Annotated in this window: 103 protein-coding genes and 2 tRNA genes (1 of these 105 running past the window's edge); 59 read left to right on the top strand and 46 right to left on the bottom strand. The window is 61.7% G+C overall.

Translation table 11 applies throughout. The features are described from left to right. The coding region (locus ACR0BA_RS08875; RefSeq protein ID WP_480727422.1) for an EF-Tu C-terminal domain-related protein at positions 1 to 184 on the top strand (184 nt) is incomplete at its 5' end. Between the two features lie 274 nt (positions 185 to 458). Further along, positions 459 to 683: a hypothetical protein gene (locus ACR0BA_RS08870; RefSeq protein ID WP_480727420.1), complete on the top strand. Its 225-nt coding sequence runs from the start codon at positions 459 to 461 to the stop codon at positions 681 to 683. On the opposite strand, the gene ACR0BA_RS08865 is transcribed toward ACR0BA_RS08870, so the two are convergent. After that, the gene (locus tag ACR0BA_RS08865) at positions 684 to 1388 is read right to left on the bottom strand and encodes a lysophospholipid acyltransferase family protein (protein WP_480727418.1); all 705 of its coding nucleotides are present in this window, start codon (positions 1386 to 1388) and stop codon (positions 684 to 686) included. 144 nt (positions 1389 to 1532) lie between these two features. On the opposite strand from ACR0BA_RS08865, the gene ACR0BA_RS08860 reads away from it, so the two are divergent. Next, positions 1533 to 1608, top strand: a tRNA-Trp gene (locus tag ACR0BA_RS08860). Between the two features lie 112 nt (positions 1609 to 1720). Here the strand turns inward: ACR0BA_RS08860 and ACR0BA_RS08855 are convergent. From ACR0BA_RS08855 to ACR0BA_RS08835, 5 genes are all read right to left on the bottom strand, one after another. Further along, positions 1721 to 2098 (bottom strand): type II toxin-antitoxin system death-on-curing family toxin, encoded by a 378-nt coding sequence (locus ACR0BA_RS08855; RefSeq protein ID WP_170451257.1) that lies wholly within the window; start codon positions 2096 to 2098, stop codon positions 1721 to 1723. After that, positions 2098 to 2280, bottom strand: a complete 183-nt coding sequence (locus tag ACR0BA_RS08850; RefSeq protein WP_170451255.1) for a hypothetical protein — start codon at positions 2278 to 2280, stop codon at positions 2098 to 2100. Before ACR0BA_RS08850 ends, ACR0BA_RS08855 begins: the two co-directional genes overlap by 1 nt. A 61-nt stretch (positions 2281 to 2341) precedes the next feature. Continuing rightward, on the bottom strand, positions 2342 to 3478 hold the full coding sequence (locus ACR0BA_RS08845; protein WP_480727417.1) for a tyrosine-type recombinase/integrase: 1137 nt from the start codon (positions 3476 to 3478) through the stop codon (positions 2342 to 2344). Further along, positions 3466 to 4002, bottom strand: coding sequence for a hypothetical protein (locus ACR0BA_RS08840; RefSeq protein WP_170451251.1), 537 nt, complete (start codon positions 4000 to 4002; stop codon positions 3466 to 3468). Before ACR0BA_RS08840 ends, ACR0BA_RS08845 begins: the two co-directional genes overlap by 13 nt. Beyond that, complete coding sequence (locus tag ACR0BA_RS08835) at positions 3999 to 4583, bottom strand: hypothetical protein (protein WP_170451249.1); 585 nt, start codon at positions 4581 to 4583, stop codon at positions 3999 to 4001. The genes ACR0BA_RS08840 and ACR0BA_RS08835 overlap by 4 nt, the downstream gene beginning before the upstream one ends. A 159-nt stretch (positions 4584 to 4742) precedes the next feature. Between ACR0BA_RS08835 and ACR0BA_RS08830 the strand changes: the two genes are divergently transcribed. From ACR0BA_RS08830 to lptF, 15 genes are all read left to right on the top strand, one after another. Further along, positions 4743 to 4943, top strand: a complete 201-nt coding sequence (locus ACR0BA_RS08830; protein ID WP_170451247.1) for a helix-turn-helix domain-containing protein — start codon at positions 4743 to 4745, stop codon at positions 4941 to 4943. Positions 4944 to 5047: 104 nt separating this feature from the next. Further along, entirely contained in the window at positions 5048 to 5317 is a 270-nt protein-coding gene (locus ACR0BA_RS08825; RefSeq protein ID WP_170451245.1) for a hypothetical protein, read from the top strand. An 8-nt stretch (positions 5318 to 5325) separates the two neighbouring features. Continuing rightward, positions 5326 to 6945: a DNA primase family protein gene (locus ACR0BA_RS08820; protein ID WP_170451243.1), complete on the top strand. Its 1620-nt coding sequence runs from the start codon at positions 5326 to 5328 to the stop codon at positions 6943 to 6945. Between the two features lie 949 nt (positions 6946 to 7894). Further along, positions 7895 to 8092 (top strand): hypothetical protein, encoded by a 198-nt coding sequence (locus tag ACR0BA_RS08815; RefSeq protein ID WP_170451241.1) that lies wholly within the window; start codon positions 7895 to 7897, stop codon positions 8090 to 8092. A 549-nt stretch (positions 8093 to 8641) separates the two neighbouring features. Next, on the top strand, positions 8642 to 8929 hold the full coding sequence (locus ACR0BA_RS08810) for a hypothetical protein (protein ID WP_170451239.1): 288 nt from the start codon (positions 8642 to 8644) through the stop codon (positions 8927 to 8929). Positions 8930 to 9312: 383 nt separating this feature from the next. Beyond that, positions 9313 to 9525: a hypothetical protein gene (locus tag ACR0BA_RS08805; RefSeq protein WP_170451237.1), complete on the top strand. Its 213-nt coding sequence runs from the start codon at positions 9313 to 9315 to the stop codon at positions 9523 to 9525. Then, positions 9522 to 9878 carry a hypothetical protein gene (locus tag ACR0BA_RS08800; RefSeq protein ID WP_170451235.1) on the top strand — a complete coding sequence of 119 codons (357 nt, stop codon included), beginning with the start codon at positions 9522 to 9524 and terminating at the stop codon, positions 9876 to 9878. The genes ACR0BA_RS08805 and ACR0BA_RS08800 overlap by 4 nt, the downstream gene beginning before the upstream one ends. Beyond that, complete coding sequence (locus tag ACR0BA_RS08795; protein ID WP_170451233.1) at positions 9875 to 10240, top strand: hypothetical protein; 366 nt, start codon at positions 9875 to 9877, stop codon at positions 10238 to 10240. Before ACR0BA_RS08800 ends, ACR0BA_RS08795 begins: the two co-directional genes overlap by 4 nt. A 577-nt stretch (positions 10241 to 10817) precedes the next feature. Beyond that, positions 10818 to 14132, top strand: coding sequence for an adenylate/guanylate cyclase domain-containing protein (locus ACR0BA_RS08790; protein WP_480727414.1), 3315 nt, complete (start codon positions 10818 to 10820; stop codon positions 14130 to 14132). A gap of 123 nt (positions 14133 to 14255) precedes the next feature. After that, entirely contained in the window at positions 14256 to 15815 is a 1560-nt protein-coding gene (locus ACR0BA_RS08785; RefSeq protein ID WP_480727412.1) for an FAD-binding oxidoreductase, read from the top strand. Positions 15816 to 15859: 44 nt separating this feature from the next. Then, entirely contained in the window at positions 15860 to 17560 is a 1701-nt protein-coding gene (locus tag ACR0BA_RS08780; RefSeq protein ID WP_480727410.1) for a hypothetical protein, read from the top strand. Continuing rightward, positions 17553 to 19310 carry a ferritin-like domain-containing protein gene (locus ACR0BA_RS08775; protein WP_480727408.1) on the top strand — a complete coding sequence of 586 codons (1758 nt, stop codon included), beginning with the start codon at positions 17553 to 17555 and terminating at the stop codon, positions 19308 to 19310. The genes ACR0BA_RS08780 and ACR0BA_RS08775 overlap by 8 nt, the downstream gene beginning before the upstream one ends. Further along, complete coding sequence (locus tag ACR0BA_RS08770; RefSeq protein ID WP_480727407.1) at positions 19307 to 20614, top strand: radical SAM protein; 1308 nt, start codon at positions 19307 to 19309, stop codon at positions 20612 to 20614. The genes ACR0BA_RS08775 and ACR0BA_RS08770 overlap by 4 nt, the downstream gene beginning before the upstream one ends. 11 nt (positions 20615 to 20625) lie before the next feature. Continuing rightward, on the top strand, positions 20626 to 22065 hold the full coding sequence (qhpG, locus tag ACR0BA_RS08765; protein ID WP_480727405.1) for a flavin-dependent monooxygenase QhpG: 1440 nt from the start codon (positions 20626 to 20628) through the stop codon (positions 22063 to 22065). Positions 22066 to 22116: 51 nt separating this feature from the next. After that, a complete protein-coding gene (gene lptF, locus ACR0BA_RS08760) occupies positions 22117 to 23256 on the top strand; it encodes an LPS export ABC transporter permease LptF (RefSeq protein WP_170390743.1) in 1140 nt (379 codons plus the stop codon). Between the two features lie 2 nt (positions 23257 to 23258). Here the strand turns inward: lptF and ACR0BA_RS08755 are convergent, their stop codons facing one another. Further along, complete coding sequence (locus ACR0BA_RS08755) at positions 23259 to 24095, bottom strand: LysR family transcriptional regulator (RefSeq protein ID WP_217360140.1); 837 nt, start codon at positions 24093 to 24095, stop codon at positions 23259 to 23261. A 104-nt stretch (positions 24096 to 24199) separates the two neighbouring features. Between ACR0BA_RS08755 and ACR0BA_RS08750 the strand changes: the two genes are divergently transcribed. Next, on the top strand, positions 24200 to 24790 hold the full coding sequence (locus ACR0BA_RS08750) for an HD domain-containing protein (protein WP_170339515.1): 591 nt from the start codon (positions 24200 to 24202) through the stop codon (positions 24788 to 24790). On the opposite strand, the gene speB (ACR0BA_RS08745) is transcribed toward ACR0BA_RS08750, so the two are convergent. The 10 genes from speB (ACR0BA_RS08745) to ACR0BA_RS08700 form a co-directional block, all read right to left on the bottom strand. Further along, positions 24787 to 25629, bottom strand: a complete 843-nt coding sequence (gene speB, locus ACR0BA_RS08745) for an agmatinase (RefSeq protein ID WP_480727403.1) — start codon at positions 25627 to 25629, stop codon at positions 24787 to 24789. The genes ACR0BA_RS08750 and speB (ACR0BA_RS08745) overlap by 4 nt on opposite strands. Next, positions 25626 to 26795: a carboxynorspermidine decarboxylase gene (nspC, locus tag ACR0BA_RS08740; protein WP_480727401.1), complete on the bottom strand. Its 1170-nt coding sequence runs from the start codon at positions 26793 to 26795 to the stop codon at positions 25626 to 25628. Before nspC ends, speB (ACR0BA_RS08745) begins: the two co-directional genes overlap by 4 nt. Before the next feature lie 129 nt (positions 26796 to 26924). Continuing rightward, positions 26925 to 28136, bottom strand: a complete 1212-nt coding sequence (locus tag ACR0BA_RS08735) for a saccharopine dehydrogenase family protein (protein WP_480727399.1) — start codon at positions 28134 to 28136, stop codon at positions 26925 to 26927. A gap of 23 nt (positions 28137 to 28159) precedes the next feature. Further along, complete coding sequence (gene speA, locus ACR0BA_RS08730) at positions 28160 to 30049, bottom strand: biosynthetic arginine decarboxylase (protein ID WP_170356950.1); 1890 nt, start codon at positions 30047 to 30049, stop codon at positions 28160 to 28162. Positions 30050 to 30148: 99 nt separating this feature from the next. Beyond that, positions 30149 to 31237: a DUF1513 domain-containing protein gene (locus tag ACR0BA_RS08725; protein ID WP_170340143.1), complete on the bottom strand. Its 1089-nt coding sequence runs from the start codon at positions 31235 to 31237 to the stop codon at positions 30149 to 30151. Between the two features lie 3 nt (positions 31238 to 31240). Then, positions 31241 to 32251 carry an imelysin family protein gene (locus ACR0BA_RS08720; protein WP_480727398.1) on the bottom strand — a complete coding sequence of 337 codons (1011 nt, stop codon included), beginning with the start codon at positions 32249 to 32251 and terminating at the stop codon, positions 31241 to 31243. Between the two features lie 3 nt (positions 32252 to 32254). Further along, positions 32255 to 33790, bottom strand: a complete 1536-nt coding sequence (locus ACR0BA_RS08715; RefSeq protein WP_480727481.1) for a di-heme oxidoreductase family protein — start codon at positions 33788 to 33790, stop codon at positions 32255 to 32257. Beyond that, positions 33762 to 34247: a bacterioferritin gene (gene bfr / locus ACR0BA_RS08710; RefSeq protein ID WP_149776400.1), complete on the bottom strand. Its 486-nt coding sequence runs from the start codon at positions 34245 to 34247 to the stop codon at positions 33762 to 33764. The genes ACR0BA_RS08715 and bfr overlap by 29 nt, the downstream gene beginning before the upstream one ends. Further along, a complete protein-coding gene (locus ACR0BA_RS08705) occupies positions 34195 to 34488 on the bottom strand; it encodes a (2Fe-2S)-binding protein (RefSeq protein WP_480727396.1) in 294 nt (97 codons plus the stop codon). The genes bfr and ACR0BA_RS08705 overlap by 53 nt, the downstream gene beginning before the upstream one ends. 116 nt (positions 34489 to 34604) lie before the next feature. Beyond that, positions 34605 to 35876 carry an imelysin family protein gene (locus tag ACR0BA_RS08700; protein WP_480727395.1) on the bottom strand — a complete coding sequence of 424 codons (1272 nt, stop codon included), beginning with the start codon at positions 35874 to 35876 and terminating at the stop codon, positions 34605 to 34607. Positions 35877 to 36160: 284 nt separating this feature from the next. Between ACR0BA_RS08700 and ACR0BA_RS08695 the strand changes: the two genes are divergently transcribed. Further along, positions 36161 to 36679: a ZrgA family zinc uptake protein gene (locus ACR0BA_RS08695; RefSeq protein ID WP_480636820.1), complete on the top strand. Its 519-nt coding sequence runs from the start codon at positions 36161 to 36163 to the stop codon at positions 36677 to 36679. Between the two features lie 12 nt (positions 36680 to 36691). On the opposite strand, the gene speB (ACR0BA_RS08690) is transcribed toward ACR0BA_RS08695, so the two are convergent. Further along, positions 36692 to 37657: an agmatinase gene (speB, locus tag ACR0BA_RS08690; protein WP_170356956.1), complete on the bottom strand. Its 966-nt coding sequence runs from the start codon at positions 37655 to 37657 to the stop codon at positions 36692 to 36694. 350 nt (positions 37658 to 38007) lie between these two features. On the opposite strand from speB (ACR0BA_RS08690), the gene ACR0BA_RS08685 reads away from it, so the two are divergent. After that, entirely contained in the window at positions 38008 to 41676 is a 3669-nt protein-coding gene (locus ACR0BA_RS08685; protein ID WP_480727393.1) for a flavoprotein, read from the top strand. Here the strand turns inward: ACR0BA_RS08685 and ACR0BA_RS08680 are convergent. Both ACR0BA_RS08680 and ACR0BA_RS08675 read right to left on the bottom strand, forming a co-directional pair. After that, positions 41657 to 42865 (bottom strand): hypothetical protein, encoded by a 1209-nt coding sequence (locus tag ACR0BA_RS08680; RefSeq protein ID WP_480727392.1) that lies wholly within the window; start codon positions 42863 to 42865, stop codon positions 41657 to 41659. The two genes, ACR0BA_RS08685 and ACR0BA_RS08680, sit on opposite strands and share 20 nt — an antisense overlap. A gap of 5 nt (positions 42866 to 42870) precedes the next feature. Next, entirely contained in the window at positions 42871 to 46170 is a 3300-nt protein-coding gene (locus ACR0BA_RS08675; RefSeq protein WP_480727390.1) for an adenylate/guanylate cyclase domain-containing protein, read from the bottom strand. 281 nt (positions 46171 to 46451) lie between these two features. Here ACR0BA_RS08675 and napF point away from each other — a divergent pair, with 281 nt between their 5' ends. From napF to ACR0BA_RS08635, 8 genes are read left to right on the top strand one after another with little or no spacing between them, the layout of a single operon-like run. Then, a complete protein-coding gene (gene napF / locus ACR0BA_RS08670; RefSeq protein ID WP_170340161.1) occupies positions 46452 to 46964 on the top strand; it encodes a ferredoxin-type protein NapF in 513 nt (170 codons plus the stop codon). Next, positions 46961 to 47254 carry a chaperone NapD gene (locus ACR0BA_RS08665; protein WP_170356960.1) on the top strand — a complete coding sequence of 98 codons (294 nt, stop codon included), beginning with the start codon at positions 46961 to 46963 and terminating at the stop codon, positions 47252 to 47254. Before napF ends, ACR0BA_RS08665 begins: the two co-directional genes overlap by 4 nt. Next, on the top strand, positions 47251 to 49743 hold the full coding sequence (gene napA, locus ACR0BA_RS08660) for a nitrate reductase catalytic subunit NapA (protein ID WP_480727388.1): 2493 nt from the start codon (positions 47251 to 47253) through the stop codon (positions 49741 to 49743). The genes ACR0BA_RS08665 and napA overlap by 4 nt, the downstream gene beginning before the upstream one ends. A gap of 27 nt (positions 49744 to 49770) precedes the next feature. Further along, the gene (napG, locus tag ACR0BA_RS08655) at positions 49771 to 50589 is read left to right on the top strand and encodes a ferredoxin-type protein NapG (protein WP_480727386.1); all 819 of its coding nucleotides are present in this window, start codon (positions 49771 to 49773) and stop codon (positions 50587 to 50589) included. Then, positions 50586 to 51503, top strand: a complete 918-nt coding sequence (gene napH / locus ACR0BA_RS08650; protein WP_170451190.1) for a quinol dehydrogenase ferredoxin subunit NapH — start codon at positions 50586 to 50588, stop codon at positions 51501 to 51503. The genes napG and napH overlap by 4 nt, the downstream gene beginning before the upstream one ends. Positions 51504 to 51515: 12 nt before the next feature. Continuing rightward, positions 51516 to 51953 carry a nitrate reductase cytochrome c-type subunit gene (locus ACR0BA_RS08645; RefSeq protein ID WP_170339556.1) on the top strand — a complete coding sequence of 146 codons (438 nt, stop codon included), beginning with the start codon at positions 51516 to 51518 and terminating at the stop codon, positions 51951 to 51953. Positions 51954 to 51983: 30 nt separating this feature from the next. After that, positions 51984 to 52679, top strand: a complete 696-nt coding sequence (locus tag ACR0BA_RS08640) for a NapC/NirT family cytochrome c (RefSeq protein WP_093964455.1) — start codon at positions 51984 to 51986, stop codon at positions 52677 to 52679. Between the two features lie 12 nt (positions 52680 to 52691). Beyond that, positions 52692 to 52949, top strand: coding sequence for a hypothetical protein (locus ACR0BA_RS08635; protein WP_093964456.1), 258 nt, complete (start codon positions 52692 to 52694; stop codon positions 52947 to 52949). Between the two features lie 15 nt (positions 52950 to 52964). Here the strand turns inward: ACR0BA_RS08635 and ACR0BA_RS08630 are convergent, their stop codons facing one another. The 3 genes from ACR0BA_RS08630 to ACR0BA_RS08620 all read right to left on the bottom strand — a co-directional run bounded on the left by ACR0BA_RS08630 (position 52965) and on the right by ACR0BA_RS08620 (position 54877). After that, positions 52965 to 53435 carry a phage holin family protein gene (locus ACR0BA_RS08630; RefSeq protein WP_170599010.1) on the bottom strand — a complete coding sequence of 157 codons (471 nt, stop codon included), beginning with the start codon at positions 53433 to 53435 and terminating at the stop codon, positions 52965 to 52967. Between the two features lie 11 nt (positions 53436 to 53446). Further along, positions 53447 to 53722: a hypothetical protein gene (locus tag ACR0BA_RS08625; RefSeq protein WP_480727384.1), complete on the bottom strand. Its 276-nt coding sequence runs from the start codon at positions 53720 to 53722 to the stop codon at positions 53447 to 53449. A 72-nt stretch (positions 53723 to 53794) separates the two neighbouring features. Further along, positions 53795 to 54877, bottom strand: coding sequence for an AI-2E family transporter (locus tag ACR0BA_RS08620; RefSeq protein WP_480727382.1), 1083 nt, complete (start codon positions 54875 to 54877; stop codon positions 53795 to 53797). A 173-nt stretch (positions 54878 to 55050) separates the two neighbouring features. Between ACR0BA_RS08620 and ACR0BA_RS08615 the strand changes: the two genes are divergently transcribed. From ACR0BA_RS08615 to ACR0BA_RS08600, 4 genes are all read left to right on the top strand, one after another. Then, positions 55051 to 56544, top strand: a complete 1494-nt coding sequence (locus ACR0BA_RS08615; protein WP_480727381.1) for a BCCT family transporter — start codon at positions 55051 to 55053, stop codon at positions 56542 to 56544. Between the two features lie 473 nt (positions 56545 to 57017). Beyond that, the gene (gene xylB / locus ACR0BA_RS08610; protein ID WP_480727379.1) at positions 57018 to 58472 is read left to right on the top strand and encodes a xylulokinase; all 1455 of its coding nucleotides are present in this window, start codon (positions 57018 to 57020) and stop codon (positions 58470 to 58472) included. After that, positions 58469 to 59425, top strand: coding sequence for an aldose epimerase family protein (locus ACR0BA_RS08605; RefSeq protein ID WP_480727378.1), 957 nt, complete (start codon positions 58469 to 58471; stop codon positions 59423 to 59425). Before xylB ends, ACR0BA_RS08605 begins: the two co-directional genes overlap by 4 nt. Next, a complete protein-coding gene (locus ACR0BA_RS08600) occupies positions 59422 to 60723 on the top strand; it encodes a cytochrome-c peroxidase (protein ID WP_480727376.1) in 1302 nt (433 codons plus the stop codon). The genes ACR0BA_RS08605 and ACR0BA_RS08600 overlap by 4 nt, the downstream gene beginning before the upstream one ends. Here the strand turns inward: ACR0BA_RS08600 and ACR0BA_RS08595 are convergent, their stop codons facing one another. After that, positions 60724 to 62235, bottom strand: a complete 1512-nt coding sequence (locus ACR0BA_RS08595) for a CRTAC1 family protein (protein ID WP_480727374.1) — start codon at positions 62233 to 62235, stop codon at positions 60724 to 60726. It abuts the gene before it with no gap. Beyond that, positions 62225 to 63442 carry an ROK family protein gene (locus ACR0BA_RS08590; protein WP_480727373.1) on the bottom strand — a complete coding sequence of 406 codons (1218 nt, stop codon included), beginning with the start codon at positions 63440 to 63442 and terminating at the stop codon, positions 62225 to 62227. Before ACR0BA_RS08590 ends, ACR0BA_RS08595 begins: the two co-directional genes overlap by 11 nt. A gap of 151 nt (positions 63443 to 63593) precedes the next feature. Here ACR0BA_RS08590 and xylF point away from each other — a divergent pair, with 151 nt between their 5' ends. The 4 genes from xylF (at position 63594) to xylA (ending at position 68095) form a co-directional block, all read left to right on the top strand. Next, positions 63594 to 64613 (top strand): D-xylose ABC transporter substrate-binding protein, encoded by a 1020-nt coding sequence (gene xylF / locus ACR0BA_RS08585; RefSeq protein ID WP_093965002.1) that lies wholly within the window; start codon positions 63594 to 63596, stop codon positions 64611 to 64613. A 63-nt stretch (positions 64614 to 64676) separates the two neighbouring features. Further along, the gene (locus ACR0BA_RS08580) at positions 64677 to 65975 is read left to right on the top strand and encodes a sugar ABC transporter permease (protein WP_480727371.1); all 1299 of its coding nucleotides are present in this window, start codon (positions 64677 to 64679) and stop codon (positions 65973 to 65975) included. 71 nt (positions 65976 to 66046) lie between these two features. Next, positions 66047 to 66778, top strand: coding sequence for an ATP-binding cassette domain-containing protein (locus ACR0BA_RS08575; protein ID WP_170440915.1), 732 nt, complete (start codon positions 66047 to 66049; stop codon positions 66776 to 66778). Between the two features lie 9 nt (positions 66779 to 66787). Beyond that, entirely contained in the window at positions 66788 to 68095 is a 1308-nt protein-coding gene (xylA, locus tag ACR0BA_RS08570; RefSeq protein ID WP_480727369.1) for a xylose isomerase, read from the top strand. A 172-nt stretch (positions 68096 to 68267) separates the two neighbouring features. Here the strand turns inward: xylA and ACR0BA_RS08565 are convergent, their stop codons facing one another. Continuing rightward, the gene (locus ACR0BA_RS08565) at positions 68268 to 69077 is read right to left on the bottom strand and encodes a glutathione S-transferase family protein (RefSeq protein WP_480727367.1); all 810 of its coding nucleotides are present in this window, start codon (positions 69075 to 69077) and stop codon (positions 68268 to 68270) included. Between the two features lie 5 nt (positions 69078 to 69082). Next, complete coding sequence (locus ACR0BA_RS08560) at positions 69083 to 69526, bottom strand: cupin domain-containing protein (protein ID WP_480727366.1); 444 nt, start codon at positions 69524 to 69526, stop codon at positions 69083 to 69085. A gap of 111 nt (positions 69527 to 69637) precedes the next feature. Here ACR0BA_RS08560 and ACR0BA_RS08555 point away from each other — a divergent pair, with 111 nt between their 5' ends. Further along, the gene (locus ACR0BA_RS08555; RefSeq protein ID WP_480727364.1) at positions 69638 to 70567 is read left to right on the top strand and encodes a LysR family transcriptional regulator; all 930 of its coding nucleotides are present in this window, start codon (positions 69638 to 69640) and stop codon (positions 70565 to 70567) included. A 23-nt stretch (positions 70568 to 70590) separates the two neighbouring features. Here ACR0BA_RS08555 and ACR0BA_RS08550 read toward each other — a convergent pair whose 3' ends face one another. The 6 genes from ACR0BA_RS08550 to ACR0BA_RS08525 are packed head-to-tail and all read right to left on the bottom strand — an operon-like array spanning position 70591 to position 75251. Next, positions 70591 to 71331 carry an energy transducer TonB gene (locus ACR0BA_RS08550; RefSeq protein ID WP_480727362.1) on the bottom strand — a complete coding sequence of 247 codons (741 nt, stop codon included), beginning with the start codon at positions 71329 to 71331 and terminating at the stop codon, positions 70591 to 70593. After that, positions 71328 to 71723 carry an ExbD/TolR family protein gene (locus ACR0BA_RS08545; RefSeq protein ID WP_480727360.1) on the bottom strand — a complete coding sequence of 132 codons (396 nt, stop codon included), beginning with the start codon at positions 71721 to 71723 and terminating at the stop codon, positions 71328 to 71330. Before ACR0BA_RS08545 ends, ACR0BA_RS08550 begins: the two co-directional genes overlap by 4 nt. After that, positions 71720 to 72091: a biopolymer transporter ExbD gene (locus ACR0BA_RS08540; RefSeq protein ID WP_171363754.1), complete on the bottom strand. Its 372-nt coding sequence runs from the start codon at positions 72089 to 72091 to the stop codon at positions 71720 to 71722. The genes ACR0BA_RS08545 and ACR0BA_RS08540 overlap by 4 nt, the downstream gene beginning before the upstream one ends. Then, entirely contained in the window at positions 72081 to 72746 is a 666-nt protein-coding gene (locus ACR0BA_RS08535) for a MotA/TolQ/ExbB proton channel family protein (RefSeq protein WP_480727359.1), read from the bottom strand. The genes ACR0BA_RS08540 and ACR0BA_RS08535 overlap by 11 nt, the downstream gene beginning before the upstream one ends. A gap of 4 nt (positions 72747 to 72750) precedes the next feature. Then, positions 72751 to 73197, bottom strand: a complete 447-nt coding sequence (locus ACR0BA_RS08530; RefSeq protein WP_480727357.1) for a hypothetical protein — start codon at positions 73195 to 73197, stop codon at positions 72751 to 72753. Between the two features lie 23 nt (positions 73198 to 73220). Further along, complete coding sequence (locus ACR0BA_RS08525; RefSeq protein ID WP_480727356.1) at positions 73221 to 75251, bottom strand: TonB-dependent receptor domain-containing protein; 2031 nt, start codon at positions 75249 to 75251, stop codon at positions 73221 to 73223. Positions 75252 to 75492: 241 nt separating this feature from the next. On the opposite strand from ACR0BA_RS08525, the gene ACR0BA_RS08520 reads away from it, so the two are divergent. From ACR0BA_RS08520 to ACR0BA_RS08485, 8 genes are all read left to right on the top strand, one after another. Beyond that, the gene (locus tag ACR0BA_RS08520; RefSeq protein WP_480727355.1) at positions 75493 to 76545 is read left to right on the top strand and encodes a hemin-degrading factor; all 1053 of its coding nucleotides are present in this window, start codon (positions 75493 to 75495) and stop codon (positions 76543 to 76545) included. Then, on the top strand, positions 76545 to 77393 hold the full coding sequence (locus ACR0BA_RS08515) for a heme/hemin ABC transporter substrate-binding protein (RefSeq protein ID WP_480727353.1): 849 nt from the start codon (positions 76545 to 76547) through the stop codon (positions 77391 to 77393). Before ACR0BA_RS08520 ends, ACR0BA_RS08515 begins: the two co-directional genes overlap by 1 nt. Next, positions 77390 to 78463, top strand: coding sequence for a FecCD family ABC transporter permease (locus ACR0BA_RS08510; RefSeq protein WP_480727352.1), 1074 nt, complete (start codon positions 77390 to 77392; stop codon positions 78461 to 78463). Before ACR0BA_RS08515 ends, ACR0BA_RS08510 begins: the two co-directional genes overlap by 4 nt. Next, complete coding sequence (locus ACR0BA_RS08505; protein ID WP_480727351.1) at positions 78464 to 79240, top strand: heme ABC transporter ATP-binding protein; 777 nt, start codon at positions 78464 to 78466, stop codon at positions 79238 to 79240. A 347-nt stretch (positions 79241 to 79587) separates the two neighbouring features. Next, on the top strand, positions 79588 to 80538 hold the full coding sequence (locus tag ACR0BA_RS08500; RefSeq protein ID WP_170339609.1) for an ABC transporter substrate-binding protein: 951 nt from the start codon (positions 79588 to 79590) through the stop codon (positions 80536 to 80538). Between the two features lie 84 nt (positions 80539 to 80622). Beyond that, a complete protein-coding gene (locus tag ACR0BA_RS08495) occupies positions 80623 to 81660 on the top strand; it encodes a quaternary amine ABC transporter ATP-binding protein (protein WP_170339611.1) in 1038 nt (345 codons plus the stop codon). After that, a complete protein-coding gene (locus ACR0BA_RS08490) occupies positions 81653 to 83242 on the top strand; it encodes an ABC transporter permease (protein WP_480727349.1) in 1590 nt (529 codons plus the stop codon). The genes ACR0BA_RS08495 and ACR0BA_RS08490 overlap by 8 nt, the downstream gene beginning before the upstream one ends. A 61-nt stretch (positions 83243 to 83303) precedes the next feature. Then, complete coding sequence (locus ACR0BA_RS08485) at positions 83304 to 84284, top strand: arginase family protein (protein WP_480727348.1); 981 nt, start codon at positions 83304 to 83306, stop codon at positions 84282 to 84284. Here the strand turns inward: ACR0BA_RS08485 and ACR0BA_RS08480 are convergent. After that, a complete protein-coding gene (locus ACR0BA_RS08480) occupies positions 84281 to 85249 on the bottom strand; it encodes an agmatinase (RefSeq protein ID WP_480727346.1) in 969 nt (322 codons plus the stop codon). The genes ACR0BA_RS08485 and ACR0BA_RS08480 overlap by 4 nt on opposite strands. An 83-nt stretch (positions 85250 to 85332) precedes the next feature. After that, a complete protein-coding gene (locus tag ACR0BA_RS08475) occupies positions 85333 to 86850 on the bottom strand; it encodes a trimethylamine methyltransferase family protein (RefSeq protein WP_480727344.1) in 1518 nt (505 codons plus the stop codon). A 185-nt stretch (positions 86851 to 87035) separates the two neighbouring features. On the opposite strand from ACR0BA_RS08475, the gene ACR0BA_RS08470 reads away from it, so the two are divergent. Both ACR0BA_RS08470 and ACR0BA_RS08465 read left to right on the top strand, forming a co-directional pair. Then, positions 87036 to 89471: a GcvT family protein gene (locus ACR0BA_RS08470; RefSeq protein WP_480727343.1), complete on the top strand. Its 2436-nt coding sequence runs from the start codon at positions 87036 to 87038 to the stop codon at positions 89469 to 89471. A gap of 90 nt (positions 89472 to 89561) precedes the next feature. Further along, the gene (locus ACR0BA_RS08465) at positions 89562 to 90533 is read left to right on the top strand and encodes a LysR family transcriptional regulator (RefSeq protein ID WP_170339623.1); all 972 of its coding nucleotides are present in this window, start codon (positions 89562 to 89564) and stop codon (positions 90531 to 90533) included. A gap of 14 nt (positions 90534 to 90547) precedes the next feature. On the opposite strand, the gene ACR0BA_RS08460 is transcribed toward ACR0BA_RS08465, so the two are convergent. Further along, positions 90548 to 91573, bottom strand: a complete 1026-nt coding sequence (locus tag ACR0BA_RS08460) for a LacI family DNA-binding transcriptional regulator (RefSeq protein ID WP_480727342.1) — start codon at positions 91571 to 91573, stop codon at positions 90548 to 90550. Positions 91574 to 91708: 135 nt separating this feature from the next. Between ACR0BA_RS08460 and ACR0BA_RS08455 the strand changes: the two genes are divergently transcribed. The 11 genes from ACR0BA_RS08455 to ACR0BA_RS08405 all read left to right on the top strand — a co-directional run bounded on the left by ACR0BA_RS08455 (position 91709) and on the right by ACR0BA_RS08405 (position 100715). Further along, positions 91709 to 91891, top strand: a complete 183-nt coding sequence (locus ACR0BA_RS08455) for a hypothetical protein (RefSeq protein WP_170365134.1) — start codon at positions 91709 to 91711, stop codon at positions 91889 to 91891. Between the two features lie 24 nt (positions 91892 to 91915). Then, on the top strand, positions 91916 to 93061 hold the full coding sequence (locus ACR0BA_RS08450) for a TRAP transporter substrate-binding protein (RefSeq protein ID WP_480727341.1): 1146 nt from the start codon (positions 91916 to 91918) through the stop codon (positions 93059 to 93061). A 98-nt stretch (positions 93062 to 93159) separates the two neighbouring features. Continuing rightward, positions 93160 to 93672, top strand: a complete 513-nt coding sequence (locus tag ACR0BA_RS08445; protein ID WP_170405198.1) for a TRAP transporter small permease — start codon at positions 93160 to 93162, stop codon at positions 93670 to 93672. An 11-nt stretch (positions 93673 to 93683) separates the two neighbouring features. Continuing rightward, complete coding sequence (locus tag ACR0BA_RS08440; RefSeq protein WP_170340241.1) at positions 93684 to 95012, top strand: TRAP transporter large permease; 1329 nt, start codon at positions 93684 to 93686, stop codon at positions 95010 to 95012. A gap of 12 nt (positions 95013 to 95024) precedes the next feature. Beyond that, on the top strand, positions 95025 to 96332 hold the full coding sequence (gene hisD, locus ACR0BA_RS08435) for a histidinol dehydrogenase (RefSeq protein ID WP_480727340.1): 1308 nt from the start codon (positions 95025 to 95027) through the stop codon (positions 96330 to 96332). Beyond that, positions 96325 to 97086 (top strand): SDR family NAD(P)-dependent oxidoreductase, encoded by a 762-nt coding sequence (locus tag ACR0BA_RS08430; protein WP_480727338.1) that lies wholly within the window; start codon positions 96325 to 96327, stop codon positions 97084 to 97086. Before hisD ends, ACR0BA_RS08430 begins: the two co-directional genes overlap by 8 nt. After that, a complete protein-coding gene (locus tag ACR0BA_RS08425) occupies positions 97083 to 98063 on the top strand; it encodes a zinc-dependent alcohol dehydrogenase (RefSeq protein WP_480727336.1) in 981 nt (326 codons plus the stop codon). The genes ACR0BA_RS08430 and ACR0BA_RS08425 overlap by 4 nt, the downstream gene beginning before the upstream one ends. A gap of 22 nt (positions 98064 to 98085) precedes the next feature. Then, positions 98086 to 98496 (top strand): universal stress protein, encoded by a 411-nt coding sequence (locus ACR0BA_RS08420; RefSeq protein ID WP_093964495.1) that lies wholly within the window; start codon positions 98086 to 98088, stop codon positions 98494 to 98496. Between the two features lie 49 nt (positions 98497 to 98545). Beyond that, on the top strand, positions 98546 to 99052 hold the full coding sequence (gene comD / locus ACR0BA_RS08415) for a sulfopyruvate decarboxylase subunit alpha (protein WP_170339639.1): 507 nt from the start codon (positions 98546 to 98548) through the stop codon (positions 99050 to 99052). After that, the gene (gene comE, locus ACR0BA_RS08410) at positions 99049 to 99603 is read left to right on the top strand and encodes a sulfopyruvate decarboxylase subunit beta (RefSeq protein WP_480727333.1); all 555 of its coding nucleotides are present in this window, start codon (positions 99049 to 99051) and stop codon (positions 99601 to 99603) included. The genes comD and comE overlap by 4 nt, the downstream gene beginning before the upstream one ends. Next, entirely contained in the window at positions 99603 to 100715 is a 1113-nt protein-coding gene (locus ACR0BA_RS08405) for an alpha-hydroxy acid oxidase (RefSeq protein ID WP_480727332.1), read from the top strand. The genes comE and ACR0BA_RS08405 overlap by 1 nt, the downstream gene beginning before the upstream one ends. Here ACR0BA_RS08405 and ACR0BA_RS08400 read toward each other — a convergent pair. From ACR0BA_RS08400 to ACR0BA_RS08355, 10 genes are all read right to left on the bottom strand, one after another. Beyond that, positions 100712 to 101953 (bottom strand): dipeptidase, encoded by a 1242-nt coding sequence (locus ACR0BA_RS08400; RefSeq protein ID WP_480727331.1) that lies wholly within the window; start codon positions 101951 to 101953, stop codon positions 100712 to 100714. The two genes, ACR0BA_RS08405 and ACR0BA_RS08400, sit on opposite strands and share 4 nt — an antisense overlap. A gap of 52 nt (positions 101954 to 102005) precedes the next feature. Next, entirely contained in the window at positions 102006 to 103187 is a 1182-nt protein-coding gene (locus ACR0BA_RS08395; RefSeq protein ID WP_480727330.1) for a carbohydrate porin, read from the bottom strand. After that, on the bottom strand, positions 103184 to 103987 hold the full coding sequence (locus ACR0BA_RS08390) for a DUF3299 domain-containing protein (RefSeq protein ID WP_480727329.1): 804 nt from the start codon (positions 103985 to 103987) through the stop codon (positions 103184 to 103186). Before ACR0BA_RS08390 ends, ACR0BA_RS08395 begins: the two co-directional genes overlap by 4 nt. A 7-nt stretch (positions 103988 to 103994) precedes the next feature. Next, positions 103995 to 105374, bottom strand: a complete 1380-nt coding sequence (locus ACR0BA_RS08385; RefSeq protein WP_480727328.1) for an amidohydrolase family protein — start codon at positions 105372 to 105374, stop codon at positions 103995 to 103997. A 234-nt stretch (positions 105375 to 105608) separates the two neighbouring features. Continuing rightward, positions 105609 to 105685 (bottom strand) — tRNA-Met (locus ACR0BA_RS08380). Between the two features lie 71 nt (positions 105686 to 105756). Beyond that, positions 105757 to 106731, bottom strand: a complete 975-nt coding sequence (locus ACR0BA_RS08375; protein ID WP_480727326.1) for an alpha/beta fold hydrolase — start codon at positions 106729 to 106731, stop codon at positions 105757 to 105759. Continuing rightward, entirely contained in the window at positions 106728 to 108209 is a 1482-nt protein-coding gene (locus tag ACR0BA_RS08370) for a flavin-containing monooxygenase (RefSeq protein ID WP_480727324.1), read from the bottom strand. Before ACR0BA_RS08370 ends, ACR0BA_RS08375 begins: the two co-directional genes overlap by 4 nt. A 72-nt stretch (positions 108210 to 108281) precedes the next feature. Then, entirely contained in the window at positions 108282 to 109082 is an 801-nt protein-coding gene (locus tag ACR0BA_RS08365) for a PaaX family transcriptional regulator C-terminal domain-containing protein (RefSeq protein WP_480727322.1), read from the bottom strand. Between the two features lie 51 nt (positions 109083 to 109133). Continuing rightward, positions 109134 to 111164 carry a phenylacetic acid degradation bifunctional protein PaaZ gene (gene paaZ / locus ACR0BA_RS08360; RefSeq protein ID WP_480727321.1) on the bottom strand — a complete coding sequence of 677 codons (2031 nt, stop codon included), beginning with the start codon at positions 111162 to 111164 and terminating at the stop codon, positions 109134 to 109136. 43 nt (positions 111165 to 111207) lie between these two features. Beyond that, positions 111208 to 111568: the 3' portion of a TRAP transporter large permease gene (locus tag ACR0BA_RS08355; protein WP_480727320.1), read on the bottom strand. The gene runs 992 nt beyond the window's last position; only the last 361 of its 1353 coding nucleotides appear in the window; the start codon falls outside the window, past its right edge — the gene reads right to left on this strand; it ends in the stop codon at positions 111208 to 111210.

The raw sequence follows: 111568 nt of genomic DNA, 5'->3' as shown, positions 1-111568 counted from the left end.
TACGACTGACGTGACCGGCACCGTGACCCTGGCCGAAGGCACCGAGATGGTCATGCCCGGCGACAACGTGTCGTTCGGCGTCGAGCTGATCGCCCCGATCGCCATGGAAAATGGTCTGCGCTTCGCCATCCGCGAAGGCGGCCGCACCGTCGGCGCAGGCGTCGTGTCCAAAATCATCGAGTAAGGCGCGCTTGTCGCGCCCGGTTGCGGCAGGCGGTTTTCCAAAGCGAAGCCAGCCGAAAGCAACTCGGTGAGAAACCAAAGAAGGCCGTCCCAATCCGGGGCGGCCTTTTCTTATTGGGAAGCAGATCAGACTGTTCCAAGTCGGCCAGTGTTTTCGATTTGATGGTGCCCCCGACCCTCGGCTTGAGAAATCTTAACCTTCCGCCCATCTGCTCCAGAAGCTGAATGTCTACCTGATGTGCAACGCCGGCAGCGACCTGTGCACGCTCGGCAGAATGCCCGACCAGCAGGAGGACGCGATGTTTGGCTTTGAGTTTCTGAATTACGGGGCGCAAATACTACACAACAAGGACCTGGAAGATATGCGCGAGGCCATTCTCAGCGACGATGGTCACGAAGTCGACTGCACCGTCAGCGACTTTTGTCGGGAACGCAGAAGGCTTGGGGGTAAGCAAACCGGCGCCCCGCGCCGTGACTTTGGCGGAAGGCAGGCGGGCTGATCAGCGCTTTGGTTTCCACGGGGCGCGACCGACCATACGATCGGCCTCGGCGGTGATGTCATTCATGTGCTTCTCGAGGCTTTGGCGCAGTTGCTCGATCTGCTCTTCCGAGGCCTTGCGGGGTACGGTCTCAGTCCATTCACGGCAAAGGAAGACGCCTTCGTTGCGCCAGGGGCGCGGCAGCAGCAGCCGGTCCCAGGTGCCTGCCTCACGGCCATGGCGGGCCGAATAGGTGATGCCAAAAACGCGTTTGCCCGAGCTGCGCGCCCAGACCAGCGGGACGGTCGAGCACACCCGTTCCGGGCCGCGTGGACCGTCGGCAGCTATGCCGATCGAGATCCCCTGTTTCATCTTGCCCAGCACTTCACGCGACAGGGCCACGTGACGCTTGTGGCTGGACATGGCGATGGTGTCCATGCCGAAGAGCTTCTGCACCCGGCCCACCATGCTGCCGGCGCGCGCGGCCGATGTGATCGAGCAGATGCGCCCCTTTTCCAGCGGAAAGAAATAGGGCGATTGGGCCAACCGCTGGTGCCACAGCACGACGATGACCGGCTCGCCCTGTTCCGCGAGCTTGTCCAGTTCGTCATAGCCGATCCGCTGCCATTTGGTGTTGCGATGGACCATCCTGATGTAGCTGGCGATGCGGCGCGCGGCCCAGTTCAGGGTCGTCTCGCTGTCGGCAATCTTCTTGCGAAGGCTCAAGGGTAATTTCCTCTCGGTGGGCCGAACCTTGTCTTATAGAACTGCACGACGCACGCAACTTCTTTGTCTAATGCATATGTGTCCGAGAAACTGAAAAAGCCTCTTGAGTCCGTCGCGCCGCTGGCATATCTGATGGCGCAGCACAGGGGTATAGCTCAGTTGGTAGAGCGACGGTCTCCAAAACCGTAGGTCGCGGGTTCGAACCCTGCTGCCCCTGCCATTCTCTCAGTCATATAAATAAGGCGTTTGGCGTGTTGTGGCGCGTGTGACCGTGCGGTCAAATGTCAACACATCGGTCAACAGATACAGTTCGTACAGTGCTGACAGGGTGGTCAGAACGGTTGGATTCGGTCCCGCAGCCACTGAACTAGCTGGTCCTGCGTCACATCACCATTCACCACGTCCACCATCAGGTCGGGGATGTTGTCGCCGGGTTCCGGGACCAGCGTGTATCCGCTGCGGTCCAGCATCGTGCAGGTCAGCAGGAACGCGGTCCGCTTGTTGCCGTCCGTGAACCCATGGCTGGTGGCGACACCGTGCAACAGGGCGGCCGCCTTGTCCCAGATGCGACGATGGTATCCGTGATAGGGACGCCCCAATGCCCCTTCCAGTGACGACAGGCTGGACAATCCGTGACGACCACCACCGATTTCCAAGGAGTCTTCATGCGCTTCCAGCGCATCGGCCAGCGTTACCCTGTAGTGTCGCATTACCGCTTGGCCAGTTCGCGCAAAACGTCACTGTAAGCGTTGGCGGACTTGCGTATCGATTTCTGGGATTTCTCGGTCACCTTCACGTTGCGCACGACACCACTTGTGGTGTCGCGAACGGTAAATTTGCGTCCACCCTTTGCTGTGCGTTCAACGGTGTATGTGACAGTTTTTCTGGTCATGGTGTTTATGTAAGACCTTTATGTCGGTTTGTCATCCACTGCTTGAAGTCCAGCCTGTCTGTCACACCCCATCAAACATGGACCGCTTGCGTTCGCGCAGGCGTTCCGTGACGTGCAGATAGGTGTCGGTGGTCAACTGTGCCGTCGAGTGCCGCAGATGGTCCTGCACCTCTTTGATCGAAGCCCCACCTTCAAGCATGTATGTGCCCGATCCGTGACGGAACGAGTAGAGCGTGAGGTGATCAATACCGATGGCCCGCAGAGCATCCCTGACGCGCCGCCCGAGGCTGGTGGGACGGATCGGCAATAAACCGTCTGCGCCCGGCCATACATAACCCTCTGGGTTCCAGTGCAGTCCGCGATCCGCCTTGGTTTCCAGATGCACGCGGTGCAGGTCCGACAGGGCGTCATCGATGCTGGGTGCGTAGTCGACGACATCGGTGCTGCTATCCGTCTTGGTCTCACGCCGAACTTGATAGTCACCGGCCTCTGTAACCGTCTTATCAATGTTGATCGTGTGTGTGTTACGGTCGATGTCCGACCATGTGATCGCCAGCATTTCAGCCGGACGGCACCCGGTGGAAAATATCAGACGAACATACACCGCCAGATCGGGCCGACCCATATGTCCTTTCAGGTATCCGGCCGTCTCGACCACATCCTCGAAGGTGGCATAGGTGGCCTCAGAGCGCGGCACATGGGGCGCACGCGCCTTTGCGGATGGATCGTCGCGGATCAGGTCATTGCGCCATGCTTCCCGCATCGCTTTCTTGAGGCATGACCACGTGTTCTTCACTGTGCGCGAACTGTAGCCATCTGAGCGCAGACCAGCGACCAGCGCATCAAAGGTACCCTTGCCCACGTCGCGCATACGCACAGCACCGACATGGCGGTTGATGACCTGGACATACTGCTTGTCCCGCTCGACCGTCTTGGGAGCCGGTGGTTTACCCTTGCTGGTGTCGGGCCGGTTGTTCGACCAGTGGATAAGATAGTCCGCGACCGTGCCGTATTGGTTCGGCGCGACATGCACCCGGCGTTCGTCAAGTTCACGCTCATCTGCCAGAGCCTGTGCTTCCCTTTTGGTGGGCGCACGGACAGTAAAGGACCGCTGGACCAGCCTGCCGCCCTTGGACGGATCGGGTGCGCGGTACTGGACTTTCCAGATGCCCGGCTTGCGTTCGCTTACTGTTGCCATGTCAGTATGTCCTTGATTGCGTTGCGTTCCCCAACTGGCATGACCACAACACCGGCCCGTTTGTACCGCTCACGCCAGTCGCCGTTCCAAGCGTCCCATTTGCTGGATCGGTGGGCGCGGTTCAGGCGTTTGTGTTCGTCGTTGGTGACGTAGCATTTGACGGCAAGCGCGAGGTAAATTCGCAGCACATCAGCAGGTGACTCTGCACGACCGATCAGAACGCGGTTTGACCCGCAGCGCGGATCACCCTGCAGCGGGTCGATCATCTCAATTGCGATGCGCTTGACCGGTAAGACGTGTTCGACATCAATCCTTACGCCCGCCAGCGCAGCAGCCTCTGTTGTCAGAGTGACCGGTACATCCGCGTCCAGCGGTGCCAACATGTCCCGCAATGTCGTTGCCGGGGCAATGCCCTCGAAGCCGGGCGTCTTGGTCCACAGACGACCACCACGGGCAACGAACGGGCGCGCAACATCGGTGATGTACTGGTATGCCTGCACAGCAAGCTGATCGTGATCTGTCATTGTGCTGCGTCCTTGTGTGTCTGCCGTGCCCGGTGCGCGGCTGTCTTGCACCGGTTGCTGCAATAGCTGGTGTCGCGGGTGCGCTGGATACGGTGCCATGCGCCGCAGTGGTCGCATTGCATCCATCGCCAGCCGTCCCGCAGGGCAAACAGCATCTCATTGGCCAGATGTGCCCGCAGGGTGATCGGTCGTGCCGTGTACAGAAGGTCGGAGGGGTCGATGCCGATGCGCAATTCCCCAGCCCCTATGACCGCATCGACCAGATCGGGCAGCAGGCGTTGCGCAGCGGCATGATACGTCCGCACGGTGGCGTCATCATCCACACCACCAGACGCGGCCAGCACGGGCCACGAGATGGCCACCCGGCGACAGATGCCGATGACCTCATCCCATGTGTTGAAACCGGGGATGTGCGGGGGTGTCGCGGACGGATCCATCCGGTTGCTACCTGGTAGGTTCCACATTGCGGTCAGGGCTTCACAGACGGTCTGATCGTCTGTGCCGCTGGCGTCCCTCAGTGTTGCGATTCGGGCGAACAGACCGGGTATTTGGTCGTCCAACCACGTTTCTAGGTTTTCCATTTTTGCCTCTATGGCTCGTAATCTACGTGCACAACATACAGAACGGTAAGACGAGCATCAAGACCGTAGATAAAGACATGTAACTGTAAAGAATATTGTTGACGGTAACAGTAAGTTCAGCACAGCCTAGAAGGACAAGACCCTAATGGAGAACCAAGGATGAAACTTTCCGACATCGACCCGATGAAAACCTACAGCGTCAATCAGGCATCAGAGGCGACCGGCGAACCGGTATGGTCGATCCGGCGTATGATCCGGCGCGGTACCTTGCCGGGGTTCAAGCAGCCCGGTCAGCGCGTTTTTCGCATCAAGGGCAAGGACGTACTGCGCGTGGCCGAAGGGACACTGGACGCAGCATAACAAAAACAGAGCGGTTCCGAAGGACCGCCCCGCATGACTTGTATCAAAATCTGTGGAGGACTTTTGGTACACGGTCAGGCGGTCAGAGTAAAGGTAAGACAGTTATGTCTGATCGAAAATGGGTGAGGATTTTCACCGAAGGGTATCAGTTTTGGCAGGGTAATCCACCGCTGCCGAAGTTCGGCCAATGGATCGGTGTGGTCGATGTGGGCGACATCATCGCGGTGTTTCCGAACAGAACGGACGACCGGTACGTAAATATCCGGTATCGCAAGGATAGCAGTGACGGACCGGCAACCATGGTCCTGCGGTCCGAATTGCACTTGGCTGAGCCGAAATTGGCCGCGACCTTCCCGTTGCCCCAGAACGCATGAGGTGAACCGTGACGGATGAAACCCCACCTGCACCACCCATGACACTGACAGAGGTCGAGGTCATCCAGATCAAAGCGGCGTCCATCCGCTGGGAAGATATGCAGCCCAAACCGATTGAGGTGAGCGTGACGGGGCAATTGCCTGATCTGGGTCATGACACCCTTGCGCTGGAATTGGGTGACATCGGTTGGAGGGATGGCGCGCGATATTGGGTGGACAGGGGAAAGTTTCTGTTCTGGAACGGCGCGTACTGGACCGTAGAGGACCGTATGCAGTCGTTTACCTTTGTTCGGGCATTTCTGCGCATGAAAGCGATACAGATCAAAGAATGGGCCATACAGCAGGCCCAGACCATCACGGATGAGAAGGGTGTCGACCAAATCTTGAAGTGGGCCGACCGGACCGCAAAAGAACTGGCAAACAAGGCCACGGTCAATGCGGTACGTGATATGGTTCGATCCAACGGGGGGATGCCGGTGACGACGGACCAGCTAGACACCGATCCGTGGCTGGTTGGGGCACCGAGTGGCACCATTGATCTGCGGACCGGGATATATCGCATCAGCGATCCGGCGGACCTGATCACCAAGTCGGTTGCGGTCAATCCGGCTCCACCCGGTAGTCATGCCCCGGTGTGGAATTCGTTTCTTCGGACCGTGATGGATGGGGATGACGATTTGGTGAAATTCCTGCAGCGGTTGTTTGGCTACGCTCTGACCGGGCTGGTGACCGAGCATAAGTTCGCGTTCTTCTACGGCACGGGTCGGAACGGCAAAGGGACATTCCTGAACACGATCTTAGACATCATGTCGTCATATGCCCGCAAGGCACCAGCCAGCATGTTTCTCGAAACCAAGACGCCTGAACACGTCACGGAACTGGCCGGGCTGGTTGGTAAGCGGTTCGTATTTGGATCGGAGATACCTAAGGGTGCGTTCTGGAACGAGGTGCTTGTCAAAGACATCACCGGGGGCGACATGCTCAGTGCGCGGTTCATGCGGCAGGACTTCTTTGACTATTTTCCGCAATTCCTGCTGGCGATTGCGGGTAATGCGAAACCGGCAATTCGTGGCGTTGATCCGGCGATTCGAGAACGGATGATGCTGGTGCCGTTTACGGTCTACATCGAAAAGGCCAACCGTGATCCAAAGCTGCCCGAAAAACTGAAACAGGAATGGCCCATGATCCTGCGGTGGCTGATCGACGGGTGTCTCGAATGGCAGCGGATTGGGTTGTCTGAACCCGAGGCGGTCACTAAGGCGACAGAGGGTTACATGGACGCTGAGGACATTGTTGGTCAGTTCATTACGGAACGGTGCGTTGTGGACTGGAATGACAAGCGGTGTGGTGTGCGCAAGGATGAGATGTTCACAGCGTACAATGCGTGGCGTACACGGCAGGGATTGAAACCCTTGGTCAACATGCAGATCGTCAAGGAACTGGAGTCGAAAGGCTTCTATGAGAAGAGGATGCGCATTGGTGGCATGACCAAGACTGACAACCCTGTGTTCTGTTTCCGTGGTATCAAGATCAACCGCGAACCGCCAACGTACTTTCCACCATTGCCGACGACGTTGCCGAACGGGTTGCCGGTGGTGATGCCGCCCGGAGTAAAGAAAACCCAATGAAATCAACGGGTGTGTCGGAGTGTGTCAGACATTCCCCTTATCGATGTATTATACGCGTGACGCGTGCGTATACGGGCGCACACATGCACGTTACGTCTATAAGGCAGAGTTCTGACACACTCTGACACAATCGTTTAAAATCAATGACTTAAATGATGTCGTTATCTATGCTTTACACATAGAACTACCCGGATGATCTATCAGTTGCACATATAGGCGTCCCGTCACCACACGTCACGCACCACCAACGCAACCCCACCAGCAATGAACAACCAACGCAGACGTAGCGGCACCCAGCCCGGCAGCGGGTGACCGTGACGGTAAGGCTGTGGACCGTGCGGTCCGTAGTGGTATCTATGTTTCGTAATAGATGAACGTATGGTTACCACAGGTTAGGTCACCCCTATCCAGCATGACCACCGTACCCCTACCCCCTCAGCACATTACAACACATGTTGATCGTTGGTTACGGCTTCGGTTGGTGCGGTTGGGCAGTGCGCAAGCGGGGGGGTTGTGTGAAACTGTCCGAGGGGATCGCCTCACCGCGCAGGGGCGTTGACTTTTTTAAGAACGCCTAAAAATGACCTAAGTAGCGATTATATGAATTTATCATAAAGGCAACTTACGATAGCTGAAAATTATAGTTTTTTCTGGCCTTTTCACAGCGATCCTCTAAAATCTACGCCACGCGCGCGCCCCGACGCGTGTCCTTGGTGGTGCTCAATGGTTTCAGACGCTCTCAAACTTGCTGCAGACGAACAGGCCCGGATGGTCGCATAAACCGCCCGTCGAATGATCGCCCGTCGGGCCGGACGACCGACCCGACATCTGATGACAGAGTACGGACGACACACGATCACCTGCTGTGCTGTCGTGATCAAGATTCAACCTCGATTGGATATGCGTTTAACCGCCAAACAAGTTTTCAAGGCATTGATAGATTTATACGATGCTCAACACTGCAAGACATAACCTGATCGCATCGGCCCATCATTCCGTCATTGACCTGTTGGGTGTCCTTACCGAATGGGCGCAGACCCCCCCGGACGATCTGCCAGCCGTAGACGGGTATGAACGCCCGCCCGGTGATCCTGTGGAAACGTTGAACCGTTCAGTCGCCCGCTTTGGCTATACCACGGGCAGGTAGGTCAACCCGTCGATCCCTGTTCGTGAAGCCCTTGTCGCCAAGTGGGGCAACGAGATCGTCGAAGTTGCCATCCGCTGGAGCAGCCAGCCTGATTATCTCAGCACCCTACCCGCCGCCCAGAAGGCTATGATCGAAGGCTACGAGAGGGAGAAACAAGTCAATACCGAGTAGGCAAGACTAGCCAGAGGCTCGGTCAGTTCGTCGAAAATACCTCGACCGTGCGGCCTTCAACTTCGTCGATTTCGCCAACCCTGTAGGTCGCCTGGAGAAAAGCGCCGCGAACTGCTGAAGGATTATGGCACCCTGTCCAAGGACGCTGGAGCCTTGGCTGACGTCATGACTAGCGCAATAAAGGCCGCGCAGATGCTGCCCGTCGATCAATTCGGCGGCGAAGGCGGCATGCCTGTCGTACTCGACGATGCGGAAGCGTCTAGGCGTGAATCGGTATAGACGTTTTGGCGAGTTGCAGAAAGAGGTTGGCCTGAAAAAACAAATATTTAAAAAGGTGGCTCCCTATATCCGCAGCGTTTGAATACAGGAGATTCAGTTATGAAAAAGATCCTTGCTGCGGCAATCGTCGCAACTTGCATCGCTGGAGCGGCTTCTGCTGCTTGTGTGAGCGAATACCGAGTACGTGGGTATATTGTTGTGGATGACGGCGTGATCCTGCTGGATAGGAACGGCGAAGCAATCTACCACGTCAAGCTTTTCGTAACTGATCGACTTGCAATGCGGCGAGCGCGCGACGTTTCCCTTTTGGACAGCCCATGTAGTTATGACCCTGTCTTCCTTGTGGACGGTGAGGTTATTGAAGCCCGTAGTATCCGGCGCATGTAGGTGAGCTAGCGAGTTATGTACAAATCAATAGCATTAGTTCTGTTAGCGTGCGTCGGTCTGAGCGGTTGCATAGGATCGAAGTACGCCGCAGAGGTCGGATACAAGTCCGGCGGTGAAACCAAATGGGATATTTGGGGCAGTTACAGTTCGCTTGATGATTGCCGCAACGCAGCTATCGCACGCTACAACCAATATTTCCAAGAAAACAGGGCTGTATCGTGGGCGTGCCTAAAGAAGAACGGCGAGGGCGGCTACAAGAGCAGGCATCGCTGATCGCTTGAATGATTATGGGACGCGGAGACCGAGACGCTGGTAGTTGCCGAACCGGAACCCGGCAACTGCATCACGATGGCGATCCGATAAGGGACGAAAGGAACTGAACGTTGTTTACGAGAATTGGAAACTGGTTGGCCATCATCGGCTTTGGTATCTCGCTGGTGATGATCGTTGGTGGTGGTCTCCTGTATCTGGATGAGTTGGCACCAATCACTCTGGTGGGTCCACTCGCGGCCAGCGGCGTATCGTTGCTGATCGGGTCGACCGTCATCGGCATCCTGTCCGAGATTAGCCAACGTGTGAAAGGCGGTGACGTATGAAAAACAAACTGTTCAAATCGCCGCACAGCAACGCGGACCGGGAAAAGGCGCGTGCGCTATTTGCCGACGAATTCGAACTGACGGGCGTCAACGTGTCCGTTACAGGCACGACCGGCAATGACATGTCGTTCTGGCTGGTCATGGATGGCAAGGATTACGATCACGCCAAGTGGGACGGCAACCCGGCGCTGCTGGTCGGGCAACTCGACTCGGGTCGTGTGGTTGGACACCTCGTGCCAGACTTCGCCGCTCTGGTGCCTGAACTGGAACCGGGCGCGAACGGCATACCGCAGTCCAAGATGCGCGCCATTGTGGCCAAGTTAGGCGGGCAGACGCGTGTGGTGCCGGTGTGAAACTGACCGTCGACACATGGTACGAGGTTGGACCGATCACACAAGACAACACCGGCAAACCGGTGTTTCCGCAACTGCCCGAAGGCGGCGGAATGTATCGTTTTGCGTGGCCTGATGGTCGTATCTATATCGGCCAGACCGGCACGATGCGTTCCCGCATGGGCGGTTATCGTAGCTGGAACAAACGACACACACATGCCGAACTGTTTGATGCGCTCCGTGACACTGGCGGGACCGTAAGCATCATCACAGCCGCGACACTGGACGGCCAGCCGGTCGACATGTCGCGCCGTGACGCACGTGAGATGGTCGAGGGATTTTTGCGCTACACGCAACGCCCGACGCTGAACAAAGACCGGTAAACCAATGACCCAGCAGTCCGTCACCATCATGCGCCGCGTGGGCAGCATGTCACAGGAAACTGCCGCATTCTGGTTCCCCACAGTCATCGAATAGAGATAGAACCATGGCGCGACTGATCGAAAGCGTCACTTGCCGGGCAGACGGTACACCGCTGCTGCCACTGACCAAAGGCCGTGCGGCGACTGCGTGCCAGCCAAGACCACCCGGACCGTGTGTCAACAAACGTGTCAACACATACAGTGATGACACCGCATACAAACCGTCCGTAACCACCAGATTTAGCGTACAGAACGGACCGTACGAACCGTATCTTGTGTGAATGACGCACTCCAAAACCGTAGGTCGCGGGTTCGAACCCTGCTGCCCCTGCCATTCTCCAAGCGATTCAACAATTCTGCCTCCAAGGTCAACCGTGCTGTGTCGGTTTGGTTCGCCAAACCTCTTGACGTGCGGGTAAAGAACGAAAAGGCTGTTCAGTCAGTTGGATAGTGAACGGGCCACGGTTTGCGACGCGCGATCTGCGCGGGGTGGACCGAGCCAAAACAAACCGGCGTTGGACAGGCCGTTGGGGGAGAAATGACGGATATCGCCGCTTTTCTGGAGAAGTTGGGGCTGTCCAAATACGCCCCCGCTTTCGCTGCGGCAGAAGTGGCCTTGTCCGACCTCGTTCATCTGTCCGAACATGATCTGATCGATCTCGGGCTGCCGCTGGGTCCCAGACGTCGCCTGCTTGCCGCAACCGCGCGTTTTGCCCAGGACACGGCCGGTGACGCCGTGCACACTCGCCGACAGGGCAAAATCGTGGCCGAACGCCGGCAATTGACGGTCATGTTCGTTGACCTCGTCGGCTCAACGGCAATGTCCGAGCGCCTGGATCCGGAAGATCTGGGCGAGCTGGTGCGGCGATTCAAAGAGACTTGCACAACCGCCGTCTCGAAATTCGGTGGTCACATCGCCTGTTTCATGGGGGATGGTGCGATGATCTATTTCGGCTATCCGCACGCGCAGGAGGATGCGGCCTCGCGCGCGATCGAGGCCGGGTTGCAGATTTTGGACGAACTGCCCGCGATCGACCGAAAGGAAGAGCTGCAGGCGCGGATCGGAATCGCCACGGGACTTGTGGTGGTCGGCACCATCTATGGGGACGGGTTGCGGGAAAACGACGTGGTCATGGGGCGGACGCCGAATCTGGCCGCCCGCCTGCAGGGTCTGGCCGAACCAAATTCGCTGATCATCAGCCCCTCGACGCGCCGCCTGATCGGTGGCGCTTTCCGGCTGAAGGATTCCGGCAGGCATGTTCTGAAGGGGTTTGCGGACGAGATTCAGGCCTGGATCGTGGAGGGTACCGCACGGATCGAACGGCGGTTCGAGATCAATCCCGAAGCGGGTTCCGGCCGACTGATCGGTCGCGGCTCCGAGTTTCGCAAGCTGTGTGACAAGTGGAACGAAGCCAGTCACGGGGCGGGTCAATCCGTTCTGATCTCGGGTGAGGCGGGGATCGGAAAGTCGCGGCTGATCGAAGGGTTGGCGCACGAGTTGCAGGGGCAGGATATTCTGCGTCTGAATTTCCAATGTTCGCCGCTGCACTCAAGCAGTGCCCTGTATCCGATCGTGCAGCAACTGGAACGTTCAGCCGGGTTCGCGCCGGCGGATACGGACGCCCAAAAGCTGGACAAGCTTCTGCCGCTGCTGCGGTATCTGACGTCCGAACAACAGCGCCTTATTGCGGATCTGTTGAGCATCGATGCCGATGATGCATTGGGGCCCTTGGACCTGCCGCCGCAGGTCAAGTTGGAAAAGACGCTGGAAGCCGTAACGCAGCAATTGGTGTCGATGGCCCGAAGCAAACCCGTTCTGTTGCTGTTCGAAGACGCGCATTGGGTGGACCCGACCACGCTTTCGCTGACGGATAGGGTAATCGAGCGGATCCGTGACCTGCCGGTTCTTATCGTGGTCACGGCCCGGCAGGGGTTCGACCCCAGCTGGGGGCACCACCACAACACGTTGCACATCCCCCTGACCCGATTGTCGAATGCCGAGGTGGCGGAAATCGTCACGGATGTCGCGGGGGGCAAGCCTTTGCCGGGACCGGTCTGCGACCTGATTGCCGCCAAGACCGATGGGATCCCGCTCTTTGTACAGGAGGTGACGCGCGGCCTTCTGGAATCCGGCCAGTTGCGGCTGACCGAGGATGGCTATGTCCTGCGCGGTCCGCTGCCGTCGCTGTCGGTACCCAGCACGCTCAAGGATTCGCTGATGGAGCGTCTCGACCGCCTGGGTATGGCAAAGGACGTGGCGCAGACCGGCGCCGTGTTCGGGCGACGCTTTTCGGTGGCTCTGGTCGCGGCGGTCTCCATGCTGCCGGCGGCGTCGATGCAGGCCAGCCTGGAACAATTGGCAATGGCGGGCATCATCCAGCGGCCACCGGACGGGGCCGAGGACGAATACCTGTTTCGCCATGCCCTGATCCGGGACATGGCCTATGACAGCCTTCTGCGATCCGAGCGGCAGGTCCTGCACGACCAGGCTGCGGGTGTATTGCTGGACCAGCAACCCTATCTTGCACAGACCCAGCCCGAAGTTCTGGCCCAGCACTATACGCTGGCAAATCGCCCCGAAGAGGCCGTTACTCATTGGCAAAACGCCGGTCAGAGAGCGATCGAGCGGTCGGCCCTGTCCGAAGCACTGACCCATTTGTCCAAGGCGCTCGGTCTTGTCTCAGACCTGCCGAAAAGCCGCGACCGCGACTTGCGCGAGATTGACCTGCAAGTGCTTCGGGCCGGTGTCTTGCGCTCGACTGACGGGATTGCAGGCGAAGCGACAGGCGAGGCCTATGGCCGGCTGCGCGAGCTGTGCCGTCGGGCCCGCGAGACGGAACGCCTTTTCCCGGTTCTCAATGGGCTTTATGCGTTTCACCTTGTGCGGGCCGAGTACCGCCTGGCCGGTGAGGTGGCGGACCAGATCCTGGACCTGGCTGAAGTCAGCGGCCGGACCGAGCACCGGATGGTAGGGCACCGCGCCATGGGGGCCGTACAACTGCACATCGGCAATCTGACCGATGCCAGAGCGCACCTTGAGCAGGCCTGGACCCTTTACGATTTCAAAACACATGGGAAGCTGGCCTATGTCTATGGCACCGACCATGCGGCCATCACAGCTGGCTTCCTGGGGGTCTGTAACAGCCTGATGGGTGAGCCGGCCCGTGCGCGAAAGGTTCAGGCGCAAGCTTTGGACTGGGCCAATGAATTGCAACACGCGCACAGCGTAGCCCAGGTCCTGACCTATACGTGCATGGTCCATCTGTTGCACCGTGATATCGACGCACTGATCGCGACCGTCGCACCGCTGGAGGAGATTTCTCGCGAGCACAGGTTGGCCTTCATGTCGATCACCGCCCGCATGTGGCTCGGTTGGGCGCGGGCGCACCGGACCCCGGACGCCGAGCACATCGCGGCCCTGCGGCAGGCGTCGGATGACTGGTGGTCCAGTGGCGCCGGAAACTACAAAAGCTTCTTTCTATCGCTGATCGCGGAACTTCTGGTGCGTGCCGGGGGGCTCAAGGCCGCCAAGCAGGCGCTGACGCAGGCTGAACTTTGGCGCAAAGATACCGACGAAGGCTGGGCCGATGCCGAGGTTTTCAGGGTCCGCTCGTTGCTTGACGATCATGAGCGGAAAGATCCTGAACCGATACTCAAACAGGCGGTGTCCGAGGCGCGCAAATGCGGGGCCAGCCTGTTCGAACTGCGCGCAGCCGTGGCGCTGACGCGCCACGTTTCCAAAACCGCGGGGAAGCCGGGGCCATGGCTGTCGGATGCCCTGGAACGTTTCGACCCAAAGGCCGACATCCCGGAATTGCTCGAAGCCCGGGCATTGCTTGAAACGATCTCTTGACCGGCACGGAAGCTTTCTGCCAGCTTGGGACGGGCAGAAATGGGTTGATGGAAAGACCGTAATACGTGCGCGCAGTGTTTTTTCCCTGCGCGTTCTGCATGTTATGCCAAGGGAGCGTCCATCATGCGCAAGATAAGCAAGACCATTCTGGCCAAGGATCGGGTCGCCTCCAGCCGAACGGACCTGTCGCTGCAGCGCTATCATCCGATTACGCCCGAGCAGATACGGGAGTTTGAAAAAGGCTTGGTTGGAACGGTCGTTTTGCCGACGGATCCGAACTACAACACGGATCGTCAGCTTTGGAACCCGGCCTTTCAGGACTACCCGGAAATCATTGTCTATTGCGAAACCATTCAGGACGTGCGGGCCAGTCTGGCCTTCGCGCGGGCCCATGATCTGTGGGTGGTCAGCCGATCGGGCCGGCACAGTACGGCGGGGTACTCGGTCAACAATGCGATGGTGCTGGATACCAGCAGGATGTGTTACGTGACGGTCGATCCAGATACCCCGATGGCCTATGTCGGCCCCGGTACCCCGTTCAAGGTCCTGAACTCGGTGCTGGATTCCTATCATCTGCACGTGCCGGGTGGCGCGTGTCAGGATGTCTGCGTGGCCGGATTCATGATGGGCGGAGGATACGGGTTCACGTCGCGCCTGTTCGGAATGGCCTGCGATAATGTCCTGGGCGTGACGGTGATGCTGTGGGATGGCAGTATCGTAATCGCGGATGACACGACCAACGCCGATCTTTTCTGGGCGATCCGGGGAGGCACCGGCAACAACTTAGGGGTGCTTCTGGAAATCCGGTTCAAGCTGCACAACCTGTACGAAGTTTGGGGCGTTCATATCAAATGGCCGCTGGACAGGGCTGCCAAGGCTTTGGAGTTTCTGCAGGCCAACTACATGAAAGACGGTCTCTCGGACAAATTTGGGGCCTACATCTTTCTGGCTTATCAAGGAGACCAGAAGGTTCTCTTGGTCTCGGCCCTATATCACGGGCCCGAAGACGAAGGGCGCCGGGTCATTCAGCCGCTGTTGGACGAACCCATTGGCGGCCACATGGAAAACAGCAAGACAGGGACCTACCAGCAGATCAATTCCTGGCTGTATGACGAGAAATACGACATCCCGGTGGTCCCGGATCAAGCCCGCGAAGACAAGCAGGGCGGGTACATCGCCCGCCAACTGTCGCAAGATGAATGGCAAAGGGTCGTCGATTATCTGGACAGCACGCCAAACGACTACGGGGCCGTGGCGATCGAGCCGTATGGCGGGGCGATCAACCGAATGCCGGTTGGCAAACAGGGAAACGCCTTCATTCACCGCGACGTGTCGATGAATTTCTACGTTGACGTGTTCTGGTTGTCCGAGGATGAGAAAGACGTCGTGGTCCCATGGCTGGATGGGTTCATGCAGATGATGACGGACGAGGGCTTCTTCATCGATCGCTGTTATCAGAATTATCCGCGGCGCACTCAGTTGAACTATCGTTGGCTCTATTGGGGCGACAACTTCAACTCACTTCTGTTCGTGAAGCAGAAATTCGACCCCCATAACTTCTTTCACTACCAGCAGAGCATCTCTCCGGTTCCGGACGACGCGCCGCCGGACATCATTCGGGACAAGTCGACACCCTTCTTCTCGGACCCGACGATCACCTATCAAAGCTTTTCGTACCCCTGAAAACGGGTTGCGGACCGGCATGGCCAAACTGGAGAGGGCCCGGCATGGACACGATACAGGAAATCTTCTTTCTGCCGCCGATGGCCGTTGCCAGGCTTGGTCCGGGGGAGACCCCTTTGGAAAGCTACGAATGGCAGCAGGATCTGGACGCGCATGGCAACAACAAGACGGTCATACGCTCGAACGTGACTTTGCAGGAAAACGAGGATGGGAGTGTCTCGGCTTACCTGCCGGACCCGCGGAAGATTCGATTTCGGGATGAAGGCACCGGCGCCCTGCGCCCGGTCGCGCCGTTCTTTGAACTGTGGGCGCGAATGTTCGATGCTGAAACCGGCGAGGCCTATGAAACTCCTGTGACTCTGAACCTTCTTGAAGGGCAGGGGCTGTCGCTGAAGAACATCCGCTACACGGTCGCTGTAGGTAATCAGAAAGCCGCCCGCCGCACCGGAGATGCAGCCTGCGGGTTTCGTACACGGGTCGAGATCGCGGCCGAGGATTTTACTCCCAAACCCTTGCTGGCCTTCAGTCCGCACACGTCGGAACAGCAACCGCTGGTCTATGAACACAACCCGATCCCGCTGGGCTCGGTGCGGGTTGTCCGCCCGGTCCAAGGGACGGACGAGCCGGTGCCCGGCGAGATGGTGGACCGCAGTCTTCTACGTTTGCGGTTCACTCCGCCCAAGGGCGAGGTATACGGCCCGCCCGACGCCGCCTTCGGTCCCGCAACCCTTGCTGTTCCGGGATACAAGAATGACCCGCCCAAATCGGAATATGGCCGGATTCATGAGATCGTGCCGGCCCAGAACCGCATCCTGAACCCGGACACGCCGTGGTCGAAGTGGATCATGATGTCGGGGTTGTCTGACGATCCCGAACCGCATGACAGTTATGATGGTGCACGGGTCGGCAACGATCAGTCCTGGGGGGTGGTTGACGACACGTGTGATGGAACGATCGAGGCCACGCTGGCTGTTCGCGGTCAGCGTTTGGTCGCCCGGGCGCGCATCTTCACCGGACCGCCGGATTTCGCACCGGATTGCCGGCCTTTCTACAGCCTCGAAGACGATCTGGCGGATCGCGACATGTCGTTGATCTCGGTCACCGCCGAAAACTATGTTGATGCAAAAACCGAAGTGGTCGACATCTTCCGAAGGGCGTTCGAGACCAACAGCCTGATCAATCTGGATGACATCCGGGCACAGGGCCTCAAGGACAATGCCTCTCTTCAGGCGCAGACCAATATCGCACCTACACCGGGCCTGCCGTCCACCGATGCTGCATCGATGACGGAAAAGGACGCGGTGCCGCCCGACAAGATCGACGAGTTGATCCGCCCACAGCCGATTTCGGTCTTTTCGAACTCGGTCCCGAATGAACAGCTGCCCTATACGGTCGCCACCAAGTTTGTGCACGAGCAGTTGATCGATGAGGAAAACCTTTTGGATTTTCTGCGCCGCAGGCCTGATTTCGTTCGGCGATTGATGCGCCCACCCTTTGGCGTTCTGGCCCAGTTCGAAGAGGACCCGAACCCTGACCAGACACCCGATCCCGCCTTCCGCGACCCGCGGATCGTGCGCGACATGATGCACGACGCCCGCATGCCGCCCTACATGCGGGATTCAAACTATTTTCCGCTCTCGTTGTCACGGCGGCAGTACCATCTGGTGATGTCTTTCATCGATTACCTCGAGGCGCACCCGCCCGCGCCCGAAACCGAACCGGTAGGAGAGCCTCGGGATGTCTGACAAACCAGCGCCGATCCGCATCAAACCCCGCAACCTGACGGCCCGTGCGGCCTACAAGGTGCCCGGAAACCCTGACAACACCCGGCTGGACGGGTCGGTCGGAAATTGTTTCCCGGGGCTGGAAATGGACGTACGCGACCTCGATCGCCGGTTCTTTCCGGGATTGGTTTTCAATGCCGTACGTGTCCCGCTGAACCCGGTTCCGGCAGCACCCGAAAACGCGCAAGGGTTTCATCTGGTCTATGTCGACTATTTCTATGACCCGATGTTGCCCGATGACAGTTCGACACCTTGGGTGCGGGACTTGCTGGACGCCTATCGTGGCGAAATCGGCGCCGAGCTGTCCAGCGGCCGGTGGTTTCTGGCCTGGGTCGAACAAGGCGGTCGACGTATCTCGTTCCGCGACGACAAGGGCAAACCCTACGACGGCATGCTGGTCTGGCGGTTCATCCGCAGCCTTGAATGCGGCGACGACCATCCGGTGACCATCGCACTGGAGCGGCGCAATCACGACGGTGTCGTCGACGCACCGCCGGTCGTCCTGCATGGATACCGCCGGCAGTACCGCACCGAAGCCGGCGTGTTCGATACGGCCTACGACCCCGGAGAGCTGACCCAAAGCCTGTGCAATCCCTGGTCGCATGACTTTCGGGATTGCGGCTGCCACTACTGGCCATCAAACCACCCGGATGTGGTCACTGCCGAAGTACCGCATGACACCCGCCTGCCGACTGGTGCGCCCGACGATCCGGTTGTGGCCGAAACCTATCTGGATTGGCTGCGTTCGGACAAATCGCCCTCGGGCAATGTGGCGGCGTTGAATACCGTCGAACAGAACCGCCCGTTTCAGATCGACCATTACGAGGTCAACCAGATGTGGAGCGACCTGCCGATCGTCATCGAGGGACGCGAGACCGGCGAAGTCTACGAGGCCGACACGGACCTGCCCGGTGTCGAACCGTATGAAAGCGTTTCTGCGATGGTCAAAGACCTGCAGACCCGTCTGGCGCCGATGGAGATGACGCTCAGCCTGCAATACCTCTATGCCTATTTTTCGCTGGCCGATCCCGAAACCGTCGGTTCCGAGCGCTGGCCAACGCTGAAGGATGATCTGATCTTTGCGCGGCGCGCCCTGCTTGAAGTTGCGATCGGCGAGATGACCCACATGCGCTGGGCAAACCAGTTGCTGTGGTCGTTGCAGGGCGAGGATTACGAACCGGTGCTGACGCCCGCGCTTGCCCTGCCCATCGGACCCAAGCGGATCATCCCACGGTCGTTGCGCCCTTTGACGCCTGAGGCCATCGACGACTTCATCGAGATCGAACGCCCCGACGGGTTCATCGACCGTGCTTATGCCCAGTGCGTGGCGACACTGGAACACAAGGCGTTCACCGATCGGCGTCTGTATGCTTTGGCCGTGCGGATCGACACCGACGGCGACGAGCATTTTCTGCGGTTCCGCCAGATGAAGGACGTTCTGGCCAAATACCAAACGGGCCGCGGCACACCTGCCTATCTGCGCCCGATCCAAGTGGGCTCGGAAACGCAGGCGAAAGAGGCACTGGATCTGTTCCGCCGCATCACCGATGGGCTCGAACAGGCCTATCAAAACGAGGCTCAGAACCGATTTACCGAAGCGCAGAAGTATATCCAGCAGGTGCGCGACACGATGAAAAGCTTCCGGGTCGCCGGTGAAGCCTTGGCGGAAAAGGGTATCGGTATCCCGTTCTGGCCCGAGGTCGAGACATGACCGACCCATCTGCCGAGGTGCATTTTTTCGAAACGACATTGGGCGAGCACATGCTCGCCGTAGATGGCTCGCGCGTGTTCGATGTGCCCGGAGGAACGGCGGATCACTTCGCCCGTATGGCCGCCGAAAGTCAGCGAGAGTTTCTGACGCAGATGGGTCTTGATGGTGTGCCGTTCATTGACGACGCGCCGCCGCGCCGCATGCCGGTCAGGTCTTTGTCGCTGGCGGTCGCGCAGAAATGCAACTTGGCGTGCACCTATTGCTATGCCTCGCAGGGCAGCTTTGGTGGTCCTGCCCGCAGTATGGAATGGGAGGTCGCGAAAGCCTCGGTCGATCGGCTGATCATGGACTCGGAACCCGGCACCCGGATCAATCTTGCCTTCCTGGGAGGCGAGCCGTTGATCAATCGCAACCTGATCCGAAAAACGACGGTTTATGCTGCTGAACACGCGCAACGCAACAAAGTGGATGTAGGATTTTCGATCACGACGAATGGCACGTTGCTGCGCCCGGAAGACGCTGAGTTTTTCGAAGACCACGCCTTTGCCGTCACCATCAGTCTGGATGGTGTTGGCAAGGCACATGACCGGTTGCGCCCCAACCAGGGTGGGCGCGGCAGCTACGACACCATTCTGCGCAAGGTGCAGCCGTTGCTGGACAAACAGCGCCGCATGCAGGTGGGCGCTCGGGTCACCGTGACACCGCGCAACATCGAGCTGCCTGAGACCCTGAGCCATTTCATAGGCTTGGGTTTCCACTCGGTCGGGTTCTCACCCATGCTGGCTTCGCCAACCGGGCACGAAGAAATGAGCAGCAAGGACATGGCCGAAATGCTTTCGCAGATGATCCGCTGTGGACGGGCTTTCGAAGACGCCGTGCTGCAGGGCCGCCGCTTTCCCTTCTCGAACATGGCCGCCGCAATGCACGAGATCCACCGTGGCACGCACCGGCCCTACGCTTGCGGAGCCGGTGGCGGATATTTTGGGGTTTCGGCGGATGGCGATCTGTTCGCCTGCCACCGCTTCGTCGAGGATGACGTTGCCGCGATGGGCAACGTCCATGACGGCCCGGATGCGCGGCGAGAAGCCTGGCTGGCCGAGCGCCACGTGCACAACCAATCGCCGTGCAACACTTGTTGGGCTCGGTACATGTGCGGTGGCGGTTGCCATCACGAAGTCATTCATCGTGGACGTCCGGCATGTGATTATATCCGCGGTTGGCTGGACTATTGCCTGCAGGCCTATGTCCGGCTGTCGGCTGCCCGCCCGGATTTCTTCGGCGACGCTGCCCGCCGTTCGGCCTGAGGGCGCAGCAGATGCCAGCCGAGATTGAAACCGAGATCTGCGTGATCGGCGGTGGTCCGGCCGGGGCCGTGACGGCGATGCGGCTGGCACAGCTGGGGCGACGGGTCTGTCTGCTGGAACGCGCCACCTTTCCACGCCCACACATCGGCGAGTCACTGCCTGCCTCCATCTGGCCCATTCTGCGGTTTCTGGGTCTGGACGATGCGATGAAATCTGCGGGATTCCTGCAATCGTCGGGTTCCGTCCTTATGTGGGGCGGGGCGTTTGAAAGGCGGGGTGAGCCAGTTGACAATCCGGGCCTTCTGGTGGATCGCAGCCGGTTCGATGCCATCCTACTGGACGCTGCACGCCAGTCGGGTGTTCGTGTGTTGCAACCCGCACGCGCCTATCGACCACGGCGCACCGGCGCCGGTTGGGAGGTTCCGATCCTGACTGCGCAGGGAAAAAGCCGACTGCGCGCCGACCTTTTGGTGGATGCGGCGGGCAAGCATGCGGGCCTGGGTCGAAGGTTCCGCCCGGCCTCAGCGCCAGTGACAGCGCTCTATGCCTATTGGCAAGCCCCTACGGGTTTTGGCACGCAGGCCCGCGTGGAGGCTGGTGATGCCCATTGGTATTGGGGCGCAGCACAGCCGGATGGTACGGTCAACGCTTGCATTTTCATTGACCCGTCGGATTGCACTGGTTTGTCGCCGGCAGCCCGGCGTGATCTGTATCTGAACCTTCTGGCACGATCGACTCTTCTGGCCGGCTGTCTGGAGCAGGCGCGGATGGGCCCGGTGCGCCGGTGTGATGCCAGCAGCCAATGTGAATTGACACCGCCCGCCGATGATCTGCTGCGTGTGGGCGAAGCGAGTTTCTCGGTCGATGCGCTGTCATCGCAAGGGGTGCAACTGTCTATGGCGCAGGCCATGCAGGCGGCAGTGGTTGCGAACACGATTCTGACTCGGCCCTGCGACACCAACATCGCGCTGGGATTCTATTCGGGACGACAGCGCGAACGCGTAGAAACCCACGCCGAATTGGCGGCGGCATTCTATGCACGTCACCACGAGGTCACCTCTGGTCCGTTCTGGAGCCAGCGCGCACAGCCTCTGGACTGGCTTCGCCGCCCGCCTGCGGACCTGCAGAACGCCGAGTTGTCCCCGGGCGAGGTGCTTCGCCGGTCGCCGGAGGCGAAGCTGATACAGGGCGGTGTGCAAGGCGACGCATATGTTCTGCAGTCTGAGATTCTGACCCACCCCAATTTGCCGCGCCCGGTCCACTCGCTGGCAGGGGCCGAACTGGCGCCGTTGATATCCGATCTGCGCGACCCACTCTCTGTGCCCGATATACTGCAGCGATGGTCGAGCCGCATCGGACCCACCTCGGCGGCACAGGTCCTGCGGTGGCTGTGGCACACCAAAATCCTTGTGCCGGCCGGTGAGTTGGGGCGCAATCGCGGTTCCCCTTGACTGGCGAATGGCCTAATGTCCCGCCAGGATAAAACAGCCGAAAGAGGTCACATGTCGCGCTTTGATGGGTATTTCCTGCGGCAGCTATTGGTTCTTTTCGGCTTTTTCACGCTTGTTCTGGTGGGCGTGTTCTGGATCACCCGCTCGGTCAGCCTGTTCGAACACGTCATCAGCGGCGGCCAGTCAGCTATGGTGTTTCTGGAGTTCACGGCGCTGACCCTGCCAACACTTGTCCGAACGGTCATGCCGATGGCGGTCTTTGCCGCCGCAGTCTATGCCACCAACCGGCTGAGCCGGGAAAGCGAGCTGACCGTGATGCTGGCCACCGGGTCCAGCCCATGGCGGCTGGGCCGGGCGGTGTTGCTGTTTGGTCTGGTGGCGGGGCTGATGATGGCGATCGTCAGCGTCATTCTGCGGCCCGCATCCGTAGAACAGCTGGAATTGCGCCAGGCCGAGGTGGCAGGTGACATCACCGCGCAGTTGCTCAACGAGGGGGAGTTCATGCACCCGGCTCGGGGCGTGACCGTCTATATCGGTCGGATTGATCTGGATGGCACATTGCACGAGGTGTTCGTGTCCGACCGTCGCGATCAGGAAAACCCCGCCACATACTCCAGCACGTCCGCCTATCTGGTGAACAACGGATCCGGCGTTCATCTGGTCATGGTGGATGGGGTTGCACTGCGGTTGAACAAGGAAGGCAAGACCCTGTCGTCGACCCTTTTCGACGATGCATCATACGACATTTCGGAGCTGTCCCGAAACACTGACAATGGACGCCGCAGTCTTGAGGCGATTCCGACGATCGAGTTGTTGGGCGATCTTGACGCTGTCGCCGTGGCAGACGGCTACCCGTTGGGGGAATTGGTGGAAGAGCTGCACCAGCGGTTTTCCTGGATCGCGATCTGCATCACCGTGGCGCTGGTGGGGTATTCGACTCTGATGCTGGGCAGTTTTTCCCGGTTCGGCCTTTGGCCTCAGATATTCGCGGCATTCACGATTCTTGTCTTGTTGGAAGGCGTGCGTGGGTTCGTATCTCCGGTGGTGATCAAGGATGCGAAGCTATGGCCGCTGCTCTATGGTCCAGCCGTTGTCGGGTTCGCAATATCGGCCGTATTCCTGGCTTTCGCCGGAAGACCGATCATCCGCCGGCGGGTGAGAACTGCCGCACCCGCGCCATCCCCGGCCTGAGGTCAGTCCCGCAGCTCTGACAGGCACTGGTGTAATTCACCCAACAGTTTTTGGTGGTCGTCCTCTGCGCGCGAGACCAAGTGGACCGGTAGAATTAGCGGTGCGGCTTCCTCGACCATGCGCAGCGCGCCATTCTCAAGGTGCGGGGCTACAACGCTGTGCGGGAAAAAACCGCGCCCGCCGCGTTGCAGGATATAGCGCAGTGCCATCATGCAATTGCCCAGAAACACGGTTTGCCCAGCAGACAGCCGGGCAAGACCGCGTACATGCTCCTGATAGCCTTCACCAAGTTCGAGATTGATGAAAACAGGATCGGTACCGGACTCAGCCAGATGGGGCGTCTCGACAAGGATCAAGTGCTCGGGCGGCAATTCCTGGCACGAAATCCCGGACCGCGATGGCCTCTCATGTGTCAAAGCCACGTCCAGAACGTGCGAAGCAACGGCCTCGGCCATGTTCAGCGTGTGGTCATAGTTGAGCGTCAACAGAAGTTTGCCAAACCTCTGCTCGAACCGGACGGCCAGATCGACCAGAAGCGGGTCCCAGATGCTGAGCTGAGCGCCCAAGCGAAGGGCCACACGACCCTGACTTTGGGCCGGCAGGTCCTGCGAGGCGAAGGACCAAAGCGACAGCATCTGTTCGGCATAGGGTTTGAACTGTGCCCCGAAGTCGGTGAGGCTGGTACCGCCGGCACCACGTGAAAACAGCGTTTTGCCCGTGGCGGCCTCAAGCTGGCGAATCCGTGCACTGACGGCCGTCTGTGTCACATTCATCCGCCGTGCCGCAGCATGAAAACCACCGGTTTCCGCCACGCACAAAAACGTTTCGAGCTCACGCATCTGCATGTGGCACTATTTTTTGATCGCTGTGATAAAATCAATTCATTTTTTCTATTGGTTGGTCGCGACTAGTCTGGCTGTGACCCGCAGACAAAGGACCCGCCATGCTGGACAAAAGCCACAAACCCACCTGGACCAGTTTCGAAGAGGCCACCAAGGCCGATTGGGACGCCGTCATGGAATATGAAGAGGCGTACAACGCGGCTTTGCCCGACCGGATTCTGGACGCGATCCGGTCCTTGGACGAGGAATGGACACCCTATCCGGTCAACCGGTATCAGCACAGCCTGCAGGCCGCGACGCGGGCCTACGAGGATGGCGCGGATGAGGAACTGGTCGTGGCTGCTCTGATCCATGACACCGGGGACATCCTGTCACCCTACAACCACGGCGAGCTGTCAGCGGCGATGATGAAGCCCTATGTCAGCGAACGCACCCATTGGATTTTGAAACATCACTGTGTGTTCCAGGGCTATTACTACAATCACCATCTGGGCGGAGACCGCAATGCGCGCGACAAGTATCGCGACAGCCCTTACTGGGAGGACTGCCGCTATTTCTGCCACGAATACGATCAGAAGGCGTTCGACCCGGACTATCCGACCAGGCCACTGGAGTTCTTCGAGCCCATGCTGCGCCGCGTGTTGAACAAGGGCGAGGGGCACATGGAACTCAACGAAACCGCCGAGGACTAGCAGGACGCCATCAGGCGATAAACGATCTGTGCCGTGGTGAAATCCCACGCCGCGTTGCCGTCCGGGGCCAGTTCGACCACGTCGAAGCCCATGCAGCGGCGGCCTTTCAAGGCGTGTTCGACCAGATGCAGCGCCTGGTAGTATCCCAGCCCGCCCGGAACCGGCGTGCCGGTTGCGGGCATCAATGACGGGTCCAGCCCGTCGACGTCAAAGCTGACATAGACCAGTTCGGGAAAGTCCTCGGGCAGGTCGACGGCATGAATGTTGCCGGTGACCAGCTCTTCGGCATCCACATGGAAGACACGGTTCCTCAGACGGCTTTTGGCTTCTTCGGTCGAGAAGGCGCGTACGCCGAATTGCGCCAGACGGACGCCTTCCTCGGCCAGCAGATGCATGACCGAGGCGTGGCTGTGTTTCTCGCCCTGATAGGCGTTGCGCAGGTCGGCATGGGCGTCGATTTGCACGATGCCGAGGGGCTGACCCAATGCGCGGGCCACGCCCATCACCGCGCCATAGCTCAGCGAGTGTTCACCGCCCAGCGTGACCGGCACCGTGCCGGCGCGGATCGCGGCCTCGGTGCGCTGGGCCAGACGCTCCATGACGTCCGGCAGCGGGCCGGTGCAATCCAGCGAAGGTTCGGTGAAGATGCCATCGACACAGGGTTCGGAATGTCCAGTGATGCGTTCGAGTTCATTGCTGGCTGCGATGATCGCGGCGGGGCCGCCTGCAGTACCCGAACCGTAGGAGACCGTGCGCTCCAGCGGTACCGGGATTACACGGAACCGGGCATCTTCGCTGCGTTCGGCCTCGGTCAGTTCGCTGTCGAGAAAAATGCTCATGAAAGCCTCTCTTTGAAGTCGTCGTAGCCGAATTCCCTGATGATCTTCAGGTCATCGGTTTCGCTGTTCCACAGGGCGATGGTGGGCAGGGGCACGCCGTTGAACGTGTTGGTCTTGACCATCGAGTAATGCGCCTGATCGAGGAAGGCAAAGCGCTGCCCGATCTGCAGCGGCTCGGCCCAGGTGTAGTCGCCGATCACGTCGCCCGCGAGGCACGAGGGGCCGCCCAGGCGATAGGTATGGCCGGTTTCGGCTTCGTCCATCAGGGCGGGGCGATAGGGGGCCTCGATCACGTCGGGCATGTGGCAGGTGGCCGAGATGTCGGTGATTGCCAGGTCCACGCCGTTGTGCGGCAGGTCGAGGATTTCACCCACCAGGATGCCCGCGTCCAGTGCCACGGCTTCGCCGGGTTCCAGATAGACCTCGAAGCCGTATTTGGCGCGGATGTGTTTGATGAACTCCACCAGCCCGTCGCGGTCATAGTCGTTGCGGGTGATGTGGTGGCCGCCGCCGAAATTCAGCCATTTCAGACTGTTCAGGAATGGCGCGAGCTTCGGTTCGACCGCCGCCCATGTGCGCGCCAGCGGCTCGAACCCCTGTTCGCAGAGCGTGTGCATGTGCAGGCCATCCACGCCCTCCAGCGCCTTGGCGTCTAGTTGGCTGACCGGGGTGCCGAGGCGCGAGCACGGGGCGCAGGGGTCGTATTTCGCGACCTCGCCTTCGGAGTGTTCGGGGTTGATGCGCAGCCCGACCTGCCGCCCGGCGGCTTGTGCCTCGGCCAGAAAGCGGTCTTTCTGCGCCGGGCTGTTAAAGATGATGTGATCCGAAAGCGCCAGGATTTCGTCAATGTCGGAATCCTTGTAGCCCGCGCAGAAGGTTGCGACCTCGCCGCCATATTCCTCGCGGCCCAGCCGGGCCTCGTAGATGCCGCTGGCGCAGGTGCCGCCCAAGTACTGGCGCACCAGCGGGGCCAGCGCGAACATCGAGAATGCCTTGAGCGCCGACAGGATATGCGCGCCGGACCGCTCTCCGATATCGGCCAGAACCGCCAGGTTTCGCTCGACCGCCTTTTCGTCGACGACGAAGCAAGGCGTAGGAACGCGATTGAGGTCGAAGGTGCGGAAGGCTCCGGCGTCGCCGGCTTGTGTGGTCATCATGTCGGACATAACCAGCGTCTCCTGAACTCTAGAGGCCGGGGGCGCCGCCCGTCTCCATTGTCGCTCGGACCAATGGCGCCCCCCCCGGATATTTTGGGCCAGATGAAGTAGGGCGGTCGCGCGGACCGCCCCGAGGGTTCAGAACTCGACCGGGCCATCGAGTTCGTGGACCTGCCAAGGAAGGCCGTGCTTGTTGAGCATGTCCATGAAATCATCCGGGTCGAGCTGTTCCATGTTCCACACGCCCGGCTCGCGCCAGTTGCCCTTCAGTACCTGAGCCGCGCCGATCATGGCGGGGACGCCGGTGGTGTAGCTGACGGCCTGGCTGCCGACCTCGCGGTAGCATTCCTCGTGATCGCAGATGTTGTAGATGTAATAGGTCTTCTCGCCCGAGCCGTCCTTGGCCTGACCGGTAGCGATGTCGCCGATGCAGGCCTTGCCCTTGGTCTCGGCGCCCAGGTCGCCGGGATCGGGCAGCAGGGTTTTCAGGAACTGGATCGGGATGATCTCGACGCCGTTGTGCTCCACCGGGTCGATCCGGGTCATGCCGACATTCTGCAGCACCTTGGCATGGGTGATGTAGGCATCGCCGAAGGTCATCCAGAAACGGGCGCGTTCGATCTCGGGGAAGTGGGTCGAAAGCGACTCCAGTTCCTCGTGATACATCAGGTACATGTTCTTGGGGCCGATCCCGGGGAAGTCGAACTCGACCTTATGGGTCATGGCTGGCGTCACTTTCCACTCGCCGCCTTCCCAGTGGCGGGCGTCGGCCAGTACTTCGCGCAGGTTGATCTCGGGGTTGAAGTTGGTGGCGAATTCCTGATCGTTCTGGCCGCCATTGGCGTCCAGAACGTCGATCTGGCGGATCGAGTCCAGCTTGTGTTTCTTGAGCCACTTGGCAAAGACGCTGGTCACGCCGGGATCGAAGCCCGAGCCGAGGATCGCGGTCAGGCCGGCCTGCTTGAACTTGTCCTGATAGGCCCACTGCCAGTGGTATTCGAACTTGGCCTCGTCCTCGGGCTCATAGTTGGCGGTGTCGAGATAGTGGCACCCGGCCTCGAGGCAGGCATCCATCAGCACAAGGTCCTGATAGGGCAAGGCCAGGTTCACCAGAAGCTCGGCCCCGGTGTCCTTGATCAGCTTGACGGTGTCGGCGACCTTGTAGGCGTCAAGCTCGGCAGTTTTGATGTCGACGCCGGTGCGTTCCTTGACCGATTTGGCGATGGCATCGCATTTCGCCTTGGTGCGGCTGGCCAGCGTGATCTCGGTGAAGATGTCGGAATTCATCGCCATCTTGTGCACGGCGGCGTGGCTGACGCCACCCGCGCCAACAACCAGTGTCTTGCCCATGGGAAATTCTCCTTTCGCCGGGGTTATTCGTAGTAGGTATAGCCGTTGATGCTGTCGCGATAGGCAGTCATCAGGGTTTTGCGTTCATTCGCCTTGAGCGTGCCGGTCGAGATCGCCTCGTCGACCATCTTGCGGAAGGCAGCGATGCAGTCGCTTGGGTCGAACTCGACATAGGACAGGACTTCGCTGATCGTGTCACCCTCCTGTTCATGCAGCAGGTCGAACCCGCCATCGGCGCGCAGGTCGATGGTGACCACGTTGGTGTCGCCGAACAGGTTGTGCAGGTCGCCTAGGGTTTCCTGATAGGCGCCGACGAAGAACACGCCCATGTAATAGTCGCGATCTTCGGGCAGGGAATGCACCGGCAGGCTGGGCGAGACACCGTCGGCCAGAATGAACCGGTCGATCTTGCCGTCGCTGTCGCAGGTGATGTCGGACAGTACCGCGCGGCGGTCGGGGGCCTGGTCCAGCATCTGCAGCGGCACGATCGGGTGCAGCTGGTCGATCGCCCAGACATCGGGCAGCGACTGGAACAGCGAGAAGTTGCAGTGATAGATGTCCGCCAGCTTTTCCAACTGGTCATCCACATCGGTTTCGACCTCGTCCGAGGCCGCCAGCGCCTTGATCCGCGCCATCAGCGACAGGTAGATGCGCTCGGCCCGGGCCATCTGGCGCAGGTCGACATAGCCACGGCGGAACAGGGCGCGCAACTCGTTGCGGTAGAAGGTGGCGTCGTTCCAGCATTCCTGCAGCCGATCGTGGCTGAGGTACCCGTTCACCGCCGCCAGATCGGACACCATGTGGTGGTCGTCGGGTTCCACCTCGGGGCCGTTGGGCGCGTCATAGAGCGTGCTTTCAAGCACGTTGAACACCAGCATCGACGAGGTCGCCACCACCGCGCGGCCGCTCTCGGTCACCAGCGTGGGGTGGTCCACCTCGGCCTCGTCCATGGCATAGGCCACGGTCTCCACCACATTGGCGCAGTATTCCTCGACCGTGTAGTTGATCGAGTTCTCGGTCGCCTTCTTCTCGCCCGTGTAATCGACGCCCATGCCGCCGCCCAGATCCAGGTGGGTCAGCGGCACGCCCTCGCGGGTCAGTTCGGTGTAATAACGGCAGGCTTCGCCCACGGCGCGGCGCACGTCGTTCACGTCGGGCACCTGGCTGCCCAGATGCGAATGCTGCAGCTTCAGGCAATGCAGCAGGCCCGCATCGCGCAGCTTGTCGACGACCGCGACCAGCTGATCGGTGTTCATGCCAAAGGTCGACCGATCCCCCGAGCTTTCCTGCCATTTGCCGCTGATCTGGTTGGTCAGTTTCACCCGCACGCCCAGCAGCGGCTCGATGCCCAGCCGTTTGTAGACCTCGATGACCGTGTCGGCCTCTTTCGGGCTTTCCAGAACGATGACCGTGTTGAACCCGATCTTGCGGCTGAGGATGGCCAGCTCGATGAACTCCGCGTCCTTGACGCCGTTGCACACGATCAGCGCCTCGGGGGCCAGACGGTGCGCCAGTGCGATTACCAGCTCGGGCTTCGATCCGGCCTCGAGCCCGTAATTGTATTGCTTGCCGAACTCGACGATCCGGTCGACGACCTGCGCCTGCTGGTTCACCTTGATCGGGAACACGCCGCGATAGGACCCCTTGTAGCCGGTACGCGCAATCGCATCGCGGAAGCTTTCGTTGATATGCGCGATTTCGCGTTCCAGATACGAGCTGATGCGCAGGATCATCGGTGCCTTGATCCCTCGCTGATCAAGGTCGTGCAGAATGCCGGGCAGGCTGATGGCCGCCGCATCGGGTGCCATGGGATTGCGCAGACTGATCTCGCCGTCCTCCGTCACCTCGATGAGACCCTTGCCCCATTTTTCAACCCCGTAGATGGAATGCGGTGCGACGGGCGTTTGTTTCAATCAAGTCAGTCCTTGCGTTGCAGGCGTGGAAATTTCGCCCGCCAATACGGCAGCCGTTCGATTCTTCCAAGTGTAATCTGTATCGGAGGTTAGCCCAATTCAGATCGCAGGGCGAATGGGAACCAGATGGTTGTCCCAACGGACCCGAGGATGGGGCGATACCGCCGGGTTTGACCCAACCAGATGCCCCACATCGCCATGCCCGGTGGTAAAGACAAAACCGGATGGCCCGGGGCCCAACCCGCACACGTCGCCGAGCGAATGGGCGCTGTCAAAACGAGCTGCCTCGGCATCAAAGACGTGCAGCGCGTTGCCGCGTGGGCAGGTGATGGCGACCTGACGCCCCTCGGCGGAAAAGGCGACACTGCCTGCATAGCCGGCCAGCGTCGCCTGAATGTCATCCGGCGCGGACAGAAGGTGGTAACGGCCACCCCGCCGATTCAGCCCCAGCAGGGCCGGCTTGTGGGACAGGTCGCCCTGCCACTGCATCGCGAAGGCCAGCAGGCCATCCGCACGAACGGCCAGATGCCGGATCGAGTTTTTGTGCAGCGCCGCGGGCAGCTCGACCTGCTCCAGAACCGATCCGTCGAGGCTGACATAGGTCAGGTTCGGGCGCATGGTCGGCAGGTTCAACTTGCTGCGCCCGGTATCCGGGTGGGTTTCGATGCCGCCGTTGGCGATGGCAAGAGATTTGCCGTCGGGCATCAACACTACGTCATGGGGGCCGACCCCCGCCGAAGAAAACTCGCCCATTCGGGCATAGCCCTCGGCCGCGTCCCAGACGCCGATGACCCCGGTGCCAGCCTCATAGTCGTTTTCGGTGGTGAACAACCGGCGGCCGTCGGGCGAAAATGCGCCGTGGCCATAGAAATGACGCCCGGCCGGCGCCTCGAGCCGGGTCAGCTGGTCCCCGGTCGCGCAATCGATCACAAGCGCAAATCGCCCCGGACGGCGCGCGAATGCAACGGCCCGCGCCAGATGGGGATGGGCGGCGGCGGCATGCCCGCGGCCGGGCAGGGGGACCGAGAACCGAAACTCTCCTGAACCGGTCAGCCCGACCAGGCGGTACGACCCATCGTCGAACAGCGCAGCCGACAGGAAATCGGGCGAACCGACCTCAGCCCAGCCCGGCAGGGGGGCAAGAGTGGCCGCTGCCAAACCGGCCAGGAACCCTCGGCGGCTGGTCATCGGTCAGTCTCCGTCCAATGAATTGAACCCGGCGCTGATGCCCAGGGTCGGACCCAACTGCGCGGCGGCCAAGCTGCGGATGTCGTTGATCGACTGCTGCAGCGCCTCGATCCGCAGCCGCCCCTGTGGCTCGGCCACGCCAGCCAGCGCGGGATCGTCCAGCGCCTGCGCCCGGGTGATGCTGCGGGCAAAGGCATCGTCCAGCGAGGCCGCAATCTGCGGGTGGTCGACTGACAGCCGCGCCGCCAGGTCGCGCAGCGCTGTCAGCGACAATTCCACATGCCGCAGCGACCGCAGCGACCGGCGGGCCTCGGCCCGGTTGGGCCGGGGGCGGTCGAAACTGGCCATCGGGCGGCCCAGACGCGTATCGGCTGTGAATTCGAGCCCAGTGGTCAGGGCCTGGTAGAGCTCCTGCAGGGCTTCGTCGGAGGACCGATAGGGTCTGTCCGGCCCGGGTTGGGTCATGGTGCGGGCATAGCCGTGCCAGTCCCGGTCGATGGCCCGGGCGGTGCGGTGGATGTCGGCGGCGATGGCGCGGATCAACCCGCAGCGATAGGCCGCATCGCCCTGATCGGCAAAGGCCGGGTCGTATAGCATCCTCTCGAGCGCGAGGAAGCCGCGCCCCGCGATCGAGGTTTCGGCAAAGGCATCGGGGTCGGCAATGGCCGGGTCTTCGGCCGCGATCATCGCCGACAGCGCCTTGGGCGTGAACCCTTTGCTGTCGGGCCAGAAGGCCAGGGCAAAGGCACGGTCTCCGACCTCGGTCGGGCCGAACCGCAGGTGGCTGGCGGATATCCAGGCGTCGAAGGCGGCGTGATAGGCCGCGCGCAGATCGGCGGACCCCGGCGCGCAGTCGGCTCGTGCGGCAGCATCCAGCGTGGCGGTCATTTCGACAAGTTGCTCGAAACGCGGCAGGATATGGGCCTGGGTCACGTCGGTCAGGATCGCATCGCGGCTTTGTGCCACCGCGCAGAGCGGGATCAATGCGGAAAGGATCACGGCAATCAGGCGCATGGGTCAGAGACTCTCCAGGAACCGGATCAACGCATCGCGGTCGGGTTTGGGCATGGAAACGACTGCATCGCGCGCGGCCTGGGCCTCGCCGCCGTGCCACAGGACCGCTTCGAGAAGCGAGCGCGCCCGGCCATCATGCAGGAACTGGGTATGCCCCGAGACCCGTTCGGTCAGGCCGATGCCCCACAGTGGCGCGGTACGCCATTCGCGGCCCGTGGCGCGGGCCTCGGGGCGGTTGTCGGCCAGTCCCTCGCCCATGTCGTGCAGCAGCAGGTCCGTGTAGGGCCAGATCAGCTGGAAACTGTGCTCGGGCCGGTCGGGCAGACGGTGGGTGACGAAAGCAGGCGTGTGACAGGACGCGCAGCCAATGGTGTGGAAAACCTCTTTCCCGCGCAGAACTTGCGGGTCATCCACATCGCGGCGGGCGGGAACGCCCAGGTTGCGGCTGTAGAAGGCCACCAGATCCATGCCCTGCTGGTCGATCTCGAAGCCGCGTTCGTCGCCGTCACCATGCGGGGCGGTCTGGCAATCGGCCTGGGCCGGGGTGCAGTCGCCAAATGGCGCGGGGTAGAGCGGGCTGGAAATGCCGAGATCGCCGGCGAAGGCCGCGGCCGACTGCTCCATGATCGTCGGCATGCCCGCCTTCAGCCCGAACCGGCCCAGCATGGGTTCGCCGAATTCCGTCGACCACACGATGTTGGGCCGCCCCGAGATCCCGTCTCCATTGGCATCTTCCGGGTCGGCCTTGGCCAGGATGTCCTCGGCCGGGATCGCCTCGAGCAGGCCCAGACCGATCATCTGCGGCGCCACGCGTGGGCTGAGCATCGCGTCCGGGTGCAACGGCCCATAGCCCAGATCGGCCGCTCTGTAGGTGGGCTTGCGCAGCGACACGGTTTCGCCGTCGGACAGTTCCACCGGGATTTCCTCGTAGGTGATGTCCAGCCGGTATTCGGCCTGGTGGCTGGGCAGGGCGAAATCCTGCATCTGGCCGCCATAGGTGGGTTCGGGCAGGGTAGCGAGATACCCTTCGATTCCTTCCGGCGCGTCCGCAGGCGTTCCGGGGATGGAAACGCGCAGGAACATCGAAATGGCGTTGTCTTCGAGTCCGGCCGGGGTGTGGCCACGCCCGTCCTTGATGTGACAGCGCTGGCACGACCGGGCATTGAACAGCGGCCCCAGCCCATCCGAGGCCAGAGTCGAGGACGGAGACGACACCCAGACCTTCTTGAACAGCCCGTTGCCGACCTTGAAATCCAGCTCCTGCTCAAAGCTCAGGTTGGCCGAGGGTTGCGAGAACGCATCCGCATCGGTCCGGGCGCGCACCGTCGCGGCGCCTGCCGGCAGGTCCTCATAGCGCTGGGGCTGCGTGAAATCCGACGGCGCTGCGGTGACTGTGGCGATCCGTGCCCGTTCAGCGTCGGTTCGGGGGAGGGGGTTCAAATGACTGTCCCGCAGATCCTGAGACAGGGAAGGGGTGGCCGCAAAAACGGCCACCACGAAGAGGCCCGTCTTATTCGGCCTCGTCCATTTTCGATGCATTGAGTTGCGCATAATTTGCTTCGCCGAGTCTTTCGTACAGATCGAGCTGGGTTTCGAGGAAATCGATATGGCCTTCTTCATCGGCCATCAGTTGTTCGAACAGCGCCATCGACACGAAGTCGCCGGCCTGTTGGCAGTACTCGCGCGCTTCCTTGTACAGGGCCCGGGCGTCGATCTCGGCCGCCAGGTCGCATTCCAGGGTTTCCTTGGGCGTCTGGCCGATGCGCAGCGGGTCGAGCTTTTGCAGGTTGGGGTGGCCGCCCAGGAAGATGATCCGCTCGATCAGCTTGTCCGCGTGCTGCATCTCTTCGATGCTTTCCTCGCGACTTTTCTTGGCCATGTGGCCCAGGCCCCAGTCCTCCTGCAGGCGGTAATGCAGCCAGTACTGGCTGACCGCCGTCAGTTCATGCCGCAGAGACTTGTTTAGGTATTCGATGACTTTGGGGTCGCCCTTCATCTGCACTCTCCTGTGTATCATCCGCGCGCAGGGCGCGGAGTTGCATGGGTACTTCGAGGTTATCGGTTGCGCGCATCGTGTCCAGAAACAGCCGCATACACCCGCCACAATCCGCCGATTTTCCCAAAGCATGGTAAATCTTGCCCGGCGTGATGATGGTTTGAGGATCTGCCGCGCGCATCCAGTCGATTGCCGCGCGGATCTCGTGATCCGTGATGTTGGTGCAGTGGCAGACGATCATGGCGACTCGGCCTTTCGTAATTCCTAGTCAAATAGTAGGGTATTTGCTTCGGGTCCAGACACAGCTTGTCGCAGGGTCGGGCGCAAGCGGTCGCTGCGCCCGGCTGCTTTGGTTCATCAGTGGAAAACGGCGTCGGGGTTGTCGAGGCTGTCGGACCCTTCGAATGCGACATTGCCCAAGCCCAGCACGGACACGATACGTTCGATCGTCTTGGTCTGATCGATCAGACCTTCGACACCGCCCATGATCAGCGTTTCGCCACCGACGTTCCCGCGCTCGAGCATCTGATCGTAGGCTAATCCGACCTCGGCTGCGGTTTTGATCTGGCCTAGCGCGTACATTGTGTTGGCCAGCTTGGTCTTCATCTCGGTGTCCAGAGCCGGGTCCGAGGCCGCAACCAAATCCGACAGGGACGGACCCGAAACCGGAGTACCGTCAATCCGGACATACCGACCCAGATAGACGTTCTGAATCCCCAACCCGTCATAGTAATGGCTGTTGTGCGTGTTGTCTGAGAAACAGTCATGCTCTTCTTCCGGGTCGTTCAGCATCAGTCCAAGGCGCATGCGCTCACCGGCCTGTTCGCCATAGGACAGGGATCCCATGCCCGTCAGAATTGCACTGATGCCCGAGTCGGCGTCGTCGGTCAGGGCCGCCCGCGCGGCACCGTCGTCCTGCCATTGCGCGGCCATCCACTCCAGATCCGAGACCAGCAGGTCGGTCGCCGCCACCAGATACTGGGCCCGGCGATCGCAGTTGCCGCCGGTGCAGGACTCGTCCTGCGCATAGTCGGTCCACGGACGGTTGCCGGCGCCCTCGCCGTGACCGTTCAGATCCTGGCCCCACAGCAGGAACTCGATGGCGTGATAACCCGTTGCCACATTGGCCTCGATCCCGTCGGCCTCGTGCAGGGTCTCAGACAGCAGCTCGGGCGTGATCTCGGTGGCGTCGACCGGCTGGCCAGACAGCTCAAAGCTGGGCGAGGCAATCACGTTCAGAACCGCAAGCTCGTTTTCGTCCGTCGCGCCGCCATAGGCCGCATCCACATAGTCGATCAGACCCTCGTCCAGAGGCCACGCATTCACCTTGCCTTCCCATTCGTCGACGATGGGATTGCCGAAGCGATAGACCTCGGTCTGTTGATACGGAACGCGCGCGGCAACCCAGGCCTGGCGTGCGGCGGTCAGGTTTTCAGCAGAAGGCTGGTCAACCAGCGCGGCAACGGCGGCCTGCAACTTGCGGGCCGCACGCAGGCTGTCGTCATATTTTGCTTCGGCAATGTCAGCATAGGTTTCCAGAATGTCGACCTTGGCGGGGGCGTCGCCGGCGGCTGCAGCCGTTGCCATCAGCAAGGCTGCCAGGCTGGTCGTCGAAAATACGCGGGTCATGAAGTTCAGGCCTTCCTGTCGAAATGAATGGGCAAGAGCACCCGGTGCGGGTGCTGAGATGAGTATTAACTGAGTGAAATTGTAAGTTATGTCAACCCGAGTCTTTAAGTCGGGAATTAATTTTGAAACACGCCGCTGTTTTGGCCAAATACGGTTTGGCTGGATGGGTTCTCTGGATCTGTCTAGCCATTTCCGGCGGGGTCAGACGGCGTTGCGCGCCGTTGCCTGCGGATGGCGCGAAGATACAATGATGGTGTGATTCTTGAGTTGGTGGTGGTTGCGTGATGAGATCCCTGGCGTTTGCCCTTTGCGTGTTTCCCCTTGCGTTGGACGCGCAGCAGGAAGTGGCGCCAAAACCCGCAGCACTGAAGATCGCCTTTTTGGATTCGGGGTACACGCTGTCCCTGTCTGTTCCTGCGTCAGAAATCGTTGGCTTTGAGCTTCCCGCTTCGAGCGCAGAGGAAAAGGCGAAGGTCGCGGTCGCCATTTCGGACCTGTCGCAGCCCATGACCCTGTTCGCGGTCACGGCCGAGGCGGGTTGTGCCACGGCCACGGCGAACGTGGCGCTGGTCGGCGGCGAAGCCGGTTCGGCCTTGGGGCCTGACGATCACCGGCCCGAATTTCAGGCCGAATACACGATCAGGTGCAGCAACCTTCAGGCGCTTGGTGAAATGAGATTTGATTACTTCGACCGGTTTTCGCAGGCTGAACGTGTGGACGTGCGGGTTCAGTCACCGGGTGGTAGTCACGCCGTCGCGGTTACACGAGAGACCCCGTTGGTTGATCTCTCCGAGTTTATGTGACCGGGGTTTCTTTCATTCCTTGTGGTGAAAGATGAAGCCGATGAAGTTCAGCAACAGCTGCGCAGCAAGGATCTGCGTGCTTTCGGTCGGGTCATAGGCCGGGGCAACTTCGACAAGGTCGATGCCAGCGACCTGCCCTTTCCGGGCAAGGCCCTGCAGGATTTCCAGAACGTCGTAGTACAAAAAACCGCCGTGGCTTGGTGTTCCGGTGCCCGGTGCAATGGATGGGCAAAACGCGTCAATGTCGATGGTCACGTAGTATCGGACGCCCGAGGGGATGCGGTCCAACACTCCTTCGGTCCCCAGCTTGCGGACCTGCCGTACCGACAAGATGTCGGAGCCGCGCGCGCGTGCATCTTCGTAACCTTCTTTCGCCGTCGATGAGACGTTGCGGATGCCCAGCTGGGTCATACCCGAGACATAGTCCTTCTCGATCGCCCTCCGCATCGGGTTTCCATGGCCCGCCGTAACGCCATGACGCTCGTCCACGAAATCCAGATGTGCGTCGATCTGGACCACGTGAATGGGACCGTTTCGGGCGCAGTCCTGATCAAAGGCGTTGATGCAGGGAATGTTGATGGAATGGTCACCACCGATCGTCACGGGCAGAGCGCCGGCCTCAAGGATCTTGCGTACCCCGTATTCGATATTCGCGTGGCTGGCTTCGGTTTTGGTGTGGATGATGTCGGCATCCCCCAGATCGACGATGCGCACCTCTTCGCCCAAATAGGTGGCATCGTCCTCGTGATCATAAGCACCTGCATGACCAAAGCTGAACAGAGTCGATGCCTCGCGCACCGCACGCGGGCCGAACCGGGCTCCGGACCGGTATTGGCAGCCGAAGTCGAACGGGGCGCCCAGGATGGCGACATCGGCATCGATCTGGTCCCAGTCCTGCACATATGGCTTCTTGCCGAATGTGGCGATGCCGACGAACGGCAGATTCAGGCGGCCGGATTCATATCCATGTTTTGACATTGGGGGCTCCGTTGCTTTGAACCGGCCGCGGGTCTGGCGGGTTGCTTGCACGTTGGCGTCTATCACCCGATCAATCAAGGCCGCTCTGCCCCAGCGGTGCATCAGGTCGCGAAGCTGGGTAAACCCCACAATCCCAGTGATTTTTCTGAAAATCTGTACTAAGAATGCAGGTATCGCTCGTATTGCCTGCGCAAATTGAGGGGTGGAGCCAGCATTGAATGGCGCCACGCGTCGGGCGGCCTGCCGTTTGTCCGGCGGGGGAGACTGCAAAAAACAAATACTGATTTCAGGAAAGTGACCACGAAATACGAAACCATTGCGCCACTGACTTTTTGGGGGAGGAACTGGCCGTGACCACACAGACGATTTCCAATTCAAAACCGATTGAAGCCACATCTGCCGATTGGGAGAAGATATTCGCCGTCCTGCCCGGCGAAAAGGTGCGGCAGAGCGCCGAGCGGCTCAGGCAGCATTTCGATCTGTTCGAAGTTCTAGAGGACACGGTACTACCGCCGCGCGGGATGTATGTGGTTTTGGACGGCATCGTGAAGCTGCGCCAGAACGACGTTGATCTGGCGACCGCCGATACCGGGGACTATTTCTACGAAGAGCATCTGGAGATCCGCGACATACCGGTCAGCCTGCAGGCCGTGGCCTTGCCCGGCACTCGGCTGGCCTTTCTGGCCAGTAACGAGTGGCTGGATATTCCCGCGGAAATTCGACGCGAATGCTACGCCACGCTGTTCGGCGATCTGGTCAGCGTGCATCTTCAGAATTTCCAGCAGCCGATCAACTGCTGCAGCGTGACCGCGGCCGCGCTGAGCATGTCGGCGCTGGGCTTCAGCTGCGAGGTGAACGACATCTTCCGCGTCTGCGAACTGCCCACCAGCTTTGTCGTCAATGACGGCATCTCGCTGGGTGAACTGTTCGACGTGGCGTGCACCTATATCCATTCGCAGGGTCTGCGCGACCTTGTGCAGGTTCAGGCCTACTTCATGGACGAGGCCACAACCTCGGTGCCGCTGCTGCTTGAGGCGATTGACGAATCCAATCGACTGGGCGGAGACAACGATATTCTGGTGGCGAATTTTCAGGTTGGGGTCGCGCATGGCAAGCCCACCATGCCCGGCGGCCATTTCGCGGTGATCGCCAAGTGCAACCCCAGCACCGGGTTGGTGCACATGATGGATGTGCATCCCGAAAAATACGGCAAGCTGTGGGTCACCACGATCGACCGCCTGTACGCGGCCATGTCCGACCGCGACGGCACTTCGATGCGCGCGCGCGGGCTGCTGCGGTTCTCCGCGCGGGAAGCGGTCAAGACCACGCTGCAGACCTTCCGGCAGGACTGCAACTATGTGGACAGCACCAGGTATCTGGCCCGCGATCCCAAGAAGCGCCGCAACCTGTTCCGGCGGGCCAGCCCGAACATGAACAGCCTGGGCGTTCTGGCCGAAAGCCTGCAGATTTTGGGCGATGTCCAAGTCACCGAAGACAAGCTGCTGATCGCGACCCAGACCTCGTACACCGAGGCGCTGAGCCGCGTTTCGACCGCCAAGAAGATGAGCGAGATGGCCCAGCGGTATCTGGCCGGCACCTCCGAGGTGCATATCGGCAGCACTTTCCGCAGCTATGCGGAACGACCCGGCAAGGACAAAAGGTCGCCGCAAGACTGGTTCCGGGATCAGCTGCGCAGTCTGAACGAACATGAGGGGCGCCACCTTATGATCAATATCGACTTCAACCGCGTGTTGGGGTTCGAGGTGATCCGGCCGCCCGAAAACGTGTTCCGCGAGACGGCGCTGCTGGAAGAGTTCTGGTGCCTGTGCGTGGCCTATGACGAGAAGGCCGACCTTGTCACCGTCGTAGATATGAGCCCGGCGACTTCGCAGGTCTGGCAGGCGCCGCGCGGGCAAATCTTTCGCGGGCTACGCGACCTGAAAAGCCCGGCCATGCTGGTGATCGAGGAGACCCAGCCCCCGGAAGACCCCAGCGACGTGGCTCGGATCGTCCGGGAAAACCCGCTGGTTCTGTTCTACGAGGATGAGGACCCGTGGTCGAACATGCTGAAGAACATTCTGGCCAATATCGGCGCGACCGGTCTGAAATTGGTCGATGTCGCCGGACACGGGGCCAACGCCATGAAAATGCGCCGGCAACTGGTGGCGGAAAGCGGCAAGGAAAAGGTGCCTTATCTCTTCTTCCACGGGAAATGCCTGGGCAAGCGCAGCGATATCGTTGACATGATCCTGGATGGCGGCCTGCAGGAAGACATGAAGAAAGCCGGTCTGCCTGTCTTGCTGCGCCACGAGTCGCCGAGCCTTGACAAGAACATCTTCGGCTATCCCAAGGGCGGGTTGACAGCCCCGCCAAACGGTCGCCGGAACGTTCTGCTGTGCGCCTGCGGCTCGTCGGCTGCGGACAAGGTGCCTCAGTTGGTCGCCCGGATCACCGAGGCAGGTCACAACGTGAAACTGATCCCTTCGGTTTCGGCCGAAAAGTTCTTTCGCGATATAGGGACCGACAAGGCCAGCGAGGCCCGCAAGGCAAAAAAGAACGGAAAGAAAACCAAGACGGTCGACGACTACATCACCCATAATGACTACTACCGCGACGATGACGAGTGGAACTTTCGCTATACCGAGTTCGGAATGCCCTTGCGCGCCTCGCACCTCGCGCTGTGCGACTGGGCCGATTGCGTCATTGTCGCACCGGTCACCTGCAACACGATGGGCAAGATCGCCAACGGCATTGCCGACAACCTGCTGACCTCGGTCTTTGTGGCCTGGCAGTACCGCAACAAGCCGGCGATCCTTTGCCCGGCTTGCAACACCAACATGTGGAACAACGTCACCACCCAGAACAATGTCAAAAAGCTGCGGGATCTGGGGATTGATCTTGTGGGTCCCCGCAAGGGGCGCCTTTCGAACGGAATGATGGGCATCGGCATGATGGCCACGCCCGACCAGATCATGGAGGTGTTGGAAGAAGCCTTCGAAGAGCTGGAAAACCACGAACACAATATCTGCAAATGGGCGCAGGAGGCCGCGGCCTCGGATGACTTCGCCAAATGGGAGCCGGTATTTCAGGCCATAGATGATGGGGTCGCCGGTATCGACATTGTCGATGACCATAATGGCGACACGCTGCTGCACTATGCGGCCGGGGGCGAGGGCGAGCTGACCGAGAACGGGCAAGATCTGGGAAAACCGGACATCGAGGCGGCCAAGGCCCTGATCGCAAGAGGTATCAACGTGAACGCGGTCAATGACCACGGATTTACCAGCCTGCATGTCGCCGTGATGAACAACTCGGCCGAGATGGTCGAAACCCTGCTGGCGGCGGAGAGCATCGATGCAAGCCCTCTGATCCACTTTCTGCAGGATCCGGTGCGGTCCAGGGGCATCAGGGTGTCGGACGAGATCCGCGCGATGTTGGACGAATGGGCCAACACGCATGCCCTGTCAGAACCGGAAGAGGTGGAAGACGAAGACGACCTGATCGATGAACGCGAAAAGACCTACCTTTATTTCACCTACGGATCGCTCAAGAAAGGATTTCCTAACCACGACGCTCATGCGGACGTTCTGGATGATTTCGTTGGACAGGCGGTCACTCGGCAGCCCATGCCCCTGATCGTTCCGAAAGAGCCGTTTTGCGACAACCCCAACTGTGCCTATCTGCACCGCATGGCCACACTGGTGGATCGCAAGGGCACTGGCCGTCCGATCAAGGGCGAGGTCTACCGGGTCACCTCGGGCGGGTTGAAGGAGTTGGACAAGCTCGAGGGCTTTCACGGACCGGGCGCGGCTGACAATGTCTATGTCCGCAAGCGGATCAATGTTCTGATGGATGGGGTCAAAAAACCGGCCTATGTCTACGTCATCGCCAATCCGGAAAAATACCTTGCCGAACTGGAAAGTGGTGCGTCCGAGTTGGTCGACGAATACTCGATCGACATGGCCACCGGGAAGCTCAAGCCCGGGTATGAGGCGGCCGCTAGCCGTCCTGATGCGTGATGGCCTCGGGGGCATCCCTTGACGGAGGTGACTTGAGGCTGAGGTTGTAGGCGGTGATCGCGATCATGCAGCTCAGGACAAATGGCCAGAACGCGGCCTTTGGAATCAGGTTGTCACGATAGTGGATCAAGCGCAGCGACGGCGCGGACTCGGAGACGAACAGATAGGTGTTCACCGACACCACAAGCAGCATGAAATACATCAGGAAAAAGAACGACTCCATGTAGATCACCGGTGACCCGGCAAAACCCTCGCGCAATTGCACATGCGCCAGCAGGATCACGAAGAACAGGACCGAGCAGGTGCCGATCACGCTTGAGGTGCTGAAATCGTGCCGTTCGACCAGGTTCGGCTTCCGCGTCACCGTCATTACGGCGCCGAACAGAAGCATCGTGACCACGATCAATGGGATCATGTGAACCACGAAGGCGTTCGCAAAGTTGCGTTTTATGACAAAGTTGTAGTGCAGTTCGGGCAGTCTGGTCTGAAACTCGTTTTGGTTGATGCCCAGCGTCGTGTCCAAATCGGACAGCTTGTAGTCAAAATAGGTATTTTCGCGTTCCCAGGTGCCCATGACGATGCGGTTGTCGATCCCGAAAATGTCCTTTGGCCCAGTCGCGGGATAGGCGTCGAAGTCGGGAACCAAGGCGACGTTCACGTCAAATCTGCCCGGCCAGAACCGCACCCAGACGGTTTTGTGGTCGAAAGGATAGCTGGTGTAGTCGAAGGATTGGCGCAGGGTCTGCTCAAAGTACCAGCCGATCACTTCGCCGCCGGGTTCTGGCATCCGGTAGGCTTCTTCGATGAGCCCGCTCCCGACATCCACGGCCTCGGGCAGAAGGAACCCGGCCTGACCGGGTTCGGGTTTGATCGCATCATGGACGCCGGTTTGATAGTGTTGCCAGACATAGCCCGTGACGTGGATATCGCTTGCATCGACGAAACTGAAGGATTTGAGGAATATTCCCGTCCTGACCCGATAATCCGGCGCGTTCTCCAGCGACTCGAGATAGGTATCGACCGAGGCCTGATCCGGCAATTGGGTCGGGTCCTGCTCGAAATGGTTCAGCGATGCCCAAAGGTAGAACAATACGGCCGTCAGTATCAGCGACACGAGGCCTGACAGGCCCCAGACCATTTTCTCGACCGTCATTCCGCGCCCTGTTTCTTCGTGTTGTTCTATCGTCATGCGGTTCATGCCGTCGGTTGACCGGCCATCCCGGCCACCGGGAAATCCAGATGCCCCATCAGCGACCGCACCACGCCCAGATCGTCGAACTGTGATCGAAGTTCTGGAAACTCGGCGTGGTCAGACAGGGCGAGGCCCTGTTGCCCGGTCGCAGCCAGAAGACGCGTGTGACGGATGGACAGATCGGCCATCGGCAGCGGTTCTGGGGCGGTGAACTCGGACAAGGCGTCGGCAAAGCGGATCGCGCGGTCCCAATCCTGGCGGGCCAGCATCACGGCGCAGGCATCTGCGTAGAAATGCAAGTGGCTATGCCCAACGCAGCCTTCACCCAGTATCCTGACGCCCTGATCCAACAAATCATCCTGGGCATCCGGATCGTCCAAAGCCAAGGCCAATGCCGACAGTGCCTTGGGGCCGACAAAGTTGCGGCCATGTTCCAACGCGATTTCCACGGCGCGCCGCCCCACCTGTTCAGCCTCGTGCCTTTGCCCGGCATAAACCTGCGCCCGGGCCAGATGTTCCAACGCCTGAGCCTCGAGCCGCTTGGCGCCGACGCGCTGGGCGATATCGGCGGATCGGATGAAGGCCTGCAGCGCACCGTCCATGTCATCCTGAAAGGTGCACGCGACGCCCAGGCAGGTCTGCGCGACACATTCCGGCACGAAGGCAAAGTATTTCTGCGAGATTTCGATGGCTTCCTGCGCATCGGCCCGGCCTTGCGCCACGTCACCGGAGTAACTGCGGGCAACACTGAGATTGTGAAGGTTGGCGGCCAGGTCCCGGACCAGTCCTTTGTCCCGCGCTCTTTCGACGGCCTGAGTGTAGAACCCTGCGGCGGTGCGCATTGCGGCATTCATGAAATTTGCATCGCCAAAGCCGCTGAGCGCGCCGACCTCCAGCCGGACGGATTCCAGTTTGCGGGCCAGCGTCAGCGCTTTTTCGTTGCTTTGCAGAGCATCCGAGACCCGTCCCAGCGGGAAATAGATGTTTCCGCGGACATAGCTGATCTGGGCCAGATCTCGTTCCGATCCGATACGGTCAGCGGCGGCCTCGGCGATGTCGAGGCTGTGCAGCGCATCCTGGTACAGGCTGGCCTGGCGCGCGGCCTGTGCCAGACCGATATGAACGCGGCAGATCTGCGCGTCAGTCTCGGCCAGGGCGGCGGCTTCGTTGAACTCGCTCAGGGCCTTGTCCGACAGGCCCTGAAGGCGATGGGTTTCCGCCCGGGCACACATCAGGTCAAACCGGATACCCGGCGGAGCCGAAAGCTCGAGCGCGCGTTCGATCAGCGGGCTGGCCTCGTCAAACTGGAAGGCCTGGATCAGGTTTTCAGCGGCCTCCAGATAGGCTTCGGCTGCATTGGAGGCGTCGGCACGGTCCAGGTGTTGGGCGCGCAATGTGGCGTCCTTGCCTTCGTACCAGCTTGCTGCCTGCCGGTGCAGCCGGGCGCGCTCGGACTTGACCAGCGTCGCATAGGATCCGTCGCGGATCAGAGCATGCGCAAACATCAGATCTGCCCCGGCCTCGCGGATCAGGGCCGAGCGGATCAGGTCGGACGTGTCCAGATGGCCTTCACCCAGCAGATAGTTCAGAACTTCGGGCGAGAACCGCTGCCCCAGAACCGATGCTGCCTGAATCGCCGTTCTGCTACGACGATCCAACCCGTCCAGACGGGATTGCACGATGCCTTGGATGCTGCCGGGGACAGTGTCGCGGGTCAGGCCGTCGATATTACGCAGCAGTTGCTCGAGAAACAGCGGATTGCCTCCGGCGCGTTGCACGCAGGTTTCCAACAGCTCTGGGTCGATGGCGGTGAATTCCTCGACCAGTTTCCGCGCCTGTTCGTCACCCATAGGCGACAGCTCAAGCTTGGACACCAGCGCACCATCCGTTCCCATCTGCCATTCCCGATCGATCGGGTCGCCTTCGACCCGGCTGGTCATCATCAGAACGCAAGGCAGGTCCCGCGTCGCGGCAGCCATGTACGAACACATGGTCAGAATGTCCGGTGGCGCCCAATGTATGTCCTCGACCTGGAGCAGAAGGGGGGCCTCGCGGCTGCGGGCCTGCAGCAGTTCGTCGATGACCTGTCGCCGACCCCGCATGCGTGCGGCGTTGTCCATTGCGGCATAGACTTCGGCCAATCCGGGATCCTGTTCAAGTTCGAGCAGGGCGCTCAGATGGGCTGAACTGGCAGGGTTGATCCACCCCCGGCTGATCGCGTCATGAGCGGCCGCGGTGCTGGCATCGGAGTCGTCGGTCGGGTCGAGCCCCAGAAGGCTGCGGGCGATGGACTGGATGGCCGAATGTCCCTCGCGTGTGCCGAAATCCATCACCACGCCCCCGTGGATCGAATAGGAGCGGTTTGCGGCCAGCTCGGCCACCTGTTCCGAAAAGTGGGTCTTGCCGATACCGGGTTCGCCAAGAATGATGTGAACCTCACCTTTTCCATGGCGCTGGCACCGGTCGAATGTCGCCGAGAACAACGACATCTCGCGTTCCCGCCCGATGAATTTGTGGCGCCGCGTGCGGATGTTCCGGGCCAGGCGGTCCAGACGCCAGATTCCGACCTCCTTGTTAAGGCCCTTGATTGCCTTGGTGCCGATCGCCTCGCCGACGAACAGTGGGCCAAGCGCGCGCTGGATGTCATCCGACACCAGCGTCTGACCCGGCGCAGAAATGTCGGTCAGGCGGGACGCTAGATTCACGCCGTCCCCGGTCACGGTGTATTCGGTATGGGCCTCGCTTCCGGTGGTGCTGGCGATGACCTGCCCCGAGGCGATGCCGATATGGCACGACAGGGGCGGGTCAAGTGTGGGCAGCGCGGCGTGAATCTCCAGCGCGGCGCGGGCCGCCCGTTCGGTGTCATTGGTGTGCGAGATCGGCGCCCCGAACACCGCCATGACGGCGTCTCCGATATGCTTGTCGATCCGGCCTCCAAATTTCTCGACGGCGCGGTCGACCTTGCCGAAGAATGCATTCAGCAGCGCGTGCATGTCTTCGGCGTCGTGTTCGCTGGACAATTTGGTAAAGCCGGTCAGGTCCGCGAACACAACCGTGACCTGACGTTTTGCCGGTTCCAGTTCAACCTCGGGTTCAAACGCGCCGACGGTTTCCGGGACGTCCAGGTCGGATATCGCGCGCAGCAACCGGCGACGGTCGCCGACGGCAGTCACTCCGATCTCGCGCAAATCCTCGCCCGTAAGTTCAGGAAGAATTGCAAAGTCGATTTTGTTTTCCGCGAACGCTTGGGTGTAATCGGACAACCCAAGGGCGCTCAGCCATTCCCTTAGGTCGCCAGACATTGGTGCCCTCAGAAGTATCCACCCGCAGGCAGCCTAGTACAGACCACCGGGTCGAGTCTGCATTTTTTATAGTAATATTCGATTATGACTGCGCAATCCGCCGTTTCCGGTTTTTCGGATCAGCTTTGTGCCGCGCCTTTCCAGAGTTGGATTTCAGGAAGGATTCGTTTGCTCAATCCATGAGCAAATCTGATCAAGATCAAGTCAGAGTTGACTCGTATCCGCTATCCACGCAGCATGAACGGAGTACCACAAATGTTTCTAGAACAGGTGGGCGGCACATGTCTGCAGTAGCCAGCAGGCGCGCGTTCCTGACAGGACGCCTGCCTCGCGAAGACGACAGCGTGAAGCGGCCGCCAGGAGCGGCGCGCGAAAACTTCCACGATCTCTGCACTCGATGCGGCGACTGTGTCTCGGTTTGCCCCGAGGATGTCCTGGCGATGGACGACGCGGGCTTGCCGGTGTTTCAGCCGCAGCAGGGTGGCTGCACCTTTTGCGGAGACTGCGCCGATGCGTGCAAGACCGACGCATTGAGCCTGGACCGGTTCGCCGAGTGGCCTTGGCGCGCGAAAGTGTCCGACACCTGCCTTTCGGCAAATGGTGTCAGTTGCCGGGTGTGCCAGGACAGCTGCGATCAAGGGGCTATCCGATTCCGCCTGAAAACCGGAGGCCGCGCCGAAGTGAACCTGGACCTGGCATCATGTGTCGGTTGCGGGGCCTGCTCCGCCGCATGCCCGACCGGTGCCGTTTCCCTCGAGAGATACCAGCCCGCCACAGTGGAGGTGCGTGAATGAATATCTGTGGATGCCTGGTGCATGTCGCGCCGGACCAGACCTCAGCGGCACGGTCGGCGATGACCGCGTTCGACGGGGTCGAAATCCATGCCGAATCCGACGACAGCCGGTTCGTTGTCGTCGTCGAGGACACGCCGACACGGCTAGCGTCCGAGATCATCATGGACCTGCACCAGATCCCCGGGGTCGTCTCGCTGACCCTGACCTATCACCATTTCGAAGATCTAGCGGAGACCCGTCCGCGTGCCGAAACTCCCAGCCAAAATTCCAGCCGGAGGCCCTTGTCATGACCATTTCCGAATCTCGTCGTACGTTTCTGAAAGCAACCGCCGCCGCAGCGACAGCGTCCGCGGCCGGTATCCCGCTGGCGACTGGCCAAGCTGCCGCCCAAGTCGCCAATGCCGACATCCGCTGGGACAAGGCACCTTGCCGGTTCTGCGGCACGGGCTGCTCGGTTTTGGTGGGCACCAAGGAAGACCGCGTGGTTGCCACGCAAGGCGACCCGGACGCTCCGGTGAACCGGGGGCTGAACTGCATCAAGGGCTATTTCCTCTCCAAGATCATGTACGGCAAGGACCGTCTGACCACCCCGTTGCTGCGCAAATCTAACGGCGTCTATGACAAGAACGGTGACTTCGAACCTGTCAGCTGGGACGAAGCCTTCGACGTGATGGCCGAGAAGTGGAAAGAGGCGCTGGCCAAGAAAGGCCCGACCAGCGTGGGCATGTTCGGCTCGGGACAGTGGACCGTGTGGGAGGGCTACGCTGCGGCCAAGTTGATGAAGGCCGGCTTCCGCACGAACAACATCGACCCGAACGCGCGGCACTGCATGGCCTCGGCCGTGGTGGGCTTCATGCGTACCTTCGGCATCGACGAGCCGATGGGCTGCTATGACGACCTCGAACATGCCGACACGTTCGTGCTGTGGGGCTCGAACATGGCCGAGATGCACCCGATCCTGTGGTCGCGCCTGACCGACACGCGCCTGACCAAGCCGGGCGCGCAGGTACATGTGCTGTCGACCTTCGAGCACCGCTCGTTCGAGCTGGCCGACAACGGTATCATCTTCAAGCCGCAGACCGATCTGGCGATCCTGAACTACATCGCAAACCACATCATCCAGACCGGCGCGGTGAACGAGGAGTTCGTCAAGAACCACGTCAACATCACCAAGACCGCTACCGACATCGGTTACGGCCTGCGCGAGACCAACCCGCTGCAACAGGCCGCTGCGAACCCGGACTCGGGCAAGCTGGAGCCGATCTCGTTCGAGGAATACGCCGCCTCGGTTGCCGACTACACGCTGGAGTACGTCTCCGAGTTGTCGGGCGTGCCGGCGAACCAGCTTGAGCAACTGGCCAAGGAATATGCCGACCCGAACCGCAAGGTCATGAGCCTGTGGACCATGGGCTTCAATCAGCACACACGAGGGTCCTGGGTGAACTCGTTGATGTACAACGTGCATCTTCTGGTGGGCAAAATCTCCGAGCCCGGCAACTCACCGTTCTCGCTGACCGGTCAGCCTTCGGCCTGTGGCACCGCGCGCGAGGTTGGCACTTTTGCCCACCGCCTGCCCGCCGACATGGTGGTGACCAATGATGAACACCGCAAGATCACCGAGACCAAGTGGAACATTCCCGAAGGCACCATTCCGCCCAAACCGGGCTTCCACGCGGTTCTGCAGAACCGCAAGCTGAAGGATGGTGATCTGAACGTCTATTGGGTGCAGTGCAACAACAACATGCAGGCCGCCCCCAATATCAACGAAGAAGGCTATCCCGGCTATCGCAACCCCGAAAACTTCATCGTCGTATCAGATCCGTACCCAACGGTGACTGCCGTTGCGGCCGACCTGATCCTGCCGACCGCCATGTGGGTCGAGAAAGAAGGGGCCTATGGAAACGCCGAACGCCGCACCCAGTTCTGGCGTCAGCAGGTCAAGGCCCCGGGCGAGGCCAAGTCGGACCTGTGGCAGCTGATGGAGTTCTCGAAACGCTTCACCGTCGAGGAGGTCTGGGACGAAGAGTTGCTGGCCAAGATGCCCGAGCATCGCGGCAAGACCCTGTTCGACGTACTGTATGCCAACGGCAAGATCGACCAGTATCCGCTGTCGGAAACCGCCGAAGGCTTCCACAACGACGAATCCGAGCATTTCGGCTTCTACGTCCAAAAGGGCCTGTTCGAGGAATATGCCAGCTTTGGCCGCGGCAAGGCGCATGACCTTGCACCCTTCGAAACCTACCATCAGGCGCGCGGGCTGCGCTGGCCTGTCGTAGACGGGAAAGAGACGCTCTATCGCTTCCGCGAAGGCTATGACCCGTATGTGCCCGAAGGCTCAGAGGTCAAATTCTATGGCCACAAGGACGGAAAGGCCAAGATCATCTTCGCGCCCTACGAACCGGCAGCAGAGGAGCCGGACGAAGAGTTTGATCTCTGGCTGTGCACCGGCCGGGTGCTGGAGCACTGGCATTCCGGGTCGATGACCCGCCGCGTGCCCGAGCTGCACCGCGCCTTCCCCGCCGCCGTGGTGTTCATGCACCCCGAGGACGCCAAGGAACGCGGCGTGCGCCGCGGGCAGGAGATCGTGCTGTCCACCCGCCGCGGCGAGGTGATCAGCCGTGTCGAGACCCGTGGTCGCAACAAGGTGCCGCGTGGCCTCGTGTTCATGCCGTGGTTCGACGAGGGCCAACTGACCAACAAGCTGACGCTGGATGCGACCTGTCCGCTGTCGAAAGAGACGGACTTCAAGAAATGCGCCTGCAAGGTCGAGCGGGCGTAAGGGCAGGGATCGCAAAGGTCGCGTGTAATGTCTCTGGTCGGCAAACCTCTTTCGCCGCAACGGCGCCGGTTCCTGCAGGACTCGGCGCGCGCGGCGGGTGGCTGTCTGGTCGCCGGGTCGGTGCTGGCCTATCTGGCCCGCGACGCCCGCGCCCTGCCAGCCGAGGCCTTGCGACCGCCGGGGGCATTGCCCGAAAATGATTTTATGGGTGCCTGCATCCGCTGCGGGCTGTGCGTCCGCGATTGCCCCTATGACACGCTGAAGCTGGCCGAGTTGGGCGTCGATGCGGTGGCGACCGGTACGCCGTATTTCATCGCCCGCGACGTGCCCTGCGAGATGTGCGAAGATATCCCCTGTGTTGCGGCCTGCCCGACTGGGGCGCTGGACAAGGGGTTGCAGGATATCGACGGCGCCAAGATGGGTGTTGCGGTTCTGGTCGATCAGGAGAACTGCCTGAACTTCCTGGGGCTGCGCTGCGACGTGTGCTATCGCGTGTGCCCCGTGATCGACGAGGCGATCACGCTGGAACTGTCGCACAACGACCGGTCCGGCCACCACGCGATCTTTGCGCCGACGGTTCATGCCGACCGCTGCACCGGCTGTGGCGTCTGCGAGAAAAGCTGCGTTCTGCCCGAGGCGGCGATCAAGGTTTTGCCCGCACGGCTGGCGCGCGGCAGTTCGGCCGAGCATTACCGCAAGGGATGGGAAGAAAAGGCCGAAAAGGGCGGGCCGCTGGTCGAAGGCATCATCGACCTGCCCGATCGCCTGCCCGGACCGGGCGCGGACAACCTTGCCGCGCCGGGCGGGTACGAACCGGGCTACAACCTTCCGGGGGCAGGCCAATGACGGCGCGGACACATATGCCCGTCGGGCACGAGGCCCGCGAGGTCAAGGGATGGGTCGGCGCCCATCGGTTCCTGCTGCTGCGGCGGTTCAGTCAGGTGTTCTTTCTGGCGCTGTTCCTGTTGGGACCGTGGTTCGGCATCTGGATCGTCAAGGGCACGCTGGCCGGATCGTTGACGCTGGACGTGCTGCCGCTGACCGATCCGTTCATCCTGCTGCAGGGGCTGGTGGCCGGCCACTGGCCGGAAATGACCGCGCTGATCGGCGGGCTGATCGTTCTGGTGGCCTATGCGCTGATCGGAGGGCGGGTCTATTGCTCGTGGGTGTGCCCGATCAACCCGGTCACGGATGCCGCGCATTGGCTGCACCGTCGGCTGGACCTGCCCAAAGGCTGGCAGCCCAAACGCAGCACCCGATTGTGGATATTGGCGACGGTTCTGATCGTGTCAGCCCTGACCGGCGTGATTGCGTGGGAACTGGTGAACCCGATCACGATGCTGCACCGCGGGCTGGTCTTTGGCATGGGTTTTGTCTGGGCGATGGTCGTAGCGATCTTTGTCTTTGACCTGTTCGTGGCCCGGCATGGATGGTGCGGCCATATCTGCCCGGTCGGGGCCTTCTACGGCTTGATCGGCGCCAAAAGCCTGCTGCGGGTCAGCGCGACCAATCGCGCCGCCTGTGACGACTGCATGGATTGCTATGCGGTTTGTCCGGAAAACCAGGTGATCTCGCCCGCACTGAAGGGCAAGCCGGGATCCAGCCCGCTGATCCTGTCGCCCGATTGCACAACATGCGGCCGTTGCATCGATGTGTGCTCGGTCGACGTATTCAAACTTACCCACCGGTTCGATGACGCCGTCGTCGCGCCACCCGATCCAGCCGCCGCGCCAGAACCGCGCGCCGCCAGACCTGCCTAAGGGAGTGCCAAGATGAAAAAATCAATAGCGACAGGCGCAATAGCCCTGATCCCTGTTCTTCTTGTGACCGGGCTTGCCTTTGCGCAATCCGCGTCCGTGACCACGTTGCGAGGCGTGGACATCGATGATCCGGCCATCCTAGATGATGTGCACCGCAACATCGAAGGGCGCATGCAGCGCAACTATCGCCAGCAGCCGCCGCTGATTCCGCACAAGATCGACCAGTACCAAATCGACATCCGCACCAATCAGTGCCTGTCCTGCCACGACTGGACCAAGGCCGGTGAGCGCAACGCGCCGACCCTGTCGATGACCCACTATCTGGATCGCGAAGGCAACGAGCTCGATCAGATCGCGGGCACCCGGTATTTCTGCAACCAGTGCCATGTGCCGCAGGCGGATGCGCCGGCCCTGGTCGACAACCTGTTCCAGCCCTCGGCCGGAAACTGATCCAGCTTTGGACTGAAAGGAGCACCGAATATGGCAGACTCTCCTGAAAAGCGCGGCTTGATCGGCCGCATCTGGGCGTGGATCTGGACACCGGCTGCCGCGTTCAGCGCAGGCTTTCTGGTCCTGGCGGGCTTTCTGGCCGGCATCCTGTTCTGGGGTGGTTTCCACTGGACGCTTGAGATGACGAATACCGAAGAATTCTGCGTCTCGTGCCACACGATGGAAACCAACCTTGGCGAATACCGGGAAACGATCCACTACAACAACCACTCCGGCGTACGGGCCATCTGTTCCGATTGCCACGTGCCCAAGGAATGGAGCTTCAAGATCGAAGCCAAGATCATGGCGGTGAAAGACGTCTATCACGAGCTGGTCGGCACCATCAGCACGCCCGAGAAATACGAGGATCACCGCCTGCAGATGGCCTCGGCCGTGTGGAAAAAGATGAAGGCCTCGGACAGCCGCGAATGCCGCAACTGTCACAATTTCGAATACATGGACTTCACCATTCAGGAAACGCGCGCCGCCAACGAACACCAGCGTGCGATCGACGAGAACATGACCTGCATCGACTGCCACCAGGGCATCGCGCACAGCCTGCCGCCGGGCTATCTGGAGGAGTATCAGAAAGTGGTCGCCTCGCTGGATCCGGTGACCGGCACCGAAATTGCGCAGAGTACCGGCGCGGCCGAGATCCGATCATTCCTGAACAGCACATCCGACTAGGAGTGGCACGACATGCTTGAGATTCTTGGAACAATCGGCGGCAACATCCTGAGCCTGCCCGGCATTCTGGGCCTTGCGGTGGGCATGATGACCCGCCAACTGTGGTTGGCCGCGACCATGGGTGCGGTGATCGGAATACTGGAAACCCTGGCTTTCGCGCATTGGACCTTTGCCAAGGTCGAGCCCATGGAGCTGATAATTGGCGTTCTGGTCGGTGTGTGCGCCAGCAGCATTGGCTGTCTGATCCGCCAGAAAGGGGCGACCGTCTAGGGCGACAGTCGCCGCTTACTCTTTGCGGTTCTTCAGGTGTTTCAGAACGGCGCTTGCGATCATGGTCACCAATCCGGGGGCAAGCGTTCCCAGAGGGTCGCGTGAGACGGTTCTCAGGTCGCGGACCGTCTCGCGAGCCTCTGCCATCATGTCCTGAACCTCGGCCTCGATATCGCCGATCGCCATGTCGCGCAGTTCTGCAACTGGCGCAGTGTCGGCCTCGGCGCTGACCGAGTTGGCGATAGCCGCGAGTATCAGCGCCACGATCAGGTTGATCAGGGCGATGACCAGTGCAGCCAACGGCTTGGACATCACTGACGCCAGAGCAAGATAGCCCGCGACATTCAGCATGATGATGGCCAACCCGCCCGCCAATCCGGCTGCGGCGAAAAAGCCCGCGCGTTTGGCCAAGACGGTCATGTTCCGCTGAGCGATCAGCCGTTCGGTGCGGAGGATGATGGAAATGTTTCGGGAAATGCGGCTCATCTGACTGTCTCCTACCTGGACCGACCGATCACGTAGCCCAGAGCAAAAACGCCCAGGGCGAACAGGATGGCTTTCTTGTGTGGCATGGCATCCAGCTCGGCCAGCGCGGTCTCGATCTCACCGGACCAGTCTTCAAACTCGGCCGACAACTTATCGGGAATGTCCTGGACGGCCTCTTTCACCTTTTCGCCCGCTTTGCGCGCGCCCGTTTTTTTCCTCTCGGCCTGCTCCTCAAGCTGTCGCTTCAACTCAGCGACCTGCTGTTCAAGTTCCGCTTTGGTAACCATTGGCGTTGTCCTTTCGTGAAGCGGCCAGTCGCGCGGGCGATGGGCCGAAAATCCGGTTTGACGGCATCGAGATCAGTCTTTGGGACCCACACGGCCATCGCCCGACATCAGTATGGCGATGGGGCGCGTGGCCGGAATGTGGGTGAGAATGATCATGATGCAGACAGTGATCGGCACGCTCATCAGCGCACCGGGAATGCCCCAGATCGCGGTCCAGAATGTCAGGGCCAGTATGACCATGAGAGGGGACAGGTTCAGACTTTTGCCCAGCAAGGTCGGCTCAAGAATATTTCCGACCGAGAATTGCACGGCCCCGCATCCCAACAGCACCATCAGGAACGGGCTCAGTTCCTCGAACTGGACAAGAGCGACCAGAGAGGGCAGGGCGACACCGATGATCGAGCCGACCGTGGGGATGAAATTCAACAGAAAGGCCAGAACCGCCCAGGTCTCGGCGAAATCCAACCCGACCGCCCACATGACAAGAAAGCTGCCGAACCCGGTTAGCGCGCTGACGAAAGTCTTGATCCCGACATAGCGCTGGATGCTGGCGGACGTGCTGTGCAGCACGTTGCGAACTTTGTTGGCAAGTATTGGATCCGAGATCGCGAGGTCAATCTTGGTCTGCATCGGCAGGCGTTCAACCAGCATGAACGGCACGTAGAGCAGCACAAGGAAGAAGGCGCTGAGAAAGGCGCCGGCGGACCCGATGATGCTGCCGGCAAAACCCGACAGGTTGATCTGGCTCAGCGCCTTCTGGGCCGCAGCATAGTTCTCGTTGCCGACGAGGGCGACAAGTTTTGCCAGAATACCGGACAGGCGCTCTTCGTATTTCGGGAAAGCCTCGGACACCAGACCGGCCTGGCTGGACAGGATCGACAGGATGATCAGCAATCCAAACAGGATCAGGCACAAGGCCCCAAGATGCGCCATCCATTTCGGTACGGAATGGCCCAGAATGACGATCCGGTGGATCCGGTCAGATGTTGCAGTGAGCAGCACAAACAACAGTATGGCGAAGGAAAGCGGTATCAGAACCGAGGACGCCAGCACCAATGACGCGATGGTCAGAAACAGCAGAACAACCAGCTGATACCAGAAGGTCAGCCCAGGCTTGCCCACGCGCTGGTTGTCGGCCTTGGGTTGAGTTGCCATGCACGTCTCCTGCGGGCTCAGCACCATTGCGGCCCGCCACCGTTGGTCGGTTCCGCCATTAGGCACAGATATTCGGCTGTTCTCAAACAAAATTCTCGAAAGAGTTGATTTCTGGACAGGTTGCAAGCGGGTCTCTACGCTCGGCCTTGGATCAAATCCAAGGACCAAAGCCCATGCGCCGCACATCGACCAACTCGCTGCTTGTCATCGCGCTTGCGATCAGCGCAGGCATCGCGATTTGGGGTCTTGTCGACCCGGTGGGGCTGGGCCGGTTGGCGTCTGCCGCGGTTGCGACGCAGTTCGAAAGCCGGGGCTGGTTCATCATGCTCGAGGCCAGCGGCCTGTTGTTCGTTGCGCTGTTTCTGGCCTTTTCGCGCTTTGGGCGCATCCGGTTGGGGCCGGATGGTGCCGAGCCCGAGTTTTCGACTCCCGCATGGATCGCCATGCTGTTTGCGGCCGGGATGGGGGTTGGGCTGCTGTTTTATGGCGCGGCCGAGCCGCTGACCCATTTCGAAGAGCTCAGAAAATACGAACCCGATCCGAGGGCCGCCGGAAACGCTATGTTCGTAACCTACCTGAACTGGGGCTTTCATGCCTGGGCAATCTACGGGGTGGTCGGTCTGATCATTGCCTATTTCGCCTTCCGCCGTGGGGGCACTCTGCTGCTGAGCGCGCCGTTGAACGACGCTCTGGGGTCGGCCCCGTGGGTTCGGGCGATGGGCTGGTGCTTTGACCTTCTGTCATTCGTTGCCATTGCCGTGGGGTTGGCTGGCTCGCTGGCCATGGGGGTGTTTCAGGTGCAAACCGGGCTGGCCGGATTGCTTGGCGTGGCGGATTCGGCGGCTCTGACGCTTCCGGTCTTTTTCGCCATGTGTGTGGCCTTTGTCATCCCTCTGCGCCGGGATCTGGGGGACGGCATGGCCAAGCTGTCCAATGCTGCGATGCTGATCGCCGTGGCAATGATGATCTATCTGTTGATCCTTGGTCCCACCTCATACCTGATGAACGGTATCGTGAGCGGCTTCGGACGATACGTGTTCCACGTTCTGCCCGCAGGGTTTGCCACGGCCGAGTTCTTTGGTGACGACCTCGTCAACTGGTTCCAGGATTGGACTCTGAACTACATGATCTGGTGGCTGGCCTGGTCGCCGTTCGTCGGTATCTTCATCGCCCGGATTTCCCGGGGCCGAACGATCCGGGCGTTTCTTTTGGGTGTGATCGTCGCGCCAACCTTGTTCTCGATCCTTTGGTTTGGCGTGTTTGGCGGGCTTGGGTTTTTCGACGCGCTGCGGCAGCAAGGTTCCTTGTCCGTGGTCAATCAGCAGAATCTTGACGCGACCACATTCGCGTTGCTTCAGCGGTTTCCACTGTCCGGACTGACGCAGACAGCGACCATCGTCGCCGCGTTTCTGTTTGTGGTCACCAGCGTTGTCAGCGCCGGATTTACCCTCGCGATGATCGGAACCGGTGGTGATGAAAACCCGTCTCCCCGGATCCGCACGGTGTGGGGGGCAATTCTGGGTGCGCTTGGGCTTGCCATGGTCTTTGTCGGGGATATCGGGCTGGTGCGATCTGTGATCGCAATTTCGGCGATCGCCTTTGTTTTCATAGTTCCGGTTCTGGTGGTCTGTCTGTTCCGGGTGCTGGCGCGGGAGGAAGGGCCATGACAGGCGAGTTTCTGGATACCGTTCTGAACGTCACCGTCTTTCTTTACCTGGGCTTTCTGATCTGGCTGTGCCTGCGCCCGGATCCCTGAGGCCCGTTCGCCGAGAAAGGGGATGTCGCCATCTGTCAAACCTGATGGGCGCAACCCAAAGAACGCGCGCGCTTTCCTTGCAGGTTGAATTTCAGCCATGCCCCATGTTGCGGTCGTCATGCAATGAGACTCCCGCCTTGATCTCGGAGATATAGGGCAGCATGCGCAAGAGTTGGCAAACTACAGCGAACTACGTCTTCAGCGCGCAAACAGCCTATTGGCAGAGTACTGGCTGATCCGCTGCCGATCAAAGAAGCCTGGTGGGGCCGAACGTTCCGCCCTATTTGTCTCGTATGAATTTGCGCGCCGGATTCCGGTGTTGACATTTTCTGATCTCGGTTAATAATTTTACCAACTAAAATAATATGGGTGAGGGCGCGTCTCGTGTATCTGGGTTTGGATCTGGGAACTTCGGGTCTCAGGGGAATTCTTGTGGACGAAGCCGGGCAGGTTCTGGCCGAGGCTGAGGCTGAGATCGCCACGTCGAACCCGCAACCGGGATGGTCCGAACAAGCCCCGCAGGACTGGATCGACGCCTGCGCGACCGTCATGGGCCGGCTGCGTGAGACGAACGGCGATGCACTGGCGCAACTGCGGGCGATCGGACTGAGTGGACACATGCACGGCGCAACGCTGTTGGATCGGGACGGCACCGTCCTGCGGCCGTGCATTCTGTGGAATGACACCAGATCGGCGCTAGAGGCCAAAGAGTTGGACCAGACCCCCGGGATGCGCGAGATCACGGGCAATATCGTGTTCCCCGGGTTCACCGCGCCCAAGCTGGAATGGGTCCGTGCCCATGAACCCGACCTGTTCGCCCGTACGGCCATGGTGTTGTTGCCGAAGGATTATCTGCGGTTCTGGCTGACCGGGGAATATGTCAGTGACATGTCCGACAGCGCGGGAACGTCCTGGCTGGATGTCGGCGCGCGAGACTGGTCGGACAGGGCGCTGGAGTTGGGTCACATGAGGCCCGATCAGATGCCGCGACTGGTCGAGGGCACTGACCATGGTGGCGAACTGCGGGATGAACTGCTTCGGGAATGGGGGCTGTCCGGCCCGGTTGTGGTCGCTGGCAGTGCTGGCGACAACGCCGCGGCCGCTTGCGGTATCGGCAGCATCGACGAGGGGTCCGGGTTTCTGTCTCTTGGCACCTCGGGTGTGCTGCTGATGGCTCGGAACAGCTATGCACCGGCACCCGAGACGGCGGTTCATTGCTTTTGCCACGCGGTGCCTCGGCGATGGATTCAGATGGGCGTCATCCTGTCGGCGACCAACAGCCTGAACTGGCTGTCACGCAATCTGGGCCAACCGGTCGAGGCGCTGGCCGGGGCGCTGCCCGACCAGCCAAACGGGCCGTCGTCGTTGACCTTTCTGCCCTACCTGTCCGGCGAGCGGACGCCGCATAATGACAGCACCATCCGAGGAGCTTTTCTGGGCCTAGACATCGCTTCGGAGCCGACGGATCTGGTGCAGGCAGTGATGGAGGGTGTCGGTTTTGCAATGCGCGATTGCCTTGAGGCCCTGAGGAGCACCGGTACCGAACCGGCGCAGTTGATTGCCGTAGGTGGCGGTGCGCGGTCCCGCTACTGGCTTCAGACCATCGCCACCACGCTGAATGTGCCGCTGGCCCTGCCCAAGGGAAGCGCGTTCGGGGCTGCGACTGGTGCCGCGCGGCTGGCCATGTGCGCAGCCGGAGACGCAACACCCGAACAGATCATGACCCCGCCAGAGATCGACGCCATCATCGAACCGCAGAGTGATTTGACCGAAGCCTATGACAGCGCCTACAGACGATACAGAGCGTATTACAAGGCGCTGGCGCCATTGGCTGGATGATGAACAAAAGTCGCACTGATTGCACTGATATCCCGGTTATCGTCCTGCAAGACGGGGACATGCGGGTGTCATTGCTGGGCTATGGAGCGATCACGCAAGGGTGGTGGTACAAGGGCCAAACGCTGATCCTTGGCTATGACGACCCGACCGAATACCTGAACGACCCGTTCTATCTGGGCGCGCTCGTCGGGCGGGTTGCCAACCGGATCGGCGGCGCAGGGTTCGATCTGGACGGCACCCATCATGCGCTGATTGCGAACGAAGGGTCGAATACGCTGCATGGGGGGGCAGAAGGGCTCTCGCGCCAGTTCTGGCAGGTCGAGCAGCTTTCGCCGTGCGAGGCGGTGCTGGTCCATGTCTCGCCCCACGGCGCGGGCGGATTTCCGGGGGCTGTGCGCTTCGAGGTCAGGGTCCGGTTGGATTTCCCTCGCCTGACATATTCGATCTCTGCCTGGCCGGACAGGCCGACCCCGATCAGCATCGCGCAACACAACTACTACACGTTGGGGTCCGCTCGAGGCATCTCCGAGCACCGATTGCAGTTGGCGTCAGATCGTCACTTGGAACTGGACGATCAGGGGATACCGTCTGGCGGGATCGTCGACTCTGCATCGGTCGGGCTGGATTTCGCGGCCCCCGAACCGATTGGACAGGCCGCCACGGACCTCGATCACTTCTTCCTGTTCGGCACCGGCGGCAAGGTGGCCCAACCGGTTGCCACCCTTGCGGCGCCGTCGGGATTGACGATGACGGTCCATTCCGATCAGCCCGGGGCGCAGGTCTACTCTGCCGCCCATTTGTCCGCGCCATTTGCGCCGCATGCCGGGCTCTGTATCGAGCCATCGGGCTATCCGAATGCGCCGAACGTCCCCGCGTTCCCCTCGATCATATGTACGTCCGAGAAACCGTATCACCAGACGCTGATGCTTGAGATATCCGAGGCAGGGGCATGAGCGTGATCCGTTCCTTATCGGCCTTGGCTGTTTTCGCCAGCTTTGCCACCGGGACAGCGGCCCAGAACCTTGGCCCGGCTCCCGAGTTCATCGAGCCCGACCTTGCGATCGTGGAACTGGGGCAAATGCTGTTCTACGACCCGATCCTGTCGGGAAACGAAAACATCAGTTGCGCCACCTGCCACCACCCAAGGTTCGGGACCTCGGACGGGATGTCGCTGGGCATCGGAGAAGGCGGGATTGGGCTGGGCAGCGCCCGCGGGCTTGGGTCTGACAACCTGCCCGAACAGCGCATCCCGCGCAATTCCCCGGCCCTCTGGAACCTTGGCGCGACCGAGTTCACGACGTTTTTTCACGACGGCAGGCTCGAGGATGCTCCTGAGCAACCTTTCGGCATCAGAACACCGTTGGGGCAGCATATGCGGCCGGGGTTCCGCTCGGCATTGGCGGCTCAGGCCATGTTCCCGGTTCTGTCGCCGGATGAGATGGCCGGACATTATTCGGAAAACCCGATCAGCAAGGCGGTGCGGCTGGGCCTTCTGACGCAACAGGGTGGTGCATGGGACCTGATCGCCGGGCGGGTGGCTGCGGTTCCGGAATATCAACGGATGTTCCGCGACGTGACCCCCGAAAAGGAGGTCTCGTTCGTTGCCATCGCCAACGCGATTGCCGATTTCATCGCCTTTGAATGGCGTGCCGACAACAGCCCCTTTGATCGCGCGATGCGCGGAGAGGAACCTCTGCCGCCCGACGCGGTGCGCGGCATGCAGCTGTTTTACGGCAAGGCCGGTTGCGGATCGTGCCATTCGGGGTGGTTTCAGACCGACCACGGGTTTTATGCGATCGCGATGCCGCAGATCGGCCCGGGAAAGGCTGCTCGGTTTGAAAACCACGTCCGAGATGATGGCCGACTGCGCGTAACCGGTGCAACCGAAGATGCGTTTGCGTTCCGGACGCCGTCGCTGCGCAATGTGACGCTGACTGCGCCCTATGGCCACGATGGCGCCTATGCTCGGCTCGAGGACGTGGTTCGGCACCACCTTGACCCCGAACGCGCGTTGCGGCGCTACTCGATCGAAATGGCAGAGCTGCCTGTCTTTCCCGGAGCCGATGATCAACGGCCGCTACAGGATCCGGCCTTGGTCGATGCCATCGCCGCGGCCAACGAGCTGCGACCGATTGCTCTGTCAGATGCAGAGATTGACGACATCCTGAGTTTTCTGGCTGCACTGGAGGATCCTGCCGAACGGCTGGGTGTACCAGAGCGGGTGCCCAGTGGGCTGCCAGTCGACAAGTAATCAGCGCCGCAATCGGATGATCCGGTTGGTGTCGTATGTCTCCCAGTCCGAGCGGTCTCCACCAGGCCAGACGACACGAATGTCCACGGTCCTGGCGTCGCCCAGACCGAAATGCTGCGGCCCTGCCATCCCGCTGGCATGGCCTCCGCCGATCGTGATCTCGCGGGTCTGAATTCCGGCAGCGGTTCGGACTTCGACAAAGGCGCCGATGGCCCGCGAATTGGCGTCGTGCTGGCCCAGATCCACCATGACCCAGTTCCCTGTTGCGGGCTGGTTCTCGTAGATTTCGGCGGGTGATCCGCGATTGACCACAACTAGGTCCAACCAGCCGTCATTGTTCAGATCATGCAGCGCGGCGCCGCGAGATTTTGCCATCGATGCCACACCGGCCTCAGCCGCGGATTCGAAAAACTGACCGGATTCCAGCTGCAGTAACAGGCTGTTGGGGTCGTCCTGCGCCGCATCCGGCATCTGTTCGACATTGCCCTTCGCGACGAAAATGTCGTCACGCCCATCGTTGTTCACATCCGCGAATTGCGCGTGCCAACCGGTCGATGGTCGCCCGTCCGCGCCGATGTGCGGCCGGTGTGCAGTCGTACCCTTGTCATAGGTCGCATCACGCCATGTGGGACCGCCGGCTTCGGGGTCGAAAATCTGGAACTTCTGATCTCCCATAGAGGTCAGGTAGACATCGGGATAGCCATCCCCCGTGAGATCGCGCGACGCGATGCCCATGCCCCAGATCGAATAGGGCATCCAGCCTTCGGCCTGATCATACAGACGCGGAGTATCTTCCATCGCCCACATCTGTTCCTGTCCGTCTCGGACATAGTAGTGCCGATCGTTGCTGATCCGCAGATCCGCGCGCCCGGTCCGGCCCCAATCCGAGAACAAAGCCGACAGCGCACAGTACCCAGGTTCCAGCCGAACGGGCGGGCCATAGGTTTCACCAAGGGGGCGGTACAGCAGAGTGGGGCCGCAGGCCTCGAATGGGCCATTCGGATTGTCGCGGTCCACATAGGTTCCGAAGGCGAGAGTGGGCAGTGTCTGCCCGGGTTCCCACGTGGCCGAGAAGGCCGTGGTCCAGTGGTCATCGGGCTCAAACCCCAGCCCCGCGAATGGGCTGAACTGGCAATCGGGCCAACCTTTGAGCAACAGGTCCGCCCCAACGCGCAGAACCACAAGGTCCAGGATGGCGTCGCCGTCGATGTCCATCGGGTAGGCGCCGGTCACACCTGTCAGGGACAGCGGCTCTGGCGTGTTTGCCTGAAAGGATATTTGCGCCTGAGAGGTGTTTCGGAACAGCTGCGATGGGTTCGCCCCACCAGCAAGGAAGAGTTCCGGCAAGCCGTCCCCGCTGCAGTCGAAAACCGCGACACCGCCACCCACGAAATGCTCCCAACCGCCGTCATAGACATGAGAGAGAACATCGATCGGTTGATACCGGGGGATGGCAGGATCGGCACTGGCGGTCGTGGCGAGGGCCGCCACCAAGGCGAGTTCAGCTCGCATGGGCTGCGATCTCCTGCACCTTCAGGATCGACACTTGTTCGATCCCGTAGGCCGCCGCGCCCTTGGCCCACATGAGGTCGCCCCAATGATGCACCTTGATCTCGGGCAGGGCGGTGTCGACATTCACCACTCCGTTTCGAATGCGCGCCATCACGTCGTCCGAACACAGGTGCTCAAAGCTGACCTGGGCTCCGGACAGAATGATGCAATCTGGGGCAAACAGATTGATGAGGTTTGACAGGCCCAAGCCGAACATCTGGCCCGCGCGGGCCAGAACGGAAATTGCCCGTTGGTCTCCGGCGTGCGCGCGGTCGTGTATGTCGGAAACGGTTTTCAGCGCGCTGCTTTGCCCGGCGACCGTCATTTCTCGGATCAAAGCATAGTCGCCGACATAGGCCTCGAGGCATCCCCGTTGCCCGCATTGGCACAGCGCCCCGTCCAACTGGACCTTGGCGTGCCCGAATTCGGCCCCGCAGCCATGGTTGCCCCGGAACAGCTTGCCGTCCAGAACGATGCCCAGTCCGACACCGTGTTCGATCGTGACGACAAGAAAGTTCGACAGGCCCTTGCCCAGCCCGAACAGCTGTTCGGCCTTGGCCACCAGATTCGCATCGTTTTCAATGAAGGCCGGGCAGGGCAGGCCTTCGTCCAGAAACGCGGCGAAGTTCACATTGCGCTCGGTGATCGAAGATGACCAGTGCACGAAATTCCTCTCGGCATCGACCAAACCGGCGATGCCAATGGAAACACCTGAAAGCCCGTCGATCGTGCGGTCGATCTTTGCGCAGGTCTCCTCAAGCGCAAGGCGCACGGTGCGGACGAAATCGCGCGGTGACATCCTGGCATCTTGCAGGGCGTACATGTGCGAGGTGACTTCGTTGCCTTCGAAATCGACCAGGATGACCGAGATGACCTGGCGCGCGACCTTGAGGCCCGCCACAAGATAGGAGGACCCGTCCAGTTGTAGAAGAACCCGCGGCCGCCCGCGTTTGGCCGATTTGGAATGCGCCTCGCCTTCGGTCTCTCGGACCAGGCCGGCGGAAATCAGGTCAGCGGTTGCAGCGGTGACGGTGGCCGGGCTGGTCTGCAGGGCCGATGCGATGTCGATCCGCGAAATCGACCCCTTGGTCCGGATATGCTCCAACACCCGCAGGCGCGTGGCATTCCGTTGGTCCAGCGAGTTTTGAGAAGCCTTGCTTTTCAGCATCTTGTCTCCGCGAATCTTCTGTAGGCCTCAATCTATTGGGATTTGGGACCCACGAACAGAGTAAATATTTTACCCGCTGAAATAAATATGATACGCAGAAATACGAGGGCCGCGAATCATGACGCGATGGCCCCATCAACGGGAGGAAATCATGAAACGAATTCTCAGCTTTTCAGCTGCTGTTGCCATGGTTGGCTCGGCTGTCTTTGCCGAGCCGGTCGTCGGTGTAAGCTGGTCCAACTTTCAGGAAGAGCGCTGGAAGACGGACGAAGCGGCAATCAAGTCTGCGCTTGAGGCTGGTGGCGCCGAATATATCTCGGCGGACGCCCAGTCGTCCTCGGCCAAGCAGCTGTCCGACATCGAAAGCCTGATCGCACAGGGTGTGGACGCTCTGATCATTCTGGCGCAGGACGCGCAGGCCATCGGTCCGGCCGTACAGGCCGCCGCGGATGAGGGCATTCCCGTCATCGCCTACGACCGCCTGATCGAGGACGACCGCGCCTTCTACCTGACCTTCGACAATGTCGAAGTGGGACGCATGCAGGCGCGCGCCGTGTACGAGGCAATGCCGAAGGGCAACTACGTCATGATCAAGGGTTCGCCTACGGATCCGAACGCGGACTTCCTGCGCGGTGGTCAGCAGGAAATCCTTCAGGCGGCGCTGGACAGCGGTGACATCGTGATCGTCGGTGAAGCCTATACTGATGGCTGGTTGCCCGCGAATGCGCAGCGGAACATGGAACAGATCCTGACCGCCAATGAAAACAAGGTCGATGCGGTTGTCGCGTCGAATGACGGGACCGCAGGTGGTGTTGTCGCGGCGCTGACTGCGCAGGGCATGGAAGGTATCCCAGTGTCGGGTCAGGATGGCGATCACGCCGCGCTGAACCGCGTGGCCTTGGGTACGCAGACCGTTTCCGTCTGGAAGGACGCACGCGAGTTGGGCAAGGCAGCCGGCGAGATTGCCGTCGCACTCAGCAGTGGCACCGACCCGTCGGAAATCGACGGAGTAGTCAGCTGGACCTCGCCGGGTGGAACGACGATGAATTCCGTCTTCCTGGCTCCGGTTCCGATTACCAAGGACAATCTGTCGGTTGTTGTGGATGCCGGATGGATCGCGCTGGAAGATCTGTGCCAAGGCGTCGAGAACGGCCCCGCACCCTGCAACTAAACTCCAAAGTCCCCGGCCTGCATGGGCGGGCCGGGGACGATTGCTGAATTTGAAAGATCGGAAATGACCGAAACTTCGTCTCAGCCGATACCTCAGAAAACCAAGCCAAGCCTGTTCCAACAGCTGGAACTGGACATGCGGCTTTTGGGTATGATCGGCGCATTCGTGATCCTGTGCATCGGGTTCAATATCGTCACTGACGGACGGTTCCTGACGCCCCGCAACCTCTTCAACCTGTCGATCCAATCGGTTTCGGTGGCGATCATGGCCTGCGGTATGGTGTTCATCATCGTAACCCGTCACATCGACCTGTCCGTTGGCGCTTTGCTGGCGACCACCTCGGCGGTGATGGCCATGACGCAGACCGAGTTGTTGCCGCGCGTGTTGGGGATGGGTCTGGACCATCCCGCCACCTGGATCATCACCATCCTGGTCGGTCTGGCCATCGGAACGCTGATCGGAGCGTTTCATGGCTGGATGGTCGGCTACCTAACCATTCCGGCGTTCATCGTGACTTTGGGTGGCTTTCTGGTCTGGCGCAACGTCGCCTGGTATCTGACAAGCGGGCAGACAATCGGGCCGCTGGACAGCAATTTCCTGATGTTCGGGGGAACGAACGGAACCTTGGGAACAACGGCAAGCTGGCTGTTCGGGTTGTTTGCGGCGGCCATTGCGATCTGGGCGCTGTGGGGCAGCCGCCGGGCCAAGGCGGCGCATGGCTTCCCGGTCAAACCCGTCTGGGCCGAGGCAACGCTCGCCGGGATCATTGCCGCAAGCATTCTGGGATATGTGTACATCCTGAACAGCTATGCCATTCCGACGCGCCGGTTGCAGCGTATGTTCGAAGCCCGCGGCGAGACGATGCCCGAGGGCCTGATCGTCGGATACGGCATCCCGATCTCGGTCCTGATCCTGATCATTGTCGCCGTGACCCTGACGGTCGTGGCCCGCAAAACCCGTTTTGGGCGCTATATCTTCGCGACCGGCGGCAACCCGGATGCCGCCGAGCTGTCGGGTATCAATACCCGCCTGCTGACCGTCAAGATCTTTGCGCTGATGGGTTTCCTGTGCGCGGTTTCGGCAGTGGTCGCCTCGGCGCGGCTGGCCAACCATTCCAATGACATCGGAACACTGGACGAACTGCGAGTGATTGCGGCTGCGGTCATTGGCGGAACCGCCCTGTCTGGCGGCATCGGCACCATCTATGGCGCGATTCTTGGTGCGTTGATAATGCAGGCGCTGCAGTCGGGCATGGCCATGGTCGGCGTGGATGCGCCGTTCCAGAACATCGTCGTCGGCAGCGTGCTGGTTCTGGCCGTCTATATCGACATCGTCTATCGCAAGCGATTGGTTGGAAAATGACGCAAGCGCAGGAAACTCAGAAAACGCCGCCGGCATCCGGTCGCGGTTCCGGGCAACCACCTCTGGTCGAGATGCGAGACATTTCGATCTCGTTCGGTGGGATCAAGGCCGTCGACCAGGTCTCGGTCGACCTGTATCCCGGCGAGGTGGTGGGATTGCTGGGGCACAACGGGGCTGGCAAATCGACGCTGATCAAGGTCCTGTCCGGAGCCTATCAGATGGACCACGGGCAGATAATGATCGATGGCAAGCCGGTCGAGATCAACAATCCGCGCGACGCGCGGGCCAACAATATCGAGACAATCTACCAGACCTTGGCCCTGGCCGACAATCTGGACGCCACCTCGAACCTGTTCCTGGGACGCGAAATGACTACGCCTTTCGGTCTGGTCAACGACGCGGCGATGGAGGCCGAATGCCGTAAGATCATGGCGCAGCTGAACCCCAATTTTCAAAAGTTCAACGATCCGGTTTCGGCTCTGTCAGGTGGCCAGAGACAGTCGGTGGCCATCGCGCGGGCTGTCTATTTCAATGCCCGCATCCTGATCATGGACGAACCGACCGCCGCCTTGGGCCCGCACGAGACGCAGATGGTGGCCGATCTGATTCACCAGCTCAAGGCGCAGGGGATCGGAATTTTCCTGATCGACCATGATGTCCATGCGGTCATGGATTTGTGCGATCGGGCCTCGGTCATGAAGAACGGCAAGCTGGTCGGCACGGTCGATATCGCGGACGTGACCGACGACGATCTGCTGTCGATGATCATTCTGGGCAAGCAGCCCGGTCAAAATTCGGAATAGGGGGCAGGTATGACAAGCGGTTTCTTCGAGGGTATCGAAAAGGTCCGGTACGAAGGCGTAGACAGTCGGAATCCGCTGGCGTTCCGTCACTATGACCCGGACGAAGTGGTGTTGGGCAAGCGCATGGAGGACCATCTGCGCTTTGCCGTCGCCTGGTGGCACTCTTTCGCATGGGAGGGCGGAGACCCGTTCGGTGGTCCGACCCTTGTCCGCCCGTGGCACCCGCAAGACGACATGGGACGCGCAAGGATGAAGGCCGATGTCGCCTTTGAGATGTTTGAAATACTGGGACAACCCTATTTCTGCTGGCACGACGCGGATATTCGACCCGAACAGGGCAGCTTTGCCGAAAACCTGCGCACGCTCGAGGAAATCACCGACTATATCGGTGAAAAGATGCAGGTGTCGGGAACCAAGCTGCTTTGGGGCACCGCCAACATGTTCAGCCATCGCCGCTGGATGGGGGGTGCCAGCACGAACCCTGATCCGGACGTCTTTGCCTTTGCCGCAGCAACCGTGAAATCCTGTATGGACGCGACCCACAAGCTGGGCGGCGAGAACTATGTGTTGTGGGGTGGGCGCGAAGGCTACGAGACGTTGCTGAACACCGATCTGGGGCTGGAACTGGACCATATGGGACGGTTCCTGAACATGGTGGTCGACTACAAGCACAAGATCGGGTTCAAGGGCACCATCCTGGTCGAGCCGAAGCCACAGGAACCCTCCAAGCACCAATACGACTACGACGCCGCAACCTGCATCGGGTTTCTCAGGAAATACGGGCTGGAAGACGAAGTGAAGCTGAACCTGGAACAGGGCCACGCGATCCTGGCTGGCCACAGCTTTGAACATGAGATCGCCGTGGCGGCGGCCGAGGGTATGCTGGGTTCGATCGACATGAACCGGAACGATTATCAATCTGGATGGGACACCGACCAGTTTCCCAACAACGTGCCCGAAGTCGCGTTGGCCTACTACTACATCCTCAAGGCCGGAGGGTTTTCGACCGGGGGCACGAATTTCGACGCCAAGATCCGCCGCCAGTCGATCGACCCCGAGGATCTTGTCGCGGCGCATGTGGGCGGCATGGACGTCTGTGCCCGCGGGTTGAAGGCCGCCGCCGCGATGATCGAGGATGGCGGGCTTGATGCCGCGTTGACCGACAGATACTCCGGATGGGGCAGCCCGGAGGCGCAATCCATGCTTGCCTCATCGCTGGATGAAATCGCGGCTCGAGTGTTGGCCGAAGGTATCAATCCCGAGCCTCGATCCGGAAGGCAGGAGCGCTTGGAGAACTACGTCAACAGGTTTGTCTGACGGCTAAAGGTTCAACGGTTCCGCGCCCGGAAGCCTAAGACTGGTTCGGTTTAATCAGCCGGTATTCATGACTTAAGACCGACTGTGCACCACCGGGCCATATTCGAATGCGTGTTGTGGGCGCCGGTCCTCCGCGGCGGGTGCCCCCGATCGACCCGCGTGCCTTCTGGCTTCAATCAGATGCCGGGACTACCAGCCCAAGTTCTTTGTCCGATGCCGTCCCGGCATATTTGTCCCGCGGTGGCATTGGCCTCGACTTCCAATGTGGCTCGAACGCAAAGCTCGACACTTTGCGGCCGCCCACCAACGCTCCGTTTCCGGCACCCAATGCATAGTCGTAGTAGAGTTTCACGATTTCGTCTTGTGTCACCTGCCCCGTGGCCTCATGGGCCATGCAGGCGGCTTTCCAGTTTTGGACTCTGTCGTACTCGCCGTTTTGCGGGAGTTCAAAGTCTTCGTAGTATTCCAGAAACCAGAAGCGCTGGAACATCGGTGTGAATACCGCCTCGGCCAACCCGAACTGATCGAACAGAAAAACACCGTTCGGGTTGTGGGTCAGAAGAAAGTCATTGAGGTCACGATAAAGCGCGAGCAGTTTTTCGTTGTGGGCATCTTTCTGCGCGGGGTCCTGGTTCATCACATAGACGTAGCCGGTCATCGTGAAGGCACCCTCTTTGGCAATCAGCATCGACTCGACCGCATGCTCGGCCGGGTCGCTGCGCCGCAGCTTTGGCCCTTCGAGCATTTCATCGAGATAGCGCAGGATCACGAGGCTTTCCTTGATGATCTGCCCGTCCGGAGTCTCGAGAACCGGCAGAGCGGTCGTTCCGCGCGTTTTCTTCAGCAGATCTGGATCGCGGGGTTTGGTGATGTCCACGACGCGGAACTCCACCCGGTCCCTCATCCCCCGCAACGCCAGCAGAATTTCAAGCCGCTGTGAAAAGGGACACACAGGAATATGATAGACGATGTGCTGGGTCATGACGTTCAATCCAATGGAGGGCCAGTAAATGACAGGTTGTAATTGGCGGCTACGGCCTCGATGTCCGGCATGTCTTCCGGAATTTTGTACTGGGCCGTTGCCATGGCGTGGAAAAAGCCCTCGAAACCTCCCGGTGTGAGAATGACAAGGTGACGGCTGGGCTCATCACCGATGACCTTGAACGTGTGTTCTTTTCCGCGGGGTATGAAGATGCTTTCGCCCGGGCCGACACGCGTTTCGACACCTTCGACCCAGACTTTGCAGACACCGGTCAAAATCACGAAGACTTCGTCTTCTGCCTGATGGATGTGCCGTGGCGGACCGCTTCCGACCGGCGAAAGGCTGTCTACAATCGACATGGCGCCCCCGGTTTCAGCGGGGTCCAGAATTGTTTTGTAACGAACGCCCTGCCATTCGAGCGTGGCGTCATCAACCAGATGATCATGCATCGCTTCTGTCCTTTGATCCGACATGAAACGAAAGCGCTTTCGGTACCTTACTTGTAGGCGCAAAAAACGGTATCAATCTAACGAAAGTTCATAATACACGGTATTACCAACATGAATTTCGCAACGCTTGATCTGAACCTGCTCCGTGTTCTTGATGCGATTCTGACGGCGGGGTCCACCACCAAGGCAGGGGAAAGACTTGGGGTCTCGCAATCCGCAGTGTCGAATGCGTTGAACCGCCTGCGGCACGCCTTGGGTGACGATCTGTTTGTGCGGCGGGGAAATCAGCTTGTCCCAACGGATTTTGCGGTTTCGATCAAGGACGGGCTGCGTGAGGAACTCAATCGACTGGAAAGTTTGCTGAGCCACAATGACGATTTCGACCCCAGGCAGGCATCCGAAACTTTCAAGATCGCGGCCAGCGACTTTTTCGCCGAGCTGCTGATGCCCGGTCTTGGGGGTGTTCTGAACCGCAAGGCTCCGAAGATGGTCGCGCAATTGGTGGATCTTGTTCCCGAGAACTATGTCGAGAGTCTTGAGCGCTACAATGCTGATCTCGCGTTGATCCCGGATACAGAAGCACCGGATTGGATCAGCCGAGAGGTGCTGTTCCGGTCGTCCTTCATGGTCGTCGGCCGCGTTGACAACCCATTCCTTGCACAGATCGAAGACGGCACCGAACTTCCGATGGAAACCTTCTGCGCCCTGTCGCATGTACTGTTCTCACCCGAGGGCAAACTGGCGGCGATGGGTGATGCGGCTCTGGCGAAAGTTGGTCGAAAAAGGCACGTCGCGATGACCCTTCCGGTGTTTTCAGGGGTGTGCCGAGTGGTCAGTGCAAGCGATCTTGTGGCCTTGGTGCCTTCTCAGCTGGCCAGGAAGTTTGCGCCGGAGTTCGGCCTGAAGGTTCTTGCCCCGCCGTTCGAAATCGAACCCGTCAACATCATCGCTATCTGGCACAGACGATCGGATGCAAATCCGATGTCAAAATGGATGCGGCAACAGGTGTTCGATCTGCTGAAGCCGCTGGACACCAGGTAGTCGGATTAGCATGGTTTGAGTTTCTATTTGCTGACGATTTCCATCGAATAGGCGCGGCGGGCCGAGGCCGGCGGCGGCGGGAAGGGCGCGGCGGCCCGGACCTGTGCCAGTGCGACCTGATCCAGCCGGGGCGAGCCCGAGCTGCGGGCAACGCTGACCGAAGCCAGCGCGCCGTTGTCGGCGATGCGAAAGGTCACCCGAACCGAGCCTTGGATTTTCACGCTTTTTCGCCGGGCGCGCAAAATCTTGCGCATGACCAGACCGGCATAGGTGCTGGCCTCGGCATTTCCCTGTTCCTTCGCGGCGCGGTTCGTCCGTTTCGCCGAGGCCGCCCCGGTCGCCGCCTTGCCGGTGGCGCTGCCCTTTTTGCGGCTGACCGCGGCATTGCCGGTCGGGGTGGGTGGTTTTGGAGGCCGGGCCTGTTGAGGCTCGGGTTTTTGCAGGGTCGGCGTTTGGGCGTTCTGCCGCCGGGCCGGGGCCTGCGCCTGCACCCTGGTGGCCGGCTGCGCGCGCGCAGGGTCCGCCGGGGCCTCTGGCGCGGTCTGTGTCGGGGCAACGGGTGAGTGACCGGTGGTGGCGGGGGGTGTGGCCACGGTTCCGGCCGCATAGTCCCGGAACGAGGACCCCAGCGCCGCAGGGGCAACCGCGCCACCGCCTTCGACGAAAACCGCCTCGCCCGTGTCGAATTCGAACAGGGCGGCGGCGTGGGCCGCGGCGGCTAGCACGACCAGCACGGCGGCCATGATGCGGGATTGCGGGATCATGGCAGGCCCCGCTCGGTCACAACGAAGACCCGGTTGGCGCCCAGGACCCGCAGGGCGTCGCTGACCTGTTTCAACCGCACCGCCGGCAAGGCCCGGTCGGGCACCAGCCGCACGGCGTCCAATGGCAGGTCGATCGAGGCGCGCTCGACATAGGCCGCCACATCCGTCAGCTCGGCCCCGCGATATTCCAGCACGCCGTCGGCGCGGATGACCAGCGCATCCGGGGGCTCGCGCCCTTCAAGATCCGCCGTCCGCACCAGTTGCACCGACTGGCCCAGGGGCGGCGCCAGCGTGCCCGCGATCATGAAGAAGACCAGCATCAGAAAGACCACGTTGATCAAGGCGATCGTCGGTTCGCGGCCGGGTTTCGTTTTGGGGGTCATCCGGATCATCCGATGACCTGCGTGCTGAGGCGGGACACGGGTTCAAGGGCGGTCAGCAAGTCGATCAACTGCTGCGAGGTCGCCCCGCCGCCGAGGCTGATCAAGGCCAGCTGGTCGGTTCGGCCGTCGAACCGTGCGGCGACCGCGTCTGGCGCGACTTCGGTGCCGTCGATCAGGATGCGGTCGCGTTCCAGCTTGATGAATCGGATGGACCGCTGGGCCTGCGACCCGCCCGCCGCGGCAGTGGTCAGCTCGATCTCGGCATATTTCGAGAAGGTCGAGGTGAGCATGAAGAACAGCAGCAGCAGAAAGATCACGTCGATCAGCGATGTCATCGACAGGCGCCGGTGCCGCCTTTTGCGCGTTTCAAGCGCCATGGGCCAGCGCGTCGGAGGGCGGGGTGGCCGGGCGTGGCGCGGCGGCGTGGCCGGGGGCAAACACCGTGCGCAGGGCGCGGTTGGCAAAGACCCGTTCGCGGGTCATGCGCGCCTCGAACCAGGTCAGGACCAGCGCGGTGGGCATGGCCACGGCCAGCCCCGCGGCGGTCGTCATCAACGCAACCCAGATGCCGCCGGCCAGCAGCGCCGGATCCACCGCGTTGCCGGCCTCCTGAAGGGTGCGGAAGGCCTCGATCATGCCCAGCACGGTGCCGAACAGCCCCAGAAGCGGCGCAAGCTGCGAGACCATGTCCAGCACGTTCAGCCCGCGTTCCAGCCCGGCAAAGCGCGCCTCGGCCTCGGCATCGGCGCGGTCCATCAGTTCCGGCCCGTGCCCCTCCAGCGCCATGGCGACCACCGGCGCCAGATAGCTGCGGCTTCGGTCCAGATGCGCGCGCGCAGTGGCCCGATCGTTGCGGTCCCAGGCTTCGATGGCCAGCGACAGCTCGACATGCCGTCCGACCCCGGCGGCCTTGTATTGCCACAGCTTGTAGAGGATCAGCGCCATGGTCGCGACCGAGGTCGCGATCAAAACCGCCACGACCGGGCCGCCCAGGTCCAGAATTGCGGTCAGTCTTTGCAGAAACGCATCCATCGGATCATCCAATCAATTCGGTCTCAAGGCGGCTGCGCAGCGTCAGACCGGACAGGCAGGCATCGGCCAGATCGCCGGGATAGGCGCAGTCCTGCACCCCGTTGATCAGGATCCGGCTGATCTGATTGCAGGCCAGGCCGGCGAATTTGAACTGGCGCACGCGGGGCCGCCCGGCGGGCAGGTCCTGGAAATCCAGCAGCGTCAGCAGGGCCACTTCGCCTTGCGCGCCGAACAGCACCGTTTCATAGACGGCGCCGCCGATATCGGCGGGGTGGGCGTTTTCGACCACGAAGCTCAGCAGGCAGCCCTGATCCTGGTCCACGGCCGAGCTAAGCTCGATCGTGACGCCGCCCGCGCCCTGCGTGTCTTCGGCACTGGCCAACCCCGCCCCCGCGATGGGGGGCAGGGCCAGCAGGACCGCCCGAACAAGATTTTGCATGGCTTTTGTCATGACGGGTCCTTTCCCTGAGGGGTTCAGAAGGTCTTGGCCACGGTCAGCTTGAAATTCCGGCCCGGCGAATTGCGGGTCGACAGGTTCGGCTGATAGGCCTTGTCAAAGATGTTCTCGATCCCCGCGCGCAGCTCGAACCCGGCCAGCGCGCCCTCTTGCGGCAGATAGGTCGCGCGCAGGGTGTTCACCCCGTATCCGGCAACTGGATCGCCCGAGGAATCGAGCCCCGACTTGGCTCCGAAGATCTCCCAGCTGACATCCAGGGTTTCGCCAAACCGCTTGCCCAGGGTGATCCGCGCCGAATCCGTGGGTTCGTTGCGCCACGGCGATCCGATGCCCGCCGCGCTGAATTCGGTGGCGCTGACGATGTTGGCGTTGAAATCGACGTAGAAGCCCGTGGCATGGGCATAGGAGGCCTCGATCTCGACGCCCTCGGTTTCGACCTTGGACAGGGGGTGGGACGGGGTGCCCGACACGTACGAGGTGATGTCCCACAGATCGGTGCTGTAGAGATTGACCTTGGCGCGCAGGGCGTCGCCGGCGGCGAAGATGTCGCCGCGGTCATAGGAAAAGCCGGCCTCCCAGGTGCGGGATTTCTCGGGCTGGGTCATGTAGAGCGGTGTGCCCAGATCGTCGATGATCGGCAGGCTTTCGGTATAGGCCCCGCCCGCGAACACCGCGAAGCCGCTGGCAAATTCATAACGGGCCGACAGGCCGCCCATCAGCGCGTCGTTGTCATAGCTGGCGTTGAAGGGCGCCGCCGCGTCGCCGTTGCCCTTGATGTCCTGCGTTTCGTACCGCAGCGCGGGCGTGACGGTCAGCTGGTCGCCGAACTGGATGTCGTCAACGGCAAACAGCGCGACGCGACGGTCGGTGCCACCCGGCGCCGATGGGGCATCCAGCCGCTCGCGGTCGATGAATTCCACCCCGAACCGCAGATCATGCGACGCGGCCCCGGTCTGGAAATACGCGCTGTTCTTGATCGTCAGCTTGGTGGTTTCGTAATTGTGCGTGGCATCGGCCAGCGCCCGGATGCCGGGGAAGAAGGGCGTTCCCTCCAGGCTGGACGAACCGGGCACATAGCTACTGTCGATGGACTGCTCGGAATAGCTGAGATTGACGTCCAGATCGACCAGATCGTTGCCGGCCGGCCGGTACTGATAGCGCAGAACGGCGATCCGGGTTTCGATTTCGCGGTCCACGTTGCCGAAGGCGTCCGCCGTCGTGCCGAAGGAATCATAGGGCACGTCGCGCTCTTCCGAGGAGGACTGGTTCCAGGTCGCGGTGATCGAATGTTCAAGGTTGTCGCCAAAGCTGTATTTCCCCTTGGCCAGCAGCGACGGCAGGGTAAAGGCGCTGTTGCCGATCGTGTCGCCGTTCCCGTCCTTCTGATCGCTTTGGTCGCGATAGGTGTAGTTGAACAGGAATTCGGTTTGCCGGTTGGGTTGCCACGCCAGGATCGACGACGAGGCAAAGCCGTTGCCGTTGGAATACCCCTCGAGCGTCTGGCGGAAGCGGAACCCCGGCTCGCCACCGGTAAAGTCGGACGCGTCCTTGGTTTCCAGCTGAACCACGCCGCCGACGACGCCCGAGCCGTATTCGAAGGACCCCACCGTGCCGCGGATGACCGAGACGCTTTTGTACAGCTGCGGATCGGTGAACATCTGGTTGCCGATCCGGTACAGCTCTTCCGCGCCGGTGGTCGCGCCGTCGACCAGGATCAGAACCTTCTGGTCGGTGCCGAAGGTGCCGTTGGCCCCGTATCCGCGGATATTGATGCCCGATCCTTGCGGGGTCGAGCCGTTCACCAGGGTGACGCCGGGAACCGAATCGATCAGTTCGGCCACCGTGTTGGCTTGACGGTCATCGATCTCTTCCTGGTCGATATTCGTGACCGGAACCGCGGTGGCGGTCTGGATCTCGCGTTTGCTTTCGCCCAGTTCCAGGGTCCCGAGGAACCCGTCATCCTGTTCCTGCGCCCAAACCATGGACGCCGTCAAACCAAGGCAAGAGGCCGTCCCAAGCAGGCCTGCAATATGAGTACGCGCACGCATTTCTGTCCCTTCGAAACAAGTGTGAGGACCGGAGATGCTTGCAGTTCGCTGGCGCTGGTCAGTTTTTTTTCTGTTTTTTGGAATCGCCTGTTCGCGGCGACTTGTGCTCGTTAATAAAGGTGACTAAAACAGTCAACATAATTTCGTGCCTGTAATTTTGGCACTGCCAGCAGGGCGCTGTTTGCGATCAGCACCCGGGCCAGCACCCCCTTGGAACCACGAAGAAGACGGGAAACCCGCTATGGAACAGGTGCTTATGGCTCCTCAGGATATTCGTGCTGCCTATGCGCAGAAGACAGGCCAGCGAGACCGCGATTTCGCGGAATCGCTGGGGTTGAGCGAGGGCCAGCTGGTCGCGTCCTTTGCAGGGCAGGGCGTGACGCGGCTGAACCCCGGCCTTGACGGGCTGTTCGGCCAGTTGGCCGGCTTGGGCGAGGTCATGGCGCTGACGCGCAACCCGTCCTGCGTGATCGAAAAGATCGGGCGATACGACAATTACCACAGCGGCCAGCATGCCGCGATGGTGCTGACCGAAGAGATCGACCTGCGTATGTTCCCCGCGCAATGGCGCCATGTCCTTGCCGTCGAGCGGGAAACCGAGGCCGGTCTGCGCCGCTCGATCCAGGTGTTCGATGCGGCCGGGGACGCGGTTCACAAGATCTTCCTGCGCGATGGCTCGGACCTGGGCCACTGGGACAGTTTGGTTCGGACACTGGCCGCCGAGGATCAAGGTCAGACGATGACGGTCGCGCCGCGCAAACCGGTCGAAGCGCCCAAGGCCAATGCCGACAAGGCCGACGCGCTGCGCCGCGAATGGGCCAAGATGACGGACACGCACCAGTTCCTGCGCCTGACCTCGAAGCTCAAGATGAACCGGCTGGGCGCCTATCGCATCGCGGGCGAACCGCTGGCCCGCGCGGTTGATCCCGCGGCGGTCACCGACCTGTTCGAACAGGTGCGGGACCGGCACATCGAGGTGATGATCTTCGTCGGCAACCGCGGCTGCATCGAGATCCACGGCGGCCCGGTGCAAAATCTTCAGCAGATGGGGCCGTGGTTCAACGTGCTGGATCCGGGCTTCAACTTGCATCTGCGCAGCGATCACATCGCCGAGGTCTGGGCCGTCGATAAACCGACCCAGCGCGGGCCGGCGATCTCGGTCGAGGCTTTCGACGCGGACGGCGCCCTGATCCTGCAGATCTTCGGGCGCCGCACCGGCGAGGCCGATCATCGCCCCGCCTGGGATGCGCTGGTGGCCGCGCTGCCCGGCCCGGCCGACACCGGAGCGGCATGATGCGGGGCCTGGTGACACTCTGCGCGGCATTGCTGGTTTCGGCGGCGGCCGCGCAGGCCGAGAGCAACCGCGTGATCGCCATCGGCAGTTCGCTGACTGAGATCGTCCATGCCCTGGGCCAGCAGCACCGGCTGGTCGGCCGTGACCGCAGTTCGACCTGGCCGCCCGAGGCGGCGGATCTGCCCGATGTCGGGTATCGCCGGGCCCTGTCGCCCGAGGGCGTGCTGTCGGTTGCCCCCGACCTGATCCTTGCGCTCGAAGGGTCGGGCCCGCCCGAGACCATCGCTGTGCTGCAGGAGGCCGGCGTGGATTACGTCACCATTGCCGACGAATTCTCGCGCGATGGCGTCATCGACAAGATCCGCGCCGTGGGGGCCGCGCTGGGGGCCGAGGCCGAGGCCGAAACCCTGGCGGCCGAAACCGCGCGCCGGCTGGACCGGGCGCTGGCCGAGGCCTCCGCCGCGCAGGGTGCGCCGGTGAAGGTGCTGTTCCTGCTTTCGGCACGGGGCGGCGAGTTTGTCGTCGGCGGGGCCGAGACCCAGGCCGACACCATCATCCGCATGGCCGGAGGCAAAAACGCGGCCGCCGATGTGACGGGTTTCAAGACGATGACGCCCGAAGCCATGGCCGCCACCGCGCCGGACGTGATCCTGATGATGGAGCGTCAGGGCGGGCCGATCCTCTCGGAGGAAGAGCTGTTCGCGCTGCCCGCGGTCCGGCTGACCCAGGCGGGGCGGAACCGGGCGCTGATCCGGATGCCCGGCACCTATCTGCTGGGCTTCGGCCCGCGCACCGCCGACGCGGTCATGGATCTGTCGGCCGCATTGCGAGGCGTCAGGGGCTCATGACGCTGGCACTGGACAACGGCGCGCCACCGTCCGCCGAGGCCCGCAGGTCGCGGGCGACATGGGTGACCCTGGCCCTGATCGGCCTTCTGGCCGTGACCAGCATGGCCAGCATCTCGGTCGGCGCGTCCGAGGCCTCGTTGAAGATGGCCGTGTCAGATCTGCTGCATGGCCGGGGCCTGTCGGATCTGAACCGGATCGTGCTGTGGGACATCCGCCTTCCGCGGCTGGCGATGGGCATCTTGGTCGGGGCGGCGCTGGCGGTTTCGGGCGTGGTGATGCAGGGGCTGTTCCGCAACCCGCTGGCGGATCCGGGCATCGTCGGCGTCAGCGCGGGGGCGGGGCTGGGCGCGATCACCGCCATCGTCTTCGGCAACCTTCTGCCCGCCGCCGTTCTGGCCTGGGTCGGCAGTGGCCTGATCGCGGTTGCCGCCTTTCTGGGCGGCTGGGCGTCGGTCCTGATCCTCTATCGCGTTTCGACGCGCCAGGGGCAGACCTCGGTGGCCACGATGCTGCTGGCCGGCATCGCCCTGGCGGCCCTGTCGGGCGCGGTGTCGGGGGTCATGGTGTACATCGCCGACGATCAACAGCTGCGCGATCTGACCTTCTGGGGCATGGGGTCGCTGGCCGGCGCGACCTGGACCAAGGTCGCCACCGCCGCGCCCTTGATCCTGGCGTCGATCCTGTGCGCGCAGCGTCTGGCCCGCGCCCTGAACAGCCTGGCCATGGGCGAAGCGGTGGCCCATCACATCGGCATTCCGGTGCAGCGCAGCAAGAACATCGCGATCCTGACGGTGGCCGCCGCCACTGGCGCGGCCGTGGCAGTGTCGGGCGGGATCGGGTTCATCGGCATCGTCGTGCCGCATCTGCTGCGGCTGGGCACCGGCCCCGATCACCATCGGCTGCTGGTGAATGCGGCCTTGCTGGGCGCCGCCCTGTTGCTGGCCGCCGACATGATCAGCCGGGTGATCGTGGCCCCGGCCGAGCTGCCGATCGGCATCGTCACGGCCATTCTGGGCGCGCCGGTGTTCTTCTGGATCCTGCTGCGCCGCCACGGATCGATGGGAATGTGAATGATGAAAGCTGAAAATGTCAGCGTCCGCATCGGGCGCAAGCAGATCCTGCGCGATGTGGATTTCCTGGCCGAACCCGGACAGGTCACTGCGATCATTGGGCCCAACGGCTCGGGCAAATCCACGCTGCTTAGGGCGCTGTCGGGCGACATCCCGTACGCCGGCCGTATCACCTTGAACGGTCAGGACATCGCGGCCCAGCAGCCCTGGGAACTGGCGGCGATGCGGGGCGTTCTTCCGCAATCCTCGGCAGTCGCCTTTCCTTTTACCGCGCTGGAAGTCGTGCGCCTGGGCCTGCCCGGCGGCCTGGCCGACGGCGACGACGCCCTGCCGTCGCGCGCGCTGGCGCATGTCGATCTTGCAGGGTTCGAGCCGCGCTCGTACCAGAACCTGTCCGGCGGCGAGCAGCAACGCGTGCAGCTTGCGCGCGTTCTGACCCAGGTCTGGAGCTCGGTGCGGCGCGACCGGCCGCGCTGGCTGCTACTGGACGAGCCCGTCGCCAGCCTGGACATCGCGCATCAGTTCACGGTTCTGCGCATCGCGCGCGAATTCGCCGATCAGGGCGGCGGCGTCGTGGTCGTGATGCATGACCTGAACCTGACCGCGTTGTTCGCCGACAAGGTCTGCGTGCTGTCGAACGGAGAGGTCTGGCGCACCGGCGCGGTTTCGGATGTCATGACCGACGAGGTGATGCGGCAGGTCTATGGTATCGATCTGCCGGTCAGCACGCTGCCGGCAACTGACGTTCCGTTTATCTTGCCGCAGGCGCTGGTTTGAGGCCCAAACCCCACTGAGCCAAACTGCATGGCAGCCAGATTTCATGCAGCAGGCGTACCAATCCAACGCACGGGCTCACGGGTTTCACCACGACGCGTGGGACCGCTATTCGGAATTTAGCGAAACCATTCTGCGAGAATTTCGAAACCGTGACCCCGGTTCGAAGTTGCGCTTGATGGGTCAAACGGCAGGTGCTTCACTTTTTTCAGTGCGGGGCGTGTTCACATGCGAAACGCGCTTAATACACCCGAGACGCTGACCCGATCTCGACGATCAGGCCCGTCCGCCTGATCGCTTTCGATCAACGAGAATCAGCGCCGAAGACGACCAACATGGAGAGATGCAACATGAACAAACTTGCTACGTTACTGGGGGGCGCATCGATGGCGGTCGCTGCCCCGGTTTTTGCTGCCGATATCGTGATCGGTGTCCCGAACTGGGCGTCGGTGAACGCCACCGCGCACATTCTTGAAGTCGTTATCGAAGAAAACCTGGGCCTTGATGTCGAATTGCAGAACGGGACCAACCCCATCGTGTTCGAAGCGATGGATTCCGGCGCGATGCACGTCCACCCGGAAGTCTGGATGCCGAACCAGCAGAACCTGCACGACACCTATGTCAAACAGAACGGCACAGTCGTGATGAACGAGAACCCGGTTCAGGCCGAGCAGGGTATGTGCGTTCCGACCTACATTGCCGAGGAATATGACATCAAATCCATCGACGACCTGAGCGATCCGGACAAGATGGCCATCTTCGACACTGACGGAAACGGTACCCCCGAGGTTTGGATCGGCGCACCCGGCTGGGCGTCGACCGTGGTCGAGAAGATCCGCGCCAAGTCCTATGGCTATGACCAGATCTTCGAGCTGACCGAGTACGAGGAAACCATCGCCTACGCTAATTTGGCAAACGCGACCAAGGCCGGCGATCCGTGGATCGGGTTCTGCTACAGCCCGCACTACATCTTCGTGACCCAAGAACTGACCGTGCTGGAAGAGCCGCCGCATGATCCGGCCACTTGGACGATCGTTCAGCCCACCGATGACCCGGACTGGCTGGACAAATCCGAGGCCTCGACCGCGTGGAACGGGGCAACTCTGCACCTGCACTACGCCAAAGAGCTTGAGGAAAATCACCCCGAGGTCGCGGCCCTGTTCCGCAACTACCAGATGCAGGGTGATGATCTGAGCGCGATGGGCAAGGCGCTGGCTGTGGATAACATGGAAGCAGCCGATTTCGCCCGCCAGTGGGTGGCTGAAAACGAAGACACCGTTATCGGCTGGCTGACGAACTAAATCACAAACGCATGGGGCCGTCGCGACTGATCGCGGCGGCCCTTTGCCTGTTTGCCGGGATGCAACCCCGTAGATGAGGGGCAAATGGACGAACCTGTCGTAAAACTAGAAAATGTCTGGAAAATTTTCGGTGCACGGGCCGAAGAAGCCATGGCTGCGGTCCGGAATGAAGGTATTGGAAAACCTGAAGTTCTTGAAAGATTCAATTGCGTGGTCGGCGTTCAAGGCGCCACGTTCGAAGTGCCGCGTGGCGAGATTTTTTGCATCATGGGCCTGTCGGGTTCAGGCAAGTCGACCCTTGTGCGCCATGTCAATCGCCTGATCGAACCCACGGCCGGAAAGATCGAGATCATGGGGCAGGACGTGTCCAAGATCTCCGAGTCCGAGCTGCGCCGCATCCGCGCCCAGCAGATCGGGATGGTGTTCCAGCACATGGCGCTGATGCCGCACCGCTCGGTGCGCGACAACGTGGCCTATCCGCTTGAGATCCGCAAAGTCTCGAAATCCAAGCGCTGGGCGGTGTCCGATCACGCGCTGGGACTGGTGGACCTGACCGGCTACGAGGACCGGCTGCCCAAGGAACTGTCCGGCGGGATGCAGCAGCGCGTGGGCATTGCGCGCGCGCTGGCCTCGGACCCGGAAATCCTGTTGATGGATGAACCATTCTCGGCACTGGACCCGCTGATCCGGCTGCAATTGCAGGATCAGTTCAAGGCGCTGGTTGCGCAGCTGAAAAAAACCACGCTGTTCATCACACATGACCTGGACGAGGCCATTCGCATCGGCCACCGCATCGCCATCATGAAGGACGGTGTGATCGTCCAGATCGGCACGCCCGAGGACATCGTGATGAACCCGGCCGACGACTACGTGCGCGAGTTCGTGCAGGGCATATCCAAACTCAAACTGGTCAAGGCGCATTCGATCATGGAGCCGCTGGACAGTTATTCCGGCCCGCTGGATGGCGCGCCGCGTGCCGATGAGGGCGCAGACCTCGACCAGCTGATCGACCTGGCCGTGAACACCGAGCTTCCGGTGGTGATCACCGATGGCGGTCAGGATGTCGGCGTCGTGACCAAACCACGCCTGTTGCGCGGAATTCAGGGGGGCAAAAATGACTGATGCAACCACGGAATTGAAAGTCACGGCCGCCTCCGACATCGAGGTGGACCGCGAGGCGCTGGATTGGTCGATCCATGAATTCGCCGGCCCCAACGGTGACTACTACGTCAACGCCTTTCACAAGATCCACGACGCGACCAGTCCGATCCCGAATACGTTCAACCTGTGGGCGGCGGTGCTGGGGCCGTTCTGGTCCGCCTCGCGGGCGATCTGGGGAATGTTCTGGACCTTCCTGATCCTTGAGATCATCGCCTGGGTGCAGATCGGTCGCGGTGCCTGGGGTAACCCGGGGGCCGATCTGGCCGAACGCGCGGCCCGTCAGCAGGAACGCGCAAATGAGCTGCTGGCCCGCGCGGCGGATGCAACCGAGAAGGCAGACATAGACCGGTTCAACAAACTGGCCGCGAATATCCAGAAAGCGGCGGACAGCAGCCTTGAGAAAGCGCAGCTGGCACAGTCCGAAGCCCTGGGGATCATGGTCACCGGGCTTCTGATGCTGCTGGTTTTCAAGCTGGTTCAGGGGTTCTACGCTGACCGGGTGTACGAAAAACAGTACTCGAACTGGCGGATCAACCCCGACAACACCGAAAGCGGCCGCTCGACTCGGAACACGGTACTGGGGGCAGTTCTGATCGCTGCGATCGGACCGCTGATCGTTTACAAATTCACGGTGAATGCCTCGCTTCCGCTGCTGGATGCCTTCCCCGAGAAACAAGTCTCCGAGATGATACTCGGGCCTGATCAGGGAACACTGTTCTCGGTCGTGGCCAGTTGGATGGAGGCCCGGATCGACGCTGCAGCCGCCGCGGGCGGAGACATTTTCGACGGGATCGTTGCCGGTGTGCGCTCGGTTCTGGACGGGCTGACCGTGGCCCTGATCGGGTCGCCCTGGCCGGTGGTCATGCTGGTGATCTGCGTGACCGCGTGGCGCGCGGCGGGTCCGCGCGTGGCGATCTTCACCGCCGCGTCGTTGGCCTATATCGCGCTGCTGGGCTATTGGGACGTGGCGATGGAGACGGTGGCTTTGGTGGGCGCGGCCGTGCTGCTGTGCGTCACCTTCGGCATTCCGCTGGGCATCTGGTTCGGCAAATCCAAACGCGCCTATCGCGCGGCCGAGCCTGTGCTGGACCTGATGCAAACCCTGCCGGCCTTCGTCTACCTGATCCCGATCATCGCCTTCTTTGGCACCGGCAACCCGCCGGGCATCCTTGCTACGATCATCTTCGGCATGCCGCCGGTGATCCGCCTGACGGCGCTGGGCATGCGCGGGGTGCCGGAAAGCATCAAAGAGGCCGCCGTGGCCTTTGGCGCCTCGAAATGGCAGTTGCTGAAGGACGTGGAAATCCCGCTGGCGCTGCCGTCGATCATGACCGGCGTGAACCAGACCATCCTGATGTGTCTGTCGATGGTCGTGATCATCTCGCTGATCGGCGGCGGGGGTCTGGGCAAGGAAATCCTTGAGGCGCTGCAATACGCGGCCAAGGGGCCGGGCCTGCTGGGTGGCTTTGCGATCCTGTTCCTGGCCATGGTCATGGATCGCATCGTTCAGGGCGCCTTCCGACGCGAAGACGAAAAGATCTGACGCGACAGCCGCCCCCCGGGTCACCCGTGGGGGCGGTTTCATTTAAGGGCGGGGAGACATGATGGCGGACCGCTACGAACAATCCATGATGGACAACCTGTACTGGTGGGGCGTGCCGACCCTGTTCCGGTGCCCCCATGTGGGGCCGCAGGACCAGGATATCGCCCTTGTGGGCGTGCCGCATTCCGCCGGCAACGGCACCACCGAGCGCGACCAGCATCTGGGCCCGCGTGCGCTGCGTCATGTCTCCGCCGTGCAGCGCCGGGTGCATTCGCTGTTCCAGATCGATCCGTGGTCGAGCGCGCGCATTGCCGATGTTGGCGACGTGCCGTTCCCGCGCGCCAACGACAACGAGGATTGCATCGAGCGTATAACCGCCTTCTACCGTGACATCGACGCCGCCGGTGCGCGGCCCGTTTCGGTGGGCGGCGATCACTCGATCACGGGCGGGATCGTGCAGGCGCTGGGCCGAGGCGAACTGGCGGGCGGGCAACCGGTCAGCTTTCTGCATCTGGATGCGCATACGGATGTGTTCACCAAGGTCGATCATTTCCTGGGGGCCAAGAAGTCCGCCGCGCATTGGGGGGCTTACTTGGCCGATCAGGGGCAGGTGGACCCGACCCGGTCGATGCAGATCGGGTTGCGGGGCCATCCGCGCAGCCTGGACTGGCTGCAGCCTTCATATGACTATGGCTACAACATCGTCACCATGCGCGAGTTCCGCCAGCGTGGCTTGGCCGATGTGGTGGCCCAATCGCGCGAGGTTCTGGGCGACCGGCCGGTCTACATCACCTTCGATCTCGACTGCCTTGATCCGACCATCGCGCCGGGCGTGTCGAACCTGGAACCCGGCGAGAAGGGTTTTGACATCGACGAAGCCGTAGGCATTCTGCATGCCGCGCGGGGGCTCAACATCGTCGGCGGCGATGTGGTCTGCATGATGCCGACCAAGGACAGCCCCAACAACATCACCGCGCTGACGGCGGCGGCGGTGATGTTCGAGATGATCTCGATGATCGCCGAGAACGTCGCGCGGGCCTAGCGCCGCGCGTCGATCGCCTGGGCCAGCACGCACAGCAGTTCGAACATCAGCGAAATGCCCAGCCACGCGGTGCCGCCCGCCGGGTCGAACGGCGGCGAGACCTCGACCAGATCCGCGCCGACAAGGTTCAGACCGTCCAGCTTGCGGATGACCTGCTGGGCCTGAAAGCTGTTGGGGCCTCCGATCTCGGGCGTGCCGGTGCCGGGGGCATGGGTGGGGTCCACGAAATCGATGTCATAGGTACAATAGCAGGGCGCGTCGCCGACGATGGAGCGGACCTCGGCCATGACATCGTCGATGCCGCGGTCGAACAGCTCTTCGATGCGAATGATGCGGATGCCCTGCGCCTCGCCCCATTCGATATCCTCGGTGTTGTAGGCAGTGCCGCGAATGCCCACCTGCACGAACCGTTCGGGATCGACCAGCCCTTCTTCGACCGCGCGGCGGAACGGGGTGCCATGGGTATATTTGTGCCCGCCGAAATAGCTGTCGAACAGGTCGGTATGGCTGTCGAACTGGATCAGCCCCAGCGGGCCGTCGCTGGCCAGCGCCCGCAGGACGGGCAGGGTGGTCAGGTGATCGCCGCCGGCCGTTAGGGGCACGATGCCGCGCAGCATCAGGTCGGTGTAGAAGCGGGTGACGCGGTCCAGCGTATCCTCGATATCCACCGGGTTGGGCGGCACGTCACCCAGGTCGGCACAGTTGACCAGCTCGAACGGGGCAACCCCAGTCACCGGGTTCATGGCGCGGATCATGGTGGATTGGTCGCGCAACTGCCGCGGCCCGTGCCGCGCGCCGGGCCGGTTGGTGGTGCCCCCGTCCCAAGGGATGCCGACCAGCCCAAGCTCGACCAGGTCCATCCGGTCGTCGTCCGAGGTCAGGGCCGGCAGGCGCATGAAGGTGGGGACACCGGCAAAGCGGGCCAGTTCCATCGCCGAGACGGGTTGAAAGAACGCATTTGCCATGGGGCCCCCTGTGTCGTGGTTTGCCCGAGCCTAGCGCCAAGCCCGCGTCAAAAACACCCGGTCCGCGACACAACGGCGTCGGATCAGGACAGAATCCGGAAATTGGCGCGGATCTCGGCCTCCTGTTCGGGGCTGAGGTATTGCGGATGATGCGTGCGCAGGATTTCACGCGCGCGGTCGCGGGCGGTGGACCAGGCATCGCGCGCGCCGCTGTCCTGCCAGCTGCGCGGCTCGGCCCGGTCGGCAAGGGCGGGGTAGAAATAGTCGCGCTCCATCGCTGCATGGGTGTGGGCGCTGCCCAGGAAATGGCCCTCGCCCAGAACCGACTGGCAGATCGCGTCAAAGCCCAGGTTTTCTTCGGTCACCTCGATCCCGCGCAGGGCGCGATAGGTATGCGAATGCATCTCGTCATCCAGCACGAACCCCTCGAAACTGACCCCCAGCAGCGAGGCCGTCATGCCCGAGCTTTCGTAGATCAGGTTGCCCCCGGCCAGCGCGGCGGCCAGCGAGGTGATGCCTTTCTCGGCGCCATATTGCGCGTCGATGGCCTTGGCATCGGTCATCGAACAGGCCACGCCCGAGGGCAGCCCCAACCAGTTGGTGATCTGGGCCGAGGCCGCGTTCAGCACGGCGGTTTCGCCACTGCCGCCCGAAAAGGCACCGGTGCGCAGATCGATGATGAAGGGCCAGTTGGAAAACACCATGGGAAAGCCCGGCCGGATCGCGTTGACCATGACCAGGCTGGCCAGGGTTTCGGCCAGCGACTGGGCCAGAAACCCGGCCATGGTGGCGGGCGCGGTCGCCCCGGCCTGGGCGGCGGTGATGCAGGACATCGGAATGTTGTGCGCGATGCATTCATAGACCACGTCCACCGCATCTTCGCCGTATCGCAGGGGCGAGATCACCGGGCTGATATGCGCCTTCAGGAACGGGCGTTCCGCAAAGGCGCCCTGGCCTCCGGCGGCGATATCCAGCATCCGCACGATGGGCGCGACATGTTCGGCCAGCGTGAAAGAGGTCGCCACCGGTTTGGTGGTATTCCGGATCAGTGCATAGGCGGTATTCACGTCCAGATCGAAATTGTCCGGCACGTCGGTGGCGACGCAGCATCGTGTGAACCAGCTGACATTGGCCAGCGTGTCCTGAAGGCGGGTGAAATCATGCAGATCGGCCAGCGTCGACGGGCGATAGAGCCCGCTGTCCAGATCCAGCGTCTGGACCGCTGCGCCGCCAGTGCCGAAATGCACGCGGTCGCCGCCCACCTCGATCGACCGGGCCGGGTCGCGCCCGTGCAGGTTTAACCGCTTGGCGGCCTGCCAGACCGCGCCTTCGACCATCGAGCGAGGAAAGACCAGCCGCCCCGGCGGGCCGGGCCGCGCGCCGGCGGCGATCAGGTCTTGTGCCAAACGGTCGGGCACTTCGCCCATGCCCAGCCTTTCCAGCAGGCGCAGGGCGGTGTCGTGGATCGCCGCGATCTCGGGCAAGGTCAGGGGTTTGTACTGCCCACCGGTCTGGCCGGGCGGGCAGGGGTCAAAGGCCGGTTTGGTCGCCCGTTGCGCCAGCCTGGCCCGCCGCCCGCCGCGTTTGCCCTGTTCTGGCATCTTCGAAGGCTCCTGATCCGATCCTGCCATGCAGAGTACGCGGCAACGCGGGGTGCGGCCAAAGCGGAAATGCCGTTTTGAGAAATCTCAATCCCCGTTTCGATTTTTCGGGACCGGCCACTGCGCCATTGCCCGCCCGTCGCACCGTTCGGCAGGGTTCGGGGAACGTCAGAAGGAGCACACCCATGAAATCGCGCACCAAGGTCGTGGTGATCGGCGGCGGAATCGCCGGCTGTTCAACCCTGTATCACCTGACGCAGGAAGGCTGGAGCGACGTAGTTCTGGTAGAGCGCAACGAGCTGACATCCGGCACCACATGGCATTCGGCCGCGCAGGTGACGAATTTCGGAATGAACCAGACGATGGTGGGGCTCAAGTCGCATTCGATCCGCCTGTACAAGGAACTGGCCGAGGATCCGGACTATCCGATCAACTACCATCATGGCGACGGTGGCATCCGGTTGGCCAATACCGAAGCGCAGATGCAGGGCTATCGCCATTTCGCTTCGATGGCGCGGGGTATGGGCGTGTATTTTGAGGTGATCGACGCACAGGAATGCGCCCGTCGCCACCCGCTGATTTCCATCGACAATCTGTTGGGCGGGTTGTGGGATCCGCTGGACGGAGACATTGATCCCGCCCAGCTGTGTCAGGCGCTGGCGCGGCGGGCGCGCAAGGCCGGGGCCGAGGTTTATCGCAACACGCCGGTCACGGCCCTGACCCAGCACAGGGACGACACCTGGACCGTTCATACCGAGCACGGCGACATCGACTGCGACATCGTGGTTAACGCCTGTGGCTACCGCGTGAACGAGGTTGGCGCGATGATGGGCGTGCACCATCCCGTGGCCTCAATGGAGCACCAGTATTTTCTGACCGAGGAAATCCCCGCGATCCGCGATGCCGGCCACCGCATGCCGCTGCTGCGCTGCCCGATCAGCGATTACTACTGCCGGCAGGAAAAGAGCGGGCTGCTGTTGGGCTTCTACGAACAGGACTGCAAGACTTGGGGCATGGACGGGATAGACCCGAATTTCGTCAACGCGCTGTGCCCGGACGATCTGGACCGGGTGACCGATGTTCTGGAAGGCGCGTTTGCCCGCATGCCCGCGCTGATGGAGGCCGGGATCCACACGGTCGTCAACGGCCCGATCACCTACACGATCGACGGCGCGCCTCTGGTCGGGCCGATCCCCGGCAAGCGCAACGCATTCTGCATCATCGGCCTGCGGGCCGGGCTGGGCGAGGGGGGCGGCCACGGCTGGCTTCTGGCCCAGCAGATCGTGCATGGCGAGGCCTGTTATGACACCTGGTGCCTCGACCCGCGCCGGTTCGCCGGGCACGCCAATGTCGAACTGACCGCGCTGAAGGCGATCGAGGACTACCAGAACGAGTTCCGCTTTCACTTTCCGCACGAACACCGCTCCGCCGGGCGGCCTGCCAAAACCACGCCGCTGACCCCGGTTCTGGCCGCCGAGGGCGCGGAATTTACCGTGGTGAATGGGTGGGAGCGGGTCGAGTACATCAAGCCCACGCCCGATTTCATGCCGACGCTCAGTTTCGATTTTGACGAAACATTCGACGTAGTCGCCGCCGAGGTTGCCAATGTGCAGCAGAATGTCGGGCTGGCCGAGGTCAACGGGTTCAACCGGATCGAGATCACCGGTGCCGACCGGCATGCGTTCCTCGACCGGATGATCTGCGGCGCGCTGCCTCGTCGCCCGGGTCGGGTGGGGTTGGCCTATCTGCTGAACCTTCAGGGTATGGTCAAGGCCGAGGCGACCATCGCAAATCTGCCCGCCAGTGACCGGGGGCCGGATCGGGTTTGGTACGGCTCGGCCGCAGCGGCCGAACTGCATGACATGGATTGGCTGTCCCGGCACATCGCCCCCGACGAGGACGTGCACCTGCGCAGCCTGACCAACGACCAGACCATCCTGGTTCTGGCCGGACCACGGGCGCGTGACGTGCTGTCGGCCTGTTCGCGCGGGGATTGGTCGCGGGACGCCTTCCCGTGGCTCAGCGTACGCGAGTGCTTTGTCGGCATCGCGCCCGCCACCGTGATGGGCGTCAGTTTCTCGGGCGAACTGGCCTATGAGATCCATGTGCCCAACGCCTCGCTTTATGCGGCCTATCTTGCGCTGCGACAGGCCGGACAGGCCTTTGGCCTACAATTGTTCGGCGCGCGGGCGATCGAGTCGATGCGGGTGGAGAAGACCTTCCTGCATTGGAAGGCCGACCTGATCACCGAATATGACCCGTTCGAAACTGGGTTGGGCCGCTTTGTTAGGCTGGACAAGCCGGAGTTCATCGGGCGCGCGGCGCTGATCGAACGGCAAGCCAATGGGCCGTCGCGCAAGCTGGTTGCCCTGCAAGTGCAGGCCACGCACGCGCCCGCGCAACCCGGTGCGTCGCTGATGGTCGGGGATCGGGTGGTGGGAACGGTGACCTCAGGCGACTGGGGGCATCGCACCGGGCTGAACCTGGCGCATGCCTTTGTCGAGCCGCACCTGTCAGCCGAGGGCAGCGAGATGATGCTGGACCTGTGTGGTGACAGGGTTCCGGCGCGGGTGATCCCTGCCTGCCCCTACGATCCCGAGTTCACCCGCATGCGCAGCTAATGGGTGTGACCAACATTCACCATTGCCCGAAAGCAAAAACTCTGTTTCGCTAGTTTCGATGAAATCGAAATTGCGGGAGGGTTTTGCCCCGTGTCCAAAACACTGAGCCTGCGCTGGTTGGAAGTGTTCCGCCTGATCGCCAAGTCCGGTTCGATTCAGCAGGTGGCCTCGGAAACGGGTTTGTCGATCAGCACCGTTTCCAACCATCTTCGCAGCCTGGAAGACGCCCTTGGCATCGCACTGGTGGATCACGGCCGTCGTCCGATGAGCCTGACACCGGCTGGCGAGGTATTTTCGCGCTATGTACGCGATGGCCTGACCGTGTTGAAGCGGGGCGAGGCCGAGATCCGGTCTGGCAACTGGCGCCACGCCACCGATCTGCGGCTGGCCCTGGTGGATGATTTCGACAACCAGATCGCGCCTGAACTGATCCGGTTTCTGGCCCATGCGCTGCCGCGCTGCAATTTCCGGCATTTCACACGGCCCAGCCACGAGATCATCGAGAAATTGCAGGAGCACAAGCTGGACGCGGGCGTGGCGACCCGACCGCCGGGCGGCACACAGGGCCTGATCGAATATCCTTTGATGCGGGATCCGTTCATCGTGATCGTGCCCGAAAAGTTCAAGGGCGAGGTGCAGGATCTGTTCTCGCCCCATTCCGACCTGCCGCTGCTGCGGTATTCGCGAGACTACACGATCGGCAAGCAGATAGAGATCCAGCTGACGCGCAACAAGTACAACCTGCCCAACCGGTTTGAGCTGGAATGCAACCAGTCGATCATGGGGCTGGTCGCCGAAGGCAGCGGATGGGCGATCACCACGGCCGGGTGTTTCCACCGGGCGCATCGCTATCATGACTCGGTGCGGGCAACCCCTTTTCCGGGTCGAAACTTTGTCAGGATCGTTTCCCTGTTTACGACCGAGGTCTATCCGGACACCACCTCAAAACTGATCCACAAGGCCCTCAGCAGCTTGATCCGGCAGTATTTCACCGAGCCGATGTGCAAACGGCATTTGTGGCTGAAGGGTGATTTCCGGACGATGGAAGATCAGGCCGCCTGACCTAGGCATACGGATCACGCCGAAACAATAGGACCCAGAGACTGTCGTTCGACGATATGAGTATACAGGTGTTCACCGGCCGCCGGGGACCTTTTTTCAACCATTTCGATCAAGGCCTTGGCGGCTTTTCCGCCCATTTCCCGATGCGGCACATGCACGGTTGTCAGCGCCGGGCGCAGGATCCGGGCCAGTTCGATGTCATCGAACCCGGTGATCGAGACATCCTGCGGCACTTTCAGCCCCATGTCCTGAGCCCTGAGCAAAGCGCCGGCGGCCAACACATCGTTGCCGCACATGACAGCCGTCGGCGGCGCGTCCTGCGACATGAGACGCGCGAAGGCTTCTGCGCCGTTTTCGATCTCGTACGGGGTCTCGAAGACCTGAAGCACCTGCGGGTCAAGCCCTTGCTGCCGAACAGCGTCGCGCACCCCGTCCAACCGAAGGCGTGCGCGGTCGTTGCCGTGGGTGATACCCGATATCACTGCAAGCCGCCGGTGCCCGAGGTCGAGGACCCTTTTTGCCAGCTCGTACATGGCCGCACGGTTGTCGAAACCGATGGAGGGCAGACGTCCGTCCGGGGAAAATGACCACGCGACCAGCGCCGGAATTTCTCGGTGCTCAAGAAATTCGTAGATGCGTGGCGCCCGGTCGTGTCCGATCAGCAGCAGGCCATCGGCGCCGCGGGCAACCAAAGTACGGATCTGCTCTTCTTCGGTGGCCGGTTTGTAGGCCGAACTGGATACCAGCAGCGTATATCCATGTTGGTGCAGCTCTTCCTGAAAGGCCTGCAAGCCGCGCGCAAAGATGGCGTTCTCCATCGTCGGGATGATCGCGCCGATGGTAAACGTGCGTTTGGCCGCCATGACCCGAGCCGCGAAATTTGGTGTATAGCCCAAGGCTTCGATCGCCGACTGCACGCGTTCGCGGGTCGCTTCTACAACCCGATCCGGTGTATTGATGCAGCGCGAGACCGTAGCCGTGGAAACGCCCGCCTTTCTGGCAACGTCATCCAGTGTCGGGGCGGGCTTCAGCTTCGACATTTCCAAACCTAATCTTTGCTCTGTCCAATTCTAACCGGATCGGGTTGGCAATGAAAGTTGAAATGTAAGCGCTTGCATTTTCCATGTAAGCGCTTACAAATGGCATCAGTGCCGATTCTACCCGGAGTCCCGAAAATGTTTCTTGCCGCATCCGCCATCGTCTTCGTCGTCTATTTCGCGAACGTGGCGCTGGGTGCGTTCGCAGGCCGCGCGTTTCTTGGGGACGTGGGCGAGATGCTGGTTCTGTTCGCGGCGTCGATCCTGTTCGTTGTCGCAATTCTGAAAAAAGAGGCCGAACGCGAGGAGAACGGCGGCTGAATTTTTCCAATGGGAGGGCAATCAATGAACAAAGATCAAATGGAACTGGCGTCAGCTGAACGCCGCAATTTCCTGAAACTCAGCGCCAGTGGCGCGTTCACGGCCGCACTGGTGGCGGGCGCAAGCGGCGTGTTGTGGTCATCCGAGGCCGCGGCGCAGACCGCGAAGGAGGAAAAGGAACGCGAACAAGCTGCCGAGCATGTGATGACGGTCGCTACGGCCTATGTGCTGGGCGCCTCGCGCAGCTATCCGATCATGCAACTGGATCTGAAGGAGAACATCCAGAACGCAACCAACGGCAAGGTCTATGTCAAGCTGGCCCCGGGCGGGCAGCTGGGCGCGGGCGGCGCGTTGGTGCAGAAGGTGCAGGGTGGAACCATCCAGGCGGCGCAGCATTCGCTGTCGAACTTCGCACCCTTCGCTTCGACCGTGGACCTGATCAACATGCCGTATCTGTGCGGCTCGAACCAGCGGTTTACCAACCTGGTGCATTCCGACACCTGGAAGAACGAAGTACACCCCAAGGTCGAGGCCGCAGGCTTCAAGGCGCTGTTCTATGTCGTGATCGACCCGCGCGTCGTGGCCGTGCGCCAGGGCGGAAATGCCATCATCACCCCCTCGGACATGAGCGGTGTGAAATTCCGCGTGCCCGGGTCCAAGATGCTGCAGCAATACTACCGCATGGCCGGTGCCAACCCGACGCCTGTTGCCTGGGGTGAGACCCCCTCGGCCATCAAGCAGGGCGTGGCGGATGCGCTCGACCCGTCGGTCGGCGCGCTCTACGTGTTTGGCTTCAAGGACATTCTGTCCCACGTCACCTTCACCCAGGCGGTGCCGGACAGCCAAGTCTATTCCTGCAACCTGGAATGGTTCAGCTCGATGCCGGCCGACGTGCAAGAGGGCATCATGTGGGGCTCGGAGATGACCAGCCACCAGAACCTTGCCAAGGTCCCCTCGGCCCGCGCCCATGCCATGGCCGAGTTGAACAAGGCCGGAGTCGAGTTCCACTCGCTGACCGACGACCAACTGGCCGAGTGGCAGGAGGCCGGCGGTTATCAGCGTTCGGAGTGGGACCCCTTCAAGACCGAGCTGGCCGGGTCGATGGATGCCTTCGAAAAGCTGGTCGAGGCGGCCGGAACCCAAGGCAAATACTACGTCCACGACGCCTGATGCGGATCGGGCGGGCGCCGGACGTCTGCCCGCCTTTTCGCCAGACCTGCAGGGCCTGAGCTTTCAGGCCCATCCCCCCAGCCTTGCCGAGGGAAGCGATGTCCTTACTCAAAACCATAGACCGCAACGCCGAACGCTGGCTGCTGCTGGTATTTTACGTGATGCTGGTCATCACGATGGCAATCGAGGTGCTGCGGCGCGAGATCTTCGCCTATTCCTCGATCTGGGGCGAGGAGATCGTCCGCTATTCCTTCATCTATCTGGCCTGGATCGGCGCGGCGGCGGCGGTCAAGGAACGCGCCCATATCCGGATCGACGTGATCATGCATTACCTCGGGCCGCGGCCCAAGGCGGTGCTGTATATCTTTGGTGATCTGGTGATGTTCGCGGTGGCGGTCATCGCGCTCTACTGGTCCTACGAGGCGGTTCATGTCTCGGCCAAATTCGGCTCGGTCACTGACGGGCTGCGGGTGTCGAAGGTGTGGTTCCTGATGGCGGTGCCGACGGGCTTTGCCCTGATGATCTGGCGCCTGATCCAATCGTTGACGAATGACATCAAAAGCCTTCGTGACGGCACGCCCGTTTTCGAAGGCGACAAGCTGTTTGACTGAGGAGAAACCGGATGCTGTGGAGTTCTCTCAATCAAACGGTCGAACTGGGCTGGGATTTCTACCTGCCCGTGATCCTGTTCGTCGGCCTGATCGCGCTGGCTGTTCCGGTCTGGGCCGCAATCGGCTCGGCTGCGATCGTGATGCTGATCATGTCGGGCGACCTGCCGCTGAGCCTTGTCGGCGAAAGCCTGTTCACCGGCATCGACGCCTTTGCCCTGACCGCGGTGCCGCTGTTCATCCTGACCGGTGACGTACTGGTGCGAACCGGGCTGTCGCGCAAGTTTCTGGACGTGGCCGAGGCGCTGACCTGTTTCGCCAAAGGCGGGTTCGGTTCGGCCACGGTTCTGGTCTGCGGCATGTTCGCGGCCATCTCGGGGTCCGACGCGGCAGGAGCGGCGGCGGTGGGTCGGATGACGATCAACCGACTGGTCGAAAGCGGCTATCCGCGCCCCTATGCCTGTGCGCTGGTGGCGGCGGGGGCCTGTACCGGGATCCTGATCCCGCCCTCGATCGCCTATATCATCATCGGGCTCGTGCTGGGCATCTCGGCCTCGACCCTGTTTCTGGCTGCTCTGATCCCGGGGCTGGCGATCCTGATCTCGATCCTCGTGACCAATATCATCATGAACCGTCTCTACGCCTATGAGGGCGGCGGGATGATGACCATGGGCGAATGGCTGGCCAACCTGGGCAAGGCGCTGAAGTCGGGCTGGTACGCCTTCATCGTGCCGGGCATCATCTTCTATGGCATCTTTTCGGGTCGCCTGACCCCGACCGAGGCTGGCGCGACCGCCGTCGTCGTCACCATCATCATGGGGTTCATCCTGCGCACGCTGACGCTGGCGGACTTCCCGTCGATGCTGGTCAGCTCGGCCAAGGTGAACGGGGTTATCCTGCCGATCATCGCCTTCTCGGCCCCGCTGGCCGAGGCGCTGGCGATCATGGGCGTGCCGCAGGGCTTCGTGGCCTCGGTGACCTCGCTGACCGAGGATCCGTTCCTGCTGATCCTGCTGATGATCGGCATTCTGATCGCGGCCGGTTGCGTCATGGAGACGACACCGAATATCGTCATCCTAGCCCCGATCCTTAAACCGCTGGCGGACAATATCGGCATGAACGAGATCCAGTTCTGCATCATGATGATCACCGCCTTGGGGGTGGGCTTCATTACGCCGCCACTGGGGCTGAACCTGTTCGTGGTGTCGGGGATCACGGGTGAATCCATCCTCAAGATCGCGGCCCGCGCCGTGCCCTTCGTGCTGACCATGCTGATCGTCGTCATCCTGATCGCCTACGTTCCGGCGCTGTCGACCACTTTGCTTCCTGAAATCTACCAATAGGATCTTCTGAATATGTCGCGTGAATACCTCAAGAAGGCCACCCTGACCGCACAATCCCACGCGTCCGAGGTGCATGACACGGTCAAGACCATTCTGGCCGACATCGAGGCCGGCGGCGACGCCAAGGCGATGGAATACGCGGCCAAGTTCGACAAGTTCGAGGGCAACGTACTGATGACCCCCGCGGAAATCGACGCCGCCTGCGCCCGGGTGCCGGAAAAGCTCAAGGCCGACATCCGCTTTGCCCAGGACAACGTGCGCCGCTTTGCCGAAGCGCAGAAGGCCACCGTGTCGGATGTGCAGCTGGAAATCGTGCCGGGCTTCATCGCGGGGCAGAAGGCCATCCCGGTCGATGCGGCGGGCTGCTATGTGCCCGGCGGACGGTACAGCCACGTCGCCAGCGCCATCATGACCGTGACCACCGCCAAAGTGGCGGGGTGCCGTCACATCACCGCCTGTTCACCGCCCCGCCCGGGCGAGGGCGTTGCCCCGGCGATCGTCTACGCCGCCCATATCAGTGGCGCTGACAGCATCCTGGCCATGGGGGGCGTGCAAGGCGTGGCCGCCATGACCTATGGCCTGTTCGGGTTGCCGCGCGCCAACATCCTTGTGGGGCCGGGCAACCAGTTCGTGGCCGAGGCCAAGCGAATACTGTACGGCAAGGTCGGCATCGACATGATCGCGGGCCCGACCGACAGCCTGATCCTGGCGGATGCCACGGCCGACCCCTTCGTCGTGGCCACCGACCTGGTCAGCCAGGCCGAGCATGGCTACAATTCGCCCGTCTGGCTGGTGACCGATGACCGCGATCTGGCAACCCGGGTGATGGAGCTGGTTCCGACGCTGATCGCCGATCTGCCCGAGCTGAACCGCGACAACGCCGCCGCCGCCTGGCGCGACTATGCCGAGGTGATCCTGTGCGCGGACCGCGAAGAGATGGCCGCCTGTTCCGACGACTACGCCCCCGAGCACCTGACCGTGCAGGCCGCGGATCTGGATTGGTGGCTGGATCGGCTGACCTGCTATGGTTCGTTGTTCCTGGGCGAAGAAACGACCGTGTCCTATGGCGACAAGGCCACCGGTACGAACCACGTCCTGCCCACGTCAGGCGCGGCCAGCTATACCGGCGGGCTGAGCGTGCACAAATACATGAAGATCGTCACCTGGCAGCGGGCCACGCGCGAGGGTTCGAAACCCATCGCCGAGGCGACCGCGCGGATTTCGCGTCTGGAAGGGATGGAGGGCCACGCCCGCGCCGCAGATGTGCGCCTGGCCAAGTATTTCCCGGACGAAACCTTTGACCTGACCGCAGATGAATGACCCCCGCGACCTGTTCGATCTGACCGGCCGGGTGGCCTGCGTCACTGGCGCCAGTTCGGGGCTGGGCCGGCGCGTTGCGCAGGTGCTGGCGGCTGCAGGCGCGCGGGTGGTGGGCGTTGCCCGCCGGGCCGAGGCATTGGCCGAGTTGCAGGCCGAGATCGGTGCAGGCTCTGCGGTGGTCGCAGGTGACGTGGCCGACCGGGACGGCCTGCCATCGCTGGTCGAACAAATCTCGGCCCCGTTCGGCGCACCGGATATCGTGGTTCATGCCGCCGGGGTGAACTCGCGACAGGCCGCCGATGACGTCACGCCCGAAGGCTGGGACGCGACACTGGGCCTGAACCTCGGTGCGCCGTTCTTCCTCAGCCAGGCCATGGTACCTGTGATGAAGGCGCGTGGTTGGGGCCGGATCGTGAACTTCGCCTCGCTGCAGACGACGCGGGCCTTTCCCGGCGGGATCGCCTACGGGGCCAGCAAGGGCGGGATCGCCCAGCTGACCCGCGCCATGGCCGAGGCCTGGTCGTCCCACGGGATCACCGCCAACGCCATCGGGCCGGGCTTCTTTCCGACCGAGCTGACGCAGGCGGTGTTCGATGACCCCGCCCGCGCGGCCCGCAACGCGGCGCAGACATGCATCGGTCGCAATGGCCGCATGGACGACATCGACGGGCCGATCCTTTTTCTGTGCTCGCAGGCATCCGACTATGTCACCGGGCAGATCCTGATGGTTGACGGGGGGTTCACGGCGAAATGAAAGCTCTGGTTTATGAAGGTGTCGAACGCCTGGTCTACCGCGACGTACCGGACGCCGCGCCGCAACTTGGCGAGCACCTGATCCGGGTCGAGGCCGCTGGGATCTGCGGGTCCGACATGCATGCCTATCTGGGCCATGATGCGCGCCGCCCGGCGCCCTTGATCCTGGGTCACGAGGCGGCGGGCACCGTGATCGGCGGCCCCAAGGACGGAACGCGGGTCACGATCAATCCGCTTGTAAACTGCGGGCAGTGTCCGGCCTGCCAAGCGGGACGGGAAAACCTGTGCCCCGACCGTCAGATCATCTCGATGCCCCCGCGCGAAGGTGCCTTTGCCCAATATGTTTCGATGCCCTGGGACAATCTGGTCGAGGTGCCGGACCATGTACCCTTCGCCAAAGCCGCCTTGGCCGAGCCGCTGGCAGTCAGCTGGCACGCCGCACGCCTCGCGCTCGAGGCGCTGCACCCGGCGATGGAGCGTCATGCGCTGGTGATCGGGGGTGGGGCGATTGGCCTTGCGGCCGCGCTGGCGCTGCGGGCGATGGATGTCGTGGATGTGACCGTGGTCGAACCCAACGACCTGCGGCGGACGTTCCTGCAAAGGCTGAATTGCGCCAAGGTCGTAGCTGAAGCGCAGGGCGACTTCCCGATCGTGGTCGATGCCGTGGGCTTTGCCGCCACCCGTGCGGTGGCCTCGGAACGGGCCCAACCCGGCGGGGTGATCGCGCATGTGGGCCTGGGCGAGGACGCCGGCGGGCTGGACGTACGGCGCATGACCCTGCAAGAGATCACCTTCATCGGAACCTACACCTATACCGCGCAGGATTTCCGTCAGACCGCCCAGGCCATCTTTGACGGCGCGCTGGGCCCTCTGGACTGGATCGAAGAACGCGATCTGGCCGATGGCGCCCGGGCCTTTGCCCAGCTACGCTCGGGCGAGGTCGCGGTTCCGAAAATCGTGCTGTCCCCGTGGGCCTGACCGCCCGAAACTGGAGGTAAACATGTATAAAAAAATTCTTGTCCCCATGGCGCTTGATCACGGCATTTCACCGCAAACGCTCGAGATCGCCCGTGCCTTGGGCGGCGGATCCGCCGAGATCGTGGCTCTGCATGTCTATGAGATGCCTCAGGGATCGGTCAGCGTCTATCTGGACAAGGATGCCGTGGCCGATGGCTTTGCCCGGGCCCGCGAAGTCCTGATGGAAAAGCTGAAAGGCCTGCCGGATGTAAAGCCCGAACTGGTCAAGGGCCACACCGCACGCACGATCATCGACTATGCCAACGACCACGGGTTCGATTGCGTCGTCATCGGCTCGCACCGGCCCGGTCTGACCGACTATTTCCTTGGCTCCACCGCGTCGCGCGTGGTGCGGCATGCAAAATGTGCCGTCCACGTCCACCGCAGGGCCTGACCCGTCCATCGCGCCCTCGGCGCCCCAACCTAGGAACAGAAGTTTCGACATGAACATAGACAAGAAGATCACCGAAGATCTGGTGGCCAACGACATCTCGTTCGTCACCACGGTGCCGTGCAAGCAACTGGCCGGCGTCATCGCCGAGATCGACGCCCACGACTCCATCTACCACATCCCCTCGAACAAAGAGGACGAGGGCATGGGCCTGTGCGCTGGGGCCTGGATGGGCGGCAAGCGACCCGCGATCATCATGCAGAACACCGCGATCGGGGTCACGATCAACACGCTGGCGACGCTGATCCAGTATTACCGGATGCCGCTGCCGATGCTGATCTCGTATCGGGGCGAACTGCGCGAGCCCATCGCCTGCCAGGTCGAGATGGCCGTTCACACCAAGGCCCTGCTGGCGCAGATGCACATCCCGACCTACCATTTCCACCATCAGGAAGACGTGGCCGAACTGGACGCGATCCTGAAATACACCTTCATGTGCAACAAGCCCGTCGCGATCCTGACCGACGCCAATTTCTGGGGAGGCTATGGCGACCAATGATCCGTTCTGAAATCCTGAAGGAAATCGCCCCGATCCTGCGTGACCAACTGGTCGTGTGCAACATCGGCATCCCCAGCCAGGAACTGCATGCCATCGACGATCAGGCCACCAATTTCTACATGCTGGGCACGATGGGGCTGGCCTCGAGCATCGGTCTGGGGCTGGCGCTGGCCCAGCCAAAACCGGTAATTGTCATCGACGGCGACGGCTCGATCCTGACCAACCTGGGGACGCTGCCGACCATCGCCAACAACGTGGCCGACAACTACATCCTGCTGATCATCGACAACGGCTCGTATGGCTCGACCGGCGATCAGCCGACCTATGCGGGGCAGAAGACCTCGCTGGCCAAGATGGCCGAGGCGGCGGGATGCGAGCGCGTGATCGAATGCCGGGCCGAAGAGACCGGCCGCGTGCTGCAAGAGGCGCTGGACGCCCGCCAGATGACCATCATCGTCAGCAAATGTGAAAGCGGAAACGCCAAGATGCCGCCGATCACGATGGACCCGGTCGTCATCCGCGACCGCTTCATGAAGGCCGTTCAGGCCTGATGGGCGCAAGCGCCATCCACAGCGCCGAAGACGCCCGCCGGCTGGCCCGGCGGCGTCTGCCGTGGATGGTGTTCGACTATATCGACGGGGCCGCCGGGTCCGAGGCCGGGGCCCGGCGCACCCGCGCGGCGCTGGACGCGATGACCCTCCGCCCCCGGATCCTGCGCGATGTCAGTACCCGGTCACTGGCAACCCGCGTATTCGGGCAACCAGCCGACAGGCCCTTCGGTATCGCGCCCATGGGCATGTGCAACCTGTCCGCTCCGGGCGCCGACCTGATGCTGGCGCGGCTGGCGGCGCAATACGGGGTGCCGCTGGGCGTTTCCACGGTGGCCTCGACACCGATGGAGGCGCTGATCGAAGAGGCCCGGGGCCATGCTTGGTTTCAGCTGTATTTCAGCGGCGATGGCAACGGCACGTTCAAGCTGGTCGATCGGGCAAGGGCCGCGGGCTACAAGACTCTGATCCTGACGGTTGACGTGCCCGAAGTCGGCCGCCGCCCGCGCGAACTGCGCCACGGCTTCCGTATGCCGTTCCGGGTCGGGCCGTGGCAGTTTCTGGATTTCGCGCTGCACCCGCGCTGGTCGATCTCGACCTTGCTGAAGGGCAAACCGCAGATGGCGAATTTCCTGATGGAGGGGTTCGCGTTCGACCGCACCGAAAGCCGTGCAATGGCCGATTGGGACACGCTGGCAAGGTTGCGCGACCGGTGGCCGGGCAAGCTGGTGGTCAAGGGCGTGCTGGACGTCGAAGACGCGGTTGCACTGAAGGCTGCCGGAGTCGACGCCATCCAGGTCTCGAGCCACGGCGCCCGCCAGTTGGAGAGCGCGCCCGCGCCGATCTCGGTCCTGCCGCAGATCCGCGCTGCGGTCGGCGACAACTATCCGCTGTTTTATGACAGTGGCCTGCGGTCCGGCGAAGATGCGCTCAAGGCGCTCATGGCTGGTGCCGATTTCCTGTTCTTCGGGCGGATCCTGCAATTCGCCGTCGCGGCGGGCGGCGAGGCCGGTTTGCACCGGTTGTGGGCGGTTCTGTCCGAGGAGATGGACAACGCCATGGCCCAGATCGGTGTCAGCACCTTGTCGGAGATTCAACGACCGGACGGGGACTAGCGCGAGTGGAACAGGTTCTGGAACTCCTGCCTCATCCGCAGGCGTTCAGGGTATTCCTGCAAGAACCGTTCGGGCGGCTTGCCCTCCCAGACCTGGGCATAGACGCGCATTTTGTTGCCACCGTAGATTTTGGCGAGGTCCTCGTTTGAATAGCCGCGCGCCCACAGATCGTCGGTTATCGCGGCAAGGATCTTGGCCAATTCACCATTCCTGGTTGCACCTTTGTTGAACGCATCAATCATGTAGCCGCCGTCGTCATACATGCTGGCATTCGCGGTCGCGAACTGAACGACAAGTTCGGTTGAAAACATGTCGTCCGTCGCGATCCCGACATGGTCGACGCCGACAAGTTGGACATAATAGTCGATCATATCGGCGGCTTGCTTGGGTGAGATGTCTTCGGGCCATACCCCGTCCATCATCCATTCTGTGAATGTGGGCGATATGTATCCTCCGGACTTGGCTGGGCGCAGTGCCTCGTCGTCCGGGATGGCTCGGTAACAGCCCTTGGTCGTGGCGTTGGGCTCATTCGCGTAGAGCCCCGCCGGAACCGAGTGGGTGTAGACATAGGGCACGCCGGGATAGTTCTCGTCCATGTAGTCCATCGCGTCGTTGGCCGTTTTCGACCCGGCGTGGGTAAGGTCCAGCAGGATGCCAAAGCGCACCATCTCATCGATCACGGATTTGCCCCATGGGGTCAGACCGATGTCCCGTCCGTTGTAAACTGCCAACTGCCCTGATCCGGTTCGGAAAATGTCGTTGTAGGCCAGGATCATGCTTTTGATGCCCATGTCCTTGAGCAGGGCCATCTTCTTGAGGTCGCCATCCAGAATCGTTGCCGTTTGGCTGTTCCAGATCACAGCCTTCTTGCCCTGAGCATGCGCGGCCTCGATATCGCGTGTTTCATTCACGATCAGATAATTCTCGGGCTGCTGCGCCATGGCGGCGCGGAAGTGATAGTGCTGTTCAAGCAACGTGTCGAACGACATGTCAGCGGCGGCCAATGTCATTTCATGGCCGGTGATGCCGTTGTCCCGGGCGCGTTGGAAGTAGGTGTGCAGTTGTTCGTCTTCGGTCCAGCCGGTTCCGTAGGGGCTGGCCAGCATGCCCAGTACGATCGTGTCCTGCACGAACTGCCTGGCTTCGTCCGATGCGTCCCAGGTCTTGCTCTCTTCGCTGGCGTGAAGGGGTGCGGCGATTGTCAGGACAGTTGCGGCTGCAGTCATCAGTGGCTTCATCGAGTGTCCTTCCATGGGTTTCATTGCCTCAAGTGGGCAGACCCGGCCAGCGTCAGAACACGAGCCTTGTCCGCAGGCCGAACAGGGCCACGCTGTCCTGGCCGGGGTTCAGCAGTGGGTTCGAGATGAACTGCACCGACGGCGTGATCTGCAAGCCGGGCGAAATCGAAAAACGGTAGAAAGCTTCGAGGGTGAACTGATCGCCGTCGATGCCACGGGCTTCGGCCCAGTTCAGCCCCAGCCCAGCCAGATCGGTGTTCCGGCCGTAGTACCCGATGCCGGCTGACAGGGACCGATCATACAGCGCCGCCGTTCCCTTTGCCGCGCCGGCGCGCAGGAACGGCATCCATTGGTTGCCCACGAACCACGCGGCGGAGAAGGCCGCGCCATAGTCTTCGGCCCGGCTGCCGTCATCGGCTGCATCCGCGTGCCAAAGTGTCAGATGGATGTTGTCGAAATAGATCCGATCAAATCCCGACGTGTAGCCCAGCTCGAGCGATTTGAAGAGGTTGCCGTCGCTGAAAACGTCGAAGTTCGGATCGGACGGATCGGCATTTGCGTCAGCGACGCTCGCCACAGCATAGAAATTGCTGCCCAGCCGCACGCCCCCGGCAAGACCCAGCCCGGGGTTCGGGGCGTTTATCGTCGGGTTGGTGTTGAACGACAGATTCTGGAAACCGCTATAGGGACTGACAAGGCCATAAATGTCGACGAAGTCGGTCACGTCGATCTGACCGAATTGCAGCGTCCATGACCCGTCCGCGGCCCGCTGTGACCAGAACAGGTTCGTCAGCAGCAAACCCGTGTCGTTGAAGGCGGTTCCTGTGATCGAAAGCGCGCCTCCGTCCAGGCCCAGAAACTGCGGCGCGACATCGGTATAGCTGTGCCGGTGTTCCACCTTGAACGTCACCGAACCCTGTTCGGTCGCCTGCCAGCTGCCATAGAAACGGGCAATTCCGCTGGCGGCTTCACCGGCGCCCAGGTCGGCATCCGTCGTTTGCCCAAGGGCCAGATAGTCAATGTTGAAACGGAACCCGTCTTCGGCCAGACGATCCTTCCAGGCAAACCATCCAGGTGCGATATTGCGTGGAAAATCCGAACGGAATTGCGGATCGGTCAAGCCGTCTCCGGGTTCAAGCTCGGCATTCACCGACGAGGGACCTGACAATCCCTGAGCGACCGCACCCGAGGCCCAGACAAGGGCCGCCAGCACCGGCGCAATCTGCCGGATCATTCCGAGGCCGCCTGACCACCGGTTTTGCGCTGCCCCGCGGCCCGAAGAAGATCTGTCGCATCCTCGCTCCACTCCAGCCCGTCGGTGCGGTTCTGGAGCGTCTCGACCTTGTCTGCCTCCAATTGGAATGTGGCGCGCATCGGCATCAGCCCGTCCACCACCACCATCTGGTGATCGGTCGGCGAAATCGTCAGACGCCCCGTCAGGCGGACGGGTTCGTGGACATAGCTGGGAACCCAGTCGGCATCCAGCATCACACGGATCATCTGGTTCGGCGGCGGCGGCGGCATATGACTGCACATACCCCGTTCGGGCACCAGATAGACAACAGATCGCCCGTCCGCGTCCGCCGGGGCCGGAATGGCGAAACCGGACAGCGTGACCTCTTGCCCGTCATACAAGGGGTTGCCAAGAGTGGCTGCTTTTTCCCTGCGTTCGGTCACGACCTCGCGTTGACCCAACAGCCAGTCCACGTCGACACCGCCCGCGGCCAGGGCATCCTCGGTCTCGTGCAGAAGCTCCTGCCACTTCTGGCGGTCCTCGTCCGTTCCGACATCCTGCTGCAGCCGGCCACGCAGTCGCACGACGAACAGGACGTCGTCGAATTGCTCGGGGCTGAGATCGCGATAGGGGTCTTCGAAGGTCTGGACGGTCGGGTCGGGCAGATCGTCCCAACCAATCGAGAGGCCAGCCCAAGACGGCGCGCCCGCACCCAAGCTAAGCGTCGCCGCAATCAGCAGAGTTCGGGCGGAGTTCAGAAAAGCGGGCTTGTCATGGCGGTCCCGACCGCGAATCCTCATCATGGCCCTAGTTGAGCGTATTTTTGTAGATCACGCCATCCTTCATGATCAGGCGGATGGTCTCGGGGCTGTCCGGCCGCGGATCCGCACCGAACCACTGATCGCCTGTACCCACGACCGAGAAATCTTCGAGAGGGTTGCCGTCGATCAGCAGAATGTCCGCATAAGCGCCTTCCTCGATCACTCCAAGCTTACCGGCGGTGTAGGGATTGGTGAAATCGCCGGACAACTGGGCGATCTCGCCTCCGATCGAGGTCAGTGTGACCATTGATTGATAGGGACCGAAGAATTCGTTGTTCAGGTGTTTTTCATACGCAATCTGGATGTTGCAGGCTTCGACAGTGCCCACGCAATCGGTCTGGAACCCGCGCTTGACCGGGCATTCCTTCATGTTCGGGATGTAATTCTCGAAGGTCGCCGAAGCCGAGATTGCCTTGGCAAGGCTCGATGGTTGGTTCTTGACCGCCGGAATATCCAGAAGGCCGGGATCGAACGCCGTGAGATTGGTCGTGATATACGCGCCCATTTCGTTCATCTTTTCAGCGATTTCGCAGTCGAAGGAAAATCCGTGTTCGATGGACATCACGCCCGCGTCGAGCGCACCCAGAATTGCTTCCTTCCGATAGGAATGCGCCATGACATAGCTGCCATATTCATTCGCGACTTGCACGGCGGCTTTGATCTCTTCTGGCGATCCGGCCAGCAACTGCCAAGGGTCGAAGGCCGAAACGACACCGCCCGATTGCATGAATTTGAGCTGCGTCGCGCCCATCCGGAAGTTGTTGCGTCCGAATTTGTAAACGTCGTCAACGCCGCTGATTTCCTGTGCCATGTTCAGGCGGCTGAAATTGGTGTCCGTCCCCGGAGGCGCGGTGAAGTTGCCAAAGTCGGCGTGGCCTCCACGCGTGCTTAGAAAAGCGCCCGACGGATAATAGCGTGGCCCAGGAATCTGACCCGAGTCGATAGCCCGGCGAAGTCCACCGTTGGCCCCGCCTGCATCCCTGACCGTCGTGAATCCCTGCATCAGATACATTTCGGCCATCCGCGTGGCATGGATTCCGAAATCCTCCCATGTCGAATTGGCTTCCATGGCGCTGAGACTTGGCCCCATCAACATGAGATGCGCGTGGTTCTCGATGAACCCGGGTGTCAGTGTGCGCCCCTCGCCGTCGATCACCGTGGCGTCTGGGGCGTCGATCGCTTCGGTCGAAACCGTTTTGATCAGGTTCCCTTCGACCAGAACACTGGCGTTTTCGATGCGTTGTTCGCTTGTGCCGTCGAAGACATGCACGTTGGTGAACAGTGTTTGAGCTGGTTTTTCATCCTGGGCCGCCGCCGGCCAAGCGAAACTGAGGGCACAGACCACTCCAAGGTATAGACGTTTCATCACCGTTCCTCCCGCTTGTGCCTGTTTGGCTATCATTATCCTAGATTTGAATATGATAGGGCCGGCCATCCAAAGTCAAACCTGCTGGGTTGACAATTGGAGGAGGGGTAGCAGGCCGTTTGGCCAAACCGCTTGATGCAGACAGGTGGCATGAGGGCATAAGCGGCAGTCGATGATAACCGCGACTGGCCAAGCGGACGCGGCCCAAGGCCAAACTCGAGGATTTCATGGAAGTGGTAGCGGAGGAGGGACTTGAACCCCCGACACGCGGATTATGATTCCGCTGCTCTAACCAACTGAGCTACTCCGCCACGGTGAGAGGCGATTTAAGGGAGGGGCCGGAGAGGGTCAAGAGGGAAATGCCACGAAAATGCGGGATTCTTCATCCGGCCGTGTTGGCGGGTTTCGACGGCGATTGCGAAGCGCTGGCCATGCGGCGGACGAACTCTGCGCAGGCCTCGGGCGCGGTCAGGGGGATCATGTGGCCGCGATTCTCGAGCGCTTCAAAGCTCAGCCCGTAGTCCACCATAGGTGCGCCTTGCTGGCTGGGTGACAGGATCGGATCTTCGGCCCCGTACAGGATGCCGCCCCTAACCTTAAGTTCGTGGTAGCGTTGGGACTGGGCGTCGATGCTGGCGTCCACGCCCGCCAGATCCTGCGATCCGGTGATATAGGCTGACGGGCGCAGCCCCAAGGCGCCACCGGCGCGGTCCAGGAAATCACTCGGCGCCGGTTCCGGGGCAAACGCCTCATCGATCACATGCGGAGCCGTGGTTTTCGCCAGGGGAACAGCGATTGTGTTGGCGATCAGGCTGCGTAGCCATTCGGTCCGGATCTCCAGCGCCTTGAAGATGGCGGGTGTGCTGGGTACCCGATGCGTCAGCGGAGCCAGCAAGGCCAGTGCCCGAACCCGTTCAGGATTGTCCAGCGCCATGGCGAGCGACACCGCGCCCCCGAGCGAGTGTCCGACCAGAATGGCCTGTGACACGCCCTTGGCTTCGAGGAATTCGCGGATCATCCGCGCCTGTTCCGGCAGAGTGGCCAGCCGCGCGTGGTCGCGGGTCGAATACCCGCACCCAGGCCGGTCAACCGCGATGACGTGAAAGTCGTCGGCCAGAAGGTCGGTCATGGCATAGGTGAAGTGCTGCAACTGGCCGGTCAGCCCGTGGATCATCACCGCCGTCGGCTTCTCTGGATCGCCCTGTTCGACATAATGGATCGTACCGCCGTTCACCGGCAGGATCTGCCCGGGCTGAGGCACGGATTGGACTCCCATCCGCGTCAGGCGCCGGGTCCACAGATGCATCAGGATCAACGCGGCGCCGATGATCAGCGCAATGGTCAGCAGGGTGGTCATGTCGGAGGTCCTTTGGTCTGGGCGGGATCAACGGGATGGTAATGCTCGAGCCCGGCCTTCGCCAGACGTTTGCGGAATTCCGAAACGGTGCCGGGCCACAGCGTCGTATTGCGCCCCTGTGCGTCTTGATACCACGAAGTGCATCCGCCAGCCTGCCACACACTGTCGGTATGACGCTCCTGCATTTCGCGGGTGAAGTCGGCCTGCCGGTCAGCGTTTGGAACAATCGCGGGCAGACCCGCGCGCCGCATCGCCTCCAGCACCCGGCCGATATGGGCGACTTGTGCTTCGATCATCAGAACGACCGAGTTGTGGCCCAGCCCGGTATGCGGCCCCAGCAGGATGAAAAAGTTGGGAAACCCGGCAATGGCGGTGCCCAGATTGGCCTGCATGCCGTCGGCCCAGGCCTCCTGCAGGCTCAGCCCGTTCGCGCCGCGGATGTCCAGCCTTTGGACCGCGTCCGTCACGTGGAAACCGGTGCCCCAGATCAGAATGTCGGCCGCCGTCCGACTGCCGTCGGTCGCAATAATCTCGGTCCCCTCGATCCGCTCGACCCCATGCGGGATCACGCTGACATTGTCGCGGGCCAGCGCCGGGTACCAGTCGTTCGAGCTGAGGACGCGCTTGCATCCGATCCGGTAGTTCGGTGTCAGAATGCGGCGCATTTCGGGGTCGGATATGGCCTCCTCCAGCGCTTTGCGCCACATTTTCATGGCAAAGTCGACCGCGCGTTTTTCGCCGCGAAACACGCGGTGGCGGAATTCGAACAGCCAGTAGATGAACTGCCTGCGGATGCGCGGCAGCAGCGGAATGCGGTGATAGAGGTGCCGGACCCAGGGCGCAATCGGCCCGTCGGGGCGTGGCAGAACGTAAGGCGCGCTGCGTTGGAAGATGGTGACATGGGCGGCGGTTTTGGCGATTTCCGGCACGAACTGAACGGCGGATGCGCCGGTGCCGACAACTGCTATGCGTTTGCCCTGCAGCGGAATCGTGTGGTCCCATTGGGCCGAGTGGAATGCCGGACCATGAAAGCCCGCTGCTCCCGGGATCTCGGGAATGCTTGGGATGTGCAGGGCGCCGATGGCCGACACCAGGAACCGTGCCGTCCATTGCGCGCCTCCGGTCGTCTCGACCTGCCAATGCGTGCCGTCCCACTGGGCCGACTTCAGTTCGGTGTGGAAATGGCACAGATCGTACAGCCCTTCGTCACGCGCAACGCGGCGCATGTAGTCCCAGATTTCGGCCCCGCCTGCATAGGCGCGGGTCCAGTCCGGGTTCGGATGGGTGGCCATTGAATACAGGTGCGAGGGCACATCGCAGGCCACGCCGGGATAGGTGTTCTCTCGCCATGTGCCGCCGATGTCGTCGGCCTTTTCAAGGATCGCGATGTTGTGGATGCCGCGTTTGCGGGCCTCGATCGCCATGATCAGTCCCGAGAACCCGGCCCCTACGATCAGCATGTCAGTGTCGTGGGTCATGCCTGCACCTCCTCCCAAAGGTACAAGGTCAGGATAGGGTCAAACGGTGTTTCAGGAAAACCTGCCGTGGGGTCAGTCTTGGTTTAGCTCGTCGGGCAGGGGGCGCGGCAGTTGATCCAGCAGGCGGAATACCTGCGCGCGACAGGCCGGGCCGGTCCAGTCCGGCGGGCAGAATCCGTCGGGCAGGTCGGGCAGACGCAGAACGACGCGCCGCCACCGGTGCACGATCAACGTGCGCAGCGTGGCGATCTGACAGGGCGTGGGCTCCCAACTGGCCGGGCGGCCTTGGGACACGTGGCGCACGGCCCCGTGCAGGGACCGGCAAGCCGTTCGCAATTCGGGCGGGAACAGCTTTTCATGCACCCAGCGCGGGACCGAGCGGGCGGTGACCTCAAGGATCAGCAGTTCGTCCTGGTCCACGGGCGGTGCCCCCGATCCCAACGCGGCGTTGCGGCCGATCGGCGTGTAGTCTTGGCTGAGCAGGATGTCTTCCAGCAGCCGGGTGCCGGTGCCATCCTCGGCGATCAGCAGGTGCATTGGCGTATCCGGCGCAGGGTCACGCGCATAGATGCGCGGCGTGACCCGGGCCGATTGCGTGCGGCCATATTCGGTCAGGAAATGCATCGAAACGCGCCCGACCCGGTCGCTTTCGATCCAGCCATCCTTGCGCAGGCGGTGCAGGGCCACGCGGATCGCCTCGGGCTTGATGCCCATCGGTTCGATGATGCGGCCCAGCGCCCCGCCCGAGATCTTGGCGCCGCGCTCCTGCGCCATGTCGCCGAACAGCGACACGATGATCGACCAGACCCGCTGATTCTGCGGGTCGGCCAGTTCGGCTACGGCCTGGGTGAACCAAGGATGCGCGTTGGTCATGCGCCCAGTCTATCCGGCCCGGCGGTGCAAGAAAAACACTTTGCCGTGCGCTCAGTAGGCGTTCATGGTCAGCAGTTCGTATTCGGCGACTTTCTCGTCATCCTGATTGGTCAGCGTCACGTGCCAGCGCACCTCGCCATAGTCGTCGGTGCGGCGGGTCTTTTGCTTGACCGTCAGGCGGACCTTGATGCTGTCGCCGGCCACAACCGGTTTCATGAAGCGCAGGCCGTCCAGCCCGGTATTGGCCAGCACCGGCCCTTCGTTCGGCTCGACGAACAGGCCAGCGGCAAAACTCAGCAGCAGATAGCCATGCGCCACCCGACCCGGAAAGAACGGATTTCTGGCCGCCGCGTCCTCGTCCGTGTGGGCATAGAATGTGTCGCCGGTGAAATGGGCGAAATGCTCGATATCGTCCAGCGTGATGGTCCGGGGTGCCGTGTGCAGCGTCTCGCCGATCTGCAGTTCCGTGAACTTGCGGGTGAAGGGATGCGCGGGGCCTTGGATCTCGGGCGCGCCGGGGATCCATTTACGGCCGATCGTCGCCAGCATCCGGGGCGAGCCCTGCAGGGCCGTGCGCTGCATGTAGTGTTTCACGCCGCGCACGCCGCCCATTTCCTCGCCGCCACCGGCGCGGCCGGGGCCGCCATGGACCATGTGCGGCAGGGGCGAGCCATGGCCGGTGGATTCCTGCATCGAGTCGCGGTCGTTGATGTAGATCCGCCCGTTGAAGGCGGCTGCGCCCATCACCACCTGGCGCGCGACCTCGGGGTCATGGGTGATCAGCGAGGTGACCAGCGACCCCTGGCCGCGATTGGCCAGCGCGATGGCGTGGTCCAGATCGCGATAGCCCATGATGGTCGAGACCGGGCCGAACGCCTCGGTGTCATGCACGTGCCGGGCGGCATCGGGATCGGCGCAGTGAAACAGCATCGGCGGGACGAAGGCGCCTTTTTCGGCATCGGCGCCGATCACCTCGAAGGCATCCGGGTTGCCGAACACGCGCTGTGCCTCTTGCCCGATGAGGCGGGCCTTGGCCAGAACGTCGGCCTTCTGACCGTTCGAGACCAGCGCGCCCATGCGCGTGCCGTCCAGCCGCGGATCGCCGATCGTGGTCTGCGCCAGCTTGGCCGAGATCGCCGCGATCAGCGGCTCGACCTGCGCCTGAGGGGCGATGATGCGGCGGATGGCGGTGCATTTCTGCCCGGCCTTCGTCGTCATCTCGCGCACGACTTCCTTGACGAACAGGTCGAATTCGGGCGTGCCGGGTGCCGCGTCGGGGCCAAGGATCGAGGCGTTGAGGCTGTCCTGTTCGGCTACGAACCGCACCGAGTTGGTCACGATCACCGGGTTCTGCCGCAGCTTCATCGCGGTGTCGGCCGAGCCGGTAAAGCTGACCACGTCCTGACAGGTCAGGTGATCCAGCATGTTGCCCAGCCCGCCCGAGACCAGCTGCAGTGCGCCGTCGGGCAGGATGCCGCTGTCCAGCATGATCCGCACGGCCAATTCGGTGACATAGCAGCTGTTGGTGGCGGGTTTCACGATCGCCGGAACCCCGGCCAGCAGGGTGGGGGCCAGTTTCTCAAGCATCCCCCAGACCGGGAAGTTGAAGGCGTTGATATGCACCGCGACTCCTTGCAGCGGGGTGCAGACATGCTGGCCCAGGAAGGTGCCGTTCCGCGACAGCTGCTCGACATCGCCATCCAGATAGACATGGCCGTCGGGCATCTCGCGCCGCCCTTTCGAGGCAAAGACGAACATGGTGCCGATACCGCCGTCGATGTCGATCAGGTGATCCTTCTGCGTGGCGCCGGTTTCAAAGCTCAGGTCATAGAGCGCCTGTTTGCGTTCCGACAGCGCCTGCGCCAGCGCCTTGAGCATCTTGGCGCGTTCATGAAAGGTCAGCCGACGCAGGGCCGGCCCGCCCACGTCGCGGGCATGGGCCAGCATCGCCTGCACGTCCAGCGCGTCGTTGCCGGCGGTGGCAAAGGGCTCTCCGGTGATGGCCGAGGCGATGGTGCGGGCCCCGGCGCCGGGCGCAACCCACTGGCCTGCGGCGAAACTGGAAATCTGTTTCAGAGACATGAAATGCTCCTGTATTGGGGCCGCCTTGCGCGGCGAAATGTGATCAGTGACCCAACGCGCCCATCTGTTGCGGCAGGTACAGAACCACGATCGGAACCAGAACGATCAGCGCCAGGCGAAAGATGTCGGCCACCCAGAACGGGGTCACGCCGCGAAAGATCGTGCTGGTCGAGACATCGCCCACCACGCCCTTCAGGATGAACACGTTCAGGCCCACCGGCGGGGTAATCAGCGAAATCTCGGTGACCACCACAACGACGATGCCGAACCAGATCGGGTCATAGCCCAGCGAGGTTACCAGCGGGAAAAAGATCGGAACCGTCAGCAGCAGCATCGACAGGGATTCAAACACGCAGCCGAGGATGATGTAGATACCCAGGATCATCAGGATCACGACGAAGGGT

The organism is Ruegeria sp. CI5 (assembly GCF_056536885.1).
Note: the sequence above shows the minus strand (reverse complement) of the source record. Positions and strands in the feature narration are given on the sequence as shown.

Bases quoted from the DNA above. Each gene is read 5' to 3' on its own strand.
- ACR0BA_RS08870 (WP_480727420.1), top strand. From the start codon at position 459: ATGCCCGACCAGCAGGAGGACGCGATGTTTGGCTTTGAGTTTCTGAAT.
- ACR0BA_RS08855 (WP_170451257.1), bottom strand. From the start codon at position 2,098: ATGCGACACTACAGGGTAACGCTGGCCGATGCGCTGGAAGCGCATGAA.
- ACR0BA_RS08850 (WP_170451255.1), bottom strand. From the start codon at position 2,280: ATGACCAGAAAAACTGTCACATACACCGTTGAACGCACAGCAAAGGGT.
- ACR0BA_RS08845 (WP_480727417.1), bottom strand. From the start codon at position 3,478: ATGGCAACAGTAAGCGAACGCAAGCCGGGCATCTGGAAAGTCCAGTAC.
- ACR0BA_RS08840 (WP_170451251.1), bottom strand. From the start codon at position 4,002: ATGACAGATCACGATCAGCTTGCTGTGCAGGCATACCAGTACATCACC.
- ACR0BA_RS08835 (WP_170451249.1), bottom strand. From the start codon at position 4,583: ATGGAAAACCTAGAAACGTGGTTGGACGACCAAATACCCGGTCTGTTC.
- ACR0BA_RS08830 (WP_170451247.1), top strand. From the start codon at position 4,743: ATGAAACTTTCCGACATCGACCCGATGAAAACCTACAGCGTCAATCAG.
- ACR0BA_RS08825 (WP_170451245.1), top strand. From the start codon at position 5,048: ATGTCTGATCGAAAATGGGTGAGGATTTTCACCGAAGGGTATCAGTTT.
- ACR0BA_RS08815 (WP_170451241.1), top strand. From the start codon at position 7,895: ATGCTCAACACTGCAAGACATAACCTGATCGCATCGGCCCATCATTCC.
- ACR0BA_RS08810 (WP_170451239.1), top strand. From the start codon at position 8,642: ATGAAAAAGATCCTTGCTGCGGCAATCGTCGCAACTTGCATCGCTGGA.
- ACR0BA_RS08800 (WP_170451235.1), top strand. From the start codon at position 9,522: ATGAAAAACAAACTGTTCAAATCGCCGCACAGCAACGCGGACCGGGAA.
- ACR0BA_RS08790 (WP_480727414.1), top strand. From the start codon at position 10,818: ATGACGGATATCGCCGCTTTTCTGGAGAAGTTGGGGCTGTCCAAATAC.
- ACR0BA_RS08785 (WP_480727412.1), top strand. From the start codon at position 14,256: ATGCGCAAGATAAGCAAGACCATTCTGGCCAAGGATCGGGTCGCCTCC.
- ACR0BA_RS08780 (WP_480727410.1), top strand. From the start codon at position 15,860: ATGGACACGATACAGGAAATCTTCTTTCTGCCGCCGATGGCCGTTGCC.
- ACR0BA_RS08775 (WP_480727408.1), top strand. From the start codon at position 17,553: ATGTCTGACAAACCAGCGCCGATCCGCATCAAACCCCGCAACCTGACG.
- ACR0BA_RS08770 (WP_480727407.1), top strand. From the start codon at position 19,307: ATGACCGACCCATCTGCCGAGGTGCATTTTTTCGAAACGACATTGGGC.
- qhpG (WP_480727405.1), top strand. From the start codon at position 20,626: ATGCCAGCCGAGATTGAAACCGAGATCTGCGTGATCGGCGGTGGTCCG.
- lptF (WP_170390743.1), top strand. From the start codon at position 22,117: ATGTCGCGCTTTGATGGGTATTTCCTGCGGCAGCTATTGGTTCTTTTC.
- ACR0BA_RS08755 (WP_217360140.1), bottom strand. From the start codon at position 24,095: ATGCGTGAGCTCGAAACGTTTTTGTGCGTGGCGGAAACCGGTGGTTTT.
- ACR0BA_RS08750 (WP_170339515.1), top strand. From the start codon at position 24,200: ATGCTGGACAAAAGCCACAAACCCACCTGGACCAGTTTCGAAGAGGCC.
- speB (WP_480727403.1), bottom strand. From the start codon at position 25,629: ATGAGCATTTTTCTCGACAGCGAACTGACCGAGGCCGAACGCAGCGAA.
- nspC (WP_480727401.1), bottom strand. From the start codon at position 26,795: ATGTCCGACATGATGACCACACAAGCCGGCGACGCCGGAGCCTTCCGC.
- ACR0BA_RS08735 (WP_480727399.1), bottom strand. From the start codon at position 28,136: ATGGGCAAGACACTGGTTGTTGGCGCGGGTGGCGTCAGCCACGCCGCC.
- ACR0BA_RS08725 (WP_170340143.1), bottom strand. From the start codon at position 31,237: ATGACCAGCCGCCGAGGGTTCCTGGCCGGTTTGGCAGCGGCCACTCTT.
- ACR0BA_RS08720 (WP_480727398.1), bottom strand. From the start codon at position 32,251: ATGCGCCTGATTGCCGTGATCCTTTCCGCATTGATCCCGCTCTGCGCG.
- ACR0BA_RS08715 (WP_480727481.1), bottom strand. From the start codon at position 33,790: ATGCATCGAAAATGGACGAGGCCGAATAAGACGGGCCTCTTCGTGGTG.
- bfr (WP_149776400.1), bottom strand. From the start codon at position 34,247: ATGAAGGGCGACCCCAAAGTCATCGAATACCTAAACAAGTCTCTGCGG.
- ACR0BA_RS08705 (WP_480727396.1), bottom strand. From the start codon at position 34,488: ATGATCGTCTGCCACTGCACCAACATCACGGATCACGAGATCCGCGCG.
- ACR0BA_RS08700 (WP_480727395.1), bottom strand. From the start codon at position 35,876: ATGACCCGCGTATTTTCGACGACCAGCCTGGCAGCCTTGCTGATGGCA.
- ACR0BA_RS08695 (WP_480636820.1), top strand. From the start codon at position 36,161: ATGAGATCCCTGGCGTTTGCCCTTTGCGTGTTTCCCCTTGCGTTGGAC.
- speB (WP_170356956.1), bottom strand. From the start codon at position 37,657: ATGTCAAAACATGGATATGAATCCGGCCGCCTGAATCTGCCGTTCGTC.
- ACR0BA_RS08680 (WP_480727392.1), bottom strand. From the start codon at position 42,865: ATGACGATAGAACAACACGAAGAAACAGGGCGCGGAATGACGGTCGAG.
- ACR0BA_RS08675 (WP_480727390.1), bottom strand. From the start codon at position 46,170: ATGTCTGGCGACCTAAGGGAATGGCTGAGCGCCCTTGGGTTGTCCGAT.
- napF (WP_170340161.1), top strand. From the start codon at position 46,452: ATGTCTGCAGTAGCCAGCAGGCGCGCGTTCCTGACAGGACGCCTGCCT.
- ACR0BA_RS08665 (WP_170356960.1), top strand. From the start codon at position 46,961: ATGAATATCTGTGGATGCCTGGTGCATGTCGCGCCGGACCAGACCTCA.
- napA (WP_480727388.1), top strand. From the start codon at position 47,251: ATGACCATTTCCGAATCTCGTCGTACGTTTCTGAAAGCAACCGCCGCC.
- napG (WP_480727386.1), top strand. From the start codon at position 49,771: ATGTCTCTGGTCGGCAAACCTCTTTCGCCGCAACGGCGCCGGTTCCTG.
- napH (WP_170451190.1), top strand. From the start codon at position 50,586: ATGACGGCGCGGACACATATGCCCGTCGGGCACGAGGCCCGCGAGGTC.
- ACR0BA_RS08645 (WP_170339556.1), top strand. From the start codon at position 51,516: ATGAAAAAATCAATAGCGACAGGCGCAATAGCCCTGATCCCTGTTCTT.
- ACR0BA_RS08640 (WP_093964455.1), top strand. From the start codon at position 51,984: ATGGCAGACTCTCCTGAAAAGCGCGGCTTGATCGGCCGCATCTGGGCG.
- ACR0BA_RS08635 (WP_093964456.1), top strand. From the start codon at position 52,692: ATGCTTGAGATTCTTGGAACAATCGGCGGCAACATCCTGAGCCTGCCC.
- ACR0BA_RS08630 (WP_170599010.1), bottom strand. From the start codon at position 53,435: ATGAGCCGCATTTCCCGAAACATTTCCATCATCCTCCGCACCGAACGG.
- ACR0BA_RS08625 (WP_480727384.1), bottom strand. From the start codon at position 53,722: ATGGTTACCAAAGCGGAACTTGAACAGCAGGTCGCTGAGTTGAAGCGA.
- ACR0BA_RS08620 (WP_480727382.1), bottom strand. From the start codon at position 54,877: ATGGCAACTCAACCCAAGGCCGACAACCAGCGCGTGGGCAAGCCTGGG.
- ACR0BA_RS08615 (WP_480727381.1), top strand. From the start codon at position 55,051: ATGCGCCGCACATCGACCAACTCGCTGCTTGTCATCGCGCTTGCGATC.
- ACR0BA_RS08605 (WP_480727378.1), top strand. From the start codon at position 58,469: ATGATGAACAAAAGTCGCACTGATTGCACTGATATCCCGGTTATCGTC.
- ACR0BA_RS08600 (WP_480727376.1), top strand. From the start codon at position 59,422: ATGAGCGTGATCCGTTCCTTATCGGCCTTGGCTGTTTTCGCCAGCTTT.
- ACR0BA_RS08595 (WP_480727374.1), bottom strand. From the start codon at position 62,235: ATGCGAGCTGAACTCGCCTTGGTGGCGGCCCTCGCCACGACCGCCAGT.
- ACR0BA_RS08590 (WP_480727373.1), bottom strand. From the start codon at position 63,442: ATGCTGAAAAGCAAGGCTTCTCAAAACTCGCTGGACCAACGGAATGCC.
- xylF (WP_093965002.1), top strand. From the start codon at position 63,594: ATGAAACGAATTCTCAGCTTTTCAGCTGCTGTTGCCATGGTTGGCTCG.
- ACR0BA_RS08580 (WP_480727371.1), top strand. From the start codon at position 64,677: ATGACCGAAACTTCGTCTCAGCCGATACCTCAGAAAACCAAGCCAAGC.
- ACR0BA_RS08575 (WP_170440915.1), top strand. From the start codon at position 66,047: ATGCGAGACATTTCGATCTCGTTCGGTGGGATCAAGGCCGTCGACCAG.
- xylA (WP_480727369.1), top strand. From the start codon at position 66,788: ATGACAAGCGGTTTCTTCGAGGGTATCGAAAAGGTCCGGTACGAAGGC.
- ACR0BA_RS08565 (WP_480727367.1), bottom strand. From the start codon at position 69,077: ATGACCCAGCACATCGTCTATCATATTCCTGTGTGTCCCTTTTCACAG.
- ACR0BA_RS08560 (WP_480727366.1), bottom strand. From the start codon at position 69,526: ATGCATGATCATCTGGTTGATGACGCCACGCTCGAATGGCAGGGCGTT.
- ACR0BA_RS08555 (WP_480727364.1), top strand. From the start codon at position 69,638: ATGAATTTCGCAACGCTTGATCTGAACCTGCTCCGTGTTCTTGATGCG.
- ACR0BA_RS08550 (WP_480727362.1), bottom strand. From the start codon at position 71,331: ATGATCCCGCAATCCCGCATCATGGCCGCCGTGCTGGTCGTGCTAGCC.
- ACR0BA_RS08545 (WP_480727360.1), bottom strand. From the start codon at position 71,723: ATGATCCGGATGACCCCCAAAACGAAACCCGGCCGCGAACCGACGATC.
- ACR0BA_RS08540 (WP_171363754.1), bottom strand. From the start codon at position 72,091: ATGGCGCTTGAAACGCGCAAAAGGCGGCACCGGCGCCTGTCGATGACA.
- ACR0BA_RS08535 (WP_480727359.1), bottom strand. From the start codon at position 72,746: ATGGATGCGTTTCTGCAAAGACTGACCGCAATTCTGGACCTGGGCGGC.
- ACR0BA_RS08530 (WP_480727357.1), bottom strand. From the start codon at position 73,197: ATGACAAAAGCCATGCAAAATCTTGTTCGGGCGGTCCTGCTGGCCCTG.
- ACR0BA_RS08525 (WP_480727356.1), bottom strand. From the start codon at position 75,251: ATGCGTGCGCGTACTCATATTGCAGGCCTGCTTGGGACGGCCTCTTGC.
- ACR0BA_RS08520 (WP_480727355.1), top strand. From the start codon at position 75,493: ATGGAACAGGTGCTTATGGCTCCTCAGGATATTCGTGCTGCCTATGCG.
- ACR0BA_RS08515 (WP_480727353.1), top strand. From the start codon at position 76,545: ATGCGGGGCCTGGTGACACTCTGCGCGGCATTGCTGGTTTCGGCGGCG.
- ACR0BA_RS08510 (WP_480727352.1), top strand. From the start codon at position 77,390: ATGACGCTGGCACTGGACAACGGCGCGCCACCGTCCGCCGAGGCCCGC.
- ACR0BA_RS08505 (WP_480727351.1), top strand. From the start codon at position 78,464: ATGATGAAAGCTGAAAATGTCAGCGTCCGCATCGGGCGCAAGCAGATC.
- ACR0BA_RS08500 (WP_170339609.1), top strand. From the start codon at position 79,588: ATGAACAAACTTGCTACGTTACTGGGGGGCGCATCGATGGCGGTCGCT.
- ACR0BA_RS08495 (WP_170339611.1), top strand. From the start codon at position 80,623: ATGGACGAACCTGTCGTAAAACTAGAAAATGTCTGGAAAATTTTCGGT.
- ACR0BA_RS08490 (WP_480727349.1), top strand. From the start codon at position 81,653: ATGACTGATGCAACCACGGAATTGAAAGTCACGGCCGCCTCCGACATC.
- ACR0BA_RS08485 (WP_480727348.1), top strand. From the start codon at position 83,304: ATGGCGGACCGCTACGAACAATCCATGATGGACAACCTGTACTGGTGG.
- ACR0BA_RS08480 (WP_480727346.1), bottom strand. From the start codon at position 85,249: ATGGCAAATGCGTTCTTTCAACCCGTCTCGGCGATGGAACTGGCCCGC.
- ACR0BA_RS08475 (WP_480727344.1), bottom strand. From the start codon at position 86,850: ATGCCAGAACAGGGCAAACGCGGCGGGCGGCGGGCCAGGCTGGCGCAA.
- ACR0BA_RS08470 (WP_480727343.1), top strand. From the start codon at position 87,036: ATGAAATCGCGCACCAAGGTCGTGGTGATCGGCGGCGGAATCGCCGGC.
- ACR0BA_RS08460 (WP_480727342.1), bottom strand. From the start codon at position 91,573: ATGTCGAAGCTGAAGCCCGCCCCGACACTGGATGACGTTGCCAGAAAG.
- ACR0BA_RS08455 (WP_170365134.1), top strand. From the start codon at position 91,709: ATGTTTCTTGCCGCATCCGCCATCGTCTTCGTCGTCTATTTCGCGAAC.
- ACR0BA_RS08450 (WP_480727341.1), top strand. From the start codon at position 91,916: ATGAACAAAGATCAAATGGAACTGGCGTCAGCTGAACGCCGCAATTTC.
- ACR0BA_RS08445 (WP_170405198.1), top strand. From the start codon at position 93,160: ATGTCCTTACTCAAAACCATAGACCGCAACGCCGAACGCTGGCTGCTG.
- ACR0BA_RS08440 (WP_170340241.1), top strand. From the start codon at position 93,684: ATGCTGTGGAGTTCTCTCAATCAAACGGTCGAACTGGGCTGGGATTTC.
- hisD (WP_480727340.1), top strand. From the start codon at position 95,025: ATGTCGCGTGAATACCTCAAGAAGGCCACCCTGACCGCACAATCCCAC.
- ACR0BA_RS08430 (WP_480727338.1), top strand. From the start codon at position 96,325: ATGAATGACCCCCGCGACCTGTTCGATCTGACCGGCCGGGTGGCCTGC.
- ACR0BA_RS08425 (WP_480727336.1), top strand. From the start codon at position 97,083: ATGAAAGCTCTGGTTTATGAAGGTGTCGAACGCCTGGTCTACCGCGAC.
- ACR0BA_RS08420 (WP_093964495.1), top strand. From the start codon at position 98,086: ATGTATAAAAAAATTCTTGTCCCCATGGCGCTTGATCACGGCATTTCA.
- comD (WP_170339639.1), top strand. From the start codon at position 98,546: ATGAACATAGACAAGAAGATCACCGAAGATCTGGTGGCCAACGACATC.
- comE (WP_480727333.1), top strand. From the start codon at position 99,049: ATGATCCGTTCTGAAATCCTGAAGGAAATCGCCCCGATCCTGCGTGAC.
- ACR0BA_RS08405 (WP_480727332.1), top strand. From the start codon at position 99,603: ATGGGCGCAAGCGCCATCCACAGCGCCGAAGACGCCCGCCGGCTGGCC.
- ACR0BA_RS08400 (WP_480727331.1), bottom strand. From the start codon at position 101,953: ATGAAGCCACTGATGACTGCAGCCGCAACTGTCCTGACAATCGCCGCA.
- ACR0BA_RS08395 (WP_480727330.1), bottom strand. From the start codon at position 103,187: ATGATCCGGCAGATTGCGCCGGTGCTGGCGGCCCTTGTCTGGGCCTCG.
- ACR0BA_RS08390 (WP_480727329.1), bottom strand. From the start codon at position 103,987: ATGAGGATTCGCGGTCGGGACCGCCATGACAAGCCCGCTTTTCTGAAC.
- ACR0BA_RS08385 (WP_480727328.1), bottom strand. From the start codon at position 105,374: ATGAAACGTCTATACCTTGGAGTGGTCTGTGCCCTCAGTTTCGCTTGG.
- ACR0BA_RS08375 (WP_480727326.1), bottom strand. From the start codon at position 106,731: ATGACCACCCTGCTGACCATTGCGCTGATCATCGGCGCCGCGTTGATC.
- ACR0BA_RS08370 (WP_480727324.1), bottom strand. From the start codon at position 108,209: ATGACCCACGACACTGACATGCTGATCGTAGGGGCCGGGTTCTCGGGA.
- ACR0BA_RS08365 (WP_480727322.1), bottom strand. From the start codon at position 109,082: ATGACCAACGCGCATCCTTGGTTCACCCAGGCCGTAGCCGAACTGGCC.
- paaZ (WP_480727321.1), bottom strand. From the start codon at position 111,164: ATGTCTCTGAAACAGATTTCCAGTTTCGCCGCAGGCCAGTGGGTTGCG.